We start from the raw sequence: 115,343 nt of genomic DNA, 5'->3' as shown, positions 1-115,343 counted from the left end.
AGGGCCTCAGAGGTGGCGTGGAGCAGGAACTCCGCATACACCTCGCCCCACTGACCCGGCACACCCCGGCCAGCGGCCAACGGGTCCAGCACGACCAGCCGCGGGCCCGCCGCCCAGGTGGGCCGGCCCCGGCCGTGCGGGCGCCCGCGCTGAGCCCACCAGGTCTCGTGCCGCCAACAGCGCCCCGCCCGCTGCAGCAACAGCGCCAAGGGAGCCAGATCGCTGATGACCACATCCGCATCCAGGTCGAGGGACTGTTCGACGACCTGGGTCGCCACCACGATCCGACGCTCGGGCCGGGGCCCGGAGCGTCCCAGCCCGGCCGTGACGGTCTGGGTGCGCTGCTCGCGGTCGTCGCCAGGAAAGCGGGCATGCAGCAACTGCACCTCACCAGCGAGGTGCCCGCGGGCTTCCAGGAATGTGCGCAGGCGCTGGTAGGTCTGCTGCGCGTCCGCCACGGTGTTGCACACCACCAGCGCACAACCGCCGGCGTCCCCGGCCACCGGCTCCAGCAACCGCTCGATCACCGCCAGCCGATTCCGCTCGCCGCCCGCCGCCCCGTGGACGACCGGCTCCACCTGCACGGCAAGCTTCATACGGCGCGCCGCGGCCTGCTCCTTCTGCCGTACGTCCGAGATCCGGGTGCACGCCCCGTCCGCCGCGTCCACATACAGCCAGCCCGGATACGGGGCCTTAAAGGTGCGATCCTTCAGCTCCCGCTTCGAGTGCCCGGCCCCCTTCAGGTACTCCTTGATCAACCGGTCGCTCACCGACGCGGGCAGCGTCGCCGACAGCAACACCACCGGCACCCCGTACCAGCCCAGCCAGTTCAGCAACCGGCCCAACAACACCTGCATGTAGGGGTCATACGCATGCGCCTCGTCCAGGATGAACGTCTTTCCGGACAACGCCAGTAGCCGCAGCGCGTTATGCCGTACCGGGAGCACCGCCATCAGCGCCTGGTCCACCGTGCCTACCGCGAACTGGGCCAGCAATGGCCTCTTGGCACCGCGCAGCCAGCGCCGCGGACGCATGTCCACCTCACGCCGCGCTCCGCCGTCCGCGCCGTCTTCCTCTCCCTCACACGTCACCACCCGCAGCCCGCCTGACTCGTCCACCGCGTAGGCGCTGTTCAGCCAGGCCATACTGTGCGTGAGGGTGAGCCCGGCCTGTTCCCCCGCCTGCCGGGCCACCACGCCCGCCACCCGCAGGTACATCTGGTCACTGGTCGCCATCGTCGGCAGCAAAAACGCAAACCCACGCGTGCCGAACCGGTCAGCCAGCACCCGCTCAGCCTCCAGAGCAGTCTCGCTCTTGCCATCCCCAGGCGCCGCCGTCACCAGCAGGATGCCGCCCCGAAGCCCGCTACCACCCGGACCTCCAGTGCCGACCGCGGCGGCGAGTTCCTCCGCCACCGACCGCTGCAACGGATTAGGTTCCCCCGCGATCCCGTACGCCTCAGCAAAACGCTTGCGCTCCAGCTCCACCGGCAGCAGGCCCGCCTCACGTACCAGCCCCTCGGCATCCGCGCGGGATCGCTCGAAATGCGCGGTCAAGGATGGATCCAACTCCCGCTGTCGCAACCGCAGGTAGTCCTCCTGGCTGACCAGCCAGTCCGCCAGAATCACCACGCCGGTCACCAATACAGCCGCCGGCGCATCCACCCGATCCGGAGGCACCGGCGCACCCAGCGCCTCAAACACCACCCCGGCGTGCGCCTCCCGCTGCCTCGCCCAGGTCACACCACCCAGCAGATCCACATTTCCCGGATGAAGGTCAACGAACTCGTGAAACCGGCCATGGTGCCCACCGATAACCTCCGCCACGCGGCGCACCGCACCGTTCACCGAACCGTCGCCATCCCGGAAACCCAAGGTGGCCAGGACCGCGGCAGCGGCATGCATCCCCGCCACCTCATGCGGCATTCGTTCTACTCCGATGCGCCCCTGATCCCGGCGAAGTGCGTCACTCAACCGCTCACGGGCACGCACGTCACACAACTGGAAGCCCGAAAGCTTCCCCACGTCGTGCAGTCCAGCGCACAACGCGGTCATCGCACGCGCCCGACCGAGTTCGCCTACCATTCCCATCCCGGCGGCGATACAACGCCGCTGGCTCTCCGAGAGGTACCGATCCCACAAGAACAACGCTATGGCGGCCGCGTCCAGCAGATGTCTCACCAACGGATACGGCGGGAGCGCCCAGTCCAGACCACGCGCCTTACCCCATGCCGACTCATCCACTTCCACAGACGGCCTGCGCATCACTTCGAGCCCTCCCGCATTCAAACACCGAGCATCTTTGACGACCCAACCACGGGCCAATGACAGTGCCCAAGAGCCCAACCCGCTACAGTCCTGCCGCGGCAAAACCTCCGACAACCGAAGCTCGGCCGAGATCAGCAAAGAAAGAGCAAAGCGGCCGCTGAAGACCAGGTCAGGAAGTGTTCTCCCCGCCGACGCGGGGGTGTTCCGACAGCCCTCTCCCGGTCCGGGGCAAGGACGGCGTTCTCCCCGCCGACGCGGGGGTGTTCCGGCTTAGCCCTCCGGCCAGGCCGCCCCCAGCACGTTCTCCCCGCCGACGCGGGGGTGTTCCGATCTCCTTAAGCGCGACGCTCACGGCCTGGTCGTTCTCCCCGCCGACGCGGGGGTGTTCCGGAGATCGGATACGACGCCTCGGACTGGATGGTGTTCTCCCCGCCGACGCGGGGGTGTTCCGGCAAGCGCACTGCGCCGCAGCACGGGGCGGGGGTTCTCCCCGCCGACGCGGGGGTGTTCCGGCATCCAGGACAAGGCCACCGCAGAAATCACCGTTCTCCCCGCCGACGCGGGGGTGTTCCGATCGCCCGCAGTGAAGCGTTCAGTGCGCTGCGGTTCTCCCCGCCGACGCGGGGGTGTTCCGTCGGTCAGTGACGACTTCGCGGTCGTCTACGAGTTCTCCCCGCCGACGCGGGGGTGTTCCGCATCCCCGAACAGCGAAACAACCACAGGGCGGGTTCTCCCCGCCGACGCGGGGGTGTTCCGCCATGTGTGCACCGGGTGCGGGAACGAGGTGCGTTCTCCCCGCCGACGCGGGGGTGTTCCGGTCGAATTGGAGATCACCGCCGCGACGAGACTGTTCTCCCCGCCGACGCGGGGGTGTTCCGTCGCCCTCGCCGTCCACGTCCTCGCGCAGCGCGTTCTCCCCGCCGACGCGGGGGTGTTCCGTCGATCTGCGCGCGTTCGTCGGTGGTGTCGTCGTTCTCCCCGCCGACGCGGGGGTGTTCCGCTCATCCAGAATCCGACGATTCCGGCACCGAGGTTCTCCCCGCCGACGCGGGGGTGTTCCGCGACTGCGTCTCTTTGGTGCGAGACGAAATCCGTTCTCCCCGCCGACGCGGGGGTGTTCCGCGGCGGCGCTGGATGAACTCCGGGCGCTGACGGTTCTCCCCGCCGACGCGGGGGTGTTCCGCTTCTGGGCGGCCTCGGGGTCCGCCGCTTCCGGTTCTCCCCGCCGACGCGGGGGTGTTCCGGCGATGGCGGAGGCGCACGGTTCGCCGGCCAGGTTCTCCCCGCCGACGCGGGGGTGTTCCGCAGACGGCCGCCGGCGAGGTCCGCAGTGCCGCGTTCTCCCCGCCGACGCGGGGGTGTTCCGCTCGCGGAAGTGTCCCGCGCGGGACACTTGGCGTTCTCCCCGCCGACGCGGGGGTGTTCCGATCAGCTATCTCCTCAAGCGTCGAAAGGGTCTGTTCTCCCCGCCGACGCGGGGGTGTTCCGTCCAGATCGGCAGGGGAGGCCATCGTCAGGGCGTTCTCCCCGCCGACGCGGGGGTGTTCCGACAACAAGACTCCGACGCCGCCGCCGACTCCCGTTCTCCCCGCCGACGCGGGGGTGTTCCGGCCATCGAGGTCCGGCCACGATACGACGAGGAGTTCTCCCCGCCGACGCGGGGGTGTTCCGTAGGTGTAGTTGGGCGAACTCCTCCGCCCTTCGTTCTCCCCGCCGACGCGGGGGTGTTCCGGACAGTCGATGCGGCGAACACGACTCCATAGGGTTCTCCCCGCCGACGCGGGGGTGTTCCGTTGAACTCGTACTCCGCGCCGTCGCGGTGCTCGTTCTCCCCGCCGACGCGGGGGTGTTCCGCTCCAGTTGGCCGGCCGTCAGCGGGTGCGGGAGTTCTCCCCGCCGACGCGGGGGTGTTCCGGTGCCCGCGCACTACGTGCTGTACTCCAACGCGTTCTCCCCGCCGACGCGGGGGTGTTCCGCAGGCCGCCGCGGCAGTCACCGTCCAGGACGCGTCCTCCCCGCCGAAGCGGGAGGTGTCCCCGCGATGCGCAACTCTCCCACTCTGACTTCGACTCGTTCGTGATCTCCGGTGCACCTGCTGAGCTGGACAGGAAAATCCTGCACGCCTTCGCCGACGATGCGCCACCGTGGATGGACAGTTCAGATGGACGGATCGGCCGAAAGCTGCCTGGGCTGGTGGAGGCGTCACCACTTGTCCGGACGAGCGTAGAAGTACTGGTGACGCACTCGACCGAGTTCACAGGCCATGCGGCACGTCGGGTCGGCGACATCCGGGGCCTATTGCGTTCCACCGCGCTCCGGGGTTGCGGGCGAGTGGACACCGTCGAGGTTGAGGAGTGGTTCACGGCTGTCCAAGAGGCCAGTGCGGAGGGGCTCTTCTTCTTCGCCGAGATGGCAGTCGTGGTTTCAGCTCGCCGTGTCTGATTAGTTCTGGTCAACGCGTCGAAGCCGCGAGGGCGAAAACGATCACAGAAGATTACGGGCAACATGCCCCAACCACTACTCCGCGTCCACTCTCCCTGTGGATGCCAAGGCCATCTTCCCAATGTCTCTCTTCGAGTGATACTCAGTGATCGTGCCGGTGGAAAACGGATGCGCAGTCGTCAAATGGTCCGGATAGTGGCTGCATGGATCCAGTTGCCGTGGCATGCGCTGTTGTCGATGAACATCTTCCCGCTGCCCGAGCTGCCTTTCTGGGAGGCAGCGCCATCACTGAATGCCGTACGGCGATGTCCGACCTGGACATCGTGGTGCTGCTGAGAGGGGAGCCGGCTCCGTAACGGGAGAGCCTCCTGCACGGCCAGTGGCCGGTAGAGCTGTTTGTTCACACCGGGGAGTCCTGGCGCGTGTTTGTTGAGCGAGAGATCAGCAAACGCCGCTCACTGCTGCTGTGGATGTGCGTAGCCGGCGTACTCCTCTTCGACCGGGACGGAGTCGGTGAGGAGATCGCCGCGGAGGCCCAGGCCCTCGTAGCCGCGGGAGCCCCGAAGGCGACATCGGTGGAACTTGAGGATCGGCGATACGCGATCACCGGCCTTCTGGACGACCTTGCGGGATGTGATGACCGTGGAGAGCGGCTCTTCATTGTCAGTGAACTTGCCCGGAGGGCAGCGGAGTTGATGTTGACGGTGAACGGGTGCTGGCTTGGGGGCGGTAAGTGGTTGGCGCGGCACGTTGATGCCATCGAGCCTGGCTTCAGTGGCCGGCTCAACGAGTCGGTTCGTGATGCTCTGGCGGGCCGCGAGGCTGAACTGGTCAGTGTGGTCGACGGTGTGCTGGGTCGATGCGGCGGTCGGTTGTGGGTCGGGTACCGGCGCGGAGGGGACTGAACACTGCTGCCCGCTGGAGGGACGGGGAGCTGTCTTTCCACGTTGTGGTCAGAGCTGCTGATCCAGGAGGTGATTCATTGGTCTGAAGCCGGCAGATTTGTAGAACGCACGAGCCTCCTCGTTGACGTCCCAGACGTCCGTTACGAGGCGCCGGCAGCCTGCGCTGCGTCCCACTTCACGTACGGCTTCCAGTAGTGCTGAGCCAACTCCAGTACGAGTAGCATCAGGGAGGACAGCGATCTGGTCCAGGGAGATGATCAGGTCTGGCCTCATGAGAGCGTTGCCGCGCCGGCTGATGACTCGGGCGAGGGCGTACCCGAGGGCCTTGCCGTCTGTCCCGTCTGCGACGAGGACGGTAACTGACGGATCGGCTATCTGCCCTTCGAAGAACTCTTCTTGCTCCGGAGAGTCCACGAACAGATCGGGTCGGTGCCGAACGTGCAGGTCATGAACGATGGTGTTGAGGGTCGCGAGTAACGCAACATCTTCTGTGGATGCAGTGCGGACCTGAATCACGTCTCTATCCTGAGCCGCGTTGCCTCCCGCTTCAACGCCTTTGTGGGCTCGTGAGGGCACACCTATTCCGAGCCGTGGATCTGGGAGCGGGCGTCCGCCCCAGCGGAAAACTGCGGGCGCGCACCAGCAGCACGCAGGACTATGAGACATGCGCCCGGATGACTGACACCTCACCGTAGACGTCGACGACTTTCTTGCCCGAGCCGGAGATTTCTTGCGCTCACGCCCTGCCCTGCACACCGTCCCGCTGACGGTGACCGAGGCACTGCGTATGCGTGGACCTGACGCGTACGGCGTCGAAGCCCCCATCTTCGGGTGGCTGGAGCGGGCGGGCGAGGTGAGCGCGACGTTCTTCCGCACCCCGCCCTGCCCCGCCGCCTGAGCCTCACCCCCATCACCCTCGACGAGGCCGATTCCCTCGCCGCCCACCTGGCCGACCTCGGCCACCCCCGCCCCGGCATCACCGCGGACCACGACACCGCCACCACCTTCGCCAAGGCATGGCAACGGCGCACAGGCGCGACACCGACACTCCACGAGCGCCAGCGCCTGTACCGCCTCGGCACCCTCACTCCACCGGAGCCGCTCCCGGAGGGCCGGAGCCGAGTCGCGGGCGAGCACGATCGCGATCAACTCCTGCTCTGGCACCCCGAGTTCGTCGAAGCCATCGGAGCGGTAGCCCCCACGGACCCCGGCTCCTGGGTCGACACGCGCATCGCCTACGGACGCATCACGTTCTGGGAGACACCGGACGGCACCCCCGTCTCCATGGCGGGCGTAACCCCGATGGTCGCCGGCCAGATCCGGGTAGCCCCCGCCTTTACCCCGGCACATCTGCGCGGACGCGGTTACGCAGGCGCAGCGACGGCCGAGGCGAGCCGGGCCGCGCTGGCCGCAGGTGCGCCCGAGGTCCTGCTGTTCGCGAATCTGGCCAACCCCACCAGCAACGGCCTCTACCAGCGGATCGGGTACGGCACGGTCACCGATTTCGCGGTGTACAACTTCTCGTGCGCGGCGCGGGTATGAAGGGACAGCCGTCCCCGCGGGCATCAGAAGTGGCGGGGCAGGACAGCAGCCAGGCATAGGTGGCGCAAAGCAAGAGGTGATGGGCGTTCAGGCCATCACGTTCGGTGGGCGATCCACGCTCGCGCCACAGAAGTGGGACTTCTCATCTGGATGCGCTGGAACTTGCTCGCCGAATGGGGGCAGGGGGGATCGGAGTGGGCACCGCCGGCCTCCACCGTCGGCGAGCGATCCAGCCACCACCACATCGATATCGCCTCGGCACGCGTGGCGGACGGTGACCGCGGAGGCGCCTTCGCCGAGCTGAAGCGGGCAAGGAAGATCGCCACGAACCACACGCGATTCCACCCATCCGTACGTGAAACGGTCGGCTCACTGCTGCGTATGGATGCACACCCGTCCGCCGAACTGTCCGCGTTCGGCACTTGGGCAGGCGTCGCGTAGCACAACTCCTTTAAGTGCAGGAGTAGTTGGCGCGATTAGGGTGCGGACAATCTGTCCGCGAACACCATCCCTGAGAATGGGATGGTCCTCGCACGCCAAGTCGCGAGGGGGCCTTTCCTGTGGCGGCCACGATCCTGACCACCCGACTACTGCGCCACCGCAGGTGGCCGTAGAGACGCCAAGCGCCGCAGCTGCCCAAGCCCTGCCCGTTTGCCGCGCGATGCCTGGGCCAGGTCATCTAGCAGGCGCCGCCACTTCCACTAGAGGCGGGGACGAGCTTGAGTGATGGGCCACGACGAGAAGGAGCCATCGTTGGCTACGCGCCACGACATGCACACAGTCTGCACCGCCCGCGCGCCAGATTGTCACTGTCTCGCACTTGGCCCGCACACCTGATCACAGAATTGTCATGAAATGACAATCACCGCAGAACGTAGCGACTACCGACAATGCCTGGGAGTTCTCGCATGTCCAATGTGGTGGAGACAAATCCGCTCGCTCCGTACGTCCGCGGCGACCTGCCCGGCCGCTTCAATGAACTCGACGTGCTCAGACGGCACTGGGCGCGGTTTGCTGCTGTGTCCCAGGGTGCGGTTGTTCCTCCGTACGAGGTCTTGATTCATCCGTCGAGCGGATGCAATCTGCGCTGCGCCTGGTGCATCGGAGACCACGTCCCCGTTGAGCTGTGGGACGAGCAGCGCGAGCAGTTGGTGATGCTGGACGCGGCCAAGGACGCGTTGGACCGGCTCCCGGACCATCTGGCAAGCCCGGAGAACATGCTCAAGCTGATCGGCGACATCGTCGACTACGAGGTCGAGGCTCCCTACCGGCAGGGCGGCGAAGACCGCTCCGATGTCTTCAAAGTGGAAGCTGTGTCGTTCTCCGGACTGATCGGCGAACCGCTCGTCGCCCGCAAGGCACTGATCCCGGCATTCGCCCTGCTGGCCGAGCGCGAAATCCGCTATGGGATCTTCACCAACGCCGTACTGATGGACGACGCCTGCATAGAAGCTCTGCTCCCAGCGGGATACGTGCATATCAGCATCGACGCCGGCACACCAGAGACCTACGCCGACCTGAAGTACGGCGGCCGCAAGGCCGGCAAGGTCATGTTCGAGCGCGCGATGGCCAACCTGACGCGACTCGTGCAGCGCCGAGCCGAAACCGGATCGGAAGTAGAGATCAACACTTCCTTCGTCATGTATCCCGAGAACTACCACGAGGTGTACACGGCTGCCCGCCTGATCCGCCAAGCAGGCGCCGACAGCTTGCGCTTGAAGCAGGACAACTCCGGCGAACGTCCGCTGACTCCCGACCAGGCGCGCCATGCCTCCCGACTGATCGAGCAGATCCGCGGTGACCTGACGACCGATACTTTCCGGCTGCTTGAGATCCACAAGATCGGCCAGACCGCCGAGATGGCGCGGACATGCTCTACGTGCTCGATCACCGACCTTATGGCCGCGGTGGGCTCGGACGGGTGCCTGTACCCGTGCAACTACCACCCTCGGCCCGGCGGCTTCGGCTATGGCAGCGCGTTGGATGAGTCCTTCGCGACGGTCTGGGAAGGTGAGCTACGCCGACAGTTGCGCAGCCAGCTCCCGGCGATCTGCCCCAAAGTGTGCGACCCGTTCAAGAACCGGTCGAACCGGCTCCTGGCAGAAGCCAAGCAGGTCGCGGTGACCAGCGGCATCGATCGTCTGGAGGGGCACGTGGCCGACTTGGTCAACGGCGGTGCCTACCTGATCGAGAGGTGATCTCCGTGCAGGACAGCCTGTCGGTCAACGATCTGGACGCCTGGGCACGTCGCCCCTCTACGTCCCTTCGCCGAGACCGTTTCGGCCTCGTGATGGCTGGGGTTGAGATCATCGCGTCGTCACCGGTCGTCGACTACGTGGCGTGGTACACCGAGGGCTTCTTCGCACGAGGAGATTCCCCGGTCAGAGCACGGCTTTTCATTCATGACGTGAACCCAGAACTGATCGGCTCGGTCAAGGACGCCCGGCTCACACCGCCCTTGCGCCGAGCGGTTCTGCCCACCTCGCCGGACACGGTCTGCTTCGTGGATGACACGCACTCGACGGTCCATCTGTTCCTGGCGGCAGCCACCAGGGACGAGCCCATGCTGGTGGCGGTCCGGATACTGCGCGCGCTCGTACTCCGCGCACTCCTTGGGGACGGTTGTCCGTTCTTCCACGCTGCTTGTTTCACGCTGCGGGGAGTGGGCGTGGCTTTGATCGGGAGGCGGATGGCCGGCAAGACGACGCTGCTGCTGCACTGCCTGGACAGCCTCAGGGCGCTACTTGTGAGCAACGACAAGTTTGCCCTCGTCCAAGACACTGGCTCTGACGCCGTGGACACTCTCGGCTTCCCCATCCAGATCGGGATCCGTGCGGGCAGCGTGCTGGCTCTGGGCGACGGCCCACTGCGGGCCTCTCTCATGCGCCGATGGTCGCAGCGGTTCAGTGACGTCGGAGCCCACCGTGATGACCTGGAGACTCGTCTCGGGATACGTCCGCAGGAGTTGGCCGCAGCAGCAGACAGCACGGTGATGCCTCAATGCCGTCTCGGCGTGGCCATCGAACCGTGCCTTGATCCAGACGCGGTCACACCGCGTCTGGAGAGGCTCAACGAGGACGAACGCCGGACGCTGTGGACGCACAACCTGCTGCGCCGTCCAGCCGAAGTCTTCCCCCAGCAGGCCGCCTTGGCCGGACCGGCGAACGAGACCGAGCTGCGGATCCCGAAGGTTCCCGCGTATCGGTTGATCCAGCCGCCGGCTGCGCTCGCGCTGACGAGCCGAGTGATCGAAGACCTAATGTGCCGCGTGTCGGTGGATGGATGAGGAATATGCGCATTCTCGGGATCGCCAGCGATCTGCACATCTCCTCGGCCGCGCTGATCGAGGACGGACACGTCGTGGCGGCAGCGGCGGAAGAACGCTTCACCCGGCGCAAGCACGCGCGCGACTTCCCCGCCCGCGCGATCGAGTACTGCCTGTCCACTGTCCCAGACGGTCTCCGCGGTGTGGACCGGATCGCGGTGAGCACGAACCCGACGATCGACTTGAGCGTGCCCGACGGCCGCTATGCCGGACGCGCCCGCTGGCATCCCGAAGGGCTCTACTCGATCCCGAACAACCTCGCCGCTCTGCTGGACGCGCCGTATCAAGGGTGCGCCACGCAGATCCTGCAGACCGCTAGTGAGCCGCTGACCATCGACTACGTCTACCACCATGATGCGCACGCGGCGAACGCCTTCTTCCTCTCCCCCTTCGAGTCGGCCGCCGTCCTGACCGTCGATGGCCGAGGCGAGGACTGCACCGCGCTGCGCGCCGTCGGGAACCGCAACACTTTCGCCACGATGGACACTATCCTCTACCCCCACTCGGTAGGACTGCTGTACGGCGCAGTCACCCATTACCTGGGCTTCCGGATCGACCGGGACGAGTGGAAGGTCATGGGGCTGGCCGCCTACGGAGACCCCAACAGCGCCGCCTACAAGCTGCTCAGGGACCTCATCGACTTCAAGGACGGCACGATCCGCCTCGACCTCAACTACTTCGGCTACTACCTTCGCCCCTCTCGCGGTGCAGTGAGCGAGGAGTTCGTCCACCGGTTCGGGCCGCCACGCCGACCGGATGAACGCATCACCGCCCGGCACCATGACATCGCCGCAGCCGTCCAGCATGTGCTGGAGGACGCCCTCCACTACCTTCTCGCCGACCTGCACCAGCAAACGGGGCTGAGAAAGGTTGCGTTGGGCGGAGGAACATTCATGAACTCCGTCTTCAATGGGAAGATCATGTCCTCGACGCCGTTCGACGAGGTCTTCATCTCAAGCTGCCCCGATGACAGCGGCACCTCCATCGGCGCGGCCCTGTACGCGCACTGCGTCCTGCTTGAGGCCGAGCGCGGTCCGGCTATGACGCACAACTACTACGGCCCCTCCTTTGAGCAGACCGCGATCAACGAGGCGCTGTCCCTGGCCAAGCTGCGCGCGCCGGCTGTGGACGATCCGGCCGATGCCGCCGCACACGCGCTGGCCGAGGGGAAAATCGTCGGCTGGTTCCAGGGAAGCATGGAACTCGGGCAGCGGGCGCTGGGGAACCGCTCCATCCTCGCTGATCCCCGCAACGTGCGCATGCGCGACCAGGTGAATAGCGCGGTGAAGTTCCGTGAGCCATGGCGGCCCTTCGCCCCGGCCGTCCTCGCCGAGGATTTCGCCACCTTCTTCGGCCCGGAACCGGCGGTGTACTTCATGGAGCGCACGCTGCCGGTGCGGGACGAGGCGCGGAACCTCATCCCGGCCGCGGTCCACATCGACGGCACCGCCAGACCGCAGACCGTGATCATGCGCACCAATCCACTCTTCCACCGGCTGATCACGAGATTCCGTGACCGGACCGGCGTCGGCGCGGTCCTCAACACCTCGTTCAACCTCGCGGAGGAACCGATCGTGTGCAGCCCCCAGGACGCGATCCGCACCTTCTACTCTTCGGGGCTGGACTTGCTCGTCATGGGGAATCGGGTGCTGACCAAGTGACTACGACGATGGGCACGACGGAGCTGTCCACGTGCCTGCGCCAGTACGGATTACAGGCGAGCGGACCTGCGCGGCTGCTTCCCGGCGGGCACGTCGGACAGTCCGCAGTGGTTCCCACGGCCCAGGGGCTGCTCGTCGTCAAGCGGTTCAATCGGCGGTTCGACCCGGCACGCGTTCAACTCGCTGCTCAGGCACATCAGCACGCGGCCCGGGCCGGCCTCGCCCCACCCCTGCGGCTCACACGCGATGGCCACCGCACCGCCCACGTCGGCGATGCCACGTACACCGTGGCCGAATACGCCGATCACGCAGTGCGTGCTGGACCGCCTGTCTTTGCCTCCGCGCTCGCCGCTCTGCACAGCCACTTCGAAAGCTTCAGCCCGCAGGGCCGTTGCGCGGACTTCCTTCAGCTGCCCGATACCCCCACAGCAGACCTAGAGCGGATCCGGCGGCATACTGACGATGCAGCCAGCCGGGAAGCGATCGATTGGCGAATCCAGATCCTCGCGGAGTTCGGGCTCGACGCGCAGTCGCTGGCTGCCGTGCCCCGAAGCTGGGTGCACGGCGACGCATGCCCCGACAACCTGCTCATCACGCACAGCCCGGACCGTCGCCTGTTCATCGACTTTGATCAAGTCTCCCGCTTTCCGCGGCCCTATGAGATCGTCCGAGCCTTCATGGCCTGCATCAGCCCAGAGTTGCCCGCGCGCCTGCTGGGCTCGACGTTCCGGCGCTACCTCAACGCGTACCACGCCGTCGCGCCTATCCCCGCAAGCGACCGTGCCATCATGATCGACCTGTATCTCACCGTTCAGGCGGCGGAGACACGCACCTTCACCACGCCCGAAGGCGAGATCCGCGGCATGCCAGCCTTCGCGCGGGCCCGCCATCAGCAGTTGACCTGGATCATCGAGCACAGCGGCCTTCTGCGCAGGTTCGCAGAGGAGGCTCAGCCGTGACCACCCTCGCCCTCTACGGTGGGCCGCCCATACGGACCCGCGCCTTCCAGCCCTGGCCGCAGTTCGACCAGACCGAGCTCGGTGCGCTTGCCGGTGTCCTCACCAGCCGCCGCTGGGGCGGGATCCACAGCGGATCACAGGGTGAGGCGTTCGAAAGGGCGCTCGGCAAGTACCTCGACGTGCCGCACGTGGCGGTGGTCTCGAACGGCACTGCTGGACTGATGATCGCTCTCAGAGCACTGGGCGTCCGGGCCGGTGACGAGGTCGTCGTCCCCGCCATGACTTATGTGGCGACTGCCACCGCCGTGTCCGTGCTCGGCGGTGTGCCGGTGTTCGCGGACATCGACCCTGACACCCACACGATCGACCCCTCGTCCGCGGAAGCTGCGATCAGCGAGAAGACGAAGGCGATCATCGCCGTTCACCTGGGCGGGCACCCGGCCGACATGGACCGCCTCGGGCGCATCGCCGCCGAACACGGTGTCCCGATCGTTGAGGACTGCGCCCAGTCTCTCGGCGCGACCTGGAGCGGCGCTCACACCGGATCGCTGGGCAGCGTCGGCGTGTTCAGCTTCGCCAGTACCAAGAACATTTCCGCCGGAGAGGGCGGAGCGGTCGTTACACGAGATGGTGAGCTCGCAGCACGTATCGCATCGCTACGCGATCACGGCCGCCCCCTCGGCGTCACCGGTCACCACCCCGAACTGGGCTGGAACCTGCGGCTCAGCGAGTTTCAGTCGGCCGTACTGGGTGTCCAGCTCGGACGCCTGGACCACCAGCTCACAGCGAAAACGAAGGGCGCAGCCTTCCTCACCAGCGCGCTGTCCAGCGTGCCAGGGCTGCGGCCTGTGCCCGCCGATCTCGACCCACGGGTAACCAGACATGGCCGGTTCTCCCTCGCGTTCGCCCTCGATCCCGAAGCATTCGGCAACATCTCAACCAGTTCCTTCCGCGATGCGCTGAGAGCGGAAGGCGTCCCTGTCGGTCTCCGCGACCTTATCGCCTGTCCCGACGAGCCGATCTACGCCGACGCCGCAGCCCAGGACTACGCGCCCTCACGGACCGTGTCGTGTACGCGGGCCCGTGCTGCCTGCACCAGGCTGGTGCTGTTCGGACAAGCAGCCGGGTCGGGCATGCTGCTCGACGACCCATCGGAACTCGCTGATGTCGTACGTGCAGTGAAGAAGATCCACGACAACTGCGGCCAACTCCCCGAAGCGGAGCATCAGCGCGCCACGACCCGTGTTCCATCCGATTCCTAGCCAAGGAGAGTCAAATGCCCCGAGCGCCATTCCAAATCCTCGTCGTACCGTTCCGCCGGGTCGGCGAGCAGATCGAATTCGCTGTTCTGCGCCGCCAGGACATGAATGTCTGGCAGGCAGTCGCCGGCGGCGGTGAGTCAGGCGAGAGTCCACAGCAGGCCGCCGTCCGCGAGGCGTGTGAAGAGCTCGGCCTCGATCGGGCGGTCGCGCTCTACCCGCTGCAGACCACCGCCAGCATCCCAGCACGATTCTTCGCTGATCGAGACAGCTGGCCGGCGGGAACCTACGTTGTGCCTGAGTACTCGTTCGCCGCGGACCTGACTGACATCGTGATCAAGCTCTCTGATGAACACACCGCCGTCCAGTGGCTGGACTACAAGGCGGCGAACGACCTGCTGCGATTCGACAGCAACCGCACAGCTCTGGGCGAGCTTCACGAGCGTCTGCTGGCCGCCGACCTGCCCCGACCGGTCGAGTGACAGTGGTCGACGCATCCTCCGAACCGCTGCGCACAGTGATACTCGGCCAAGGCTACGTCGGCCTGCCGCTGGCCATCCGGGCAGCACAAGTCGGCTACCAGGCCGTGGGATTCGACACCGACGCAGACCGCGTGAAACGGCTGCAGGCCGCGGAGTCATTGAACCCCGATGTGCCGGCGGAGCAGATCGCGACGGTTCTGGCGAACGGGCTTTACACGCCAACCACGCGCCCAGAAGACTTGGCCGGGTTCGATGTCGCAGTCATCGCGGTACCGACGCCGCTACGCGACGGTGCACCAGATCTTTCCGCGATCAAGCATGCCGGCCTGGCACTCGCGCCACACCTTCAGCCGGGCTGCGTCATCATCCTGGAATCCACCACATATCCGGGAACGACTGACGACGTTCTCAAACCATTGTTGGAAGCCACCTCCGGGCTGCGGGCGGGCGAGGATTTCCACCTCGGCTACAGCCCCGAACGGATCGACCCCGGCAACCGAATATGGACCCTCCAGAACACGCCGAAGATCGTCTCCGGGATAGACGATGCGTCGCTGAAAGCCGTGGGTGACTTCTACCGGAGCCTCGTCGATACTGTCGTCGAGGTCACTGCGGTGCGCGACGCCGAACTGGCTAAACTCCTGGAGAACACCTTCCGTCAAGTCAACATCGCCTTGGTCAACGAACTCGCCGTCCACGCTCAACACCTTGGCACCGACATCTGGGCGGCACTCGATGCCGCCTCCACCAAACCATTCGGGTTCATGCGCTTCACACCCGGCCCCGGCGTTGGCGGACACTGCCTTCCGGTCGACCCCACCTACTTGTCCTGGCAAGTCCGGAGGCAGACAGGCCGGGCACTGCGGTTGGTCGAGGCGGCCAACGAGGTCAACTCCGCGATGCCCGCCTATGTCGTGCAACGCCTGACCGATGCTCTCAACCGGAAGGGCCTGTCGGTCAACGGCTCACGCATCCTCCTGCTCGGCATGGCCTACAAGCCCAACACCGGCGACATCCGGAACTCGCCGACGATTACCATCGCCCGCTTCCTCGCCGAACACGGAGCGGACGTAGAGATCGTCGACCCTCACGTCGACGAACCGTTCGACCTCGATACCCGAGTGCACTATTCCCAGCTCACCGCGAACAATGCGGCGGCCTCCGACGCGGTCGTACTGCTGACAGACCACGATGCGTTCAATCTCCGGCTCATCGAGGAACACGCGCCGTACGTCTTGGACTGCCGAGCACGCCTGAGCGGCGCAAACGTTGAACGCCTGTGACCTGTTGTCTGACCTGTTCTTACCCCGAGGACATGGCCATACCCCACACTCTCAACAACGAGGGATATCGCCTTGAGTGACCGCACCCTCGCGAACCTGCCGAAAGCAGACCTGCACCTCCATCTCGAAGGCGCCATGCGGCCCGGAACCCTCGCGGATCTGGCAAGCACCTATACCGAGCCGACGCCGCAGGTCGGTTGCTATCACTCGTTTGATGCGTTCCAGCACTGTTACCGTGCCGTCGTTAAGCTGATTCAAACACGAAGTGACATGCGGCGCCTGGTACGAGAGGTCGTCGAGGACGCGGCAGCCTCAGGCGCCGTTTGGATCGAACCACATTTCAATCCGACGTCCTACGCTCCCGCACTCGGCTCGGCCGAAGACGTGCTTAACCTCGTCTTGGACACCGGAAATTCGGCAGGCCGGCCCGTCGGCGTCGGTTTCGGAATCACACTCAGCGCAAGCCGCAACCGTGATCCGCGAGATGCCGCTGTCCTCGCGAGACTCGCCGCCGACTATGCCGGCCGCGGCGTTGTGGCCTTCGGCCTTACCGGTGATGAGGTCGCCACTCCTCCGGAGGCGTTCAGTGAAGCCTTCGCCATCGCCCGGGATGCAGGACTGATCACCGCACCGCATGCAGGAGAGCTCATGGGCGGACCGAGCATCCGCAGCACACTCGACGTATTGTCTCCCGACCGGATCGCCCATGGCATCCGCGCTGTCGAGCACCCGGCACTCATAGAACGGCTTGCCGCCGAACGGATCACCTTAGACGTGTGCCTGACGTCCAACCGTGTTCTGGGAGTCGTCAATCACATCGAAGAACATCCCCTACTGCACCTCCTGGAAAGTGGGGTGCCATGTTCCCTCGGCTCCGATGACCCGCTGCTGCTGAATACCAGCGTGCTCACGGAGTACCAGATCGCCCGAACCCAACTGTCAATGACGGACCAACAACTGGCCAAGATGGCGAGCACATCAATCCAATCGTCCGGCGCGCCCACCGATGTCATCGCACAAACCTTGACCGGTATCGAGGCTTGGATGAAACGAGACGACAGCGACGCCCGCGGCGCCGAATCCCCCAACAGCCCCTGCCCCCAGCTCCCACACGATTCAGGTTGGACTCTGTGACAGCCAAATGCAGTATCGAGTGCTGTATCACAGGCCGTGGCCAGGACGTACTTCTCGGCCGGGCAAGCACGAAGCATTCTGGCAGCCGATCACCGGCGGCGTCGAGGATGGCAAGCCCCCGCTCCAGGCTGCCCTCCGCGAGATCTGCGAAGAGACCGGACTGGAGCTCGCCGACGCCCAGCTCACCGAGATCGCCACCGACCTGACCGTCGTCATCTCCCCCAAGCTGACCATTGTTGGACGACTCTCTGTATGAGTACGAAGGCGGGGGTTGGCGACACTCGCGATGAGCATGATCCGTGATCTTGCTGGACGGTCTGTTTCTGCTTCATGTGCGACGACACCGTGTGCATGAAGGACCTGGACGTGCCGTACGCCTCAGTAGGCTTGTGCGTCGAGCAAAGGAGCACTGCGCATGAGCTTTCACCTGAAGGCGATCACCCGCGAGGAGCATCTGGCCTTCGTCTCGGCCCAGCCCTCGGTGAGTCACATGCAGGTTCCCGCATGGGGGGATGTGAAGCCGGACTGGCGGGCGGAGGGCCTGGGCTGGTTCGACGAGGATGACCGGCTCGTCGGGGCCGGGCTGGTGCTGATGCGGCCGTTGCCGAGGCTGAAGCGGTACCTCGCCTACCTGCCCGAGGGCCCCGTCATCGACTGGGCTGCTCCCGACGTGGAGCGGTGGCTTCAGCCGATGCTCGCGTACTTGAAGAAGCAAGGCGTCTTCTCGGTGAAGATGGGACCGCCCGTGGTCGCCCGCCGCTGGAGCGCCGAGGCGGTCAAGGCCGCGATCGCCGATCCGCAGGCCAGGAAGCTGCGCGATGTGGAGGCCACCGCGCACGAGCCGCGGGCCTTCGACCTCGCCGACCGGCTGCGCCGGATGGGCTGGCAGCAGACCGAGCCCGGTGGCGAGGACGGCTTCGGCGCGGGCCAGCCGCGCTACGTGTTCCAGGTTCCCTTCGCCGGGCGGACCCTGGAGGGGGTCCATCGGGATCTCAACCAGCAGTGGCGGCGCAACATCAAGAAGGCGGAGAAGGCCGGCGTCAAAGTGGTGCAGGGCGGCTATGACGACCTGCCCGCCTTTCACCAGATCTATGTTGAGACTGCCGAGCGGGACCGGTTCATCCCGCGCCCTCTGGCTTACTTCCAGCGCATGTGGACCACGCTGCGGGCCGAGGGCGACGACCGGATGCGCCTCTACCTCGCCTGTCACGAGGGCGAGGTGCTCGCCGCTGCCACGATGCTGACCGTCGGCGAACACGTCTGGTACTCCTACGGTGCCTCGACCAGCCACAAGCGCGAGGTCCAGCCGAACAATGCCATCCAGTGGCGGATGATGTCCGACGCCTACGAACTCGGGGCGAGCACCTACGACTTCCGCGGCATCACCGACACCCTGGAGGAGGACAACTACCTGCTGGGACTACTCCGGTTCAAGGTCGGCACCGGCGGCCAGGCGGTGGAATACCTCGGCGAGTGGGACTACCCGCTCAACAAGGTCCTGCACAAGGCCCTCGACCTCTACTTGTCCAGGCGCTGAGACAACTGCGGCAGCCTCGTGCTGAGCGTCTGGTGCGGGTGGAACGCCAGCTGAGGGCGGGTGAGTTGTCCTGCCCGTAGTGCGGGGAGCCCCTCGCGCCCTGGGCCACGGCCGACCACGGGAAGTTCGCGGCGATCTCGAAGCTCGCAGGTTCGTACGTCCTCGACGGTCACGCTGCTCGGGCTGCGGGATCACACACGTGCTGCTGCCAGAGACGGTCTGGCCGCGGCGGATGGATGCGGCCGAGGTGATCGGGGCCGGGCTGGAGATAGCGGCCCTGGGCATGGGGCACCGCCAGGTCGCCGCCCGGCTGGGGCTAGCGGACGGCACGGTTCGCGGCTGGATTCGCCATTTCCGCCGCAGGTCGGAGGACGTGCGGCGGCACTTCACCGTCGCCCTGGTCGCGCTCGCGGACGATCCGGTGATGCCGGAGCTGGCGGCCTCGCCGCTGTCGGACGCAGTCTCGGTGATCGTGGCTGCCCACCGGGCGGCGGCCACGAGGTGGCCGGAGATGAACACTGTCGCGATGGGCCTTCGCCGGACGGGCGATAGACGGCCGGGTGCTGACCTGCACCTCTTCGGCTAGTGCCGTATCGGAGAACCTTTGCCCCGTAGTTGACGTGACGCCCTGTACGGATGCTGGTCTGCACGGAGCGGTGTCGCCAGGCTGTCCGGATGGCAGAACGAGTACGCGTCCGCGAGATCGATGATGATGAGGGACAGCGTCTATTAAGGATCATCCGTAGAGGTACCGGGTCGGTAGTGACCTGGCGGAGGGCTCAGATGGTGCTGCTGCCCGCCCAGGGCATGTCTGTGGCGATGATCGCTGGGGTGACGTTCACCAGCGCGGACCGGGTTCGGGACGTGATCCACAACTTCAACGCCGACGGCTTCGGTTCGCTCTATCCAAAGTACAGAGGCGGTCGACCGCGGACACTCACGCTGCCTGAGCGGCGTGAGATCAAGAAGATCGCCAAGTCCAAGCCGGCCGAGCACGGCCTGCCGTTCTCGGCACGGAGCCTGGCCAAGCTGGCCGACTTCCTGGTCGCTGAGGGGGTGGTCGACGACCTCAGCCATGAGGGCCTGCGGGTCCTGCTCCGTGAGGAGGGCGTGTCGTTTCAACGGATAAAGACGTGGAAGACCTCCCGCGACCTCAACTATGAGGCCAACAAGGCCCGCGTCGAGCATCTCTACGCGATCGCCGACGGTGAGGTCATACCCGAGGAAGGCGAGCCCGAAGTCATCTTCTGCATGGACGAGTTCGGGCCGCTCAACCTCCAGCCCCACCCGGGCCGGCAGTGGGCCGAGCGCGGCGGGAAGCGCAAGGACCCCGACCGGAGCCCAGGCCCCGACGGCGGGCGACCTACACCCGCCCGCACGGGGTCAGGCATCTGTTCGCCGCCTACGAGCTGGGTAGGGACAAGCTCTACGGCCACATCAAGCCGAGGATGCACTGGGCGAAGTTCCTGGAGTTCTGCCGCTACGTTCGCAGCCTCTACCCACCCAAGGTCCGCATCGCGATCCTGCTCGACAACTTCTCCCCGCACCTGACCACGAAGAAGGACACCCGGGTCGGCGAATGGGCCGCAGCCAACAACGTCGAGCTCGCCTACACCCCGACCAACAGCTCCTGGTTGAACCGCATCGAGGCCCAGTTCACCGCCCTGCGCTACTTCACCCTCGACGGCACCGACCACCCCAGCCACAAGGAACAGGGCAGCATGATCCGCCGCTACATCATCTGGCGGAACAAGCACGCCGCCGACAAACGCCTACGCAAGGTCGTCGACAGGGCAAACGTTGCCTGATGCGATGTGCACCTCCGGTGACCAGAACGGTGCGAAGGCGCCTGCCCTGGTCAGCCACGGCCGCGCGCCAGGGCCAGAGCTCCGCTGCGGCGGCCGTGCACCATCACGATGGCCTGCGCGGCAACCAGCATGACGACCAGTACCAGCACCCCGAGCAACGGAACGCTGTCAAGGGGCAGCGTGTAGGCCATGACGACGCGGGCGGCGGCATCGAGGAGGAACGCGGTTCCCCAGCCAACGCTGGCCAGCTGCAGCCACCGGTGGAACACGGGATTGCGCCGCCACAGCTCGTCGAAGCGTCGCGCGGCACCCGGTGGGCTGACCTTGATGGCGACGTCCAGGAGGAACGGCCGGGCCAGTGCCAGCGACCCGAGGATCCAAAGGCCCAGTGCCCCGGTGACCCAACTCTCCCGCGCCAGCAGAGCCCGAGGATCGCCGGTGACCATCGCCACCAGCAGCGACAGCGCCATCGCAGCGAGCACAAACAGCGCGGTCGCGTCGACGCGCCGCTGCCGCACCCAGGTCAGGACGATACCGGCGGCCGGCGCGACACCCGCCAGGACCAGCGCCAGCCATTGATCGGTCCCGGCCGCCCGGCTTCCGTAAAACACCGCGAGGGGGACCACAACATCGAGCGCGAGTGCCGTCCACGCGTATCGACCCGATGCCTCGGCTAAGACGTCATCTCATTTGGCTAATCTCCGGTAGCAGATGAGGGTGCAGGCGATGCTGGTGAAGGCGAGGAAGTGGTCGGCCTTGCGCTCATAGCGGCGGTGGAGCCGGCGGCAGCCGGCCAGCCACGACATGGTCCGCTCCACAGTCCAACGGTGCCGCCCCAGGCGGGTGGAGCTCTCGATTCCCCTGCGGGCGATGCGATGGGTGATGCCCCGGCCGCGTAACCATCGGCGCAGGTGGTCGTAGTCGTAGCCCTTGTCGGCATGCAGCTTTCCGGGCCGACGTCGCCTGGGGCCGCGGCGCGAGCGGATGGGCGGGATACCCCGCACCAGGGGTTCGAGGGCCTGACTGTCGTGCAGGTTCGCCCCCGAGATCCCAACGGACAGGGGCAGACCGGTCCGCTCTGTGATCAAGTGGATTTTCGAGCCGTACTTGCCCCGGTCCACAGGATTCGGACCCGTCAGGTCCCCCTTTTCAACGCCCGCATGTTCACCGAGTCGATCGCGCACCTCGACCAGTCCAACTCCCCACGGGAGCCGAGTTCATCGAGGACCAGACGGTGCAGCTTCGCCCACACCCGGGCTCTGCTCCACTCGGAAAACCGCCGATGGGTCGTCGCTCCCGACGGCCCGAAGGACGCGGACGGCAACTGCTGCCAGGTACAGCCGGACGTTGCCACGAACACGATCGCGGCCAACACCTCCCGGTCGCCGTGCCGACGCCGTCCGCCGCCCTGAGGACGCATCGGCGCCTCCGGCACCACCCGCTGGAACAACTCCCACAACTCGTCCGGCACCAGCCGCTCAACAATCCCCACCACAGCCAGCAGTCTACCGATGCAGCCAAATGAGATGACGTCTAAGCCCCTTCCGTCCGCGGGCCCACGCCCGATGTTCACTTCGTCAGACCCATTCACCGTCAATTTCCCCCTATGTGAACTATTGCTACGTGACCGGAGATTCACGTCCGGTTCCCGGCGGTCGCGCGGTGGAACAGCGCCACCAGATCGCGAGCGTAGTCGCCCAGGTCCAGGTCGGGAATCACGCTCAACTGCGGTCCGATGGCGTCGATGGCCGCGCGGATCGTCACCGCCGCGGTCCGCGTGTTGAACTCGTCGAAGTGCCCCTGCTCCTGACCGCGTCGCAGGATGTCCTGCAACGGCGCGAGACTGTCGCCGTAGACCGAGGCATCGAGTGCCAGCCGGGAGCGTCCGTCCTCGTCAGTGAAGTTCATCGCGATCACCACCAGTGCCCTGACCTGGTCACGATAGGTGGCGATGTACTCGACATTGGCCTCGATGTACGCAGTCAACTCGTCTACGGGACTGGGTTGATGGCGCCACCGCGCAGCCATGAACTCCGCACCTCGGTTCGTCACCGTGGCGACAACCTCATGGATCAACTCCTCGCGGCTGGAGAAGTGGTAGAAGATCGCCTGCTTGGTGATCCCCGCCCGTCGCGCGATCTCCGCCAGTGACGCCCGGGGCAACCCCACATCCACGATGGCCGCGATTGCACAGTCCACCAGTTGCGACCGCCGTGCCTGTTCGATGAACGTTCGCTCTTGCTTACCGCTAGATCGATTTTTTGACCGCACGGTAAAAACCTAGCACCGGACCGCTCTAGCCCGCCAGAGCAAGGGCGATTGACGACGGGCATCGCACCGACTCAGCCACCCGCATGCCGCGATACTCACGCTCGGCCACAACGCGAGTCGGGCCGCCGACCGTTTGTGCATGAACCGGCGAAAATCTCCGGCGGCGTTCATCGCGGGCCAAGTCCGGGCGGGCGCCTTCAGCCCCCGCATCTGGCGGAACATTCACGCCACCGGTGAATGCTTACGTCAGGCCGTGAGCGGGGCGAACGTTGCCTGATGCGGCACTAGTTGATCAACACGGGCCGCCCCCTGGGCGGCGATCGGAGGCGCCGGAAAGCTTAATCGTGTCCGTTCGCGACGGGGCGAACGCTGATCGAGATGCGAGGAGAGGCCGAGCACGGCATCGAGCGAGGATGAGGACCGCCGGCGGGCGGAGAAAGCCCGGCAGGTCGGTCTGTTCCGCTATTCCCTGATCCAGGACCTGCTGGATGGCGGTCTGACCACACCTGAACGTGGTCGTCCTGCACGGGAGTTGGCGCAGAAGGAACACACGGATCCGTTCGGTCGGCAGGTGAAGGTGTCCCGGGGCACAATCGACCGGTGGATGCGGGACTACCGCAGCGGCAGATTCGCCGCACTGGTCACCGAACCGCGCAAGGCGGTCCCCAGAACACCACCGGAAGTGACGGCCACCGGGATCGTTTCGCCTTGTCCCGTCGACAACCAGCACGTCGCCCTCATGCACATCTCCAGCGTCGCTCAACAACCATCAACAACGTCGAGCAACTGGGCGATGATGAAGCGGTGCTGGTCGTCGACGAGTCCGGTGATCCGAAGAAGGGCCCGCATACAGTCGAGGTCTAGGCCGTTTCGTTCGAATCACTGAATCCTTGGCATGTGAGCGCGCTCATCGAATGCGGTGCCTCCGAGAGTCTCTGTAGCCTGGCGTCGCTGTACGTCGGGGCGAGCTGACCGTGGAGAACATCCTGTCCGTGGCCATCGGGGCCGCTATCGGCCTCATAGGGGTGATGTTCGGTTCGTGGTTCACCGCGCGCCGATAGGACCGCCTGTGGCTCCGCGAACAGAAGCTCAAAGCCGGGATCGGCTTCAACACGGCCGTACTTCAGCTACTGGACTACCTGAAGAAAACACAGCTGAGTGACGACGGTCCCGGAGCCAACGAGTTGGCGAACCGGATGCAGGAAGCACGCTCAGCCCTCTACCTGCTCTGCGCCAGCGACACCTTCGATCCCGCCGATGCTCTCGCGCGTCGGGTCCGGAGCACCCGGCCCACCGACGGCAGGGACGACCGCCGTGCCGAGTTCCGAGAGACGTTGGACCTCCTGCGTCGCTTCACCCACCAGCTCCGGCAAGAGATCGCCAGATCGTAGTCCCCATTGGATCAACGGGCGGACCAGAGGAAGATGCCTGCGACGTGGAGCCCGGCCAGGTAGACGGTGGCGGTCTTCTCGTATCGAGTGGCGATGCCCTGCCACTGCTTCAAGCGGTTGATGCACCGCTCGACGGTATTGCGCTGCTTGGAGGCATCACGATCGAAGGCCGGTGGCCTGCCGTCTCGACTGCCCCTTCGCAGCCGGTTGCCCTGCTGATCCGCCGGGATACCCAACACCGTCTCCTTCGTCACGAGTCCCGCACTCGCCGCCAGCCTGATCGGCCGCGCACTGGACGCCGGAGTCCGAGCGTCCTGGGGTCTGAGCTTCACAGCATGCAATGCCAATCACCCGGGAGTGCTGGGGGTAGCCGCTGCATCAACACGTGACGCTCCCGTTCGCAGGGCAAGAACAAGTCCGTACTCTGAACCAAGTGTTTCATCGTGAAGGGACCGATCCGCCGATGACTGAACCCGTGACACTAGGAGACCGTCTCCGTGTAGCCCGCAGGACACGGAAGCTGTCTGCCGGGCAACTGGCACAGAAGGTCGCAATTTCTCCGAGCTACGTACAGAAACTTGAGTCCGGCAAGCGGAAAGCCTCTCCGTCGCTAGTGCTGGCGCTCGCCAAGGCTCTGCACTTCGGCCCCGAGGTTCTGACCGGCCAGCCGTACTACGGCGAACCTGAGGCTGAAGATCGTGTACACGCAGTAGTTCCCGAACTGCGCCGCGTCCTACTCTGCTACGACAGCCCCGACGATATGGAGATCAGCCCCAGGCCACTCCCCGTGCTCATCTCCGAGGTAGATCAGGTCTCGGCCCTGCGGAGAGATGCTCGCTACGCGCCAATGGGCCCCCTCCTGCCAGCGATCATCACAGAGTTGACCCACGTGGCATTGGGAGGGCTCATCGAAGATCAAAGCAGGGCCTTCTGGCACCTTGCTCGCGCGTACCGGGCAGTGAATTCGCTGGCCCATAAGTTGGGGCACCATGACTTTTCGAACACCGCTTTGGCGTGCGTAAGTTGGGCTGCAAGGCAGTCCGGTGACCCACTGATGCAGGTCACCTCCGGATACTTGGTGGCCGGGGCCATGCTGCGCCAGGGGGCATACACCTCGGCCCGCCGCAAGCTCCTGGGTCTGCGAGAAGAGCTTGAGAGGCTTCAGCCGGAACTCTCGTACACCAAGGACGCACTCGCCGTAGATGGCGCGCTCTTGCTGAAGCTCGCGGTGCTGGAGGCTCGCGAGAATCAACCGGACCGCGCGAACGAGTACCTTCGGGAGGCCGAGGACGTGGCCAGGATGGCCGGGAACCGTGACTCGCTTGCCTACGAGACGTCGTTCGGCCCGACGAACATCCGCATTCACGACGTGCACGCGATGATCGATATGGGAGACACGGAGCAAGCCCTGGCCCGGCTCGCCGAGTGGACACCCGTATCGGGAGGAGAGTGGGCTCCGCCTGCGAGCACGGTTGGAGAGCGATCAAGCCACCACTTCATCGACGTCGCCTCGGCGAAGCTTGCGGTCAGCGATCGGACTGGCGCCTTCAACGACCTTCGCCGCGCCCGCACGATCGCACCGAATCACACACGCTTCCACCCGTCAGTGAGAGAGACGACTGCCGCCTTGTTGCGGATGGAGACTCATCCGTCCAACGAGCTTTCATCTTTTGGGAGTTGGGCTGGCCTTACCACAACTTGACATCTCATCAAGGGGTCTGGTGTAGATTCCCGCGTACAATCTGTCCGCGCAGGGCGCTTGCACAGTGACATGGTCTCCTCACACGTTGTTGTGAGGAGACCATTCCCATGTCTGATACCACCCCGGCAGCCCGCAGTCTCCCGCCACGGTGGATGCCCATCGGCCGCGAGCCTGAACTCTGCTCAGCGGGCGAGTGGTGGGATGCCATACGCGCCGCCGAGGTCGTTGGTCGACGCGCGATCGAGATCCTCAAAGAAGGCCGTAAGCAGATTGGCCCCGTAATTCTCGATAGTGGAGGGCCGGAACCTCGGCTGTATTTCCTCGTGCCCGTGGGGACTGCCGCCCGGTGGGAGGAGCCTGAGACAGTGCCGCTTGGGGAGCGGTGCCATGTTGTGGTCCCGCCGGCCTCCGCTACAGCGCCTCCCGGACTTCATTGGAATGTCTTCCCTGCCAACCCACGCTCCCTCACTCGCCCTGACGCACTGCGCAGCGCGCTTCGCAAGACGCGCCAGGAACGACGGGGCCCCGCGGAGATACCACCCAAGGGATGTGCGGATTCGCGAATCAGTGGACAGTCCTCGCCCCAGTCGCCTTACTGATGGCAGGGGTTGTCCAGAGCGGTGCAGACGTACAGGAGATCCCGATGATCACCCTGGCACACCGAGTCGGGCTCTCGCCTGAGCTGGAGACACCACAGCAGGAAGGCCGACGGCCTAGTCTCCACCACGATTCCTGGCCTTCCCCCAGTTCTCACCCGCCTCATGAGTGGTCGTGCGGTATGCAGACGGATCTGCCCTGGGAGGTTCAGATTGTTCAGCATTCCGGGCCGATACTCGATGGCGACGTGGACGTCGTGCAGGCCGGACTGCGGGCCGGGCTACGGGCAGTGGAGCAGATGCGAGTGTCCCGGCTGCCCATAGGTTCTGTTCTCTGTTGCCTGACCCATTCCTTGATCCACATTCCGGTCGAGCGGGGCATGGCCTCTCGCTGGAGCTGTCCCCTGACTCAATGCCGACCGCATGTATTCACGTGCACCATGGCGGCATATGAGTCGGCATATCGCCGATGTGTCCGCATCTGGATGATGCCTCCGGCCGGGGCGTATCTGTGTACAGACGGGGTGGTGTTTCATCACCGGCTCGCGGTAGCCCGCTGCGCAGACAGCCGTACGCGGGCGGTACTGGATGATCGTTAACGTCTCCGCCGTCGTCCTGCTCGCCATCGTTGCCCTCGTGCTGATCAAGAAGTACGAGTTGAAGGCGGGGCACGCGGTCGTGTGTGCTGCTCGGGTTCTACCTGGCAAGTTCTCCGATGGCCGCCGCCATCAGCCGTACCACCGCAAGTCTCGCCACCCTGCTTGGCGGCGTGAAGTTCTGATGCCCTATCTGCTACCGCCAACGGCCCGGCCCTTCTGATGACTTCTAAGGAACACGATGACATCGCAACTGCTCTGGTCGAACTCAGCAGGCCGAAGAACCGTGATCTGCTCCCGACTCGACGTCTTCCATCCGTCCGGCAGTGGCGGGACGAGCTGATGGACCCGATCTATCACCCTGGGGGCGCGGACGATGCGCTACGTGCCGCGATGACCGAGTTGGCCGTCGGCCGGTGGATGTCGATGCGCAGTCTCCTTGCCGAGACCGGATCGAACTGGCCGTTGCGGAGTTTCCGAACGCAGGTTCTTGGCATCATGGCGGCCGGCTCCGATGTGGTGGAGGCATGGTTGGCCGAGGAGCCGGACAGCTACGACGCCCAGGTGATGCAGGCTCGGGTGTCGGTGGAGCGGGCCCTGCGGGCACATCGTCAGCGGCACCCCTCCGCTGGGAGGTTGGAGCAGCGAGCGCGAGTCCTCGCGGTGTCAGTCTCTCGTCGTGATTGGCGAGATCCGGTGCCGTGGTTGTGTCTGCTGACGTTGGCGCAGCTCGATACGGGGCAGGTGTGGCGGGAGCATCGTGAGCGGGCGGCAGAGCCGATGCTGCCGGCAGGCCCGTGGGGGCTGCTGTATGAGGTTCACCGGCGTGATCCGTTCAGTCGGGAGGCGTACCACCGGATGGTCCAGTTTCTTCTGGCCCGGCGGGTGGCGGAGGCGGGAGCCCTGGCGGAGGTAATGGACTTCAGCCGGTGGGCGGCGTCCTGGGCGGCGGAGAGGTCGCCGCTGTTGTTGTTGCCGCTGTACGCACTGGCCGAGCAGTTCCGGCGCCGAGGCAGACGGTGGCAGCTTGCGACGTGGCGGCTTCAGTGGGCCGAGGAGCCCACCATCGGCTACACCCTGCGGGCTTACGAGGGGTGGTTTCGGCGGGCGGATCCGCGTTTGAGGTCGGTGTCCGACCTCAATCATCTGGCCTGTGCATTGTGGGCAGGGCACAAGCTGGCGCAGGCGGCCGAGGTATTCGACGCCATGAGCCCGTACACGGCATGGGAGCCGTGGTCCTCGGTGCAGGACTACGGAGACCAGCAGGACGCCGCCAAGACCCTGTTTCTGCGGGCCCAGGCCGAGTCGTACGCGACGAGGTCGCACTCTCCGCACCCCACTGCCTGACTTTCACCCCCACACGGGGGTTCTGTCCGTTTCTCTGTCTGGAGGTCGTCTCTTGTCTCACCGATCCTCTCGCTCTCCGGACGCCAGGCCGGATGACCTGGTGCTGCGGGAGCTGGGCTACAAACAGCAGCTGACCCGCCGGATGACCGCGTTCGGGAACGCGGGGGCCAGCTTCACCGTCATCAGCATCCTGTCGGGATGCATGACGATGTACGGCTTCGGCATGGCGACCGGCGGACCCGCGGTCATGATGTGGGGCTGGGTGGCGGTCGGCTTCATGGTGTTGTTCGTCGGCGCCGGCCTGGCCGAGGTCACCTCCGCGTACCCCACCAGCGGCGCCCTGTACTTCATGGCCCACAAGCTGGGCGGGAAAAAGTGGGGCTGGTACACCGGCTGGCTCAACCTCCTCGGACTGTTGGGTGCCATCGCCGGGATCGACTATGGGTGCGCGCAGTTCACCGCGGCCTTCCTCAACCTGCAGTTCGGCCTGGTTGCGAGCCCGGGCACCACCTTCGTGATCTTCCTTGTGATCCTCCTCCTGCACGCCGTGCTCAATCTCCAGGGCGTGCAGCTGGTCAGCCTCCTGAACGTGGTCAGCGTCTGGTGGCACCTGGCCGGCGTCGCCGTCATCGTCGGCGCCCTGCTCCTGGTCCCCTCCCATCACCAGTCCCCGTCGTTCGTGTTCACCACGTTCGTCAACGACACCGGGTTTTCCTCCACCTGGTACGTCGCGCTCGTCGGGCTGCTCGTGGCGCAGTACACGTTCTCCGGCTACGACGCCTCGGCGCACCTGTCGGAGGAGACCACCAACGCGCAGGTCGCCGCCCCCAGGGGCATCATGCGGGCCATCGTGTGGTCATGGGGAGCAGGGTTCGTGCTGTTGGCCGGGCTCACCTTCGCCATTCAGGACTACACCACCATCCAGCACGCCGACGTACCGCCGGCACAGATCTTCCACGATGCACTCGGCCCGGAGGCAGCGAAGGCCCTGCTGCTGCTCGTGATCGCCGCGCAGCTGTTCTGCGGGAACGCGGGGACCGCCGCCTGCTCCCGCATGATCTTCGCGTTCTCCCGCGACCGGGCGCTGCCCGGCTGGCAGCACTGGCAGCGCGTGAGCCGCGGCACCCCGAGGGCAGCTGTGTGGCTGTCAGTGGCGGTGGCCGCGGTGCTGGTCCTGCCCTCTTTGTACAGCGCAACTGCCTACGGTGCGGTGACCGCGATCAACGTCATCGGTGTCACCCCCGCCTACGCCATCCCCATCTTCCTGCGGATCAAGAACCAGCGCCGCTTCAAAGCCGGCCCGTGGAACCTGGGCCGCTGGGGTGTACCGGTGGGCGTTGTGGCGGTGATGTGGGTGGCGTTCGTGACGGTGCTGTTCTGCCTGCCGCAACACGACCCGATCAGCATCGACACCTTCAACTACGCGCCGATCGCCCTCGTAGTGGTGCTGGCCGTGGCGACGGTGTGGTGGTGGCTGGCCAAGCGCACCTATGCCGTTCCCACCGGCAGGACGGACCGTGATCTGGCGGACCTGGAGAGGGAGGTCATCTGATGCCCTCCCTCAACACGTCCCCTGGCCTGGCTGTGTCCTCTCCGCGAAAGCCGGCCGGAGACCTGGGGCGTCTTCGGCACTCGGGGCCGGTCCGTCTGGAAGAGGTGCGGGCGGCGGTCGAACGTGGTCGCATCGACACGGTGCTGCTGGCCCTGCCTGACCTGCAAGGGCGATTGAAAGGCAAGAGGTACGACGCTCGGCACTTCCTGGACCGCGTCGCCAGCACGCACGCCGATATGTGCGCCTACCTGCTGGCCACCGACGTCGGCATGCAGCCGGTCGGCGGCTTCGCCCTGACCTCCTGGGAGGACGGCTACGCCGACCTGAAAGTCGTCCCAGATCTGAGCACGCTGCGGCCGGTGCCGTGGATGGCGCGGACCGTGCTTGTCCTCGGCGACGCGTTCGCCTGCGACGAGCAGCCTGTGGAGGTGGCTCCGCGGCAGATCCTGCGCGCCCAGCTCGAACGTCTGCGGGCGGTGCATGGATTTCAGGTGCAGGTGGGGCTGGAGAGTGAATTCGTCCTCTACGAAGGCCGCCCTGCCACCGGGTCCCTGGCCGGGCATCCCCTGGCTCCAGTGAGCTCGACGAACCTGGACTACGCGCTCGATCACCCTCCCGCCCTTGACCGCTTCCTGCGACGCTTGCAATCGGCGTTGGCCGGGGCCGGGGCGCCCGTCGAAGCTGTCAAGACCGAGGCCAGCCCCGGTCAGATCGAGATCACCTTTCCGTACGGGCCCGTGCTGGAGGCGTGCGACGTGCACCTGCTTCTCAAGCATGCTGCCCGGGCGCTGGCCGCCCGCGCGGGGATGACGGCGACGTTCATGGCCGCCCCGCACGCCGGTGTGGCCAGCGGCCTCCACCTGCACCTCTCGTTGTGGCGCGACGGGAAGCCGGCGCTCGGGACCGGCGATGGCCGCCTCTCGCCTACCTGTGATCGTGCCGTCGCCGGCCTTGTCGAGGCGCTGCCCGAGCTGGCGCCGTTGTACGCGCCGAGCACCAACTCCTACCGCCGCTATGCACCAGCTTCGTTCGCCCCGACCTCCATGGCCTGGGGTTATGACAACCGGACCTGCGCCGTGCGCGTCGTCGGCCACGACGAGGGCCTGCACCTGGAAGTGCGGGTGCCCGGTGCGGACGCCAACCCCTACCTTGCTACGGCCGCCGTCGTCGCCGCGATCACCTACGGCCTTGACCGCACCCCACCGCTTCCCCCCGAGCAGTCCGGCAACGCCTACCAAGACAGGACTGCGCCGCCGCTGGCTCACACGTTGGAGGAAGCCTTGACCTGGTTCTCCGAAAGCACAATCGCCGAAGCACGGTTGGGACGCGAGGTCGTGCAGCACTACACCCGGCTCGCGCAGGTCGACCTCGACCACCAGCGCGCCCTTGTCCCGGATACCGAACGAGCTCGCTGGCTCCTCCACGCCTAACGAGCAACTCAGCGCAACGCGCGGGCACCGGCCCGTCCACGCTGCTCAGTAGCCCCACACGCCATCCGAAAGATTCCAAATGCCTAGAAATATCGCCCCCATCGACAGCCTCTCGCCGTCCGAGATCCGAGTCACCGGGCACGCGGCGCTCGGCTTGACCAGCGGCGAAATCGCCCTGAAGCTGCGCCTCGCCAAAGGCACGGTCGACGGCCAACTCCGCCACGCGCAGCACAAGATGGGCGTCACCAACCGGGCCTGCCTCATCCACCTCTGCTACACGCGCATGCAGCTGCCCCGCCCCGCGCGCACCGAATCGCCGGAGAGGCTCGACGACGCCGAGGTCGAAATCATCCGCCTCATAGCCGAGGGAGCCACCTATCCCGCAATCGCGCAGCACAACACCCACGAGCTGTCACAGCACGGCGTCAAGGTTCGCATCAAAGCCCTCCGGGAGAAGTGGCAGGCGAAGAACGATCCCCATCTGATCACGCGTGCCTGGGAGTTCGGTGTCCTCACCGAGCCATGATCCGAGGACGGGCCCGCGTGCATGCGCGGTACGCCGACCGCGCTGCGGTAGCCCGGCCCCACGGTGAAGCTCCGCCAGAAGGACACGCCTGCCCTCGTCATCGCCGGAACCGATTTCCCTCAGCGACGACAGCGCCGAACAGACCACTCGGAGGATCCAGTTGACCATCCACGGAGCGGGGAGGTGGCTCTGCGATGGCACGTGATCCTCACTGCCCTGATTGCATACGCGCAGAGCATGTTCACGGCCATCTTCCGCCGGAGCCGCCTGAACCTGACCCACCAATACGCACAGCCACGGTGATGCTCCTGCTCCTGGTTCTCCTGGCCTTCGGCGGTGGTTGGCTCGGCCTCATGTGGATCGTGGCGCAGGGCATCGGGTGGCACTAGGTGTGCTGGGCTTCAGTCGGACGAGGGCGCCGCTGCGGGGGGGTTGAGCCAAGGTAGGTGCCGAAGGTCCACAAGTTGCAGCCTCTCCGATACTTCCTCCCTCGAGCCTCAGTATTGGGCACAGAAGACAACCGGCAAGTGTTTCGCGGCGCTCCTCGACGCCGGAACGATCACCCAGGCGTACTACGACGTCGCAGTCGCCCAGAACGGCGGCGAGCAGCCACCGCGTCCCGACGCATCGGCGTATGCCGAACACGCCTATGCGGTTGGGCTGTTCGCTGGTCTTCTGTCCGCTATCGGTGCCCCTGGTGCCGAGTTGCTGGACGTCGGGGCGTTTACGGGGCGCAAACTGCCTGTGGTATGGCCCCCGGAGCCGGGACTGCTTTCGGAGACCACGCTCTGGCTCCTCGTTGATACGCCTGCTCGGCGAGCACAGGGGTAGGGGATGTGCTCCGCCCCGTACGTGTCGGGGCGGAGCCTGTCCGAGTATGCAGCCAGCAGCTCGGATGGATAGAACTCTGCTCACGTTACGGCAGCCAAGTGCACTGTTCCGGGGACCGTTCTGCGGAGCTCTTCGGGCCGCTCGGGCGCTCTTCACGCACCTAGGGTCGTGGGCATGAGCACCATGCATCCAGACGTGCGCCGGGTTCGAATCGCCGCGTGTCCCGAGAGGGACGCGGTCATTGAGATCGATGGGCGCGATGTCGCTTCCGCGGTTGAGGCGTACCGGATCACGCAGACCGTCGACGGGGGTCCCGAGGTCACGCTGTACGTGCGGCGGGGCTGGCGTGGCATGGAGTTCGAGGGCTTGGCTGAGGTGTTTGTGGAGCCGGCCGATGTGCGGCATGTGGTGGTCGGGTTCTTGGATGCTGTGGACTGGCGGAAGCTCGACGAGGCCGTCCTGGAGCGGGGCGACTTGGACGGTGAGCGGGGGGAACTGACGCGTGGGATCGTCGCGCAGTTGAGGGAGTGGGCTGCGGGTGCTTGATCAGCAGGCGGTAGCCCGGTTCGCGGAGCGTCATCTGATGCCGGACAGGGTGCAGGTCAGCCGCGGTAGTGGTGAGGACATGTTGGATCCGGTGACCGGAGATCTGGTGCCGGTGCCGCCGGTGATCGTGTACGCGGATAAGGGGGGCTTGTACCCGCATCAGGAGCGGATCCGGAGTAGGGGTTCGGGGCAGGATGGTGCGTGGGTTGAGGAGGTCCGGGCCGGCTACCGGCTGCTGCTGCCCCTTGATGCTCCGGAGGTGTGGGAGAACGACACGGTGCTGTTCGTCAAGGCCCGCGATGAGCAGGCTGTGGGCCGCACGTACCGAGTTGCGGCCCAGGGTGAGGTGTCGTCGGTGCCGGTGCTGCGCACGGTGTGGCTGGAGGAGCACAACCGGAAGCCGGTGGCGCGGTGAGCGGAGGTGTGTTCCAGCATCCGGCTGAGCTGGCTGCCGCTCTGGAGCGCGGGGGGAGGGCGGTGCTGGCCGCGGCCGATGTGGCGATGCGGCACAGTGCGAAGGCTCTGGTGGTGGAGGTGCAGCGTCGTGCGTCCGGCCGTCCTGGGCCGCGGGCGGTCACGGGCCGGTATCGGGCGTCGTGGCAGTCCGACGTGCACCGTGCCGGGCCTGTGGTTGTTGCCGAGGTCGGTACGAGTGCGCCGCAGGGTCGCCGGTTGGAGTTCGGGTTTGTCGGGGTTGACAGTCTGGGGCGTCATTATGCTCAGCCGCCGTTTCCGCACCTGGGGCCTGCTGTGGAGGGGTTCGGGCCCGTGCTGGTGCGGGAGCTTGGCCACCTGGTGGTGGAGGCGTTGTGAGCGACGTGACCAGCGACGTCGAGGTGGCCTTGGCCGGTGTGCTGGCCGAGCATGAGCGTGGTCTGCTTGCGCGTGCCGTTGTCGTGGCCGAGGTGTTCGACGAGGACGGGGAGCGCAGTTTGTCGATCCTCACCACGCCGGGGGTGATGGAGTGGGATGCGCTGGGGCTGTGCCGGTACGGGGTGCTCAGCATCGAAGGCCCGGCTGCTGCCTACTTTGCGGGAGGCGACCTGTGATTGAGCGGGCGCTCGTAACCGAGGCCCTGCAGGTGATGCTGACTGCCGCGACGGGCAAGCCGTGCGGTTTTGGCCGGCTGCCGGTCGTCAGCGGGAAGCCTTCACCACTGCCGTACACGGTGCTTTACCCACAGGGTGGATCGGTCTGCGGGGCGCCGTTGGCGGACAGGTCGGAGGACGCCCGCCTCGTCTACCAGGTGACGGTTGTGGCGGCGCGTGCCGATCAGGCCGAGTGGCTCTCAGATCGTGTACGGGAAGCACTACTGGGCCGCACTGACGCTGGCCAGTGGGCGAACGCGATCGAGGTGTCGGGGGTGCGCGTGTGGGCGCGGGAGATGCTTGCGGATGATGGTGTCGATCCGGGTGGGGCTGGCCAGGGCGTGGTGACAGCAGCAGCGCGATTTGGGCTGCTGGTCTCAAGCTCGGGCTCCGGGGCCTGAGCTGCGTGTTCAGGTCAGCATCGTGCGAGTTCGGGGTTCGTACGGCATCGCGGCGGACCTGGCGGCCGGCCACGGTGCCCCGAAGCCCGCAGCCGTCCTGGCCGTGCTCGTCCTCGTTGGCGCTATCTCAGGACCGCCCGTCAAGCTCGCTGGGCCCGCACTCGGGTGAGTGCGGGCCCGGTGGTGCATGGGGTGCGAGCGTTACAACTGCCGGTCCCCCTGCCAGGTGATGGATGTGAGCGCGGCCAGGCCCCCATTGGCCAGGCCCTTGTAGGTCACCGTCCGGGCGGGACCCAGCTCGTGTGCGACCCGTTTCGCCAGGTCCATCCCGTCCTGGAACAGCCGCTCCCACTCGGCGTCGTACTTGCCCTCCTCTCGGTCCCGCAGGTGCAGGTTCAGCGTGGTGTCGATGCTCTTCGCCCACGTGTACAGGTCGGCGATGAGGTTGTCGGACAGGTCCAGCGCGGCAGCGGGATCGTCCGGGAAGAAGTCCCCGAACCCTTCGGCGCGCAGCGGACCGCACGCGTACTCGCCCTCAACCGTGACGTCGACCGGATGCAGGGGCGTGTCGTGGTCGTCGCGCTCCCAGTGCAGTCGGTCGCAGCCCCAACACAGCCACTTCGCCGTCCGATGGCGCTCGTCCCAGTAGCGCACGGACCAGGACGGCCCGAGCCGCCGGGCTAGTCGCTGGGCGGTCGCCAGCCCATGCTTGACGTGTTTGCGCAGGTCCGGGCGAGAGGTGAAACCTCCCGCCGGGCGGGACAGCGACCAGGCGCGCAGTGCGTCCGCCAGGTCGGCCGGGAGGGCCAGCCGCTCGTCGTCCAGCGGGACGGTGCGGGTGTAGGCGCTGAGGTCGTCGTAAGCCGCGGGGTCCTCGGGCTCGTGCAGCGGGGACGGCTCGCCCCGGGCCTGCATGAGCACGGGGCGCGGTTCTTCGGCTGTCATACGGGATTGGCTCCGATCACATATCCGTTGTCGCCCACGCTAATGGCCAGACGCTGGGTCTTACCCTGGAAGGTGACCTCGTAGATCGCCCTGCTGGCACCCTGGGTGCCGATCCGTGTGCCCTCGGTCAGTGCCGTCTTCACGAGGGCCGGGATGTTCTCCACTGCGACTCCCGCGGTCGCGAACTCTCCCGCATGCCGGAACATGATGTGGATCAGACCCGAGTGGACGTCGCCCTTCTCCAGCCAGGCGAGGGGCACACCGGGCTTGGCGAACTCGGCGATCCAGATCGTGTTCGTCTTGTCGAACTTCACCCCGGCGTCCGTGAGCCTCTGGAGCAGCTTCGGGTCGAGAGCGGGACGGTGGATCTTGGCCCGTTCCGCTACCCCGGCCGCGATACGCAGCCCAAGGCCCGCCGCACTCGTGGCGTCGCCGACCTGCGCGGCGCCCTTCTCCCCGTAGATCTTCTTGAGATCTGCGAGAACCTGCGCGGCGTCCTCGCCGGTCTTGATGGCCTGTTCAGCCCGTATGGCGAGCTTGGCCGCTTCGGCGAGTTTCTCGACCATTGAGGGCGGTACGAGCGCCGCGGCGGCCCAGGCGCAGCTGGACTTGTCGCCGTGGTAGCAGCGGGCGGCGTCACCCAGCACGATCTCGTACAGGACGGCGCCGACCTTGTCCCCGAAGAGGTTCTGCCAGCCGATCCGGGTGATGTCACCGAAGCTGAAGTGGTGGGTCCAGTTGTTCGTCTGGTTCTTGAGCGTCTCCGTGCCGAGGAACAACGTGTCCTGCTGCGGGCAGCCGGCCTCAGTAGCGGGGACGTCGGGATTGAGGCAGTAGTAGTAGCTGACCGTGACATCGAGATGCAGCTCGTACGTCACCGTGCAGCCCTGAGGCCCGTAGTCACACAGGTTGAGCTGCTTGGCCGGTCCCGCCTCTGTGACCTTGTCGACGACGTAGAAGACACGGTCGACGCCGGTTCCGGCGCCCGTCGAGACCTGCTTGTTCGCGTCTCCGCGCTCGGTCTGTTCGGCTGCCTGCTGTGCGGATTCCGCGTGCTTCTGTGCTTCCTTGGCCGCTTCTTCGGCGGCGGTGGCGTCCGCGTCGGCTCGGTTGGCTGCCGCGCGGGCGTCGTTGGCGGCCTGTTGCGCTGCATCGGCGGCCTGGCGGGCCGCTTCGGCATCGAGGGCCGCCTGGTCGGCGGAGGCGCGGGCGTCCTTGGCGTAGCCCTCGGCCCGGCCGGCGGCCGCGTCGGCCGCTGCGGCGTCCTCGGTGGCCTGCCGGTCGTATTCGATCGTGCGTGTCAGTGATTGCGCGGCCTTGGAGGCGGCTTCAGCGGCATCGGCCGAGTAGCCGAGTGCTTCGTTGGCGTAACCGCGGGCTTCTGATGCGTAGTTGGCGGCGTTGGCGGCGCTTTGGTAGGCGGCCTTGGTGTCCGCGGCGGCCTTGTCGGCGAGGCTCTGGGCGAGTGCCGCTTCTTTCTTGGCGTTCTTGGCATGCGCCTCGGCCACAGCGGCCTGTTGCTCGGCGATGGTCTTCGATCCCTGGCCGGAGAGTACGACGAGGGGTGCCGCGGAGTCGGTGGTGATGTAGGGCGAGCCCAGTTGGATGGCGTCGTTGGCTGGCTTGGCGACCTGCGCTGCCGCTTGGCGGGCGTCGGCGGCTGCCTGGGCGGTGGCATAGGCGAAGCCTGCAGCCTTGGCCGCTGCTGCCCGGGCTTTGCTGGTCTCCTTCTGGGCTTCGTCGGCATGGGACTTGGCGTCTTTGGCGTGCTGTTCGGCCTCGTCGGCGTCCTTGACGGCAGCGTTGGCCTCGGCGGCGGCATGTTGGGATGCGGCGATGGCGTCCGCGGCGGCGCTGGTGGCCGTCCTTACGGCGGCGTCGGCCTTGAGCTTGTCGGCCTGGGCTGCGTCGGACGCGGCTCGGGCCCTGGTTGCGGCGGCTTCGGCACGAGTGGCTGCGGCATCCGCGTCCGCTGCGGCCTGCGTAGCCGCGTTGGCTTCACTGCGTGCCGACTTGGCCGCTGATTCGGCGGTGTCGGCTGCGTGGTCTGCGGCGTCGGCTGCGGCGCGGGCCTCGGTGGCATTGTCGTCGGCGTCGTGAGCGTTGGCGTACGCGTCCTTCGCGTCGGCCTTGGCGCGTGCCGTGTCTGCCTTCTGTTCGGCGTCCCAGGCGTCATCCCGCTTGGCCTTGGCGTTGTCGCGGGCTGCCTCCGCCGCTTCACGCTTCTGGGAGGCGGTGGTGGCCGCAGCGTCGGCCTTCTTCTTGGCTTCCTCCGCCGTGGACTGGTAGCTCTGGGCGTTGCGCTTGTGCTCGGCAGCCTCGGCCTTCTTGGCGTCCGCTATCTCCTTCTGTGCCTTGGCCGTCTTTTCCTCGGCCTCCGCTGTCAGCCGCTTGGCGTGCGCGTCGGCCGCTGCGGCCTTGGCGTCGGCCTCGGCCTTAAGGGCCTCCTGGAGCTTGCTTTCGGCAGTCTCTTTGTCCTTTTTCGCGTTGTCGCGGTGCTCTTTCGCGGAGGCGGCGGAGGCTTTGGCCTGCTGCTCGGCGAACTGTGCCGCCTCTTTGCGGAACTCTGCCTTCGACTGGGCGGCCTGTGCCAGTGCGCGCTGCGCGATCGTCGCGCTGTCGGAGGCCGAGGCGTGCGTGGCCGCCTCGGCGGTCTGCGCGGCGACGACCATTGCGTCCAGTGCGGCTGCCGCGCCATGGGTGACCTGTGCCTTTTGCTGGGCGACCAGCAACCCACGTCCGCGCGGTGCCCCGTTGGTGTCGGCGATGGTGTAGGCGGCCTGTTCGGCGGTGTCGGTGGTGGTGACGGCCCGCTTTGCTGCGGCTGCCTGCTGCTTCAGCAGGATCAGCTGAGACTTCGTCACTGACTGGGCATTGGCGAGGCTCTTCTTGGCCTTGTCGAACTGTGCCGCATCAGGCTTGGTGAGCTTGCTGCTGCCGGCCCCGCCGGGTGACCAGTAGGACTGCCACCGGGCAACATGGTCGGCCACCCAGGAATTGCCCAACATGTTGCCGAGGATCTTCGCTCCGGAAGCAAGGGCCTTGGTCGCGTTGGTGTTTACGTCCAGAATCTGGTTGCGCTGCGCCGCCTGCGAGGTGATCTCCTGCTGCCACTCCTCGGCCGCAGTGCTCACTTCGTTGCCGAGGACCTTGTCGGGGTCGATCGGGTCGCGCCATGTGCATGCTGCGAAGCGACTCTTGAGGTTCTCGACTGCGATCCGGAACTCGGCACTGTCCGGCTCCGGCGCCGACTTGGGAAAGCCTCCCGATTCCAGGAAGATCCGGGCGTTGTCGGCGCCCATCGGCTCTACCGTCTGGTTCAAGAGGTAGTCGTACGCGTCGTGCTCGGCCAGGGCACGGTTCCACTCGTCGCGTGGCAGGCTCGGGTCCGGGTCGTTGGCGTACAGCGGGCCGCCCTGGGCCGCCACCGCATTCCTCGTGGCCTTGTCGGCCGAGGTGGTGGGGTCTTCGTAGAACGTGTCCTCTTGCTGCCAGAAGAGGCCGGCGTACCACTGCCCGAGGCCGGTCTGATCGTAGAAATCCTTCTTCCCGTCGCCCGGGGAACCGGGCGGCCAGTGGAAGTCGGCGTCCGTGAAGCCGCCTGGCGTGTCCAGGCCCTCCAGGGGTGTCTGCCATCCCTTGGCCAAGGCGCTGAGGTCCTCTATGGCCTTGAGGGCAGTGTCCTTGTCGCTGCCGTAGGCATGGCCGACTGGGGTGTCCCCCCAGTGCTCACGGTTGGCCAATATGTGCAGCTTGTCCGGGGGTTGGTTGAGGCCGTCCTGGGCCGTGGCCGCCATCGACGTTCCGCCCAGTCGCAGCACGTCGTTCATCAGGCACTGGTCTTGTCGCAGCCGCTCGGCCGCGGTGTCCTCGTACCAGTCGTAGGAGTCACCGACCTTGCTGGTGCGGTCGCCCTGTTTCGATGTCAGAGCTCCCGGCTGAAGGGCCGGTCCTGCTAACAGAACCAGCGCGGTGACCGGCGTCAGCGCCGGAGCGAGGCGTATAAGTCTTCGTTTTCTTCGCCCACTTGACGAAGCCCTGCGGGGCAACTCGACTCCTTCCGCGTGCCGCTACGGGCAGCACGAATGAGCATGGGCCTGACATGAATCCCCTCAGTTCGCAGCAATGGCGCCGAGTTGGCGGCAGGGCGAACCGACACGAGGCGGACATCAGGCCGCATCAACAGACTTGGTCTTCACTGATACATCACAGGATGCACACACTAGGCGCACAGTATGCACATATGGCAAGATCCGCGAGGCGGCCAATCTCCACAGTGATCACACGGTCTTCCTGGTGTGACTCACGGTCATGTGCATTGGTTGCACTGCCCATTCGCAATGAACCGGAAAATTCGGGCAACCACGATCTGCGGCAGCCCGCCAACGCCGACCGCCACTTGCGATGTCGATCCAGTTCACAGGAGATCCCATGCCTGGCCTCACCAACTACCGCCATGACAGGCTGCTCTCACGGCTTACAGTCGCGCTCATGGCCGCAGCCCTGATCACTACCACAGGCAGTGCCGCATCAGCAGACACCGGCACATCGCCCCAGGCACCCGACGCCTCCCGGATCACGAAGGCAGCCCGCGACGCAGCCCCGGCGCGGCCCCGATCGCCCCAGGCGTCCGCATCACGGGCTGCGGTCTTCGGCATGTTCGCCATCGACACCCAGGGCAACCTCTACTCCTACGCGGCCGACAATTCCCAGATTCTCGCTCCCCGCGAGCTCCTCGCCACCGACTACGGCAACGTACGAACAGCCAGCAGCGCCGACGACGACGGGGACGGTGTCGCCGACGACACCTGGGTCTGGACGGCTGACGGCGGCATGTCCAGCAGCTACGGATACGTCGGAGGTGGCTGGAACATCTACGACACCGTCTTCTCACCGGGAAACCTGGGCGGCACCGCCGGCTACGACGTGCTCGGCCGAGACTCATCCGGCGTCCTATGGCTGTACTTGGGTTATGGCGACGGCACCCTCACCACTCGCCGCCAGGTCGGCGGCGGCTGGGACGCGTACACACAGATAGTCGGCAAGGGCGATCTCACGGGAGACAATTGGCCCGACATCGTCGCCCGCGACACTTCCGGAGTGCTATGGCTCTACCAGGGCACCGGAGACCCCGATGCCCCCTTCGCGGCACGTACGAAGATCGGGAGCGGCTGGAACGCCTACAACACCCTGGTCGCCACAGGCGACATCGACCTCGACGGGAAAGCCGACCTCATCGCCCGCCAGCCCGACGGCGACCTCTACTTCTACAAGGGCACCGGAAACGCAGCCGCCCCCTTTGAACCGAAGCGGAACGTCGGCTACGGCTACCAGAACTACCGCGTGATGTTCTCCTGATGTCGGCGGTCAAAAAATTGAACGCCGACGGGAACGGCGCCGACCGTCAAAGAACGGCCTATCGCCGCAGGCAAAACCTCATCGACGTCGTCGACTACCTGCTCCGGACCACTGCCGCCGCCGAGCAGAGCCTTCTCGAACCACCGCAAAGCACATCCGCAGAGTCATCGATGCGCTGCTGAGGCCACGTTGGATGCCGTTGGAGCCAGCTGCGACACCCCTCGTCGACTGTACGGCGTGGACTTCCCGCCCCAACTCCGACCCCGCCACGTTGGAGCGGCCGCCGCGACGGGCAAGCCGTGTGGTCGTGGCCGTCTGCCGCTCGTTGACGGGCGGCCAGCGTCGTTGCCGCACTCGGTGCTCTACCCACAGGGTAGGCTGACGGATGGGGCGCCGCTGGCAGACAAGGCGGAGGATGCTCACCTCGTGTACCAGGTGACGGTCATGGCGGCACGTACGGATCAGGCGGAGTGGCTCGCAGACCGGGTGCGGCAGGCCGTGCTCGGCCGGACATCTTCGGGCGAGTGGGTGAGCCCCATCCGCGTGCAGGCATGGACATGTGGGCGCGGGAGTTGCTCATCGATGACGGCGTGGATCCCGGCGAGGCCGACAGCGGCGTCGTGACGGGCACACAGCGGTATGGGCTGTCCGTTACTGGGGGAATTTATTCGCCACCAGGCTGCAAGGACTGCCCGCCTGCGCTCACGCCCGGCTCATCGGTGTGCGCCCGGAAGCGTTAGATGCCGTCAGAGCCCGTCGGTGCTGTCCGTGCCCGAGGTTTCGTCGGGACTCTGCCGCGAGAGCAACTCCAAGGCGGAGGTGCCTGTGCTCCGTGGATCAGGGAATCCCACGGCCTTGGCGAACTTCAGCTCCTCTTCGAACGTCGCGCGGCAGAACGCTATGTGTGACCGACTGCGGGGAATCCCGAACTGCAAGGACCTTACCAAGATCCACTTTCGGCGTTTCTTGTCGGATGTCTCCTCGATCGTGGCCTCGATGCGGCCCAGGGTCTCCTCGCACGCGCGGTGTGCGTGCTCGTAGAGGCGTCGGAGGTCAGGTAAAGGGTCGGAAGGTGTGGCGTCTGTTGAATTCCAGGGATGACGTAGGTGGGTGGTCATCACCCATTCGGGAGGCGTCTTGTCGCCTTTGCTTTCATTGCATGAATCGCAAGCCGGCACGAGGTTCTCCAAGGAGTCAGGCCCGCCGTGCGCGAAAGGGACGACGTGGTCCATGACCTCGGACCGTGCCTCGTTGCAGTAGACGCACCGGCCCTCGTTGGCGCAAAGAACCGCGAGGTGCACCCACATCTCGAACCTTGCTCGCGTCCTCATCCTCAAGCCCCGGCGTCGAACGGCACTACGTCCCGGATCACGCCACGTGACATGCCCAGTTGACCGCTGACGACAGTATCGTGTTCTCTGTGCAGCTGTTCGAGGTCTCCGTGACAGGCTGATCGCGCTTGCATCCTCACCGCGGAGGCCCTCTCGCGGACGCCCAACCATCCAGTGGTTTGGGCCGGTTCCCCGACTCATCGTCGAGGGGCGGGGCCTCCCTAGGTGTGGGGTTGCCGTCCCGGATTCGGACAGCAGACCTTGCAGGTTAAGAAGTTCTCCCGGCGCGGGGTGACCCGCGTGCTGTGGCTCCAGAGTGTTGCCGATGCCGGCCACGTTCCTACCCGTTCCGAGCTGACTGCCGGTACGGATCTGACTGATGCGATCGCGTCGATCGATGGCTGGACGCTGTCGAACCAGCCGATCGAGACGCCGGACCTTGGGAGCACGTTCGAGTCGAAGATCCCTGGCACGGACCAGGCCGACGACTCCTCTCTCGGCTTCTACGAGGACCGGGCGTCGGATGACCTGGAGCAGCTGCTGAAGAAGGACGCGACCGGGTGGGTCGTCTTTCTCCGCAAGGGCGACGTGCCCAGTTCCCGGTCGATGGATGTCTTCCCGGTCCGGGTGGGTTCGCGGTCGCCGAACTACTCCACGGACAACGAGGCCGCGAAGTTCACCGTGAATTTCTCGATCACGGAGAAGCCCGCTCAGGATGCTGCGGTGCCGGCCGCCGTTGTCCCGAAGCAGGAGAAGTGACGCCTGTGTCTGCGGAAACGAAAGCTGTGTCCGCTCCCCCGGCCAAGGCTATGGGTCGAGACGCGCACTGGTCCACGAAGATGGCGCGGCTGCGCGCTCGCCAGCTGCCGGAGCACACGCTGGTGATCTGTGATGATCAGGAGGCTAAGGCACGTGTGGACGCGGCGGCGCTGGAGCTGTCGCGGTGCCGCTTGCTGGACGCCGAGGCCGGTCGCGAGTCGAGTGAGGAGACGCGCCGCGCCGAGCAGGAGCTCCAGCACGCGCAAGCGCACTTTGACTCCGTCGCGGTGGAGTTGACGTTTCGTGCGCTGCCGCGACCGATCCTGGATGGGTTGATCAAGCGGTTCCCTCCGAGCGAGACGCAAGCCGAGGACGGCGATGCGTGGGACCCGGAGCGTTTCCCCGCGGCGCTGGCCGCGGCCGCCCACGTCGAACGCGACAATCAGGGCAACACGGTCGAGGGCATGAGTGAGGAGGAGGCGCAGGAGCTTCTGGACTCGTGGCCGGTGGCGGAGTCGAATGCACTGTTCGCTGCGGCGTGGCAGGCGCAGCAGATCGTGCGGACCTCGACGGTGGAGTTGGGAAAAGGCTGATCTCGGACGCGCGGCTCCGCATGGAGTTGGAGCTGTGCGACCGGTGGGGCATTCCGCATTCCCAGTTCCTGGGGGCCGGTGATGGCCGGTGGTCGCAGACCGACCGGGCCAAGGCGTTGGCGTTCGCGGCCTACCAGCGCGCGGTGTGTGAGCAGTGCGGGACACGGTCTGCGGAGTGGGATGACGAGCAAGGCGGAGACCGGTTCGCGTACGTCACAACGACGGTGCGGTGCCCTGGCTGTGAGCTGATCGCGCACGAGCAGGACCAGGTGCCCGAGGGCCCGGACGGCTATGGGGTGCGCATCGGCCTGGTACCTCGTCCGTAGCCGCGCGGGTTCGGGAGGGGATTGTTGAAAGGGCGTGGGGAGTAAGGGCGCCGTTAGGTGTCGTCCTACACGCTCAGCGTTCAGGCGCGGGCGGACTTCGCGAACCTCCTGTCGGAGATCCGCCGGGCTTCCCGCGCGATGCGCGGGCTCGGTCGCGACACCGATGCCCTGAACCGGCGCCTTGCCCAGATCGGATCCGGCTCCCGCAGCTCCGCTTCCGGTCTTCGCAGAATCGGCCGCGAGGCGGAGCGGGCGGGGGCTGGTCTGCGCCGTGTTGGGGCGGACGGGCATGCCTCGATGCGGCAGCTGCGCCACGGCGTGATCTCCTCCCGTCAGGAGCTGCATCATCTTCGTCAGCTGGTGGTCGGTGGCGGCATCGTCGCCGGGCTGGCGGAGATCGCGAAGGAGGGCAACGAGTACCAACGCGCCATCAACAAGTGGGGCGCGGTTACCGGTGCTTCTGGTGTGGAGATGGTGCAGGCTGCGGCGAAGGCCCGCGAGCTCGGCGCCGATCTGAAGATTCCCGGTACATCGGCGGTGAAGGCCGCGGACGCGATGTTGGAGCTGGCGAAGGCGGGGCAGACCTCGACCTCGTCGATCGCGAACGCGCGGGCTGCGATGCAGCTCGCGGCCGCCGACAACCTCTCTGCCGCTGATGCTGCGCGGTATCTGGGTGATGTGATGGACCAGTTCGGTCTGTCGTCCAACAACGCGGGCCGGGCAGCAGATGTGCTGGCCGCGGGGGCGAACGCGGCGTCGGGTGGGTTGCAGGACATCTACTACGCCATGTCCTACACCGGCCCGGTCGCCGCGCAACTCGGCATCTCCATCGAAGACACCGCGGCGGCGGTGGCGATGCTGGCCCGCTCCGGCATCCTCGGCTCGAAGGCCGGAACGTCCCTGCGGGGGATGCTCACCAACCTCGCGCGGCCCACCAAACGAATGAAGGAGGGCCTGGCGGAGCTGGGCGTCGAGGCGTGGGACGCGCAGGGCAACTTCCGTGGTCTGCGGACGGTGATCGAGGGCTTCGAGAAGGCCCAGCACCGGATGTCTCAGAAGGACTTCGTTGGTGCGCTGGCCGATGTGGTGGGCAAGCCGGCACTGGCGGGCGCCTCCGCGCTGGCGCATCAGGGCGCTGAATCCTTCGACCAGATGCATACCGCGATCGCCCGCACCGGTGCCGCCGGGGACATCGCCGTGTCTCAGACGAAGGGGCTGGCCGGTGCGGTCACCCAGCTCAAGACACAGGCGTCGAATACCGGGCAGGTGCTGTTCACCGCCGCGGCACCGGGGTTGGAGAAGTTGACGCGGTTGCTGTCCGCGGGCATGGCGGCCGCCACTCCTCGCATCGGTGGGGCCTTGGACTACCTGCACGACCTGTACACCTTGGCCGGGCCGTCGGTGTCGAAGGCGGTGTCGTCCGGGCTGGACGAGGTCGGTGATGCGCTCGGGGGCTTGGGTGGGCCGCTGGGTGACCTGGCGCTCGATACCGCCGCTGCGGGGGTGAACGTCCTGGTCAACGGTGGCCGTGCCCTTCTGGAGGTGCTGCGCAGCATGCTGTCGGCGGCCTCCCCGGTGGCCGATGCTATCGGCGAGGTCGCGAAGGAAGCCGGTGCGGGCGGTACCGCGCTCGACATCATCGTCACCGCCCTGAACTTGGCTTCTTCGGCCGCTGGCTCGGTCTCAACAGTGCTCATTCCGGTCGGGCACATCGTGGCCGGCTTGGTGCGTGGTTTCGGGGCGCTGCCGGGTCCGGTCCAGACGGCGATCATCGCGATGCTGCTGGCCCGTCGTGTCACGCCGGTGATGTCGCGGCTGGGTCAGACGGTGGCGGGGCCGGTCGTTGGCGCGTACCGGTCGCTTGGCGATCAGATGCGGTTCCAGGAACGGCTTGCCGCTGCTCAGGGGCAGTCCATTGGCCGGATCGGTCAGGCCCTGGCCGTGGTGCAGTCCCGCATCCCGGTGGTGGGGCAGATGACCGCCGCGTTCCGCAACGCCAGCGGCCCGATCAGTGGGGTGGCCCGGGCGATCGGCGCCGGTGTCGGTGGTGCAGCCCGCGGGCTGATGGGCGCGCTGGGCGGCCCGTGGGGCGTGGCGATCGCGGCGGCCGGGGTGGGGCTGTCGATGCTCGCCGACCATCAGCAAAAGGCCGCGCAGGCGGCGGCCGAGCACCAGTCGCGCATCAGCACCCTCACACAGGCGTTGCGGGAGTCCAACGGTGCGGTCAACGACAGTGTCCGGGCGGCCGCAGCGCAGACGGTCATGGATACGAAGGTCTTCGACGGTAAGAGTCGGCTTGTCGATGTCATGTCGAAAGCGGGGGTCGGTGTCCGGCAGCTCACCGACGCCTACATGAGTCAGGACGGGGGGCTGGATGCTCTTCAGCGGCGCTTGAACGACACCGCGCAGGCTCACCTGAAGTGGATCCCCACCTCCGCTGGTGCCGCGAAGGCGTACGACGATGAGGGTCTTGCTGCGGCCCGGGCGGCTGACGCGTTGGGGTCGGTCAAGGATGAGATGTCCCAGGCGGTGAAGGACGCCAGGGACCTCGCTGACGCCACCGGCAGTGGTGGGCGGTCGGCTTCCGACGCAGTCGGACCGTTCGGGAAGTTCTCCGACGCCATGCGTCGCCTGTCCGACACCACAGCCGATGCTGACTCGCGTGCGCGGGCCCTGCACGATGCGCTGGATGTTCTCGCGGGCGGCTCGGTGAACCTGTCGGCGGCCGAGGCGCGCCTGAACCGGTCCGTGTCCGATGCCGCTGAGGCGTTGAAGGGCGGCGTTGACCACGCCGAGGGGTTCGGCAAGGCGCTGTTGAACATGGACGGTTCGCTGTCGACCGTCACCCGCAACGGGCAGAAGCTGTATGACCTGTTGCAGGGGCTGTCGACGAACGCGGCCGAGGCGTCGCTGGCTGCCTACCAGTACGCCGAGGCCAACGGTAAGAGCGTCCCGGAGGCGTTGCAGGCCGCGCAGAAGGAGATGGCTACGGCCCGGGCGTCGGCGCTCTCCACGGCGCAGGGCTTCGGTCTGGGAGCCGAGCAGGCCGCGAAGCTCGCCGATGCGGCCGGCCTGGTTCCTGAGCAGGTCTCCATCCTTCTTCAGACCGCCGGCATGGACGAGTCCATGGCCAACCTGATCGCTGTGCAGCAGGAGCTTAAAGCGTGGCCGGACCGCAAGACGGTCACCATCGCCACGCTGAGCAACGACGCCCGCGAGGACCTGACGAAGCTCGGCTTCAGTATCAAGGACCTCAAGGACCGGCGGGTGCAGATCACTGCCCCCACGGACGCGGCGCGCGACGACCTGGACGCCTTGATCGCGAAGATCGCCAAGACCCCGGGCGCCAAGAACGTCACGGTCACCTCGGCGACCGCGGGGACCATCAACAGCCTCGAAGAAGTTCAGCAGAAGATCAGGGGTCTGCCGGGCGGAAGGACGGTCGCGGTCAGTGCCCCGACCGAGGGGGCCCGCGCGCAACTACAGGCTCTCGGCTTCCAGATCGCGGGGATTCCGGGCAGCAAGAACGTTTCCGTGACCGTGCCGGCAGGGCCCGCGCAAAGTGGTGTGGCGGCGATCCAGTCCGCGATCAACTCGCTGCGCGGCCGGACGATCACCAACTACGTCCAGACTGTCAACGTGCCCCGCGCGGAGGTCAACGGGGTGCCGTTGATGAAGAAGGACGGCGGCATCCTCACCTACGCCTACGCGGACGGCGGGCTCCACGAGAACCACGTCGCGCAGATCGCGCCCGCTGGCGCCATGCGGGTGTGGGCGGAACCGGAGACGCAGGGCGAGGGGTATGTGCCGCTTGCGCCGTCGAAGCGTCCTCGCTCGCGGCGGATCACTGAGGAGATCGTGCGGCGCCTGGGCGGCGACCCGTCCGGGATCGCGTGGTACGCCGACGGTGGCCTGTCGAACTGGTCCTACCAACCTCTGGGCTCCTCCGGGTTCTCCATCTCCGATGTCGTCTCCAAGTCGCAGCGTAAGGGCAAGGACGGCACCGAGGCTTTCGACCTCGGCATGTTCGAGCGGAACCTGCGGACGTCGCTGCGCACCGCCGCGGCCTGGCGCAACGACCTTGCGACGGTGTCCCGGCGCGCGGGAACCGACGTTGCCAAGGCCCTTGAAGAGATGGGTGAGGACGGTGTGGCCCTGACCCGGAAGATGGCCCAAGGTTCCATCCGGTACGTCAAGGACATGGCTGCGCAGCTGACCAAGCTCGCCGGCACCGCGAAGACGACACTGGCCGACTACACAGGCCAGTTGAACAACGCCGTGAAGGACACCACCGCCTTCCAGGACAACCTGGCGAAGTTGGCGACGGACGGCTATGGGGCGCTGGCTCAGCGTCTGGCAGAGCAGAACGACGACAGCGCCGAAGCCCTCGCGGCGCAGGCGGTACGGGAATCCAAGACGGCCCGGCAGGCCAACACCGCCGCGCAGGCCGCCGGCCGGCTCCTCGACGGTGATCAGCTCACCGACCTGGTGAAGATCATCGGTGCTCTGGCAAAGGACCGAGGTATCCACACGGTGGCCGACCTGACCGGGATCGAGGAGGACCGGCTGATCGAGGTCGCCAACGCCTCCCAGAGCCAGATCAAGAAGGCGGGCGGCAAGGCGGACCGGTTCCTGGCCGACCTGGCGAAGGCCAACGCCGGCAAGGCGTATGCGAACGGCGGTATCTGGGAGCCGGGCGTCTACTCCTCCGGCAAGGGCTTGATCAAGTTCGCGGAGCCGGAGACCCATGGGGAGTCGTACATCCCGCATGCGACAGCAAAGCGCCAGCGAGCTACCGGCGTTCTGGCACAGACCGCGGACCGGTTCGGGTACTCACTCGCACCGCGACGGCTGGTCGACGCCACCGAGGGCCGCACTCAAATCGTGGTCGTACACCAGGCCCCGGCGATCGGCAGCCAGACCATCAACGTCACGCGGTCCAACTCCACGGCCACCGACATCGCCTCGGCTGTGTCGTACCAGATGCGCCGCGCCAAGCGGGGCGGTGTCCTGCGATGACGGTGGAGCTGAAGGACTTCCAACTCGATGTCGGCGGGGTCGTGATCGGGCACGGCACGAGTGTGCCGATCGCGGAGATCCAAGGCCTGGGCCGTGCCGGAGTGCGCGGTGAGGTGGTGCCGCAGCCGGACTCCGATGGGGCGTGGTTGGGGCCAGACTGGTACGAGGCGCGGGCGGTGCGCATCGACTGTGCGATCAAGACTCCCGGCGATGCGGTCGCGGCCATGCAGATCCTCGCGGACCTCGAAGCTGTCGCGGACGAAGTGCCGGTGCGGACGGTGGGCGGGGCAGTCATGCCGTTGCGGATCAAGTGGCCCGGCGCCCCGGTGCGGGTGCTGTACGGCCGGCTTCGGAAGGTCGAACCAACGTTGGAGAAGGCGGCGTTGGGCTGGGTGCCGCTCGACATGGAGTTCGTGGCACCCGGGGCACGCTTCCACTCTGACGTCGAGCAGCAGGCGCGTCTGCGGCTGGGCTGGTTGTCCGGGGGCGGATTCAAGGCTCCGGTACAGGCCCCGATCCGTGTCACCAGCGCGGATCCGTCCGGCCAGTCGCGGCGTGGCTGGGTGACCAACAACGGCGACGTGAATGCCCATCCGGTCCTGACCGTCCACGGCCCGTGCGCGAACCCTGAGATCACGCACGTCGAGACCGGGCGGACCATCAGTGTGCCTGTCACGCTGACCACCGGCCAGTGGGTTCGCGTCGATACCCGCCCCGGGCAGATCCACATCGTTCGGGACAACGGCGGCAGTGCCCCCTGCACTTCGCGGTTGGACACGTTCGTGCTGCCGCCTGGGCGAAGCGAACTGCGCTGGACCGCATCCGACCCGACCGCCACCGCGCGCCTGACCGCGACGTGGCGCGACACCTACATCTCCCTGCACAACCGAAGGACGCAATCCTGATGACTCTTGCTCAAGCCCCGCTGCTCGTCGACGGCGCCACACACTCCGCGCAGACCTTCCGGCAGATGATCAAAGACCTCTCCCGTGGCCAGGAGGGCATCACCGCGGCCCCGGACCTGAAGGTGACCCCGCTGCCGGTGCCGGGGGCCGGTGTGCAGGTGGCTGACGGCTCGGCGGTGATCCGGGGGAAGGCGAATGCGTGGCAGGGGTCTTACACCGCCTACAACATCGGCACCGCCACCGTCCCGGTCGCCCCCACAGGCGCCACACCCCGCTCCGACCTGGTGGTCCTGCGCGTCACGGACCCCGAGTACGAGGGCGGTCTGGATCCGGCAGCCGACGCCATCAACGCGTTCGAGATCATCCCCAACGTCGAGAAGACCGCGACCTCCGCACCGCCGGGCGTCACCGGCATCCCTGTAGCCCGCCTGGATCTGCCCGCCAACACCGGGACCGTAGCGGCGGGCATGATCAAGGATCTGCGGAAGGTCGCCAACCCCCGTCGCGAGCGCGCCCTCTACACCGCTTATCCGCGCACACTCAGCAAGGCGTGGCGGGACGATGACAAGTGGTATGTGTGGCCGGCCGAGGCCCGCTGGATGATCCCTGTTCCCGAGTGGGCCACGAAGGTGATCATCGTGGTGACCCTGGCGGGGCTGCGGATGGACTTCGCCGACGTTTTCGGCACCATGCAGATCGTCTTGGGCACCGCCGAGAGCGAGAGCACCGTCATCGACGACGACCAGGGCAACGGGGTCCGTCGCACCACTGCCGTGATCGCCGACACCCTCACGCTCCCGGCCGGCTACCGCGGCACGAGCCAGCCGCTGTTCCTGAGGGCCCGGATGAACAAGAGCGAAAAGGGTGACCTCTCTGTCGATGAGGGCACGTCCATCGTGGCCGATGTCGAGTTCACCGAGGGACCGGTATGACCTACCGATACCTCACCCAGCACGCCCTGACCGGCGAATGGCTCTCCCCACACCTGCCGTTGGCGGACGTGGAGTTCGGGCCGGAACTCAACGGGCCCGGGCACCTGCGCGGCACCCTCACCCCGCGGCTGGCGTGGCTGCACCCCGAACTGGCCGACCCCGGCAACACACTGCTGTACGTCGAGCGCGACGGGCTGCTGCGCTGGGGCGGTCTGATCTGGCAGGTCGAACCGGAAGGTGGCGAGTTGAAGGTGGAGGCCGCGGGCTGGTCCTCCTACCTCCAACGCCGGCACGACGTCGACGGTGAACTGAACGGCCGTGGCCCCTACGTCAACACCGACCCGTGCAAGATTGCGCGGGACATCGTCGACTACGCCCAGTCCCTCCCGGACGGCGACCTGGGCCTCACCGTCGACGCCACCGCGTCAACGGCGACCGTGGGCACAGCCGCCGAACCGTGGCACTCACGCTGGTGGGAAACCCCTGTCCTCGGGGACCAGCTCGATGACCTCGTCAAGGGCCCGGACTCCCCCGACTACACCTGCACCACCTGGTGGGGGCACCACCGCCAGCCGGTCCGCAGGATCCAGCTGGGCTATCCACTCCTGGGCGCCCGTCGCACCGACGTGTCGTTCACCAGCGGCATCAACATCATCGACAGTCCCCCGGTCACCTACAGCGCCGACGACTACGCGCAGGTCGTCATCGCCACCGGCGCCGGTGAAGGCCGCGCCCAGCAACGAGCCATCGACGCCGTCCGCAACCACCGTCTGCGTCTGGAACACGTCCTGGAATTGCCAGAGGTACGAGGCAAAGACACCCTGGCCCAGCGCGCGAAGGCCGAGCGGGCGTGGCGGCAGTCTCTCGGGCACGTCGAGGAGATTACCGTCCGCGACCATCCCCAGGCGCCGATCGGCTCCTGGCAGGTCGGGGACGACGTCCGCGTAACCGTCCGCTCGCAGTGGGCGAATTGGTCCGGCTGGTGCCGCATCACCGGCTGGACCATCCGGCCAGAAACCCCCGCCGGCGAGACCGCCACCGTCACCCTGGCCCGCGCCGACGCCTACCACTACGGCACAACCGCCTAACCGGAGGACACTGTCTTGCCTGCCGACATCGGCACTCGACTCGCGCGCCTGGAAAAGCAAGTCCAGGCCCTGACCCGGGCCCCGAAGCTCGCCAACGCCTCCCTCGAAGACGGCACCTTGGAGGTGTACGACGCTCAAGGGTCGCTGCGCGCGCTCGTTGGCCAGCAGCCGGACGGCACCAGCGGCGTCAGCGTCGTCAACGGCCCTCCCCCACCCACACCCGCCGCTCCCACCGTCGAGACGGCCCTCGGCGCCCTGACGGTGACCTGGGACGGCACCTTCACCGACGCGCCAGTGGCCCCACTCGATTTCGCCCGTGTGGAGGTCCATGTCGGGCCGTCGCCGGACTTCGAGCCGACGCAGGGCACCTTGCGCGACACCGTCGAGACCCCGCAGGGCGGATCCTGCACCGTGCCACTGCCCTACACCCAGTGGTGGGTCCTGTTGCGCGGACGCAGCTTGTCCGGCGCCGCGGGCCGCCCCACTACCGCCGTAGCCGGGACGCCACGCCAGGCAGCAGCCGCGGACCTACAGGCAGGAGCCGTCACCGCGGACACCCTCGCCGCGGACGCCATCTCCGGCAAGCACATCACCGGTGGCACCATCGACGGAGCGATCGTCACCGGCTCCACCGTACGGACCGCCGCATCCGGAAACCGCGTGGTCGTCACACCCGCACCGCCCGCTCCCCTGGAGTCGATCCCGTCGGTCCTCCTGTACTCGGACTCCGTCCTGGAGAAGGTCCCGGGAACACTGAAGGCCAGCGTCAACGCCGATGGCACCGCTCTCCCCTACGCCGCGCTGACCGCGCCGGCCGTACAGATCGACCGCTGGAACCTCCCCGACGCGTCAAGCCTGTCCCTCCTGTCCCCCCAACTCGGAGTGCGTGGTGGCTCGTTCGACCTCACAGCAACATCTGGGCTCAACAAGGACCACGGCCAGTCTCAGCTCTACGGCGTCAGCGCCAACGGGCCGACTGGCACGAGTAGTTGCGAGATCTACGTCGAAGACGGCAGAGACGCCGGCGGAGGCTCCGGCGACCTAGGGGCACGCGCCTTCGTGACCGTGGGGGGCGCGAAAGTCACCGTTCGCACTGCTTCGACTGCCGGGGATACTCAAACCGTCTTCACCCCAGCCGGCATCTCCACCGGCGGCTGGATCACTCACGCGGGAACGGACTGGACCCACATCACCGGGCTCGGTCCTGGTGTCTCCTCAGACGCCACGAGCCCCGCGATGGTCCGGGTCACCGCAAACCGCACCATCGAACTGTGCGGCTACGTCACCCTCAAAGATCCCCAGATCCTACCCGGGCGCCAACTCGGGCTTCTGCCACAGGGGTACCGCCCCGCCGTTCGCAGACACGTACTGGTCCCGTCCACGGCGAACGGCACGATCCTGCGGATCGACATCGGCGTCGACGGCTCGCTGCAGCTGTACCCGATGCTGGGGAACCGCAGTACCTGGGTGGGGTTCGACGGGGTGAGCTGCCGGGCCGACTGACCGCGTACCGCACTCCGTACCGCCTCTACCGACCCGCCCACCTTGTTCTCCAATTGGCAGTCTCGAAGTAGCAGCGGGCCGACATCATGCCTTCGCCGGCAAGCACGCAGCCCTGGCCCGCAAGTAACGGGCCGGGGCTCCTTGATGCCGGACGAAGCACCCGGTGCGGCCTCTTGCTCAGCGGCGGGCCTTGGCTGCCTGCTGCGAGTCGTTATGGAGGTCGAAGATGGCGTCAGCCAGATCCGGGAGATCAGACAGGTCGATGTTCCAAGGGCTAGTAGCGTAGGCGATCAAGCCGAGGAGTCGGTGAACGATATCGGCCTCCATCTGTCGGCGATGCCAATCGGAGTCGCCGGAGCCCTCATCGGCAGGCGCAGCCGATGAGGTGCCGCGGAAATGCTCGTCCCGTGTGACGCACTCCCGGAGGACTCTGGGCCACGCAAGCAGTGCCTGCGCCGGTTGCTCCTCGGCAGGAGAACGGCTGAGGGCGTGCATGAGCCGGGCCTCGTGCGAACTGTCCACGCGCTGCTGGAGGTCGTCAACGGCCGCCAGCTGTGCGGCAACACGCCGGATCCGCGCAGCATGGTCCAAGGCCCACTGTCGCTCGGCGCGACGGGCGCGCAACTCACGGGCATACTCGACGCGTTCGTTCTGCGTGCGGGCAACGGTGCCATCGGGAAGAGTGTGAGCGCGTCCGAGCTGAAGGTGGCGTCGCTCGGCCGCCTGCCGGCCGCTCAGCTCCTGCCATTGGGCAATACGTGCCCAGGTGATGCGCTTCTCGTGCGCCAGGGTGGTGAGCTTCAGTTCGTCGTGATCCATTTTCTCCCGGAGCATCCGGATGGTCAGCAGCGCAGCGAGGATCTCGGGTTCCGTGGCGTCGGGCTGTAGGACGCCCTCGGCCCGCAGGCAGATGCGGTCATAGTTGCGGGCGATGTCCATCAAGCGGCCCGGCGAGTCGCTGTCGAAGCGAGGGAGCCTGCGAGCACCTGGAGTGTGCTCCGTGAGCAATTCCCATGCCTGCGCACGGTTGTGCCGTTTGTCCGGACGTTGCCCGCCATGCGGTTTCGATGTCGTCCTCATGACGACTCCTTTCGTCGTCCGTCGGACGACGTTCCCGGCTCCCGCGTCGGTCCGGTAGCGGGGAGGCGAACGTCGGGGCCAGCCGAGTCTGTGAGCTGAGCCTTGGACGCCAGGCGGCTTCGGGCCCTTCGCCTCCACGCCGCCCGCGCCGCGCCTGCGGTGAGCACGGTGAGAGCGAACATTGCTGACGCTATGTACTGGGCGGCCACGTCATGGATGAGGGGAATGAACATCGTGGTGTCGGCGCACGTTAGCCCAGTGCGCCTTGCTCCTTGTGAAGATTGCTGATGCGGAGATGCGCCACGCCGGATCGGCATACACGAAGCCCAATTGGCGACGTCATGCACTCCGGGCAAGGTGACATTGGACGGCTGCGGCCGCGATCCGTCTGCACAGGAAGTCTGCCGGGCCCCCTCCCCTCGCATATGCGCTCTCGCCGCTTCCGCATAAAGCGCCATAGTCCGCCACCCTGCTTTACCTCGCATATGCTGCGTATTAGCGCAGCAAAATTCAAAAGGAATGTCGTCGTCCGGATGCGCCGCGAGACGACTCGACCCCGAAGAACGGCCAAAGCCACACGAGCGTCTGCTGGCATCAGTCGGCTTCGTCTGTCGACGCTGCCCGCTCCAAACTGCTCAACCGGTAGCGCGAGCCTCCGCACCCGTACGATCGAAGTGGGTGCGGGGCCGCCGGGAGGATCGCGGTGTCCGTATCGCCGAGCGCGGAGCCCACGCTGTGGGAGCTGCACCGTGCCGTCTCGCAGCTGCGCGAGGATCTTCGTGGTGACCTCGCCCAGCTCGCTGCCCGTCTCGACCAGGTCGTCACTCAGGACGTCTATCGGGCAGATCAGCGGGCGACGGAACAGCGCATCGGGCAGTTGGAATCATCCGTCGCAGATCTTCGTGGTGAGCAGGAGCAGGCGGCCGGCCGTTGGGAGCAGCAGCGGCGTGAGGATCAGCGGCAGGCCGACGCGATGCGTCGTTTGGTGCTGTCGTCGTTCGTGAGTCCGCTGCTGATCATGGTCGTGCAGCTGTGGCTGCTCTCGGGTGGTTCCGCCTCATAGCGCCAGGGGGCGTTTCGTACATGGGAGTTGGGGCGCGGGGAGATTGAGTACCGATCTTGGCTACACCTATCAGCGCCGACCGTATGGTGGCGGCGCTGCGATCCGAAGGCGTCCGTGTTGTCGAGCGTCCCGGTTGGCGTACGCACAACCGGAACCATAAGGGGCCGTGGGGCCCGGTCAACGGGATCATGATCCATCACACGGTGACGTCCGGTACGGCCAACACCGTGGGCATCTGCGAGCGCGGCTACGAGGGCCTGCCCGGTCCGCTGTGCCATGGGGTGATCGCCAAGGACGGCAGTGTTCACCTGGTCGGGTACGGCCGTGCCAATCATGCCGGCCGCGGCGACGGGGATGTGCTTCGTGCCGTGATCGCGGAGCGGGCGCTGCCGAAGGCAGACGAAGCCGATACGGATGGCAACACGCACTTTTACGGCTTCGAGTGCGAGAACCTCGGTGACGGCGAGGATCCGTGGCCGTCTGCCCAGTTGGACGCTATCGACCGCGCGGCTACGGCGCTGTGCCGCGTGCACGGCTGGAGTGCGGCCAGTGTGATCGGGCACCGGGAGTGGCAGCCGGGGAAGATCGATCCCCAGGGCTTCAGCATGGGTTGGCTGCGTGAGCGGGTCGCCACGCGGCTGAAGGCGCAGCCGTCAGGCGGGGGCTCCAGCGATGGCGGCAACTCGACCTACGTCGTCAAGAGCGGTGACACGCTCTCCGGTATCGGGAAGTCGCTCGGCATCAGCTGGGAGCGGATCGCTCAGGCCAACCACATCACAGCCCCGTACATCATCAAGCCCGGGCAGACGCTCACCATCCCAGCGAAGACCAGCGGAGGCTCCTACACTCCGCCCCCGATTCCGGACGGTCTTGCTCCGGGCCGCTCGTCTCCGTCTGCGAAGGGTCTTCAGCAGGCGCTGAAGGACACGGGCTGGCTGGACCCCTCGGTGCCGCTCTCAGACACCTACGGCCCACAGACGCAGAAGGCCGTGGCCGGCTTCAACCGCAAGCACAACCTGTTCACCACAGGACAGCCCGACGACCCTGCGATCGGTCGCCGCGGCTGGGACCTCCTGCACCGACTCGCCTATGGAAACTGACACGTTGATCGACTTCATCCATGACCACAGCACCCGCCTGTACGCCATCGCCGCTGCGGCGCTGGCGCTGGTCGCCCACTACGTTCAGGACCTGCCGACCGGCCTGATCCTCGCGCTCGTCGCCGCGGTTCTCGGTACGGGTGAGGCCGTCCAGCGCGTCGAGGACCGGAAGACCACCAAGGCTCTGCATCAGGAACCGCCTGCAGTTACGTGACGTTGGCCGTTGCGCGGCGTCACAACCAGAACCTGGCATCTCTTAGATGCCGTCAGCCTCCTGCGGGACGAGTCGTGATCGGCTCAACCCACAGGAGGCTTTCCCGTGGGCGTCTCGAACGCGTTCGGCAGTGAGACGGCCCGGCTTCTTGATAGTTTCGGACTCTCGTCGAGGAGGCTCAATGTCGTCTTCCCTGTCTGGCAGCGCCCCAGCCGATCTGCGAGTTGAGCTGGTCGAGGGTGTGCTCGACGAGGTCGAGCGTACCCTCCAAGCTCGGCTCGATAGAGGGACGCTAGTACGCAAGCGAAGGTCTCTGGGGGCGCGTACGGACCGTGGGACCTGGGTGCGGATCGAGCGGCGCCGGCTCGACAAGATTGGCAGCCAAGGCTGGAACGGCACCGAATGCGCTGCCCTCCTGGAGGGGGTCGCCAAGCCGCAGTGGCACCGCAGCACTGCCTGGTGGCGTCCTGAGACCGCTGTCATGTGGCGGGCCGACGAAACAGACCTCCTGCCCGGCGCCCCCATCGGCAGCAGCGTACTGGCGACCGATCCGGCGTTGCCGGAGGCGTGGTGGCAGGCGTTCAACCAGACGCTGGATGCCCTGGCCGAGCAGCAGACTCGGCGCGTTGCCACCCCGGACACTGTAATGATCACGCAGAACGGCGTCGCCGAAGCGATCCACCGCTTTCTCCGCGGCGATGTCGACACGACGGTGAGACGGTGGCTGCCGGCACACGCGGATCTCAACTGGGCGAACATGACCGGGCCGGAGTTCTGCCTGTTCGACTGGGAGGACTGGGGCACGGCTCCTCAAGGGCTGGATGCCGCGTCGTTGTGGGGCAACTCCCTCGCCGTCCCGGCTCTGGCCGAGCGCGTCCGCTGCAAGCGGCGCCGCGATCTGGAGAGCCGGGACGGCAAGCTGATGACCTTGTTCGTCTGCGCGAAGATCCTGGCCCCGGACGCCCACCCCGAGGACCCTCGCCTTGAACCCGCACACGTGATGGCCGCGCAGGTCGCGGAGGAGCTTCAGAGCGACTGACGATCTCGCTGTTCGCGAAGGAGTCGCCGGTAGGTGCCAAGCTGTTCCGTGTTGGCTTCATACCGCAGGGCGTCGACGAGTTCCCCGAGGTGCGAGGGGTTGTCCGTACCGACGGTGATCCTTCCCACCTGTGGCAGCGAGTAGGCAACGCGGAACGTGGCCTGTACGACGGACAGGCCATCGTGCGGGTCCTGGATGAACACCCGTGGGTCGAGCTTGCCCCACAGCGGATCTGTCGCACTGCCTCCGAAGGGGCTCATGCCCCAGAGCTGGCTCGGCTTAAGGCCCCAGCGGGCCGTCAACGCTTCGGCAGCTTCCAGGACATCAATTCCAGCGAGAAGGCCGGCACGGACCATGACCGCGTCGGGTCTGGGCAGGGTGCCGTCCACGAGACCGGGCAATGGGCGGGGGTCCCACGAGGAGATGCCCCAGCCTCCACACAGCCCTTTTGTCGTTGCCCTCTCCATGGCAGCGCACGCCGCACCCAGCCTGTCCTGGGCGGCTGTCGAGGAGCTGGTCAGCGACCGTTCCGGATTGTGGAGGAACACCAGATCCGGGGCGCGGCCCAGGTCGCGGTTGCTCTGCTCCACGGCTTCCTGGAGGCGATCGGGGTCGAGGGAGTGCTCGGCCTGGCCGGCGGCCGGGAAGAATCCGACCTTCGTGGTGAGCCGGAAGCGGGAAAGGAAGTCGCGTCCGGCGGCCGCCAAGGCGGTGTGGGCCGAGAAGCCGTGGTAGTTGAAGCTGGTGTCGATCGCGTCGACGCCGTGATCCAGGGCGCTTGTCAGGATCCGGCGCTCGTAGCGAGACCGGTGTAGCCCGAGAACAATTCGGGGGTCACACTCGCGCACAGCTCCTCCTCCACCAGGATCTTCGCCAGCGCCTCCACCTCGGCACCCACCAGTCGAGCAACCTCGTCCAGCCGCACGGGGTGGCCGCTCAGGAGCAAGCGGAGCCCCGGCAGGGCCTTGGCCGCGAAGGTGAGCTTCTTGCCCGCGGCCACCACGACGACCGTCTCCCCGTCCTCCTTGATCACGGGCGGGAACTCAGTGACGCACGCTACGGCTTCAAGCGGGCCGAAGATGTCCAGGAACGGGACATGGCGTCCGGGAGGAGCTTCCTGCTCACGAAGCCGAAGGAACTCTGCCGGGTCGCGGGCGTCGATGAGTCGGGAGGCCGCGGCGGTCAGCGCCAACCGCTGGGCCTGCTGCTCATCGGGGCTGCCCCAGCGATCAAGGTCGTGGCGGAAGATCTCCTCCTGCCGGGACCAGTCGGCAAGCCAGGTCAACCAGCTCACAGCGGTGCGCTTGGCGAAGCCGAACGTCACGTGGGTGCTGTGGCCACCGCCTCGGCCTACGCGGGTGGCGGCGTGCCAGTAGCCGCGCGGGATGTGCATCACGTCTACGGCCTTCATGGTGCCGGTCCACACGACATCCTCGCTGGGGGTGTTGTTCCGCCCAGCGTCCCGGAACATGGGCACTGGCCGGGAGGCGCCGCGTACCTCCCACTGCTTCTCGCCGGCCAGCTGCACGATGAGGACATCGTGATCGTCCCAGTGCAGATCGAAGCCGGACGCGTCGTTCGTGGTCAGGTAGACGTTCGCCTGCACGTGCTCCCGGGACCACCACTGCAACGCCCGGCACGCCACTTCCATCGTGGGGTCGAAGACATTCGACTGATCCAGCACCAGCGTCGCGCCCTCGCCCAGCAGGCTCCCCACACGGCGCATGTCCGCCATCGGTATCGCCTGCCCCCGCGGCGTGACCTGCCGGTTCAGATGCGCGTCGGGGTGCAGCTCCTCACCACCCTTGAAGAGCCGGAACTGCGGGTTGGCCAAGCTCCGGCGCATGACCATATCGAGTAGCCGCGATGGCGTGAGCAGCCTCGCCACGACTTCGCGGTCGCTGATGCTTCCGCGGGCGAACTCCCTTCCGAGAGGGGCGGGGCCATCCCACCCAAGTGCCTCTTCGACAGCGCGGACCAAACGGTGCCTCATGAGTCGCTTCTCCCTCCTTACGTCAGATACGGGACGTGGGAGGCGGAGGGGCCGCGAACGCGGCCCCTCCGCCAGAGGACTGGCGGCTACGCCGCGTGGTTCAGCCCGTCTCCGCCAGGCCAGGGGCCGTCACCCGACGAGCCCTGCCCAGGGTCGGAGGCGTTGCTGTCGTGCCGGTCATGGACGCTCGTGAGGACTTCCACGGCTACCAGGGTCAACCGACCGAATGAGGCTGGTCAATCCGACGAAATATCGAGATGACCAGCCTGATTGCATTGCAAAAGTTGATCTGGTCCCTGGCGAAACCGCAGGGGACCAGATTTGTTTTGGCTGGTCAGGTGGGGTAGGGGGAATGGGGTGGAGCAGGGGTGAGGTAGCCCCCGCGACGTGGACACACTTGACAGGAAGCCAAGGCCGGTGGCCCCGTGGCCTTCACACACCACCGTGTCGGCACCGGGTCAGATGCGGATCCGCGCGTGAGGTCTTGGCTGGTGCTGCCAACTATCCATCAGGCGGAGAGAGACCCGGCAGGTGAAGATGATTCAGTCCGGATCTGACCGTCCTGTTCCATCAAGGAAGGCAGGCGCCCGTGAGCTTCTCCTCCGACAACCCGAGTGGCACCGAACCGCAGGGCGATAGCCCGTACGGCGGTGCCTTGGCCGACGCCGCCTGGCAGGTCCTCCTGACTTCAGGCGTGGCTGCTTTCGCATGGGGTGTCTTCGAACTGGAGTGGCCGGGGGCGCCCCTGATACTGGTCGGAGTCCTCTTCGGTATCCACCTGCTGGCCGGTGGGGTCTTCCCCCTGGCCGGGGCCAGGGCCGGGGAAGGGGGTGGCTCGTGACAGGCCTTGTTCGGCTTCCTTTGGAGGGCGGGGGATCGATCCTGATCGAGGCCCCGCCTGGGCTGGAGGGGCCGGTCAAGGCCGGCCGGGTCAGCGAGGCCATCCACGAGCTGCCGGTGACGCTGCAAGCGGCCCTGGAGCCGGTCGCGGAGATGGCCCAAACCGTGGCGAACCAACTGCGCAAGGCCAGCCCCGCAGAGGTCCAGGTGGAGTTCGGCGTCGACCTGGCCGTCGAGGCCGGGGCGGTGATCACCAAGACCGGGGCCAGCGGTCACCTCAAGGTGCGGGTGACCTGGAGGAGCGGTCAGCGCGACCAGGACAGGCACGGAGGCTGACGCCGTGGACGTTGTCGGCGTACCACTGCGCGGCGGGTCGGGGCCGGGGCTGCCCGCGGCAGTCGCCCAGATCCTGGGCGCCGAGGGTGACGTGGCGGGGGCGGGCTTCCTGGTCGCTGAAGGCGTGCTCGTCACCTGCGCCCACGTCGTGACCGCCGGCGGATACGGGCCCGGCGACAGACTGCGGCTTACATTCCCCCACGCGCCCGGCGCGCCGCAGGTCCAGGGGCAGGTCCTTGCCGAGGCGTGGCGGGCCCCTGAGGACCAGGACGTTGCCGTCGTGCGTCTGGAGGAGGCTCCGGGCGGTGTGCGGGCGTTGGCGTTGGGCTCGGCGGCGGGTTGTCAGGGGCACCGGGTTCGCTCGTTCGGGTTCCCCGCGCAGGCTCCGCCCGGCGGCCACTTCGGCTATGGCGTGGCCGGTGACCCGCTGCCGGCCGGTGCCGGTGCGGGCGCGGTGCTGCAGCTGACCGACGCCAACGATCTGACCACAGGGTTCAGCGGCGGGCCGGTCGTGGATGAGGTCACCGGCCTGGTGATCGGCATGGTCACCGCCATCACCTCTCCCGACGCGCACCTCAAGGGCCTGGGCATCGCCTACGCCACGCCCACGCAGGTCCTGCGGGAGGTCTGGCCCGACCTGGTCGAGCAGGAGGTGTGCCCCTACCGCGGTCTGGAGCCGTTCACCGGGGAGCACGCCGAGTGGTTCCACGGCCGTGACGCCGCGATCGAGCGGGTGCTGGCGGGCCTGGCCGAGCACCGGCACGCACTGCTGCTGGGACCCTCAGGGTCGGGCAAGTCCTCGCTGATCCAGGCTGGCGTGCTGCCGGCACTGGCCGCCGGAGGGCTACCGGGCAGCGACCGGTGGCTGCCCGTCCTCACCCGCCCGGGACAGGACCTGTGGGCCGAGCTGGAACGCGCCGATCTGCCCAGAGCCGGTACCGACGGCATCGTAGCGGCCGCCGAACGCAGGCTGGCCGCCGAACCCGCCTACCAGCGCATGCTGCTGGTCATCGACCAGTTCGAGGAACTGCTCACCCAACCCAGCAGCGGCCCGCAGCCACCGGACGGCCTCCTCAACGCCTTGGAACAGATCACGGCGGTGATCAGCTCCCACACCGCACTCAGCGTGATCCTCGTCATGCGTGACGACTTCTACCCTCGGCTGGCCGCCTTGGCCCCGGACCTGCTGGACGCCGCGGCGCCCGGCCTGCTCAACGTGCCCGCCACCCTGAGCCCGCAGGACCTGCAGGCCATCATCACCCTGCCCGCCCATGCGGCAGGGGCCCACTTCGAGGAAGGCCTGCCCGAACGGATCATCGCGAACCTTCTGGCCAACGGCCACACCGGCCCCGCAGCCCGGCGGACCCCCGTCACCCTGCTGCCACCACTGGAACTGGCACTGAGCCAGCTGTGGGAACGCCGCCAAGACGGCTACCTCACCCACCAGGCCTACCACGACATCGGCGAAGTCACCGGTAGCCTCGCCACCTGGTGCAACACCGCCCTCGACCACCTACCCGCCACCCAACGACCCACCGCACAGCGCATCCTCACCGCACTGGTGCGACCCGCCGACGACACCCACCTCATCCCCGCCGTACGCCAACAGCTGCCCCTGACCACACTCCGCGACCTGGCAACCGACACCCCCAGCGATCAGCCGGCCAGCCAGACGATCGACGAAGTCATCGCCGCACTGACCCGCCACCGGATCATCACCACCCACACCGAACACACCGCAGGGCAACCCCACACCACCCCAGGTCAGCCAGTGGCCGAGCTCATCCACGACGCCCTCATCCGCGACTGGACCGAACTACGCCACTGGGTAGCCCAAGACCACCAATTCCACGACTGGCTGCGCCGCGCCGGCGAGCAGCGTGACCGCTGGGCCGAGCGCGAGAACCCCGGCGATCTCCTCCACGGAACCGACCTGGCCGAGGGACTCGGCTGGTCCAAGCAACGCAGCCTGCCCCGCGACGTCGCCGCGTTCCTCACCGCCAGCCACCAACGCCAGCAGGCCGCCATCCGGCGCACCCGGCGCCTGAACGCCTTCCTGGCCAGCGCGCTCGTCGTGGCCGTCATCGCCGCTGGGGTGTCCCTCTGGCAGTGGCAGACCGCTATCACGGCGCAGCGGGTGGCCGAGTCCCGGCAGCTCGCCGCACAGTCCACCGCTCTCATCAGCGGCAATCCCGACCTGGCCTCATTGCTGGCCATCCAGGCCTACCGGACCAGCCACACCACCGAAGCCACCACCAGCCTCTACGCCGCCGCCGCCCTCCCCCTCCAGCACGTGCTTTTCCACTACCACCCCGTATACACGCTGGCGTTCAGCCCGGACGGCCGCACCCTGGCCACCAGCAGCGACAACGGCACGGCGCAGCTGTTGGATGTGGCCACCCTCAAGACCCGGGTCACTCTCACCGGCGACGGCCCTGCGGAGTCGGTGGCGTTCAGCCCGGATGGCCACACCCTGGCCACCGGCAGCGACGACGGCCCGGCGCGATTGTGGGACGTGGCCACCGGCAAGACCCGAACCACCCTCACCGGCCACGACAGCCCCGTATTTTCGGTGGCGTTCAGCCCGGACGGCCGCACCCTGGCCACCGGCAGCGACGATGGCACGGCGCGATTGTGGGACGTGGCCACCGGCAAGACCCGAACCACCCTCACCGGCCACGACAGCCCCGTATTGTCGGTGGCGTTCAGCCCGGACGGCCGCACCCTGGCCACCAGCAGCGACAACGGCACGGCGCGATTGTGGGAGGTGGCCACCGGCAAGACCCGGACCATCCTCACCGGTACCGCGACGCAGGTGGCGTTCAGCCGGGACGGCACCCTGGCCACCGGCAGCCTCGATGGCACGGCGCAGTTGTGGGATGTGGCCACCGGCAAGACCCGAACCACCCTCACCGGCCACAACGGCTCCGTATACACGCTGGCGTTCAGCCCGGACGGCCACACGCTGGCCACCGGGAGCCTGGATGGCACAGTGCAGTTGTGGGAGGTGGCCACCGGCCAGGCCCGAACCACCCCCACCAGCCACACGAGCGAGGTGAGGTCGCTGGCGTTCAGCCCCGACGGCCACACCCTGGCCACCAGCAGCAACGATGGCACGGCGCGATTGTGGGATGTAGCAGCCACCGGACAGCCCCGAACCACCCTCCCCGGCCCCGCGGAGTCGGTGGCGTTCAGCCCGGACGGCCACACCCTGGCCACCAGCAGCAAAGACGGCGTGGCACGGCTGTGGGAGGTGGCCACCGGCAAGACCCGAACCACCCTCACGGGCTCATCGGTGGCGTTCAGCCCGGACGGCCACACCCTGGCCACCGGCAGCCTCGACGGCACGGCGCGATTGTGGGACGTGGCCACCGGCAAGACCCGAACCACCCTCACCGGCCACACGAGCACGGTGAGGTCGGTGGCGTTCAGCCCGGACGGCCACACCCTGGCCACCGGCAGCAACGATGGCACGGCGCGATTGTGGGACGTGGCCACCGGCAAGACCAGGGTCACTCTCACCGGCCACACGAGCGATGGGGTGTGGTCGGTGGCGTTCAGCCCGGACGGCCACACCCTGGCCACCGGCAGCTCCTACGGCAGGGCGCGGCTGTGGGACGTGGCCACTGGCAAGACCCGAGCCACCCTCACGGGCTCATCGGTGGCGTTCAGCCCGGACGGCCACACCCTGGCCACCGGCCGCGGTGCCACGGCGCGGTTGTGGGATGTGGCCACCGGCAAGACCCGAACCACCCTCACCGACCAGACTGGCCGCACCTATGACGTACTCACGGTGGCGTTCAGTCCGGATGGCCGCACCCTGGCCACCGGTGGCAGCAGCGTCGACAACAACGAGGACGCCCCGGCGCGGCTGTGGGATGTGGCCACCGGCCAGGCCCGAACCACCCGCACCGGCCACACGAGCGAGGTGAGGTCGGTGGCGTTCAGCCCGGACGGCCACACCCTGGCCACCGGCAGCGCCGACGGCACCTGGCTGTGGGATATTGCCCTACCCGACCAGGACGGAGCGATCAGCAAGATCTGTCAAACCATTCACCGGGACCTCACCCCGGAGGAGCGGTCGGTGTACCTGCCAGGTCAGTCCCCCAGCCCCGTGTGCCCATCTTGAGGCTGAGAGCTATGAAAAGAAACCGGGCCGCGATCAGGGCGGGCCGCAGAGTGGCGAGCACGCCAGCGAAACGACGGCCCGCTCTCTGGGGATCTTCCGCCGATCTGACGAGCACAAGCCCGCCATAGGTATCTGCCCTCGGCCGCCCGGCCGCGAAGCGGGCCAGCCCCGCCCCGCACGCTTGGAAGAGCCCCTCGTCGTCACACAGCTGGGCCAAGATGAGCACTGCCGTCAGCAAGCCGATCACAGTCCTCAGCCGCTCCGCCTCTACCCGCGCGGTCCAGCGACACCGCCCCAATGGCGCCTGCCACGTCGGCGGCCGGGACGGCAAAGACCGCCGCCGACCACCCCCACGGGCGCACCACCGCACCTCCTCCAGAGACGACGGTGGCGGAGCACCTCATCGAATCAGAGCCAAGATCACCTCCGCAGAACGGAGGTAGTACGGGGCTCGAACCCGACCGAACGTATCGTCGCACGGGCAGCGGCCGAAGGCGGCCCGGAAGGGATCCTGACCAGCGCGCTGGGAAAGGATCTTCAAAGTTGCGGGAACGGTCACCCTGTTGTGTGAACGCCTCTTCAGGTCAGCGGATTGTGTCGGTTGACCACCAGGAGGCCCGCCTCGACGGAGGGCTTCTTGTCTTCCACTTCGTGCTCCTTCCTCTACCGGTCTCCCGCCGGTTCCGGCGGGACGTTTGTGGCGTGCGGAGGCGCTGGTGGCGAGGGGTGGGGACTCGCCCGTGGGCGTGAGGTGTCACGCAGGGAGTGATGCTGAGGGCCGGGCGTCGTAGCGCGGACAGTGCTCAGTGACGGCGCAGGAATCCGCCTCGCGCCCGGTGCCTGCCTCCGCGGTGTCCGCCGGATGGTTCCAGTTCAGGCGAAACTTCGTCTTGCTCGGACCCGGCCGTCTCGTCGCTGAGAAGGATGGATTGCCAGACCTGGTCCTGAAGTATCCGGATGCACGGTCCGCAGGCGTACATCGGCGCCTGGGCGCCGGCCACGCTCACGGGGCCGATCCACAAGACGCGGGTCCACTGCTGGCCGCAGTAGAGCCAGCAGTAGCCATCGACCCACCGGTTGCCGTCATCGGTGGACGCCGCGGCAGGCAGGCCGCCACGGGCGAAGTCTCCGATGCCAGGGACCACCCTGCACGGCATGGCCAGTTCCAGAAGCACGACGCGCCCCCAAGATCAGTTGGTAAGGGCGGCCACGGAGGCGAGCCCGCTCTGGTCCACGTCGTGGCGGAGCCGCATGCCGTAGAACCAGTACCAGCACCCAACGTTGCAGCGGTGCAGCAGTTCTACGCACAGCATCCGGATCTTGCGTGTCGCAGCGTCTTCCCCGATCACGGGTAAGTAGCTGTTGTCTTTTCGATCTTGAGCAGTGCTGGTCGAACTCGGGTTCCCGGTTGGGTGATCCTGCCGTGGCGAGAGCATGAAGGTAGGGCCTCCTGAACAGCTCGTGGGTGTCGAATCCATAGAGCATCAGGAGGCCCCGGTGCCGCAGTCTTCCGTGTCGTTGGCCGGGCAGTCCAACTCGGCTGCTCTGTCGTGTGATTGCCTCGCGCACGTGTACGGCAACGCGGCTGACCGATCCGAGCGGCGGCGCCGGTATCCGACGGACATGACGGACGCGGAGTGGGCGGCCATCCGGCCACTGCTGCCGGTGCCGGGCTGGATGCGTGGCCGGGGCGGTCGGCCAGAGGCGTACTGTCATAGGACGATGCTGGACGCGGTTCGCTATCTCGTGGACAACGGCATCAAGTGGCGCGCGATGCCGGCCGGCTTCCCGCCGTGGGACCGTGTGTATGCGTTCTTCCGTCGCTGGCGCGACCACGTGCTGGTCACGGAGTTCCACGACCGGCTGCGGGATCGCCTGCGCGAGACATTGGGCCGGGATGCCGAGCCGACCGCCGGGGTGATCGACTCGCAGTCGGTCAAGGCGGACGCTGTCGTCGGCTCGGACAGTCGCGGCTTTGACGGCGGGAAGCTGATCAACGGGCGCAAGCGGCACGTCGTGGTCGACACGCTCGGGCTTGTGCTCGGCGTGATGGTCACCGCCGCGGACACCGGCGACCGCGCCGCCGCCCAGGTGCTGCTTGAGCAGGTGACCGCCGCGCACCACCGGCTGGCCCTGGTCTGGGCTGACGGCGGCTACACCGGCAGCCTCGTCGAGTACTGCCTGGCCGCGCTGGCCCTGGTGCTGGCGATCGTCAAGCGCAGCGATGACATGCGTAGCTTCGTGGTGTTGCCCAAGCGGTGGATCGTCGAGCGCCTCTTCGCCCACCTGATGCGCACCCGCCGCCTGGTGCGCGACTTCGAGCGGCGCACCACCAGCGCCGAGGCGATGGTCTACTGGTCGATGATCCTGCTCATGACCCGTCGCCTGGCGAGGCCACGCCCTGCGCGAGGGTGAAACGGCCCGGCGCCGGCTCGGCCAGCCAGCCGCGCGCGACCAGGCGTTTCGCCTTCGACCGTAGTGCCTCCACCCGCGCCGGCACCACGTCCATGCCGAACGCTTGGGTCATCTCCTGGCAGGTCAGCGGCCCTTGGCCGAGCCGGTGCCGGTCCGTGAGAGTCTGCAGGATGCGCTGGTAGTCCACGGACAGCGCCGACCAGGCCAGCCCCTGGTGCCACACCGGCACCTGCGACTTTGCCTTCGCCGCATCCCGGGGCGTCGGCGGCGCGTCCGCATTCTGTGGATCCGGGGTGACCTCCATGCCGGCGATGCTGCCGCCATCCGGAGCCAGCACCGTATCGACCCGCCTGCGAGCGATCACCCACTCCTGCCATTCCACCTCGGCCGCGGCGAGTTCGGCCTGGATGCGGTCGGCCTCCTCACGCAGCCCGTCGACTCGACGGCGAGCGGCGGCCTCTTGCTGTTCCAGCAGTCCGACGACCGACGGCATCCACAACCTCCCAAGGAGCAATGACACGACACACCACCACTCCCACCGGACCGCCACTGCTATGCCCGACCAGCGAAAACGCCGCCCTCAAGCGCGAAAAGACAACAGCTTCTAAGCCCCCTTTGGCCAGTTCCCTGGTTGGAGGCTCGATAGTGGCCGCGTGGGCGGGGACCGCATCACCCCTTCTGCGGACGCCTTCGAAGACGTCCTGGGACGTTTCAGCGCGCCGTAAAGCTCTCCAGAATTCGCAACAGCTGCGCCGTATCTGACAGGTCAGGTAGCACTACATCCGCGCCGGCCGCAGTCAGTTCTTCGGGGCTGTGAACCCCTGAGGCAACCGCGACGATTCCGGAGCCCGTGACAAGAGCGGCCTCGACGTCCCGGGGCGTGTCCCCCACAAGCACCACTGGCACGTCATCCCTTGTTCCACGGAGACGTTGAGCTCGTTCCCGGGCGACACCTACGAGATCGGGACGCTGCTCCGCATCAGCCCCGTAGGCCCCAACAGGCAAGTCAAGTAAGGGATCAAGGTGGAAGGCTGACAGCTTTACGCGTGCGTTGGCCGCGATGTTGCCCGTCAGGACCGAAGAGACCCAGCCGTCCTGTGCCGATGCCGCCTTGAGGGCCTCGCGCACTCCCCGCAGCACGGTCCCGCGCTCGCCGAGAACCTCAACGCGCCCTTCACCGGCACAGGTGAGGGCGGCCTCGATGACAGCCCAGCCCGGCTCGGACAGGCCGTGGCGCACGAACAGTTCCCGCATGATCAGACGGTCCGTTCGCCCCTCCGTCCGCGCCGGCTCGGTTGGCGAGATTCCCGTCAAGGCAGAGAACGCTGCGGCGTAGATTTCCTTGCTCACCCCTGCGTTCTCGATGAGCGTGTGGTCGATGTCCCACAGGACGATGAGCTCCATGCCTCCAGAGTAAGGATCGACGAACGCCGGGGCTCCAGGGAACGTCCCAAAACGTCCTTGCCTCGTCATGGCCGGCTCGGATTCCATGGCATCCGTGAACGAGCGACTGCACTCCGTACTTGCACAGCGCGGCGTCTCACCCGAGTCGCTCGCCGAGGTCTGCGAGGTGGATCCCAAGACCGTCGGCCGTTGGCTCGGCGGGCGTGTCCCTCACCGCCGGCACCGCTTCAGCGTCGCGCAGCACCTGCGTGTGGAGGAGACGTTCCTGTGGCCCACCCCGCCACCACACGGCAGCCGATCTGACGCCGGATTAGGCACCGAGCTTGTCGGCACCTACCAGAACCGGGCCAGTGTTCCGCGAGAGATGTGGCTCCAGCTGCTGGCGGAGGCCCGGGAGCAGATCTGCGTACTCGTCTTCTCCGGGACCTTCTTCGCCCAGTCCAATCCCCACGTCGCCAAGATGCTCGCCGAGCGCGCAGCTGCCGGCATACGGGTACGCCTGTGCTTCGGTGACTCCGACGGCCAGGCGGTCGCCGTCCGGGGCCGCGAGGAAGGCATCGGCGACGCCCTCGCCGCCAAGATCCGGGCCTCCCTGACCTACTACCGCCCCCTACTTGCGGAGGCAGGGTGCGACGTGCGGTTGCACGACACCACGCTGTACGCCTCTTTGTTCCGCTACGACGACGATCTGCTGGTCAACCCGCACGTCTGGGGCCAACCGGCCAGCGCCAACCCACTCCTCCACCTCAAGAGGGCTGACGCCACAGGGTGGTTCGACAACTACGCTCAAAGCTTCGAAGCAGTCTGGGCCGCCGCACGGCCCTGGACTCCCGACCAGGAGGGCACCGCCACCCATGGGCAGGACTGAGTACTACAACGACCCCACCGCCCCCAAGGCGAACACCCTCATCCCCGCCAGCAATCTGCTCGTCGTCGACGACAACGGCGCGATCCTGCTTCAGCGACGCCGCGACACGGGCCAATGGGCCCTGCCCGGCGGTGCCCAGGACATCGGGGAGACCGCGGCACAGTGCGCGGTGCGCGAATGCCTGGAGGAGACCGGCATCGTCGCCGAGATCACCGGCTTCCTCGGCGTCTACACCAACCCCCACCACATCGTCGCCTACACCGATGGCGAGATCCGCCAGCAGTACGAGAACACCTACATCGGCCGCCCGGTCGGCGGTGAGCCGACCATCAACGACGAGGCCGACGGCGTTCGCTTCGTTCTTCCCGCGGACCTCGACCGGTTCGACATCCACCCCAGCATGCGCCAGCAGATCGGCGACTACCTCGCCGGCACGTACCCCTACCTTGGCTGAGCCGCCAGCGCCGCATCCACCCGCTCCACAGCGGCGAAGATCTCCGGCGACGCCCGACGGATGAACCGGCCGACGACGCTGTCCGCCCCATAGCGGCCCACGATCTCCACCACCCGCTCCTGGGCAGTTGTAGGTTCCCCAAAGGGCGTTGTCGTCATGTCGCAGTAGACCAGCGTGTCCACCAGAATCTGCTCCTCCAACAGCGGAAACTCCGCCTCCAACTCCTCGCGCAGCCCGCGCTCTTCAGCTTCCAGCAACGCGAACGAGTGGTTGGCCACCAACCGCACCAATCGCTCATCGGCACCATGCTCATCACAGAGGAACCGAGCACCGTCAAGCGGATGGAAGCCCGTCGTCGCCAGGCGGGGCGCGTAGCCCACGTCATGAAGCGTCGCGGCAGCCACCATCACGTCAGCTTCCCTGCCGAGGATCCGCCCAAGGCCAGCTGCACGGCTGGCAACCCCCAGGGAGTGAGCCCACCGTCGGGGAAGTACGTTCTTGAGTTCCGCTTCGCCAACATGCATTGCCCAGTCCACTATCAATCCGTCCACGGCTCCGTACGTACCCGGCGGCGGGTCTGGACAGTCACAGATTTGCCTACAGCCCACGGCGCATCTGCTGCCGAGGCCGTGATCGGCAGCCAGGACAGGAAGTGTGCACGTCTCGGAGAACTTTGCACACCAGCTCCCGCCCCCTCACCCCGCCCGGGATGCGGGTCCGACGGGCTTCGGCTGGCACGCAGTAGGCCCCATCCGACCCAAGAGAGCGGATGGGACCTACTGGTTTGCAATTCAGTGCAGTTGACGCCCCATCTTCGCCGCCCGCCTACTCCGCCCCTTGGTCTCCCACCACTCTTCCAACAACGTGCGGACCAAGTGCACGAGTTGACGGAGCCGATCAGGATCGGGGTGAGGTGAGGTGAGCACGTCGACGAAGGACTTGTCATCCCACGGCAGCGTGAACTCCCAGCGTTCGTCCTGGTGCCCTTGACGCACTACGGCGATCTCGTAGGTAAAGGTCACGCTGCGGTCGGCATGATGAAGTACCGACAAGTTGAGGATGTTGAATGTGACCTGCCCGTCGCCAGTGGTGTAGGAGCAAGCCAGGGCTTGCTCCGCTGGCGTCTGCTTCACCATGCGACCCATCCACCCTTCGCCTCATTTGGTGACGCGCGGCTCCCCTGCTAGCACTTACTGGCGCTGGCCAGGTTCGTGACATTGTACGCAGTGAGAACGTCATTCAGGCCGGCAGGGGTGCCGATAATGGTGCGGAATCTTTCTACCGGCGGGCACTGATTTGTGTAGATGGAAAATCCACCTCGACCGTTGGGCGCTCCATTGGCGATGGCATTGTTTATCTTGCCATCCATCCCAGCGTTCCAGCCGTGACCCAACTTGATGTGCTTCCACCCCCACGTCGCCGTTCCGCAGCGCAGCGTGTACCTCTGGACTCCGCGGAAGTACTGCCTCACGATGTAGTTGCGGCCGTTGTGCTTGCACGTAGCGTCGACGCTGTCGATCGCGACGCCAATGGGGCTGCCGCTCCGGGCGCTTGCGGGGCTGGCTGCGGGGATCACTAGCACCGATGCGGCGAGGGCTGCGGCATGACCGCGGCGACCCTGCGACTACTGTTTCGGCGCGTGGAATTTCTGTTGAATATTCGACCCTTCACTTTTCCCCCTCTTCTCTTTGATGCTGCGCGACCTTTTGTAGCAGCCGCGCCCCGACCCGGTCGAGTGATTTTCTGTTCACCGGCCCGAATCACCCTGTCTGGCCGACACGCCATGAAGCGGCCCCAACTTGACGAGTGCGCGTTCACGCGCAACGGAATAGGGAATTCCATTACCCAATCCGATCCATTGCCGTGGGTTCAGGCGCCACACAGCTTGATGGCTGGTCATTCGCGGCAGTGAGGGCGCGCATCCCGGCGACGGGGGATCGAAGCTGCCTGCGGTCAGGGCACACACGGACACCAGCCCTGAAACGGAAAATCCAAGACCCCCAGAGCATCGGCTTGACGCGACCTGGGGGTCTGGTGCACCTCTTGGAATGTGCCCTTGAAGGCTACCAGCCCGTCAGTGCACCCCCTTGAGGCTCCGAGAACGCTGGGCAGCTATTCTGCTATGTCCAGTCCGGAGAGCAGCAGGAAGGAGGCCGTCGTGGGCAAGCCGCTGATCGTGGGCCGCAAGGAGTTCGCGAAGATCTACAACGTTGCGCCGACCGCGGTCAGTGACCGGTGGGTGCCGGCCGGGATCCTCTCCTACGAGGACGCTGTGGTTGTGAGCGGTAAGCCGTTCTGGCCGGGTGGCCTGGCTGTGGACTTCGCCCTGCCCCCGGGCAGCCGGGGCCGGCAGTTGGATGAGAAGCGTCTCGCCGAGCTGGAGAAGGAGCAGGAAGCGACGGTCCGCCCGATGAAGAAGGGCGAACTGCCTCCGCTGGTGGGGCTGCAGGAGTACGGAGCCCTGTTCATTGTCAGCCAGTACATGGCAGCCAATGCGCGTAACCGGGGCGGTGGGATGCTGCCGGCTGAGGACTATTTCCTGTCGGGTTCCCCGTTGTGGCTACTGGACACCGTTCTTGAGGCTGCGGAGTCGACGATGGAGAAGAGCCGTGGTGGTGTGTGGCAGTTGCAGCAGGACGTGGTGGACGCGCTACGGGAAGGCCGATACGACGGGCCGGGGTCGGTGATCGCGAAGCGCGGCAAGGCTGCCGCAGCCGCGTCCTGACGTCGACGCGCCCGCAGGGCCGCGCTCGCTTTGGTGTGCCGAATTACGGAGTTGACCCCCACCCCGTCAGTAGTAGAATTAATGGCACAAGATGAGGGGCGAGCACCGAGCCCACTTTCTTGCGTGCAGAATAGGCTGCGATACATCGCACATGGGAGGGGTAGTCGTGACCGTGCAGCTTGAGTTGCCTATCGCAGCCATCCGTCAACCCGAGAACACGGGTGGCAAGCTGACCATTCAGGAGCGGTTCGAGCTGTTCCACCAGCTCAACCCCTGGATCCTCAAGCACCTAGAGAACCTCACCACCGAATGCGTCGAGCGCGGACTCAGGCGCATCGGCATCGGGATGCTGTTCGAGGTCCTGCGCTGGCAGTACGGCATCGCCACTCGCGGGGAACCCTGGAAGCTCAACAACGACTTCCGCTCCCGCTACGTGCGGCGCCTTATCGAGCTGCACCCCGAGTGGTCCCCCCTGTTCGAAACCAGGAAGATCCATACCGCCTAGAAATAGGCGAGTGCCTATCTTCCGCGTATCTCTTGGAGATGTTTGTGTCCACCATGACCGTGCAGCCCCTACGCACACGCAAGCCCACCGGCATCGTGCCGTGGCCGAAGATCCTCATCGAGGGTCACGAGAAGGCCGGGAAGTCGTATGTCGCCGCACAGTTCACCGGTTCTGAGAAGACCGGCCAGGCGTACTGGCTGGAACTCGGCGAGGACACCGCCGACGAGTACGCCCAGGTTCCAGGCGCGGACTATCTGCTGATCGACCACAACGGCACCTACCGCGACATCCTCGGCCAGATCGAAGCCGTCCACGCCGAGGCCAAGCGCGCGGCGGCCGCCGAGGAACCGCCCGTCGTCCTGGTCATCGACTCGATCTCTTTGCTGTGGCGGATGCTCGTCAACTGGACCAACGAGCGTGCCCGGCGATCCCCCAACGGTCAGAGGAAGCTGCGGCAGGACCCGGACGCCGAGGTCAAGCCCACGATGAACCTGTGGAATGACACCTACGAGCGGTGGGCTGCCGTCATGTACCGCGTGCGCACCATGCCGGGCATCGTCATCCTGCTCGCCCGAGGCAAGGAGATCGCCGCCGTGGACGGCAACGGGGACCCGATCCCGAACACGAAGGACTGGCGCGTCGAGGGGCACAAGTCCCTCGCCTACGACGCGACGGTGTGGGTGCGCCTGCAGCGGGACAGCGAACCGCAGGTCATCGGGGCGCGGTCGCTGAAGTTCGAGGTGCCGCGCAGCGGACAGCCCAAGACACTGCCGGACTTCACCATCGAGCGCCTCGTGTTCGATCTGATGGGCTGCTCCGTCCACACCCAGCCCAGGGTCACCCCGGAACTGACTGGGGATCTCGCGCAGCAGTGGATGCCGAAGGTCAAGAAGGCTGCCAAGGAAGGTCTGGATGAGCTGAAGAAGCTGTGGACCGAGGCGAGTTCGGACGGGGACCTCTCCCGCGAGGAGATCCGGGTCGTCAGGGCCGCGATCGAGCGGCAGGCCGCGGAGTTGAAGAACCCCGAACAGTTCACCGACCCGACCAGCGACGCGGCGAAGCTGCGCGCTGCGGCGGCCGCCGCTGAGCAGGACTCGGCCGCCGAGGACACAGCAGACGAGGCGCCTGCCGGCGAGTTCACTGCCGCCTGAACAGCCTCCTCTGACCTCTTCCTGTCTCTTGCCGGGGCCCGCCGTCCGCGTGGCCGGGCCCCGGCATGCCTTCTTGGAGTTCCGTGTGAGCACGCAAGCCTTCACCCCACCCGCGTCCGTGTCGATCTGGGACGCCGCGCACGCCGCCGATGCACGCCGGCCCCGCTCCCGCCAGCGGCAGCTGGGCGCTTCGGACACCATCTGCTCCCGCCGAGCCGCATACATCCTCCACAACGCCGAGCGCACGCACAGTCCAGACATGCGGACGGCGATCCTCGGCACCTACATCCACCAGGGCCTGCTGGAGGATGCGCGCCGCGAGTACGGGTGGCTCGTCGAGCGCACCGTCACCGACGAGGTGCTGCGCGGCCACATCGATGTCGTACAGCTTGATGAGGCGACCGCAGCGCGGCTTCCCAAGCGTCACCGCCCCACCCAGCCCGCCGACGTCGTGACGGTTGAGGACGTGAAGACGAAGTCCGGGCGGATCTGGGACCGCGTCGTACGCTACGGCCCCACCGCTGCGGAGATGCGACAAGTCCTGTTGTACACCGACCTGTTGCGCACCGTGGGGTTCGCTGATGTGCCCGGGCAGCGGTATCTGCACCGGCTCGGGCCAATCGACGTACAACGCATCCGGTTCCGGTTCGTGTGCCGCGACACCGGCGAGGAGCACCTGCAGGAGTTCGACTTCGACCCGTGGCTGGCCTCTGAGGCCCGCTGGTGGGTCGAGCGGGTCCTGGAAGCCTCCAGTCCGGAGGAACTGCCTCGCGATCACGACGGGCCTGGCCTGTCCGTCATCTGCGACAACTGCTCTTTCCGCGATGCCTGCTGGCCTGGTGTGCCGCCGGGACTGCCCGCACAAACGATCCTCATCCGCGACGACGCCGACCGTGCCCAGGCTCTCGCGGACTATGTGCGCGGCCACGAGCTGTATCGGAAGGGCAAGCGGCTGAAGGAGAAGGCGCGGGCGATGCTCGCCGACTCTCCGGAGGGCCGCTACGGCGACAACGAGTTGGGCTGGAGCGGAGGCAATCCGAAGCAGGAGGTGGACGTCCCCGCGATGGTCGAGAAGTTCGAGGACGCCGACCTCGTCGTGCCGATGCTGCCCGATACGCAGGCCATGGTCGACATTCTGCGCCGCGCCGGCATGACGGTGCCAGTGCGCACGGCCGCCGGGCAGAAGACACCCCGCACCATCAAGATCAGCCCCGCCCGCCCAACCCCCTGACGGCCCCGTGACAGCCCCGCGCCCACGCGCGGCGTCTCGGCCCTGCTGTTGATTACTGACTCTTCTGTACCGCCCTGGAGGCCCTTCCCGTGACGATCCTGCGCCGCCACCTCAGCACCGGTTTCACTGTGCTGCCGACGGCCACCATCGAAGACTCACGGCTTTCGTTTCGCGCACGGGGCATCCTCGCTTTTCTGCTCGCGAAGCCGGACAACTGGAAGGTGCGCTCGGAGTCGATCGCGGCGGCGGGACAGGAGGGGCGGGATGCGGTGCGCAAGGCGCTGCGGGAGCTGCGGACGTATGGCTACTACCGGGTGGTGACCGAGCGGCTGGACGACGGGACGCTGGTGAGGGTCACGGAGGTTCACGACACCGCGCAGGAGTGGGCGTGCGAGGAGTACAGCCGACAGGTGGGCCGACGGGTCGCGCGCAGACTGGAGCGCAAGTTGGAGGACACTCCCGGCCACGTCGACGGAGCAGGCGAGCCGACCGGGGACGGGTTTTCAGGCGTCGGTGAACCAGGCGTCGGTGAACCAGCCGCCGGTTCTTCAGGCTTTCTAGTTAGTAACCAGAACCAATACACAGAGAAGAACCCCCCTACCCCCACAGCTGACGCTGCGGGGAAGCCCAGCAACGCTCCGCTCGCACAGGCCGAGGCCCCGCCGTCATGCCCGACGCATCCAGATGGGCCGGGGCGTTCGTGCCGTAGCTGCGGTACGAGTCCCAGGCAGTTGCGGGAGCAGCAGCAACGGGCAGAGAAGGAGCAGTTCAAGACCCGCGAGCGAGAGGCAAACGAGCGGCTGCTGGCGGAGGTACGGCGTAAGCCGGGAGGCGAGGGATTGTCAGAGATGGCGCGGCAGCAGCTTGCTCACATGCGTGAGATGAGGCGGGAGACCGCCACCAGCGAGCGGGAGGTAGAGTAACCGCCAGAAATAGGCTGATGTAAAACTGTGCGACGGAGCTACCGGCGGGCCGACCTTCACTCTGCGCCGCACGTAGCGGAATCATCCCCTGCGAGCAGGAGGGACCTGCTCGCCACCTCTTGGAGACCCTATGACCACCGCATCGAGTTGGCACTCACCAGAAATAGGCAAGTGCACACAGCTGCACATGGACTGCATACCTATGATTGACACCGCCGCGAAGGTGGCCGACATCCGCGCAACCTATGGGCCCGAGGAACACCGCGCACTCGCCGCATACGGCGACGTCCACGAGGCCCTCGAAGAAGCCGGACTGCACCCGTACATAGAGACCCGCGGCGGACTGGCGGTCTGCGCTTACGCCCGGAACGGCACGCTGCTCGTCGTCGCCTCCGAGGACTTTCTTCCGCTGGACCGCGGCATGCTGATGGGCTGGCATCTGACCCACGTTCCCGAAGATGAGCCGGGTGTCGCTTGGCGGTGCGAGGTCTACGACACCGTGCCGACAGACCTGTGCTGCGACCCTCGCGGGGAGTTGAGCCTGTCCCCGCTCATCGAGGCTGCCGCCGCTCACCTTGCAGCGTGCCCCCGCACCACAGGGGGCGAGAGGTGATGAACCTCACCGACGATGACGTTCAGATGGCCGTCCACGACTTCTTCACTCCTGCGCTACTGCTGGAGTTCATCGACCTGCCGGATCTCGTCGCCCGCATCAAGTGGGGCGAGAGGCAGTTCGATGAAGGCGGCGGCGCGCACAGCGTCCGGCGCCTGGACGACGAGCTGAATGCGGGCTGCTTGACGCACTGGTCGGCCGCGCCCGGCGGATTCCGCTACCGCATCGAGGCCCCTGGCGGCACCCGATCCGGATTCATGGCCTGGTACGAGCTCCACCGGAGGGTGAACGCCGGGCTCACGCCGGTGCGTTACGGCGCACTGCGCGCAGCTGTCGAGTCCGTGGTGGCGCACGACGCTGCGAACCTGACGTGCCCGATCCCGTTCCGGACGCTTGAGGCATGGGGGGTGCAATGGGTTCGGCGTGCCTGTGAGCTCGCCCGCGAGGCCGCCGCTGCGCTGGAAGCCATCTGCCCGCCCGTCAAGGCGCAGCCCGCACTGTTCTGATCTCACACGACCACGAGGAAACGCGACTTGTGATCACCTCCACCTCTTCCGCAGCCTGGACCTCGTCCGCTCCGTGCGCCGGGGTCGAGGGGTACGTGCTGGGCGATGACATGGTTCGCCGCGATGCTCGCGAGGTCATCGAAAAGTGCGAGCCGCTGATGGAAGGCTGTGTCAAGTGCCCATTTGCGGCGCAGTGTTATGAGCGGGTCCGGCCAGAGGCGGGGCACTTTGATGGGGTGTGTGCGGCCCGCACGTGGATCAACGGAAGGCCGGTGGCGGCCGCCCAGGGCGCCCCGGTGCTGTCGAAACTCGCGTCGCAGGCGGGCACGTGCGGGACAAGTAGCGGAGTCAAGGCGCATCGCAGGCTCGGGGAGCCGTTGTGTGGGGCGTGCCGGGTGACCGCGCAGCGAGCTGGGGCACGTCGGGCCGGCCCGGCCAGTATCCGCAAGCGGTCCTCGCGCGGTGACCGTCAGGCCCGCATCGCTTCGTGAGGCGCATCTAAAGCAGCACCTATCGGGCCTCTGACCTGCGGAAACGTAGTTGACACCCCCTCCGTCAGTAGTAGAATTATTACTAGTTGAGAGAGGGAAACCCTCCCAATCACCTCTTGGAATGCAACGTAAGGAACCACCCATGCACACGACGCCGGACCCGCTTGCCGTTCTGCAGGTCGCCATCGACCACAACATCTCCGAGGAGCAGGCAGCCACCGCCCTTGAGTGGGCCGCCCGCATGACCGTCCATGCCTGGGAGACACACGCCTACGCCCTCGGCTTGGAGAAGGGTGATGGCGATGCGATGGAGGCGTGGTTCCGCTCCCTCGCCCTGAACGCCCAGACCGCCGTACTCGACGACGCGGTCACCGCAGTCGTCGGCGCCGACAACGTCCTCGCAGAGGTCTACCGCGAGCACGACATCAAGCAGGGGCGTCGCGCACGCATCATGCGCACCAACCGGCGTCGCGTGCACATCCGCTGACGAGGACACCACACCCGGCCCGCCTCACCGCGAGGCGGGCCGCCCCGTGCCGCAACTGACCGTTCTTCGGCCAGGTCACGCGCTGATCACCTGCTGTCGGCCGCTGCGCGGCCCCGGCCGGCATCTCTCTGTACCTCTGAATTCCGAAAGACGATCCCATCGTGCTCGACAAGCACCTGCCGCTGGATGCCGCCGCTGACATCATCGGCGAACTCAGCTTGAAGGGCGGCCAGATCAGCCGCATCAACCAGACCATGCAACGCATCGTCCGCAATGCCTGGAACCGGCTCCCCGCAGCACGCCGACCGCAAACCTATGACGAGTTCGCCGACAACGTTCCCCCGCGCGACTGGGCGCTGATGTTCGAGGTGTGCGCCCTCAGCCACCTGGGGCGCGGTGACGAAGCGTGCGCGTTGATCTCCGCGGCCTGCCACCTTCGGGCCGTACACAGTGACTGCGCCCGTGGGTCAGTGAACTCCTGACCATCCTGCCGGGTGGCACATGAGTCACCGGCATCACCCCGCAGTGGGTCACTGCCTGCCGGACTGCACGGCCACCGTGCTCGATCGCCAACTCCACGGGCCGGGCGGCTCACGGGAGTGCCTGGTCCGCGCCGCTCGTGACTCCTCGCGCCGGCCCGGCCCCGCCATTCCCCTCGGTCCCCAAAAAAAGTGCGGTGGCCGCCCTATGCCACAACTCCCGTACGTCAGAAAGGAAAAGCCCGCATGTCCAGCTACGGACTCGACTTCGAGGGCGAGATACCCGTCCTTGCCCAACTGTTTGCCGGTCAACTCGCCTCCCGCAATGACGACGTGACTCTGGCACGACACCACCAGGGCCTGCGTGCCCTGTGGGCCGCCGCCAGTCCAGAGTCCCGACGTCAGCTGCTTCTGTTCGTCTCCTGGGGCGCCCGCGAGTCCACAGCAAGCACCACGAACAAGGACACCCTGTCCACCGCAGACCAGTACGCCCGGGCATTCGCCCACTACGCCTCGTCGTGGGCCGAGCAGCACCCGGAAGGTGGCGTGGAAGGCTTCTGTACCGAGCAGCATTCGGCGCGGCTGGCCGCCTCCTCCCTGGCCTTCGATCACGACGAGTTGAATGCCTCGTTGGAGACGGTGCTGCTGCTGGTCTCCCGCTCCGCACAGCCGGAGGCGTAGTGGATCCGGGCGACTGCGTGTGGCTGCGCGGCGGCCACGACCAGCACCTGCGTGACGTCCACGGTGACCCGATCACCTTCCGCATCACCGACGCCGACCACCTGCCTGGTCGCGGTACTTGGTACCACCTGCACACTCCGCATCCGGTGGCGCAGGAAATCTTCGGCGGCTGGCACACCGGCCTGTCCCTCATCCCTTCCCCTGTCATCGAACCTACGGGGGTGTCGAGATCCCCCGGCACCCCTCGCGGTCCCCGCAGCGCACCGCGCTGCCCTTCTCCAGGAAGCGATCCCATGCCGTACGGCGCCCACCTCACCCCTGCACGTCTACTAACGCTCGCCAGCAATACCGCCTCCGCACTCGGCCCCGAGTGGTCCGCGACCGGACTACTGAGCGCCGCGACCCTCGCCCACCCCCTCGGGCTGCGCGTCCAACTCCACCTGCACGCAGACGCACTGCACATCAGCGCCCAGGCAGCCATGAGCAGCGCCCCGGGCAGGCCCGCCGAGATCACGGTGACGGCACCGGCCACGCAGGTGGACAGCGGCAGCGCAGCCGAACTCATCCACAGCCAGGTGCTGCCGCACCTCGGTCATCGCGATGCCCACGCGGCACTGCGTCTCCTGAGCCTGCCGCTGCGCAGCGCGGGCATACCCGCGATCGCTCAATGGCAACGGGACTCCGTCGGCATCGCGCTGCGCAAGAACAACGACGGCGAACCCGTCATCAGCGTCCACGTCCTTACCCCCTACGACGGCCACGTGGCGCTCCTCTTGGACCACCTCTCTGTCGGGCGAGCCATCCGCTGCGCCCAGGCGGCCCTGCTCGAAGCTCCAGCCACCACTGCGGAGCAGGAGCCCTTTGCCGGCGCCGTACAGGCCGTGCTCGACGCGATCCCGGACCTACGCGCGGCACCGTCACTGGCCGGCCCCCGGTTCACCATCCTGCGCCGCCCTGACGCACACGTCACGGTGCGCCATGACGCCAATGCCGCCGACCCGGCCGCGCCAATGGCTCTGTTCCTCCCCAAGGCCACGATCGCCACGGCCTACGCCGTACTGCGCACCTACGCGGCATGACCAGCACCTACGGAATCAAGGACGACATGACCTCCCACGCACCTCACCTGACCCATCAGGGCATCAGCACATACATGACCGAGTACGACCGCGGCGATCGTGTTGCCGTCCTGTACCTGTCCAAGCGGAACGGCACGTGCCTGGCCTATAACCGCAGCGTCATCGACGTTGAAGCGCATGAAGAGCACGGGCAGCGCGTATGGGTCAACATGCCAGACGATGCCGTGCTCGGCAGCCCGCTGAGCTTCTTCGCCGACGATGACGAGGGCATCTCGCCCATGGAGGACGAGGAGATCGAAGAGCAGACGCCAGGAAAGCTCATCGCCAACCTGACCTGGCACATCGAAGCGGCAGCGCCCAACTCCGCCAACCTGGTGTGGCCTTCGGGTCGACGGCACCTCCCGATGCGTGTTCCGTTTACCGAAGGAGCCCGCGCACTGCACGCCCGCCTGGCAGCGCACTACATCGAGTACTTGCGCATCGTCGACCCGCGTGGCTTGCGGGACTGGGCGACCCGTTTCAAGCCGGCGCGAGCCGGGCTTTCGTAGTTGCCCCTCTCCACATCCATAGTAGAATTAACACAACGAAGGGAAGGAAGGGCTCCGACCCTCGTGCCCGTCCAATACACAGGAGAAGGATTTTCGTGAATCGCGAGGAGCTGCTGAGCGGCCGCCGCTGGAAGGTCAGCTACACCCACGCCTGCACCTGCAAGCCCCGCCGCTACTGGACCAAGATCCCCGGCCGTCACAGCCTTGAGCTGGGGATCTTCCTCAACAACGGCGAGAAGGCTCTGGGCGCGGAGGCTGCTGCGGCGCTCGCCGCTCAGCGATCCAGTCACCAGGACATCGCCGATATCCGAATGTGGCAGGAGACCGCCAAGGAGCGCGACGCGCGCCTGGCGCAGCTCCGCCGCGAGAAAGCCCTCGAAAGGCGCGGCATTCACTGGGCCATGGGCGGAGCCAACTAGCCCAAGCGCGGCCGCCGTCAACACCGACGGCGGCCGCTCCCCTGAGTGCCCCCATCTCGACCGCATCCCCGATCCGCGCCCTCCCTGTTTTCCGTGACCCGCGCCGCCCCGACAGGCGGCGCGGGCCCCTCTATGCCCAACTCCCCTACGAAAGGCGAACCCGCCGTGAGTCAGCTCGACCTGTTCGCGGACCTCGACCCCGAGCCCATCCCGGCCACTTTCACCGGAGCACCTGAAGCCCAGTCACCCCCGCCGGCCGCACCTCGGCCACAGCGAGCGCAGCGGACAGCGCCCGTACAGTCGCAGGCTCGGCGCTCCGGGCGACCACGCCCCGTGAGCGATCCGCACCAGCGCGCCCTGGAGATCGGCGAAGCGGTGGCCGAGCGGTGGCACAACCGGCACGGCGGCACGGCTATCGAGGTGCCGATCGGTGTGGTCGCCGCGCTCGCCCTCATCAGGGAAAAGGACCCGAACGGTCCGGACCTTAAAGGGCAAATCCTCGCCCAGGACGGTCCGCAGATGATCGCGATGCTCCGCGAGATCTGGTCGATGCATTGGATGCACCGTCCCGACCTGATCGACCGCGCTCGGATCCTTCACGAGTGGCTGAACGACGACGTCGACGAGTACCGCATGCACGCGGTGCGCGCTGTCGCCGAAACCGCCCTCAAGCGCGGCCTGTTCGATCTGACCGCGCACGAGGACCCCTTCTTGCGCTCGGCGACGGATGCCCTGTCGCCGGTGATGATGTGCCTGCGTTCGCACGGAGCCCGGCAGGGGCTGGGCGAGTACCACACCCCGGCGCCGGTCGCGGACGCCATGGCCAACATGCTCGCTGCAGGGCAGGTCATGGAGATCAACCTTTTGGTGAACGAGCCGAAGGCCGGAGCGCACATTCACGACCCGACCGCCGGCAGTGGAGGTCTACTGCGGGCAGCCGCGCAGCATCTGCGCGAACGCGGCCATGAACCTGCGGATTTCCAGTGGTCGATGGTCGACATCGATCAGATAGCTGCCGCCTGCGCCTCGGTGAATGCGATCATCTGGCAGCTCGGCCCGAGGGTGACTGTCGCGTGCGCCGATTCGCTGGCGAACCCGAACGCTGTCGAGGACGCGATGAAGGAGGCGCGCGCCGTTTTCGAGCACCGCGACGAAGTGCTCGGCAAGGCGCAGATCGTCGCCACCATCCGCCGGACTCAACAGATGATGGAGCAAGTCCCCTCCCCCGCAGCGTAGACCCTAACCCCCTCCTGACCTGCATAAACGAAGTTGACCCACCCTCTATCCATAGTAGAATTAACCTAGAAGTTGAGGGGGGCTCACCCAGACCCCGGTCAACCGCCCGCCCTCAGCCACGCACCTCTTGGAACAGGAGCACACCATGACCAACATCCACACCATCGAGCCTGACACCGCCGCACCCGAGACCGAAGACACCGAACCGGCCGAGGCGGCAATCCTCAGCGAGATCGACCTCTACCTGCTGGCCAAGCCCATCGCCGAAGCCCTCGGCGACGGCTGGAGCGAGGACCCTGACGACAATCCCGCCGGCTTCGTAGACAAGGTCATCCGCCTCATCCACCCCGACGGCCGCGCGATTGGCATACGCCACCTGTGGCAAGGCGAAGCCGTCTCGACCTTCGCCATCGGCGGCCCCGCCCCCAAGAAGTCGGCCGGCACCGACCAGGCGAGCGAGAACCGGTTGCCCAAGGGCGTGCGCTACAGCACCGGAGTCCACTTCACCTCCGCCTCCCCGCTGGAAGAGATCCTCACCGCCATCCGCACCGTCCTGCTGCCCGCCTTCGACGGCTACCGGCCCCGCCTGCGCGCCGACGGCACCCGGATCACGGCTCTCGTCGAGCCCCCCGCCGAGCAGAGCGAGGCCCCGAAGGCCAACACAGCACAGCCCGTCCAGGAGGCCAGCACCGCCTCCTCGGCGGCCAAGACGAACGCGAAGCCTCAGTCCAAGAAGAAGGTGAAGCCTCAGCCCAAGGCGAAGGTGAAGAGCACCGGGCGCCGCGCCACGACGGCGAAGCGTACGAACAAGCGGCGCACCACCGCCTCCGCAGCCGCCTGACCTCGCCACCCCTTCCCCGGGCGGGCGCCGCCCCTTGCCAGGCGCCCGCCCCACCCACGAAAGATCACGTTCATGAGCGCAACCACCAACACCCCAGCCCCCGTTGAAGGGTTCGCCGGCCGCTTCGGCTGGCTCGACCCCCATGACCTGATCGTCGACCCCTACAACCACCGCAAGCACCGCGGCAGCGGGGATACGGAGGACACCACACAGCCGGATCCGGAACTCCAGGCCAGCGTCGACGAACTCGGCGTCCTCACCCCGCTCGTGCTACGCCCCCAGACAGGCGAGCACGAAGGCAAGCTCGGCATCATCTTCGGGCAGCGCCGCAACAACGCCGCCCTGGCCGCGGCAAAGAAGGCCAAGGCGAAGAAGAAGCCCTACCGGCTCATCCCGGCGATCATCCGCGACGATCTGACCGGCGTGGATGACGCGGCGCTGACGGTGTCGTTCATCGAGAACAAGCACCGCCGCCAGGCCACGATCCGCGACGACATCGACGCCGCCAAGCAGCTCTCCCTCATGAGCATCCCGAAGACCCGCAAGAATCGCCATGCCCGCGCGATGGGCTTCAAGCCCGCGGAACTGGCCGCCGCCACCAAGGCATCCCAGCTGTCCGACGAAAGCCTCACCGAAGCGGTCGACGAAGGCTTCAACCTGATCGAGCTGGCCGAGTTCCAGGAAGTCGAAACCATCGACGACGCCTTGGAGACCCTGCAATGCGCCAAGACCCGCGACATACGGGAGGGCAACAACAAGCGCGGTATCTGGCAGCACGCCCTGGCCGAACTGCGCGCCGAGAAGGAACTCGCCGACAAGTGCGCCAAGCTCGTCCAGGAGCTGACCGCCCAGGAAGTCACGGTCGTGGACTGGCGCTGGAGCTGGTCGGGTACCAGCACCCGCCCGCTCACCGATCTCCTTACCGACGACGGCCAGCCCCACACTCCCGACACTCACCAGGACTGCCCCGGGCATGCGGCCTGCATCGACACACGCGACGCCGAAGTGATCTGGCTGTGCACCGCCTGGCACCGGCACGGCCACCCCCTCACCCCTCAGGCAGCCAAGAAGGACAAGCAGCAGGCAGGCCCGGACAAGGAAGCAGCCAAGGCCGAACGGCGGCTGGTGATCGAGAACAACAAAGCATGGCGGCAGGCCCGCACCGTGCGCCTCGACTTCATCAAGGACCTGTGCCAGCAGCCCGAGGCCAGCACCCGAGTGTGGCCACTGGTCCTTTCAATGATCACCGGCACCAGCTACGCGTACAACATCTTCATCAGTCGCAAGCGCACCGATCTGACGGCACACTTCCTCGGCGTCGAGGACCCCAACAAGGACCGCACGCAGTGGAACCGCGTCAGCGATCCGTTCGGCAAGGTGATCGCCCGCACCAGCCCCGCACGCGCCTGGCGCATCCTCCTCGCCCACGTCGCCGCCGCCCACGAGTCCGAGCACATGCACGACATGGCCTGGCGCAACATCAATCCGGAGACTGTCGCCTGGCTCACCTTCCTCGAAGCCGAGGGCTACGCACTGAGCGCCATCGAATCAGAGACGGCCGCCAAGGGCCGCGCCCAGCAGGACGAGCAGGCCAAGCAGAACCAGAAAGCCGAACCGTCCGACCCGGCACCCGGCGGCAGCACCGAGGACTCCGAGGAGACCAAACACCACCAGGAGCCGGTGCCGGCCGCAGCCTAACCGTGGCCCGTGGGAGGCCCGCCTCGCAACGGGCCTCCCCCACTGGCTGATTCACCCCCACTTTTGCACCAAAGGCACACAGTTATGAGCGCAACCAACACCGTGGCGGAGCTGTTGCGGACAGAGATCGCCATGAGACACGAACTCTGGGAATCCTGTCGCCTGGACGATCCAGAAACCTTCCAAACGATGCCACACGGCTCCTTGGAGATCTAACCGAGGTATCCACTCGGGACCTCCGAAACGCGAACTGGAACGACCTGTGGCAAGACTTCGTCGCGCTGGATGGCCGGAGCGCCCCGCCCCTGAGCCAAAGATTCACGTGGGCACCCAGGTCCGCAGCCTGGCCTACGGATACACCGGAACGATCACCCAAGAGCTGGGCCCAGACCGCTGGCTGGCGCATGCGAAAAAACGAACTGGTGTCACGCCCCCGGTAGAAGCACACACCGAGCAGCTCCGCCCGTCCCCGTAATCAGCCACCCCGCCTGCAGTACACCGTCCCGCCCACCAACGGCAGGACGGTCGACCAAGGACACACCTCTTGGATTCCGTCACCTGGCTCCGCCCTCAATACAAAGGCCGCGAAGCCGAACTGATCAACCTCGCCACCGCAGCAGACCTCGTCAGCGTCACCCGCTCCACCGTCAGCAACTGGGCCAAACGCCACCCCGACTTCCCGAAAGTCGCTCTGCTGACAGGCATCGGCAAGCGGCCCAACAAGTACGTGCCCAGGGACGAGTTCCTCATATGGGCCCAGGCCCAACTCGCCAAGAAGCGAGGCGGCAGACGGCCCGGCCCTCGACGGCCCGCCGTCGCCCTCCTCTCAGACCAACTCGCCCACCACCAACGACAGATCGACCGACTCTCCGAACTCGAAGCCCGTCAAGCAACGGCACTGAAAAGGACCCAGGCCGCCCTTCGCAAACACCAGGCCGAACTCCATCAGGCCCACGAACGACTCACAGCCGAGATCACAGCCATCCACACCATCGAACGCACCACGCCGCCCGCGAAGGACATGCCATGACCAGCACCCCGAACCCTCCCGCCCCCTACCCGCGTGAAGACAAAGGCTTCATCGTCACCATCGAACAGCCCCCGACCATCCAGGCCACCGCCTTACGCGAAGGCGACAGCTTCGCCCTCCTCGGCAACAACCGCCCTCTGACCATCCTCGCCAGGCACCGCCACCTCCAGCCACTGTGGCTGCTCGCCCTCGAAGGCCAGGACACCCCGATCACCCTGCGCGACGACGAGCAGATACGCCCCCTACAGATGCTGCGGGCGTTCGACCTGGACTGTCAGCTCTGCGGGTGCACCGCCCGGCATGTCCTGGACCTCCCCGTACACGGCATCCCTCAGACCTGGGTGTGCAGCCACCACTGACCCCACCGCACGTCAGCCAGACCAAGGAGCACCACCATGCCCGCTAACGACCGCACCATACGAGTCGGCACCGTCGACGTCACCATTCGCACCAGCAACAGGACCACCCTTGGCCTCACCGTCACCAAGCACGGCGCAATCATCGTCCGCGGCCCCCACACCACCACCGACGCGGACGCCAACACACTGGTGAAACGACACCGCACCTGGATCTACCGACAGCGTGCCAACCTCGGCAAAACCACGCCCGACGACCCCCTCAAGGAACTCGTCCCCTGGGCAGGATTCGATGTTCTTGGCCGTCCGCACCGCCTCCGGATCGTCCCTGACAACGACCAGAACGAGCCACTGCGCCAGCTGCGGAGCACCTCGACCGGCGGCTGGCTCCACATACGACGCAGCACAACACTCAATCCGGACGAAGCGCGACGAACTCTCATCAAATTCTACGCCGAAACCGGCCGTGAATGGCTGAGAATCAACCAACCACAGATTGCCGCATACACCCCAAACAGGGACCTAGACATCACCTTCTCGACCCGCATGCGCACCACCTGGGCCCACCACCACCCACACCGCGGACTCACCCTGCACTGGGCCATAGCCCAGCTCCATCCCACGCTCCTCCGCGAACTCATCCACCGCACCCTCGACCTCCACACCATCGCCAACAACCACGACCTCGACCGCGCCCTTCGCACCCTCTGGCTCGGCCGCCTCACCACCCCCACCAACACCCACCCACGAATCCCCCTCAACCCCACAGACAACAACCCGTGCCCCGACTGCTCCACCCCACCCGGCGCACTCCACACCGACCGATGCGACATCGCCCGATGCGCCCGCACCGGACTTCAACGCAGCAGCTGCCACCCCAACATCAACTGCAGCACTATCTGGACCGGGCAGTTCCCCGGAGAAGCCGAGTGCACTGAATACGGCTTCTACTGCCGACCCGCCCCCGACGGATACGAACCCTGCAACGCCGACGACCCCAACGCCACTTACGACTTCAACCGGCTCTACCGCCAGTGCCGCTGGGACCCCACAGCGCAGCGCATGTTCCTTCAGCCGGACCTCCCCAACCCCACGCAAACAAACCCCAAGGTGCGCCCATGACCGACCATCCAGGCAGCGACGCCATCACGATCACCCTCGCGGCCAAGGGCGACGGACAAACAGCAGCCGCCCTCGGGGCCCTCGCACTCAGCGACCACACCCAAAGTCCGCAAGCACCCCTCTCATCGCTCGCCGACGCCATCGACGAGCACGGTGGCCGCGTAGCACTGCCCTACGGAAAAGGTCACTGCCTGACCGCCCGCAACGGCAGCACCATCACCGGCATGCTCTACACCACACCCCCTATCCGCTGGCTTCAAGGGCAATCCGCCGACCAGCGCGCTCGCCTCACCCAGGCCCTGATCGAAATCGAACTTCTCGCCGTCTTCGAGCCCTACCGCAACCGCGGCATCGGAACAGCTCTCCTCGAAACAGCGGAACACACAGCCCGCAACGCCGGCACCCACCTGGCCCTCGCCAAGATCCGCACTGGGGCCTTCCCCACCATGCGCTGGTACCGCCGACGCGGCTACACCATCGCAGGTCAAAGCGAACCCGTCGTCTTCCGCACCCACCAGGGATTCGCCTCCTGCGACGACGGGTCCGACGGCCACCAGCTCGCCGTCAAAGCACTCCACTCCGGATCGACCGTACGCCGTCACACCGCCGGCGGCGCCACCTGCCTCATCGTCGAACACACCACCCAGCCCAGCGCCACGCGGCAGCCATGACAACATCGGTGAACGACAGAAACGGACCCCACCCCATGAGTGAAATCGAAACGCTGCGCGCAGCCATCCACGACGAGCTGGACAGCCTCTGGACCGACTTGAGCCACGCCCGCAACCGCGCCCTCCGCGGTCAATGGTCGATGGAATGCGACTTCCTCGTAGAGCGCATTAAGAAGCTCACGAAGCTCGTCGACCCAATCCCGTGGCGCAGCATCGACGATCTCAGCCTGGTCGAGGACGGCATTTATCAGCGCGTCCATGCCGAACTCGGGGTCGACGCGCCCGTGGATATGGCAGCGGTCGCGCAGGCCCGTATGAGAGAGAAGGTACGGAAAGACCGGATGCTCCAGAGAGACCGCGACCGTCACACGCAGGGTTAGCAAACCGCGAACGCGGAGCGGTAGTCAGCAGGTCGGGCGACCGGCCTCCACGTGCAGCGAAGCATGAACAAGAGCCGCAGCAAGGGGAATCGCTGGCGGCGCAGGGCTCTCCGGGGGACAGGCGGGGGACAGAACGCCAATGACAACTGAGGAAAGACCCGGCAAGAGTAGGCAAGAATCGTTCCGTCCGCCCTGGCGGCCGGTCAGTACCTGAGCCTCCGACGCCCCATCAGGCCCCGGCCGGTACCCGGTGTCGGACGCTGGAGCCCGTGCGGGCCTTGACGATCTCCAGTTGGGCGGGGATCCGGGTCTTGAGGTCGGCGACGTGGCTGACGAGGCCGACGCTGCGGTCGCGTTCGCGCAGGCCGTCGAGGACGTCGAGGACCTCGTCGAGGGTCTGTTCGTCGAGGCTGCCGAAGCCCTCGTCGATGAAGAGGGTGTCCAGCCGGGTGCCGCCCGCCTCGTCGGTGACGACGTCGGCGAGGCCGAGCGCCAGGGCGAGCGAGGCGAAGAAGGTCTCGCCGCCGGAGAGGCTGGCGGTGTCCCGTTCCTGGCCCGTCCAGGCGTCGATGACGTGCAGGCCGAGGCCGGAGCGGCGGGCGCTGCCGGCACGTTCGTCGGAGTGGACCAGGGTGTAGCGGCCGGCGGACATCCGGTGCAGGCGGGCGCTGGCGGCGGCCGCGACCTGTTCGAGGCGGGCGGCCAGGACGTAGGACTCCAACCGCATCCGGCGCTCGTTCTCGGCGGAGGTGCCGGCGGTGAGCGTGGCGAGGCGGGCGATCCGGTCGTACGCGGCGCGCAGCGGGGCCAGTTCGCGGGCGTCGGCGGCGGCGTCGGCGGAGAGCCGGTCGAGGGCGGCGCAGCGTTCCCGGGCGGCGGCGAGGGTCGCGGTGGCGGTGCGCAGCCGGGTGGCGGCGGCCTGGTGGGCAGTGCGGGCGGTGTCCGGGTCGGCGGCGGGCAGGGCCGCGGCGGCGCGGAGTTCGGGCCGGTCGAGTTCGGCGGCGACGGCGGCGGCCTCGGCCTGCCAGTCGTCGTGGCGCTGTTGGAGCGCCTGCCGCTCGGTGTCCGGGAGCAGCGCGTCGGCGGCGTCCTGGGGGGTGGTGAAGCCGGCGCGGTAGGCGGCGTCGGAGAGTCGCGCGTCGGTCTCTTTGAGGCGTTCGGCGCAGGCCGCGGCGGTGCGGGCCGCTTCGGCCGCGGCGGCGAGCAGGGTCGCCTGCCGTTCCAGCCGAGCCGCCCGGTCGGCAACGCTGGCGCAGTCGGCGCGGGCCTCGGTCAGTTCGGCGTCGAGTGCGGCCCGTTCGCGGTCCAGGGCCTCGCGGTGGGAGGTGCGGGCGGCGGCCCGGCGTTCGGCCTGCTGCTGGTCGTCGCGGCGGCGCTCGTACTCCCGCTCGGCGCGGGCCAGTGCCTCGCGGGCGGCGTGCAGCTGGGCGCCGGCGGCGTGGGCGCGGGCCGCCTCCTGCGCCAACCGCTCGACCTGCTCGGCGAGTTCGGCGGTGGGGGTGTCGCCGGCCGCGGCGGTGGCGGCGGCCAGTGCCTCCTTGACGGCCTGGCGGCGGTCCTCGGTGTGCTGGCGGGCGTCCTCGGCGCTGCGGTGGTCGGCCTGCGCGGCCTCCTCGGCCGCCCGGTCGACGTGGCCGGCGCCGGCCCGCGCCGGGTCCGGGTGGCGGGTGGACCCGCACACCGCGCACGCCTGACCGTCCGTCAGGTTGGCGGCGAGTTCCGCGGCGATACCGCGCAGTCGCCGGTCCTTGAGGTCCAGCCAGTGCTCGCGGGCGGTCGCCGCGCGCTCCCGGGCGGCCAGCACCTGCCGCTCGGCTTCGGCGAGTTCGCCGGTACGGCGGTCGCGGTGGCGGGCCGCGGCGAGCCGTTCGGCGGCCGGTTCGCGCTGCGCGGCGAGGTGTTCGGCGCGCTGGGCGGCTTCCTGCGCCTCGTCGATGCGGCGCTGGTGGGCGCGGCGGGCGGCGTCCCAGTCGGCCAGCCACTCCGTGGCGTCCAGCAGCGTCTGCTCGTCGGCGCGGGCCTCGCGGTCGAGGTCGGCGCGTTCCCGGGTGAGGTCGGCGGCCCGCCGTTCGGCCCGTCGGGCCGCCGTGAGGGAGCCGAGCGTGGCCCGCAACTCCCGCTCTTCGGCGGCGAGTTGGTCGCCGCCGGCGTCGGCGAGGGCGGGCGGCAGGGGGGCGCGGTGGCGCCGTTCGGCGTCCTGGGCGGCGGTCAGTTCGTGCCAGGCGGCGTCCCGGAGGGCGAGGGCGGGGGCGACCTCGGCGGCGGTGCCGGCCCGGGCCAGTCGGGTCCGGATCCGGTCGCGTTCGTCGGCGGCGGTGGCGAGCCGGTCGGCGCGGTGCCGGGCGTCGGCGTGGCGGCGCTGGAGCCGGTCCCGCTCGCGGGCCTCCTCCAGCCGCCCGGCCGCCGTGAGCTCGGCCGCCTCGGCGGTGGCCACCGCGGCCAGGGCGTTCTCCAGGCGTTCGCGGGCGCCGACCCGGGCGACGGCGGCCCGGGTCAGCACCGCGTCGGCGAACCCGGGCTCGCCGGGGGCGGTGCCGGCGTCCCCGTCGGCGGCGCGGGCCGGTGCCGTGCCCCGGGCGGTCCGGCCGCCGCGCCCGGCGGGCCCGGCCTGGGCGGGTACGGCGACCCTGGAGTGGGGCCTTCCCTGCTCAAGCGAAGTCGAGAGCTGGGGGAACGGCGCCGGGACGGACGGGTCGGCCAGGTCCGGGGTGTCGCCGGCGGCCTGCGCGATCCGGTGGGCCAGGGCGAGGAGGCGCTCGTCGCCGGCCGCGACCCGGTCGGCGGCGGCCTTGCGGCGGGTGGTGAGCTGATCTTCCAGCGCGGCGAACCGCCGGGTGTCGAAGAGCCGGCCGAGCAGCCGGGCCCGGGCCTCCGCGTCAGCCCGCAGGAAGCGTGCGAAGTCGCCCTGGGGCAACAGCACGACCTGGCAGAACTGCTCCTTGCTCATCCCGAGCAGTTGCCCGATCTCCTCGCCGATCTCCTGGTGGGAGCGGCTGAGCGCGCGCCACTCGCCGGCGGTCGGGGCGCCGTCCGGGGCGGCGGCGAACTCCCGTAGCCGGCTCTGCGCCTTCTCCTTCGTCGTCCCGGTGCCGCGCTTCTTGGGGCGGGGCTGCTCGGGCAGCCGGGTGATCTCCAACCGGCGTCCGGCGACGGTGAGTTCGAGGACGACCTCGGTGGGGAGGGACGGGTCCGCCAGGTCGCTGCGGAGCGCCTGGCCGCTCTGTCGCGCCCCGGGCACCGATCCGTAGAGCGCGAAGCAGACCGCGTCCAGGACCGAGGTCTTGCCGGCCCCGGTCGGGCCGTGCAGCAGGAACAGGCCGTCCCGGGTCAGCCGGTCGAAGTCGACGGTATGGCTGCCGGCGAACGGGCCGAACGCGGTCAGGGTCAGCCGGTGCAGCCTCATCGCGCCACCTCCGCGGCCGCGTCGGCGGCCCGTACCTCGTCGAGGGCGGACCGGAGTTCGGCCCGTTCGCCGTCGTCGGGGCCGCGGCCGGCGCGGACGTGGGCGACGAAGTCCTCGGCGATCTCCTGGTCGCTGCGGCCGCGCAGCCGCTGGGCGTACGAGGCCGAGGGCCGGGTCGGGGCCTCGTCGGGGTCGAAGACCAGGCTGAGGGTGTGCGGGAAGCGCTTGGCGAGCCGGGCCATCGGCTCGGCCGGGCGGGAGCTGTCGGTGAGGGTGGCCTCGACCCAGGAGTCCTCATGCCGGGCCAGCTCGGGGTCGGCCAGCAGCCGCTCCAGCGGGCCCCGGATACGGGCCAGCGGGCGGGGCACCGGACAGTCCACCCGCTCGGCCCGCACGGCGCCGTCCGCGTCGAGGTCGATCAGCCAGGACGACTTGCGGTGGGCGGCCTCGGAGAAGGAGTAGGCGAGCGGCGAGCCGGAGTAGCGGACCCTCTCGGTGAGGGTCTGGCAGCCATGCAGGTGGCCGAGGGCCGCGTAGTCGACGCCGGCGAAGACCGCGGCGGGCACCGAGGCGACGCCGCCGACGGTGATGTCCCGCTCGCTGTCGCTGACGGTGCCGCCGGTGACGAAGGCGTGCGCCAGCACCACCGAGCGGGTGCCGGCGGGCCGGGTGGCGAGGTCGGCGCGGACCCGGTCCATGGCCGCACCGAGCACCGCTGTGTGGTCGGCGCGCGGGGCACCGAGGGTGTCGCGGACCATGGCCGGTTCGAGGTACGGCAGGCCGTAGCAGGCGACCGGGCCGTGCGCGTCCGCGAGGAGGACCGGGGTGCCGCAGTCGGCCGGGTCGGTGTGCAGGTGGATGCCGGCCCGCCGCATCAGTCCGGAGCCGACGCCGAGCCGGCGGGCGGAGTCGTGGTTCCCGGAGATCATGACGGTGGGCACGTCCAGCGCGGCCAGCCGGTGCAGGGCGTCGTCGAAGAGCTCGACGGCGGCCAGCGGGGGCACCGCCCGGTCGTAGACGTCGCCGGCGACCAGCACCGCGTCGACGTCCCGGGTGCGGACGGTCTCGACGAGGTGGTCGAGGAACGCGCGCTGGGCGGAGAGCAGGTTCACACGGTGGAAGGACCGGCCCAGGTGCCAGTCGGACGTGTGCAGGAATCTCACAGCCACGCTCCGACCTGCATGTTCTCCGCTCCTTCTGCACTGTGACCGGTCCGGGTCCGGGCCCGGGCGTCGCTGTCCGCAGCGACCACGCTAGCCGCTGCGCGCCCTGCCGCCGCCACCGGCCCGGGACGGCTCCCCGTGCCGCGCGCCGGCGGCGCGAGGAGCCGGGCCGGTGGCGCGGCGGGCGGGTCGGTGGCCGGTGGGGTCAGGCGCGGCCCGCGGCGAGGTCCATCAGGCGGGCCAGGACCCGGTCGCCGGAGGCGGCGAGCCCGTCGTGCTCCCACTCGTTGGTGACCCAGACCCGGGCGGCGCCGATCTTCCGGGCGGTGTCCAGGGACAGGCCGGCGTCCACGTACATGTCGTCGTGGTAGACGACCGCGGCGAGCGGGACGGTGTTGGCGGCGAGGCGGGCCGGGTCGTAGAGCGGTGGCCAGTCGGTGCGCTCGGCGAGCAGGTCGGCGGCGTCCGCGAAGGGCTGCAGGCCGCGGATCTCCTCGAACATCCAGGGGTAGATCATCTCGCCGGTGAGCAGCAGGGGGTCGGCGTCCTCGGTGAATCCCGGGTGGGCGGCGTGGGTGCGGGCGGCCGCCCAGCCGGTGGGGCCGGCACCCTGTCCGTACAGGGTTTCCTGGAGGACGGCGTAGAGCGGGTTGTCGATGAAGCCGGTCAGGGCCATGACCTGGTGCAGGAAGGTGTCGGTGAGGCTGCCGTCGCCGTCCTCGGCCTCGTCCAGGAGCGCGTGCAGGCGCTCGAAGCCGTCGCCCATGCCGAGGACGAGGCCGAGGGTGCGCAGCCGGCGGACGGTGAGCCGGTCCCCGTCGGGCAGCCGGACGTCCCGGGCCGCGAGGTGGTCGGCGACCCGGCGCAGGCGGTGGGCGTCGTCCGGATAGCGGGCGTAGAAGGCGTGGACCCGGTCTCGTACGCGCGCGAAGGTGCGGGCGTAGACGTCGTCGGCGGTGGCGGCCAGGCCCGGCAGGCCGCCGGCGACGTAGCAGGCCCTGAGTCCTTCCGGGGCCCGGGAGAGGTAGGTGAGGGTGAGGAAGCCGCCGTAGCTCTGTCCCAGGGTCTCCCAGGGGCGGTCGCCGCACAGTGCGCGGCGGATGAGTTCGGCGTCCGCGACGATCGAGTCGGCCCTGAAGTGTGCGAGGTGGGCGGCGAGTTGGGCCGGGTCCGGGAAGCGGGCGGCGGCTCGTGCGGTGAGCGGGGTGGAGCGGCCGGTGCCGCGCTGGTCGAGGAGCAGGACGCGGTGCGTCTGGACGGCCCGGGCCAACCAGCCGGGCGATGTGCCCACCGGGCGGGGCGACTTGCCGCCCGGGCCGCCCTGGAGGTACAGCAGCCAGGGCAGGTCCTCGCCGGCGCGGGACGGGTCGGCGATCTCGCGGGCGAAGACGTCGAGGGTGGGGCCGTCGGGGGCCGCGTGGTCGAGCGGGACCGTGAAGGAGTGGTCGACGGTGGCGTACGAGGGGTTCATGGGCTCTTCCCGGGCGGGGCGGTCGGCGCCCTCGGGTGCGAGGGGTTCGCATGTGGGCGGTGGCGTGCGGCGTATGAGGTGAGAGGCGCGATGTGGTGCGGTGCGGGAGGCGCGGCGTGTGCCGCGCGGCGTGTTACCGGGAATTCAGGCGGACGTTGAGGCCGCGCCGGGCAGGCTGCTGCGCCTGTGCGCTCTCGGCCCACAGAGAGCGCACATGGCCCAGGTGGCGGGCCATGCACTTCTCGGCGGCCTTGGCGTCCCCGGCCACCATCAGGTCGAGGAGTTCGATGTGCTCCTCGGCCGAGGGCAGCAGCTGGTCGCGTGCGTCCAGGGCGGTCAGGCCGTACAGGCGGGAGCGCTTGCGCAGGTCGCCGACGGTCTCCACGAGCCGGTCGTTTCCGGCCAACGCGAGGAGGGAGAGGTGGAATTGGCGGTCGGCGTCCAGGTAGCCGATGAGGTCGTGCGCGCGGGCGGCCCGCACGATCTCCTCGGCGACCGGGCGCAGTGCCGCCAACTCCTCGCGGGAGGCGCTGCGCGTGATGCGCCCGATCATCGGGACCTCAATGAGGGTGCGGATCTCGGTGTACTGGTCGAGGTCGCGCTCGTTGACCTCGGTGACCCGGAAGCCCTTGTTGCGGACGGGCTCGACCAGACCTTCGCGGGCCAGGTCGAGCATCGCCTCGCGCACCGGCGTCGCGGAGATCCCGAAGTCCTCCGCGAGGCCGGGGGCCGAGTAGACCTCGCCGGGGCGGAGTTCACCGGAGATCAGGGCGGCCCGTAGGTGGTGGGCGACCTGGTCGCGCAGCCGCTCCCTGGTGGTGTTGAGGTTGCGCTGCGTGAGGTGGCCCATGTCGTGGTGTTTCCCTTCGTGCCCTGTCCCTCGTGCCCGAGCGGATCACCAGGGTACAATGTCACGTTGTTTCGACACCTGCCTACGGGTGTGCGGGGGCGAGGCCGTAGGTGCGGGTCGAGGTGTAGAAGTCCAGGGCCGCGCCGCCCTGTTCGCGCGGGCCCCGGCTGGACGCCTTGGTGCCGCCGAACGGCAGGTGGAAGTCGACGCCGGTAGAAGGGGCGTTGACCCGGATCATGCCGGTGTCGAGCCGGTCGAGTCCGTGCAGGGCCGTATCGAGCGAGGCCGTGTGCACCGAGGTGACCAGGCCGTACGGGACGGAGTTGGCGATCCGCACCGCGTGGTCCAGGTCGTCGGCGCAGAGCAGTACGGCGAGCGGGCCGAAGACCTCCTGGTGCAGGAGCGGGTGGCCGGGGGGCACGTTCTCCACCAGGGCCGGGGCCGCGTACCAGCCGTCGTTGCGGGCGGGTGCCGGGACGCCGGCGAGTTCGGACAGACCCCGGCGGGCCTCGGTCACCCGGCTGCGGGCCCGCTCGTCAATGAGGGGGCCGCAGACGGTGGTGGGGTCCGCGGGGTCGCCCACCGGGAGCGCCCGGAGGTGCGCGATCAGCGCCTCGCGCAGGGGGTCCAGGGCCGCGCCCACCGCGATCACGCGGCTGGTGGCGGTGCACTTCTGGCCCGCGTAACCGGCGATCGCGGCGGCGAGGTGCGCGGCCGCGGTGTCCAGGTCGGCGTCCGGCAGGACGATCGCCGCGTTCAGCCCGCCCAGCTCGGCTTGTACGGGGACGCCGCGGTCGGCGACGGTGCGCGCGACGGCCTGGCCGACGGCGGTGGAACCGGTGAAGGAGACGACGTCGGCGGCGGAGGCGACGGCGTCCCCCTCGGTGGCACCGCCGGGCAGCACCGTCAACACCCCGTCCGGTACGGCCTGTTGGACGATCACGGCCAGGCGCTGCGCGCAGGCGGTGGCCTCGGGTGCGGGTTTGAGGACGACGGTGTTGCCGGTCGCGAGCGCGGGGGCCGCCTTCCAACTGGGGATCGCGAAGGGGAAGTTCCACGGGGTGATCAGGCCGGCGACGCCGTGCGGACGGCGGCGGGTGAGCAGCAGTCCGGCGCCGGTGGCCGTCTCGTGGACGGCGCCGGTGGCGTCGTAGGGGGCCTGGGCGTAGTAGCGCCAGATCGCGGCGGTACGGGCCACCTCGGCGCGGGCTTCGGTGACGGGCTTGCCCACCTCGCGCACGGCGAGCGCGGTCAGTTCGTCCGCGGCGGCTTCGACGGCGGCGGCGATCGCGCCGAGGGCCGCCGAGCGGGCCGCCGCGCCGCCGCGCAGCCAGCCGGGCTGTGCGGTGCGGGCGCGTTCGACGGCGTCGGCGGCGGCGAAGGCGCCGGGCGCTGCGGTCTCCACGAGAATGTCGGAGGGGTCGGCCGGGTTGCGGGAGACGACCGGGGCCAGGGCGGCGCTCACAGCAGGAATCCTCCGGGGAAGGGGTCGTCGGGGTCGAGGAAGTACTGGGCGGTGCCGGTGATCCAGGCGCGCCCGGTGATGCGGGGGACGACGGCCGGCACCCCGCCGACCTCCGTCTCTTCGATGAGGCGCCCGGTGAACCGCGTACCGATGAAGGACTCGTTGCGGAAGTCGCGGTGCAGGGGCAGGGCGCCGCGGGCGTGGAGCTGGGCCATCCGCGCGCTGGTGCCGGTGCCGCACGGCGAGCGGTCGAACCATCCCGGGTGGATGGCCATGGCGTGCCGGGAGCGGTGCGCGTCGGAACCGGGGGCGGCGAGGTAGACGTGTTTGACGCCGGCGATCTCCGGCCGGGTCGGGTGGACGGGCCGGTCGGACGAGGCGTTGATCGCGTCCATGACGGCGAGGCCGGCGGTGAGCAGGTCGTTCTTGCGGGCGCGGTCGAACGGCAGCCCCAGCGCGTCGAGTTCGACGAAGGCGTAGAAGTTCCCGCCGTAGGCGAGGTCGTAGGTGACCGTGCCGTAGCCCGGCACGTCCGTCGTGAGGTCGAGGCCGACGCAGAAGGCGGGCACGTTGGTGAGGGTGGCCGCCGTGGCCCGTCCGTCCTCGACCGCGACGTCGACGCTGATCAGGCCCGCGGGTGCGTCGAGGCGGACGGTGGTGACGGGCTCGGTGACCTGGACCATGCCGGTCTCGACGAGGACGGTGGCGACCCCGAGGGTGCCGTGTCCGCACATCGGCAGGAGGCCGGAGACCTCGATGAACAGGACACCGTAGTCGGCGTCGGGGCGGGTCGGGGGCTGGAGGATGGCGCCGCTCATCGAGGCGTGGCCCCGCGGCTCGTACATGAGCAGGGTGCGCAGGTGGTCCAGGTGCTCGATGAAGTGCAGCCTGCGCTCGGCCATGGTGGCGCCGGGGATCACCCCGACGCCTCCGGTGATCACGCGGGTGGGCATGCCCTCGGTGTGGGAGTCGACGGCGTGGAAGACGTGGCGGGTGCGCATGGTTCTCCTCGGTCAGCGGTGGCCGGCGGCGACGGCCTTCTCGGTGGCGGCCCGTACCGCGGCCGCGACCGCGCCGGACAGCGCCGGGCGCGGCGGCCGGGTGGGACCGCCGCGGCGGCCGACGATGTCCATGGAGGACTTGATGGCCTGCACGAACTCGGTCCTGGAGTCCCAACGGAGCAGGGCGTGCAGGGACTTGTACAGCGGCAAGGCGGTGTCCAGGTCCTGGGCCACGGCGGCGCGGTAGAGCGCGGCGCAGGCACCGGGGAAGGCGTTGGGGTAGCCGGCGATCCAGCCGACGGCACCAGCCAGCGCCAGCTCCAGGAGCACATCGTCCGCGCCGATCAACAGGTCCAGGTCGGGGGCGAGTTCGGCGATCTCGTAGGCGCGGCGCACCTCGCCGGTGAACTCCTTGACCGCCACGATGCCGCCCTCGCCGTGGAGGCGGGCGAGGAGCGCGGGGGTCAGGTCGACCTTGGTGTCGATGGGGTTGTTGTAGGCCACGATCGGCAGCCCCGCATGGGCGACCTCGGTGTAGTGGGCCCGCACGGCGGACTCGTCGGCGCGGAAGGCGTTGGGCGGCAACAGCAGGACGCTGCCGCAGCCCTCCTCGGCGGCCTGCTCGGCCCACCGACGCGCCGCGGCGCTGCCGTACGCGGACACTCCCGGCATCACGCGGGCGCCGTCGCCGGCCGCCTCGACGGCGGTGCGCACCACCCGGGCGCGTTCCTCGTCGGTGAGGGTCTGGTACTCGCCCAGGGAGCCGTTGGGCACGATGCCGTCGCAGCCGTTGTCGAGGAGCCAGCGGACGTGGGCGGCGTACGCGTCGTGGTCGACGGACAGGTCGTCGCGCAGGGGCAGGGCGGTGGCGACCATGATGCCGCGCCAGGGGCGTTCGGCGCTCCAGGAGGCGGCGGCAGAGGTGGCGGGGGAGGTGGCGGGGGAGGCGGCGGGGGAGGGAGTGACGGAGGTGGTGGTCATGAAGGGGGCCCTTCCGTGACGTTTGGTGATGCTGTGGTGAGTGAGCTTTCTGTGGTGTGTGACATGGCATGAGGTGGTGCCTGGCGCCCGCCTGGCACCGTGCGGGTGAGGGATGGCGGACGGTGGATGGTGGTGGTGACTGCGGGGTCTCCGTCAGCCGCTGGCGCCCTCCTCCGGACCGCTCTCTTCCGGACCGGCGACTTCCGGACCGGCGGCTTCCGATCCGGCGGCTTCCGGTGCGGCCGTGGCGCGGAGGGCGCCGAGCACCTCCAACGGGACCGGGACGGCCAGCGGCCGACGCTCCGGGGACGGCGGCAGCCGCGCGCCCTGCGCCTCGGCCGCCAGGCAGGCCACGGCCGCCCCGCAGATCCGCCCCTGGCACCAGCCCATGCCGGCGCGGGTGAGGAGCTTGACGGTGCGGGCGTCCCGAGCGCCGTCGTCGGCGACCGCCGCCCGGATCCGGCCCGCGGCGACCTCCTCACAACGGCACACCTCCGTCGCCCCGTCGAGCCACCGAGTCCATCCGGGGCCGGGTGCGTGCGCGGCGGCCATGAGGGAGGCGAAGGAGCGCATCCGGTCGCGGCGGCGGCGCAGCGCACGGACTCGGCCGCGGTCGGCGCCGGAAGTCCGCTCACGCAGCCGGGCCGCGATCGCCACTCCCGCCAACTCACCCTCGATAAAGGCGAGTTGCACACCGCCGATGCCGCCGGTCTCGCCCGCCGCCCAGATGCCGGGTACGGAGGTCTCCTGGTGCGCGTCGAGATCGAGGGCGTACGTGCCGTCCTCGGTGCGCCGCGTGGCGCAGCCCAGGCCGGTGGCGAGTTCGAGTTGTGGGACCAGGCCGTGGCCCACCGCCAGGGCGTCGCAGGCGATCCGGCGGCCGGACCCCCGTACGGGCCGCCAGTCGCGATCGAGCCGGGAAACGGTGACGGCCACCACCCGGTCGGACCCGTGCACCTGGGTCACCGCGCTGCGGGTGCGCAGCCGCACCCCGTGCCGTAGCAACGCCGCGCCGTGCACCGCCGCCTCCGCCATTTTGTGCGCGTTGGCGGCGAGGACACCGGGGTGGCGGGCGTAGCCGAGGTAGCCGGACGCCTCGATAACGGCCGGGACGCGGGCCCCCGCCGTGGCGAGCGACGCGGCGACGGCCAGCAGCAGCGGGCCGCTGCCCGCCACCACCACCCTTCCCCCAGCTCTCGACTTCGGTCGAGCAGGGGAGACCCCATTCCCGGGCAGCACCAGACCGGACTTCAGCATGGCCTGCGCTCCCCCGGCACCCACCACCCCCGGCAACGTCCAGCCAGGGAAGGGGAGTTGACGCTCGTACGCGCCGGTAGCGAGCAGGACCGCGTGGGCGCGCACGCGGACGGGGCGCTCTCCGTCGCCGTCCGCTCCGGTGAGAGCGTGTACGTCCCACTGGCCCGTCGGTTCCGCGGGGACGACCGTCCAGACGTGGTGTCCGGCGAGCGGGGTCACGCCGCTGTCGGCCAGGCGGCTGCGCAGGGCGGTGAAGGCGGACCAGTCGTGGTGCAGGGCTTCGGGGCGGGTGGCGCCGAGGGCGGGGGCGGGGTGCCGGTAGAACTGTCCGCCCGGCCGTGCGGCGGTGTCCAACAGGGCGACAGTGAGGCCGCGTTCGGCCGCGGCGACGGCACCGGCGAGGCCGGCGGCGCCCGCCCCGATCACCGCGAGGTCGTACTCCCGGCCCTCAGACGGCGAGCTCGGCACGGCCGTTTCCCTCCTGGGTGGTGACGGTGTCGCCGGGCCGCGCCGGGACCAGGCAGGCCCGGCGGTTGGGTTCCCCGTTGACGGTGGCGAGGCAGTCGTAGCAGTGCCCGATACCGCAGAAGGCGCCGCGCGGCCGGCCGCCGACGCGGGTGGTGCGCCAGGCGAGGATGCCCGCGGCCCACAACGCGGCGGCCAGGGACTGGCCGGGCAGGGCGGGGATCGGGCGCCCGTCGAAGGTGATCTCGAACGCGGTGTCGGGCAGCGCGCCGACGAGCTCGGCGGGGCTGCGGTCACGCGCCACGGCGGGGCTCCTTTCGTAGGGAGGCGGGACGGGGTCGAGGGCGGGTGCGGACCGCGGTCACGGCGTCCCTCCCCCGTCGAACCGGTCGGGTCTGAACGGCGTGATGTCCAGCGGGACGGCACCGCCGGCCAGGGTCTCCGCGATGATCCGGCCGGTCGCCGGGGCGAGTCCGATGCCCGCTCCTTCGTGGCCGCAGGCGTGCAGCAGCCCCGGTCGGCGCGGGTCGGGCCCGATCGCGGGGAGGTGGTCGGGCAGGTAGGGGCGGAAGCCGGCGTAGGTCCGCAGGGCCCGCACCGTGGCGAGGACCGGGAAGAGCCGTACCGCCTGTGCGGCGAGGCGGCTCAGCGCCTCCACGGAGAGCGAGCGGTCGAAGCCGACGCGCTCGCGGCTCGCGCCGATCAGGACGGGTCCGGCCGGGGTGCCTTCGATGACGGCGGAGGTCTGGAGGGCGGCGGAGTCGCTGGCGACGTCGGCGACGTAGTCGGCGGCGTACACCTTGCGCCGCACCACGCGCGGCAGCGGCTCGGTGACGAGGACGAAGCCGCGCCGGGGCCGCACCGGCAGCCGCACGCCCGCGCGCCGGGCCAGTTCACCTCCCCAGGTCCCCGCCGCGTTCACGACATAGGGGGCGTGCAGGTCACCGGAGGACGTGCGCACTCCCCGCACCTCCCCCCGGGCGCCGATGAGGAGGTCGGTGACCTCCGCACCCAGGCGCAGGCGCACCCGGTCACCGCCGGCGCGCAGCAGTTGGGCGGCGGCGAGCGCGGGCTGCACCTGCGCGTCCTGCGGGTAGTGGATGCCGCCCGCCAGGCCGGGGGCGAGGTGGGGTTCCAGGTCGCGGAGCCGGTCGGCCGGCACCGCTTCCGCCGTGACCCCGGCCTTCGCCTGCCGCGCCGCGAAGTCCCGCAGCGCGGTCATGCCCTCCTGCTCGGAGGCGACCACCAGGCCGCCCTTGGGCTCGTACTCGATCCGCGCGGGGAGGACTTCGGCGAGTTCGCGCCACAACTGGGTGGAGTACAGGGCTAGTTGGAGCTCGGGACCGGGTTCCTTGTCGGAGACCAGGAGGTTGCCTTCGCCGCCGCCCGTGGTCCCGCCGGCGACCGGGCCACGGTCGATCACGGTGACGCTCAGTCCGCACCGGGCCGCGTAGTAGGCGCACGCGGCGCCTACTACGCCCGCCCCGATGACGAGGAGATCCGGAGAAGAGTTTCTCGTGGGCACGTCAGTAATATTTCACATTGCACCACCGCTGCCAAGAGACCTTCCCGCACCTGCGTCAATTCCCTTGCACCCGGCCGGAGTCCACTCCGTACGGCGAACGGCCTCAGCCCTCCGTCAACTCACCCATCCAGACCTCCACCGCCTCCGGCGTCCGCGGCAGGGCGCTCGACATCAGCCGCGCCCCCTCCCCCGTGATCACCAGGTCGTCCTCGATCCGTACGCCGATGCCGCGCAGTTCGGGCGGGAGCGTCTCATCGTCCGGCTGGAGGTAGAGACCGGGCTCGACCGTCAGGACCTGCCCCTCCGCCAGCACCCCGTCCAGGTAGGCCGTCGCCCGCGCCCGGGCGCAGTCGTGCACGTCGAGCCCGAGCATGTGCCCACTGCTGCACAGGGTGTACCGGCGATGGAAGTCCCCTTCCGCGTTCTTCAGGACGCCCCATTCGGTGAGCCCCTCCGCGAGCACCCGCATCGCCGCGCGGTGGAAGTCACGGAAGCGCGCGCCCGGCTTCAGGGCCGCGATGCCCGCCTCCTGGGCCGCGAGCACCAGGTCGTACACCTGCCGCTGCACCGGGGAGAACCGCCCGGACAGCGGCAGGGTGCGGGTGAGGTCGGCGGTGTAGAGGGTGTCGGTCTCCACGCCGGCGTCCAAGAGCAGCAACTGCCGGGCGTCCAGGGGGCCGTCGTTGCGTATCCAGTGCAGGACACAGGCGTGAGCACCGCTGGCCGCGATGGTCTCGTAGCCGGTGCCGTTGCCCTCGGCGCGGGCACGCAGGCCGAAGACGCCCTCGATCCACCGCTCACCGCGCGGATGGGCCAGGGCGCGCGGCAGACCGCGGACGACGTCCTCGAAGCCGGCGGTGGTGTGGTCGACGGCGAGCTGTAGCTGCGCGACTTCCCAGGCGTCCTTGATGAGCCTCAACTCGCTGAGAACGGAGGCGAGTTCCGCGTCGGTGGCGGCGTTGCGGCCCGGCGGCAGTGCGCCGAGGTCGGCCAGGTGGACGCAGTGGACGCCGGTCATGCGCGCGGCCTCGGCGAGGTCGGGACGGCGGCCGACCCAGAACTCGCCGTAGCGGCGGTCCCGGTAGAAGCCGCCGTCGGTGCGCGGGGAGCGGGGGCGGAGGTACAGGACCGCTTCGTGCCGGTGCGGTCCGTCCGGCTCCAGGACCAGGACGTGTCCGGCCTGGTCCTCGCCGGTCAGGCCGGTGAGCCAGGCATAGGCGCTGTGCGGCCGGAACCGGTGGTCGCAGTCGTTGGAGCGGACGGCGAGTTCCCCGGCGGGGACGATCAGCCGTTCGCCGGGGAAGCGGGCGGAGAGGCGTGCCCGGCGGGCGGGGGTGACATCGGCGGCGGGCAGCCGGATGTCGTCGGGCAACGGCGTGGCCGCCCAGTCGCGCGCCAGGAACCGCGCCAACTCCGGTGAGACGGGCAGGTCATGGCTGACCGTGCGCGGGGCGGTGGGGATGGTTTCCTTCACGGGTTCTCCTCCTCGGTCGCCGAGCGGCTCGCCCGCCTCCCGTGAGCAGCCCGCCCGGGACACGGCTGCGCGACGGAGCAGGCGACACCTCGTCAGTGCAATTTCACATTACTGTGTTACGGCCTGCCTGCCAGCCCCACGGGCCACCCGACCCGGACCCCGCGCGGCCACTGGTCCGAACCAACCAGCACGGGACAGGACTTCTCCGGAAACAGTCCCGCAGAGGGGTTGTCAGTGCAATTTCACATTACTACGTTACGCATGACATGACGTGCGCATGCCGCTGACTAGGCATCAACACCAAGACATTTAGGGGCACTTGGCACCACCGCCCCGGCGCACGTTTCACCTGCCCCCCACAGGAGACCTTCCGTGTTCCCTTCGAGAACCCTGCGCAGATCCCTGCTCACGGCCGCGACCGCGGTGGTGCTCTGCGTCACGGCGGCCGGGACCAGCGGCGCCGCTCCCTTCTCCCCCGCCCCGACCGCCGCCACCGCGGCCCGGCACCCGGCGGCCCGGCCCACCGCACCGACGCCCACCCCCACCCGCCACGACCGGGTCGACCACCGGGCGACCGCACCCAAGCCCTCGACCCGCGCGATACCCCGCCCCGGCAACACCGGCGGCACCCGGATCCCCGGCCCGCACGCACCGAAGCCGCAGGCCGGAACGCCCGCACCGCACGCCCGGGTCGGCCAGACCACCGTCCCCTGCACCCTCGACGGCATCACCGGCCTGTCCCCGGAAGGGTTCGCCGACTTCCTCGCCGACCCGAACGTCACCGCCGACGGCTGCCTGCGCACCGTGCTCTGGACCTGGGACCAGCGGCTCGCGCCCGTCATGTCCAAGGAGCACATCCAGGCCGTCGCACATCGCATCACCCAACTCGCCGCCGCGCACGACGGCCAGAACGGCACCCACCTGCTGGAGATGTTCACCTACCTCCACGCGATCGCGTACCAGGCATTCTCCCACCACGAGATCGACTTCACCGATCCCGCGACCCTGGGCGCCGCACGCCAGGCCGTGGACGCCTTCGGCTCGGCCGCCCACACCTTCGACGCCACCCGCAGCAACGCCGAGACCCTGCGCGAAGCCCTCGACGCGGGCAGCGCCAAGGGCCTGCGCCAGTACCAACTCCCGCTGGTCAAACGGGTCCTGGCGACCATGGACCCGAACCATCCGGACACCGCCAAGGACACCTCCTGGGGCGGGGCCGCACTCGCCGCGCTCTCCCTGAACTACCTCGGCGTCTACCCGGGCAACCAGGACATCGACTTCCGCAACGCGGTGGTGGCCGACCCCTCCTACCGCGCCGTCTTCAAGGCGTTCGCCGGCTACACCCACCTCAAGGACACCGGCAACGCCTGGGTGGTGCGCGACGCGGTCAGCGAATACGGCCGCACCGGACAGATCGACGCACTGCGGGACGAGATCGTCGCCGGCCTCGGCCCGCTCCTGGACGAGACCTCCCGCAACTTCGGTGCCTACAGCGCCCCTTGGGCCAAGGTCGCCACCTGGCTGAACGAGTTCAACGCCTGCGCACCCCACCAGGTCTGCCGCGCGGACATCGAAAAGCACCTCTTCCCGCAGACCTACACCTACGGCAAGGAAGGCACGGACGGCATCACCGTCCGCACCGCCCTCGACCGCGATACCGTCGACCAGCTCTACTACGCCGGCAAACAGGTCAAAACCCAGTTCCACCGGGTCCTGGGCACCGAACAGCCGCTGGCGGGGGACCCCAACACCACCCTCCACATCGTGCTGTACGCCTCCCGCGCCGACTACGAGAACTTCCAACCGCTGCTGACCGGGCTGAGCACCGACAATGGCGGCATCTACATCGAGAACGGCGCAACCTTCTACACCTACCAGCGCCGCGTCCCGCAGGACTCCACACTCACCCTGGAGGAGCTCTTCCGCCACGAGTACACGCACTACCTCAACGGCCGCTGGGCGGTACCCGGAATGTTCGGCGAGGGCCCCTGGTACGAGGGCGACCGGACCACCGCCATGGACGAGGGCACCGCGGAGTTCTTCGACGGCGGCACCCGCGACGGCGGCATCAAGGTCCGCAAGTCCCTGGTCAAGGGCATCATCGCCGACACCGCGAACGGCGGCCCGCGGATGTCCGTGTACCAGTTGCTGCACGCCACGTACGCCGGGGACGGCTTCCGCTTCTACAACTACGCGGGCACCTTCTTCGAGTTCCTGTGGGCCGAACACCCCTCGCTGCTCAAGGAGATGTACAAGGACCTGCGGGCCAACGACCCGGCCGCGTTCGACGCCTGGCGCGACCGCCTCGGCAGGGACACCGGGCTCCAGCAGGCGTACAACGCGTTCCTCGACACCCAGATCGCGCACGTCGACGATCTGTTCGTCCCCGACACGCAGTACGTCCCGCTCGGTGAGCTGCGCGACAGCACCCCCGACCAGATCCGCTCCTCGTTCAGCAACTCCACCGGCATCGCACCTGACGCCTGCGGTGCCGGCGGTTCGGCGGACCGGCCGCGGTTCACCTGCACCGGACGCATCACGGCGAACCTCAGCGACGCCGGCAACGCCGACACGGTCTTCAAGGACATGTCCGGGACCGTCGACGGCTCCCTGCTGGCCCGGGCCGCGCACGGCGACAACAACCTCACCGACATGAACTGCTCCTTCGACGAGGTGGCCGTGGCGTCCGACGGGCGCACGGGCACCTCCGACTTCCACTGCGAGGGGCCGCTGCACAGCTGATCCGGACCCCACGGCCGGCACCGGGCCGCCCACCCGGTGCCGGCCGCCGGTCCGACGGAGACTGGAAGTGCGGCATACCGCTGCGTGGGTCAGCGGTGAGCGGACCGGGAGCGAGGTGAGGTCATGCAGGACGTGATCACCGTGGGCGTCGACGGGACCCCCGAGGCGACGGCCGCCGTGCGGTGGGCGGCGCACGAGGCGGAGCTGCGGCGGGCCCGGCTGCGGCTGCTGCACGCCTGGGTGCTGCTGGCACCCGAACCAGAGCCCGGGCCGACCGGCGAGAACGACCAGAACTACTGGCCGCACCGGATCATCGGCGACGCCCGGGAAATCGTCCGGGACCGCCACCCGGACCTCCCGGTGGACGAGGCCCTGGTGGCCAAGGACCCGCTCGCCGCCCTGAAGGAGGCGGCCGACCAGTCGTCGCTGCTGGTCCTGGGCTCGCGTGACCTGGGCCCGCTGGCGCGGTACGTGATGGGCGAGATCGGCCTCCAGGTGGTGGCGCACACCCACACCCCCACGGTGCTGGTCCGGGCCCGGCCGGGCGCCCCGTCACCGGCGCCGGGCGCCCCGGTAACGGCCGGACTGAGCCTGCACGAACCGTGCGAGGCCCTCCTGGCGTTCGCCTTCGAGAGCGCCGCCCGGCGGGGCGTCCCGCTACGGGTCGTGCACGGCCGGCACCTGCCCTCGTACGCGTACAACCGCGGCGGCGGGGTCGAGCCGGTCGCCGCGCAGCAAGCGGCCGCGGACGCCCGGCAGGAGCTGACGGCCGCGCTCCGCCCCTGGCAGGAGAAGTTCCCCGACGTCCAGCTGGACGCCCGGGTAGAGCAGGAGAGCCCGACGCGGGCGGTGCTACGGGACACCTCGGACGCCGCGCTGCTGGTCGTCGGCCGCCGGCACAAACTGCACTTCCCGGCGCCGAAGATCGGCCATGTGGTCCAGGCCGTGGTGCACCACGCGCCGTGCCCGGTCGCGATCGTGCCGCACGAGTGAGCGCACCGCCGCTGCCGCGGTGCCGCACGGACGCGCGCCGGGCGCGCTCGGCGAGGTGCACTGCGTCCCGCACGGACAGGCGCCCCGAGCGGTTTCTCCCAACAATGGGTGGCAGGGGCTACGGACGGCGTGCGGGACCCTGCGCACCGGGGTGCGGTCCGGTGCGGCCCCGGAGGACACCGCGGAGGTAAGCCATGGCGAAGACCACCGAGTGGCCGGTCCGGTTGATTCTCACCGAGGAGGACGGGACGACCCGGGCGCGGGTGGAGCTGGACACCGGCACCCAGGCCCTCACCGGGCACGGCCGGGCCCGGTGCAACCCCGAGGACCCGGACGTTCCGGTGATCGGCGACGAACTGGCCGCCGGCCGGGCCATGAAGGACCTCGCCGGGCAGCTGATCCGGCTGGCGGACCACGACCTGGCGGGCGTCGGCGCCGCACCGCCGGGGCACGAGCGGCGCACCGTCTACGGCTGGCCGAGCGAGCTGGCCTAAAGACCGCCCGCGGGTCGACCGCCGGGCCGCCCGCGCGCGGCCGACCCGCGGGCGGCCGGCACGGCCCGGGAAGGAGCCGGCGATGCCGGATGGGACGACGGCCGGTCCGACCACGACCGACCTGTACGAAGTGACCATGGCCCTGTCGTTCCTCCGCGAAGGGATGACCCGGCCGGCCACCTTCAGTTGCTTCGTCCGGGAGCTCCCCACCGACCGGGGCTTCCTGGTGGCCGCCGGGGCGGAGGCGGTGCTCGACTTCCTCTCCCGGTTCCGGATCGGGCCCGACGACGTGGAGGTGTTCGCGGAGGCGCTGCACCGGCCCACCATGGACCTGGCGCCGCTGCTGGGGCTGCGCTTCGCCGGGGAGGTCCGGGCCGTGCCGGAGGGCCGGGTGGTGCTGGCCGGCGAACCCCTGCTGGAGATCACCGCGCCGCTGCCGCAGGCACAGCTGGTGGAGACGTTCGTACTGAACCAGCTCAGCCACCAGACCGCGATCGCCGCCAAGTGCGCGCGGTGCGTCCTGGCGGCCCGCGGCCGACCGGTGGTGGACTTCTCGCTGCGCCGCACGCACGGGGTGGAGGCGGGCCTGCGGACCGCGCGGCTGGCGGCGATGGCCGGTTTCGCGGGGACCAGCAATGTGGCGGCGGCGCACGCCGAGCGCCTGCCGGCGATCGGCACCATGGCGCATTCCTACGTCGAGGCGTTCGAGGACGAGGAGGCCGCGTTCAGCGCCTTCGCGCGGGCCCATCCGGGGCCGGTGACGTTCCTGGTGGACACCTACGACGTCGATTCCGGGGTGGCCGCAGCGGCCCGGGTGCTGCACGCCCTGAACCGTACCGAGGGGGCGGCGATCCGGCTGGACAGCGGCGATCTGGCGGCGCTGGCGGTCCGGGCCCGGGCGATGCTGGACCGTGCGGAGCTGCCCGGGGTGCGGATCGTGGCCAGCGGCGGGCTGGACGAGTTCGCGGTGGACGACCTGGTGCGGGCCGGGGCACCGGTCGACGTGTTCGCGGTGGGCACCCGGGTCGGGGTCAGCGCCGATGCGCCGTACCTCGACTCGGCGTACAAGCTCGTCGCGTACGACGGGCGGCCGGTGATGAAGCTGTCGACGGCAAAGGCCACCGCACCGGGCCGGAAGCAAGTCTTCCGCCACCCGGGCTGCCGCGATGTGATCGGGCTGGCCGAGGAGCCGGCGCCGGCCGGCAGCGTGCCGTTGCTGGAGACGCTGATGCGCGACGGGATGCGCTGTGCGCCGCGGACCCCGCTGGCGGACGCCCGGTCCCGGCTGGTGGCGGACCTCGCGGAGCTGCCGACGACGGCCCGGGCCATCCGGGCGCCGGTCCCGGTGCGGCCGTCGGTCTCCGCACCGCTGGCCACCCTCACCCAGCACGTGCGGCGGCGGATCGAACGCGCGGTACTGGCCCCGTACGACCACTTCGCCTGACGTCCCCGGCGGGGCCCGGCCCGGGACTCAGCCCCGCGGGACCACCACGACCGGGCAGGCGGCGTGGTGCAGCGCGGCATGCCCGACCCGGCCGAGTTGCAGCCCGAAGTGGCCGTGCCGGTGGCGGGCCCCGAGGACCAGCAGGTCCGCCGCGGCGGACCGCCGGACCAGCACCTTGTGCGCCGGCCCCTCGACGGTGGTGCAGCGGACGGGCACCGTCGGGTGCGCCGCGGCCTCCGCCGCCACCGCCGCGTCGACCAGCGCCGACGCCTGCTGCTCGGCCTGGTGCTCCGGTCCGGCGGCGCGCCGGGTGCGGTCGGCGGTCTCGTAGGCGGGGCAGCGCCAGGCGCGGATCGCGTCGAGGGCGCAGCCGCGGGCCTCCGCCTCCCGGAAGGCGAACCGGACGGCCGGGGAGCCCTTCGCGGTGTCCCCGACGCCGAGCAGCACCCGGTCGTGGCTGCTCGCCAGGCCCGCCCGGTCACCGCGGACCACCACCACGGGGTGCCGGGCGCGGGCCGCCACCGACAGGCTGACCGAGCCCAGCAGCAGGTCGGCGAACTCCCCACGCCCCTTGGAGCCGAGGACCACCGCCGTGGCGTAGGGCGCCTCGCGGAGCAGCGCGGTGACCGCGTCGTCGGCCAGGACCTGGACCGAGACCTCGACCTCGGGGTTGCGGCGGGTGACGCGGTCGGCGGCGGACGCGACGACCCGGTCGGCCATCGCCTGCTCGGCGGGGGCGCTCTCCTGTGGGGCCACCCCTTCGTAGCGCTCCCATCTGGACGCGTAGACCAGGCGCAGCGGCAGTCCGTGGAGCGCCGCCTCGTCCACCGCCCAGTCCAGGGCGCGCAGCCCGGCGTCCGATCCGTCCACGCCTACGACCAGGGGGAGTTCCATCGTCCCCACCGCCTTCCGTCGCTCGGGCCGCGGCCGTGCCGGGGCGGCACCGGGGCGGGGCCCGCGCGGCCGGCGGTACGGGCCCGGACCGCGGCGCGTCCGGTGGCGCCCCTCGGCTCCCTTCCATCGTGTGCCCCGGTCCCCGCGGCACGCCAGGGCCGGCGGGGCCACGAGCGGCCCGGGCCGGGATGTCGTGGTGCCATGGAGGGACGCATCTGACGAAGGAAGGCTGGAGGGACCCGCCATGTCCGCCGCGTCGCCGCTGGCCGCGTGTCTGCGCTGGGTGCGGGCCGTGGTCTTCGACACCGACGGTGTGCTCACCGACTCGGCGGGGATGCACGCCGCGGCCTGGCAGGAGGCGTTCGACGCCTGCCAGGCGGCCACGGGCGGCGGGCGGCCCTTCGACCCGGTGGACGACTACCTCCGCCATGTGGACGGCCGGTCCCGGCTGGACGGCGCCGCCGCGTTCCTGGCCTCCCGGGGGCTGGCGCTGCCGCCCGGCGCCCCCGACGACCCGCCGGGCATCGGCACGGTGGCGGCGGTCGCGGCCCGCAAGGAGGAGGTGTTCACCGCACTGCTGCGGGACCGCGGGGCGGCCGTCTGGCCGGGCAGTGTGCGCCTGGTGCACGCGCTGCGCGGGGCGGGTGTCCCGTGCGCCGCGGTGTCCGCGTCCCGCCATGCCACCGAGCTGCTGTCCCGGGCGGGGCTGCTGGGGCTGTTCGAGGCGGTGGTGGACGGCAACGAGGCGGCCCGGCTGGGCCTGCCGGGCAAACCGGACCCGGCGCTGTTCGCGGAGGCGGCCCGGCGGCTGGCCGTCCCGCCCCGGGAGGCGGCCGTGGTGGAGGACGCCACGGCCGGCGTCGAGGCGGGCCGCCGCGGCGGCTTCGGCCTGGTCGTGGGCGTCGACCGGAGCGGCGCCCCGGGGCACGCGGCCGCACTGCGCCGCCGCGGCGCCGATGTGGTGGTCAGCGACCCCGGCGAGCTGCTGCTGCCCGGGGCGGCCCCGTGACGGCGCCGGGCTGGACCTGGACGTACGAGGGGTACGACCCGGAGGACGAGCGGCTGCGGGAGGCGCTGTGCACGCTCGGCAACGGCCGGTTCGCCACCCGCGGCGCCGCGTCGGAGTCGCCGCGCGGCCCCGTGCACTACCCGGGCACTTACGCGGCCGGTCTCTACAACCGGCTGACCTCCACCGTCGCCGACCGCCGGGTGGAGAACGAGGACCTGGTCAACCTGCCGGACTGGCTGCCGCTGCGCTACCGCATCCGCCCCCAGGGCGCCCCGGAGCCCGGCCCGTGGCTCTCCCCCGACCACCCGCAGCTGACCGGGCACCGCCGGACCCTGGACCTGCGCCGCGGCACCCTGACCCGCTGGTCGTCCTACGAGGACGAGGCCGGGCGGCGGCTGACCGTCACCGAACGCCGCCTGGTCCACATGGCCGAACCCGATCTCGCCGTCCAGCGCACGGTGTTCACCGCCGAGGGCTGGTCCGGGACGGTGGAGGTCGCGGCGGGGCTCGACGGCGACGTCCGCAACAGCGGGGTGGCCCGCTACCGCGCGCTCGCCGACACCCATCTGACCGGCTGGGAGACCGGCGCCGAGGACGACGGGGCGTGCTGGCTGCGCTGCCACACCCGCACCTCCGGCATCACCGTCGCGTTGGCCGCCCGCTTCCACGCCGCACCGCGCGGCGGCACCGCCCGCACCGATCTGGCGCCGCGCCGGACCTGGCGGGTGCTGACCGTCCCGGTCCGGCCCGGCGCCCCGGCGACCGTGGACAAAACGGTGGCGCTGCACACCTCGCAGGACCGGGCCCGCGCCGCACCGCTGCCGGCCGCCCTGGACGCGGTCCGCCGGGCCCCGGCCGTGCCGCGGCTGCTGGCCTCGCACCACCGCGCCTGGCAGCACCTGTGGCGGCAGGTGCGGCTGGACGTGCCCGGCCCGGCGGGCCGGATCCTGCGGCTGCACGTCTTCCACGTGCTGCAGACCGTCTCCCCGCACACCGCGCGGCTGGACGTGGGGGTGCCGGCGCGCGGTCTGCACGGCGAGGCGTACCGGGGGCACGTCTTCTGGGACGAGCTGTTCGTGCTGCCGTTCTTGAACCTGCACTTCCCGGAGGTGTCCCGGGCGCTGCTGGACTACCGTCACCGGCGGCTGCCGGCGGCCCGGCGGACGGCGCGCGAGGCGGGCCGGGCGGGCGCGATGTACCCGTGGCAGAGCGGTAGCGACGGCCGCGAGGAGACCCAGCGGCTGCACCTCAACCCGCGCTCGGGCCGCTGGCTGCCGGATCACTCGCACCTCCAGCACCACGTCGGCTCGGCGATCGCCTACAACGTGTGGCAGTACTGGCAGGCCAGCGGCGACACCGCGTACCTGCACACCAAGGGCGCGGAGATGCTGCTGGAGATCGCCCGCTTCTGGGCGGCGAGCGCGGGCTGGGACCCGGCGCTGGGCCGCTACCGCATCCGCGGGGTGGTCGGCCCCGACGAGTACCACGACGGCTATCCGGGCGCCGACCGGCCCGGGCTGGACGACAACGCCTACACCAACGTCACCGCGGCCTGGGTGCTGACGCGGGCGCTGGAGCTGTGCCGGACGCTGCCCGAGGCGCGCCGACGGCCGCTGTTCGAGCGGCTGGCGCTCTCCCACGACGAGCGGCAGCACTGGGACGACGTCGCGCACCGGCTGCACGTCCCCTACCACCGGGGCGTGATCAGCCAGTTCGCGGGCTACGGGCAGCTGGCCGAACTCGACTGGGCGGACTACCGGGCCCGCTACGGCGACATCCGGCGGCTGGACCGGATCCTGGAGGCGGAGGGCGACACCGTCAACCGCTACCAGGCGTCCAAACAGGCCGACGTACTGATGTTGGGCTACCTCTTCTCGCCGTCGGAACTGGCCGGTGTCTTCGACCAGTTGGGCTACCGCCTGGACGACGACATCTGGCGGGCGACCGTCGACCACTACCTGCACCGCACCTGCCACGGTTCGACGCTCAGCGCCGTGGTCCACGCCTGGGTGCTGGCGCGGGTGCGCCGCGACGACGCCTGGGCGTACTGCGAGGAGGCCCTCACCGGCGACGTCGCGGACGTCCAGGGCGGCACCACCGGGGAGGGCATCCACCTGGGCGCGATGGCCGGCACCCTGGACTTCGTGCAGCGCGGGATGACCGGTCTGGAGACCCGGGACCGCGCCCTGTGGCTGGATCCGGCGCCGCTCCCCCAGCTCTCCAAGTTCGGCGTGCGGTTCCGCTACCGCCGCCACCGGGACATCGACCTGCGGATCCACGCCGACCGGGTGCGGATCACCGTGCCGGACTCGGAGCACGCCGCGGTCCGGGTCCGGCTGCGCGGCCGCCCGTTCACCGTCGCCCCGGGGACGTCCCGCCGCATCGACCTCCCCGACGACTGAACTCGCCCACCAATAAGGCAGATTGACGTGGCATCAGCCGGCCCGGGGCAGCGGTTCCACCGACTCCGCCGCCGCATCCAGATCCGCCCCGTGCAGATACTCCTCACTGATCCGCTTCGGCCCGAACGGCCACTCCCGCTCGACGCGGGCCCACGCCAGGAACGCCACCAGCCCCGCCGCGACCCAGGCCAGCGACCATTCGATGGGGTGCCGACCGGGGGCGCTGCGGTCCGCGTAGCCGTAGATCACCAGCCAGCCGAGCAGCGCGACCAGGCTCGGCAGCGGGTGCAGCCAGATGCGGTACGGGCGGCGCAGCGCCGGCTGCCGGCGCCGCAGCACGGTGACCGCCGCGATCTGGGCCAGCGCCTGCACCAACACCATCACCGTGGTCAGCAGTTGGATGACGGTCGTCAGGTCGGTGTGCCGCCCCAACAGGAAGCCCGCGGCCATGATGCCGCCCATCGTCAGCAGCCCCAGGACCGGGAAGCGGTGGCGGGGGTGCAGCGTCCCGTACGGGCGGAAGAACACCCGGTCGCGGGCGGCGTCGTAGGGGACCCGGGAGC

99 protein-coding genes, 8 pseudogenes and 1 CRISPR repeat array (2 of these 108 cut by a window edge) are annotated in these 115,343 nt (G+C 68.6%); of the genes and pseudogenes, 75 read left to right on the top strand and 32 right to left on the bottom strand.

The annotated features are described in order from the left end of the window. Positions 1 to 2,264, bottom strand: the 5' portion of a protein-coding gene (cas3, locus tag ACO0M4_RS12315; protein ID WP_430369914.1) for a CRISPR-associated helicase Cas3'. The gene continues 595 nt to the left of window position 1, outside the view; 2,264 of the gene's 2,859 nt are visible here — the first part of the coding sequence; it begins with the start codon at positions 2,262 to 2,264; its stop codon lies beyond the left edge, outside the window. Between the two features lie 181 nt (positions 2,265 to 2,445). Further along, a CRISPR array of direct repeats spans positions 2,446 to 4,243; the repeat unit is 29 nt; unit sequence GTTCTCCCCGCCGACGCGGGGGTGTTCCG. A gap of 100 nt (positions 4,244 to 4,343) precedes the next feature. Here cas3 and ACO0M4_RS12310 point away from each other — a divergent pair. Together ACO0M4_RS12310 and ACO0M4_RS12305 are read left to right on the top strand one after the other, a co-directional pair. Next, positions 4,344 to 4,709, top strand: a complete 366-nt coding sequence (locus ACO0M4_RS12310; protein ID WP_430369913.1) for a hypothetical protein — start codon at positions 4,344 to 4,346, stop codon at positions 4,707 to 4,709. A gap of 368 nt (positions 4,710 to 5,077) precedes the next feature. Continuing rightward, positions 5,078 to 5,614: a nucleotidyltransferase domain-containing protein gene (locus ACO0M4_RS12305; RefSeq protein ID WP_430371352.1), complete on the top strand. Its 537-nt coding sequence runs from the start codon at positions 5,078 to 5,080 to the stop codon at positions 5,612 to 5,614. 48 nt (positions 5,615 to 5,662) lie between these two features. On the opposite strand, the gene ACO0M4_RS12300 is transcribed toward ACO0M4_RS12305, so the two are convergent. After that, positions 5,663 to 6,130, bottom strand: a complete 468-nt coding sequence (locus ACO0M4_RS12300; RefSeq protein WP_430369912.1) for an N-acetyltransferase family protein — start codon at positions 6,128 to 6,130, stop codon at positions 5,663 to 5,665. Between the two features lie 148 nt (positions 6,131 to 6,278). On the opposite strand from ACO0M4_RS12300, the pseudogene ACO0M4_RS12295 reads away from it, so the two are divergent. The 13 genes and pseudogenes from ACO0M4_RS12295 to ACO0M4_RS12235 all read left to right on the top strand — a co-directional run bounded on the left by ACO0M4_RS12295 (position 6,279) and on the right by ACO0M4_RS12235 (position 20,604). Continuing rightward, positions 6,279 to 7,156, top strand: a pseudogene (locus ACO0M4_RS12295) (GNAT family N-acetyltransferase). A 908-nt stretch (positions 7,157 to 8,064) separates the two neighbouring features. Continuing rightward, positions 8,065 to 9,354 carry a radical SAM protein gene (locus tag ACO0M4_RS12290; RefSeq protein ID WP_430369911.1) on the top strand — a complete coding sequence of 430 codons (1,290 nt, stop codon included), beginning with the start codon at positions 8,065 to 8,067 and terminating at the stop codon, positions 9,352 to 9,354. A gap of 5 nt (positions 9,355 to 9,359) precedes the next feature. Further along, positions 9,360 to 10,442 (top strand): hypothetical protein, encoded by a 1,083-nt coding sequence (locus ACO0M4_RS12285; RefSeq protein ID WP_430369910.1) that lies wholly within the window; start codon positions 9,360 to 9,362, stop codon positions 10,440 to 10,442. A 5-nt stretch (positions 10,443 to 10,447) separates the two neighbouring features. Continuing rightward, positions 10,448 to 12,142 carry a carbamoyltransferase family protein gene (locus ACO0M4_RS12280; protein ID WP_430369909.1) on the top strand — a complete coding sequence of 565 codons (1,695 nt, stop codon included), beginning with the start codon at positions 10,448 to 10,450 and terminating at the stop codon, positions 12,140 to 12,142. Further along, entirely contained in the window at positions 12,139 to 13,101 is a 963-nt protein-coding gene (locus tag ACO0M4_RS12275; RefSeq protein WP_430369908.1) for a phosphotransferase, read from the top strand. The genes ACO0M4_RS12280 and ACO0M4_RS12275 overlap by 4 nt, the downstream gene beginning before the upstream one ends. Then, on the top strand, positions 13,098 to 14,363 hold the full coding sequence (locus ACO0M4_RS12270) for a DegT/DnrJ/EryC1/StrS family aminotransferase (protein ID WP_430369907.1): 1,266 nt from the start codon (positions 13,098 to 13,100) through the stop codon (positions 14,361 to 14,363). Before ACO0M4_RS12275 ends, ACO0M4_RS12270 begins: the two co-directional genes overlap by 4 nt. A 14-nt stretch (positions 14,364 to 14,377) precedes the next feature. After that, positions 14,378 to 14,842, top strand: a complete 465-nt coding sequence (locus ACO0M4_RS12265; protein ID WP_430369906.1) for an NUDIX hydrolase — start codon at positions 14,378 to 14,380, stop codon at positions 14,840 to 14,842. A gap of 2 nt (positions 14,843 to 14,844) precedes the next feature. Beyond that, complete coding sequence (locus ACO0M4_RS12260; protein WP_430369905.1) at positions 14,845 to 16,125, top strand: nucleotide sugar dehydrogenase; 1,281 nt, start codon at positions 14,845 to 14,847, stop codon at positions 16,123 to 16,125. A gap of 72 nt (positions 16,126 to 16,197) precedes the next feature. Further along, positions 16,198 to 17,259, top strand: coding sequence for an adenosine deaminase (gene add / locus ACO0M4_RS12255; protein WP_430369904.1), 1,062 nt, complete (start codon positions 16,198 to 16,200; stop codon positions 17,257 to 17,259). Positions 17,260 to 17,278: 19 nt separating this feature from the next. Further along, positions 17,279 to 17,515 (top strand): NUDIX domain-containing protein, encoded by a 237-nt coding sequence (locus tag ACO0M4_RS12250; RefSeq protein ID WP_430369903.1) that lies wholly within the window; start codon positions 17,279 to 17,281, stop codon positions 17,513 to 17,515. Between the two features lie 159 nt (positions 17,516 to 17,674). Continuing rightward, positions 17,675 to 18,796 carry a lipid II:glycine glycyltransferase FemX gene (locus ACO0M4_RS12245; protein WP_430369902.1) on the top strand — a complete coding sequence of 374 codons (1,122 nt, stop codon included), beginning with the start codon at positions 17,675 to 17,677 and terminating at the stop codon, positions 18,794 to 18,796. A gap of 199 nt (positions 18,797 to 18,995) precedes the next feature. Beyond that, a complete protein-coding gene (locus tag ACO0M4_RS12240) occupies positions 18,996 to 19,382 on the top strand; it encodes a hypothetical protein (protein WP_430369901.1) in 387 nt (128 codons plus the stop codon). 89 nt (positions 19,383 to 19,471) lie between these two features. Continuing rightward, positions 19,472 to 20,604: pseudogene (locus tag ACO0M4_RS12235) on the top strand (IS630 family transposase). 50 nt (positions 20,605 to 20,654) lie between these two features. Here the strand turns inward: ACO0M4_RS12235 and ACO0M4_RS12230 are convergent. The 3 genes and pseudogenes from ACO0M4_RS12230 to ACO0M4_RS12220 all read right to left on the bottom strand — a co-directional run. Beyond that, positions 20,655 to 21,242, bottom strand: a pseudogene (locus ACO0M4_RS12230) (VC0807 family protein); the annotation flags it as partial. Positions 21,243 to 21,290: 48 nt separating this feature from the next. Then, positions 21,291 to 22,090 (bottom strand): IS5 family transposase gene (locus ACO0M4_RS12225; protein WP_430371350.1). Its coding sequence is split into 2 segments (ribosomal slippage): positions 21,291 to 21,751 and positions 21,751 to 22,090, totalling 801 coding nucleotides; the frame shifts between segments, so codons are not numbered across the junction. A 149-nt stretch (positions 22,091 to 22,239) separates the two neighbouring features. Then, positions 22,240 to 22,875, bottom strand: coding sequence for a TetR/AcrR family transcriptional regulator (locus tag ACO0M4_RS12220; protein WP_430369900.1), 636 nt, complete (start codon positions 22,873 to 22,875; stop codon positions 22,240 to 22,242). Positions 22,876 to 23,407: 532 nt separating this feature from the next. On the opposite strand from ACO0M4_RS12220, the pseudogene ACO0M4_RS12215 reads away from it, so the two are divergent. After that, positions 23,408 to 23,521: pseudogene (locus ACO0M4_RS12215) on the top strand (helix-turn-helix domain-containing protein); the annotation flags it as partial. A gap of 328 nt (positions 23,522 to 23,849) precedes the next feature. Further along, positions 23,850 to 24,266 (top strand): annotated as a pseudogene (locus ACO0M4_RS12210) (hypothetical protein). An 11-nt stretch (positions 24,267 to 24,277) separates the two neighbouring features. On the opposite strand, the pseudogene ACO0M4_RS12205 reads toward ACO0M4_RS12210, so the two are convergent. Further along, positions 24,278 to 24,490 (bottom strand): annotated as a pseudogene (locus ACO0M4_RS12205) (IS5/IS1182 family transposase); the annotation flags it as partial. A 239-nt stretch (positions 24,491 to 24,729) separates the two neighbouring features. Between ACO0M4_RS12205 and ACO0M4_RS12200 the strand changes: the two are divergent. The 11 genes and pseudogenes from ACO0M4_RS12200 (at position 24,730) to ACO0M4_RS12150 (ending at position 34,881) form a co-directional block, all read left to right on the top strand. Continuing rightward, complete coding sequence (locus ACO0M4_RS12200) at positions 24,730 to 25,968, top strand: helix-turn-helix domain-containing protein (protein ID WP_430369899.1); 1,239 nt, start codon at positions 24,730 to 24,732, stop codon at positions 25,966 to 25,968. Positions 25,969 to 27,152: 1,184 nt separating this feature from the next. Next, positions 27,153 to 27,345 (top strand): annotated as a pseudogene (locus tag ACO0M4_RS12195) (hypothetical protein). A gap of 157 nt (positions 27,346 to 27,502) precedes the next feature. Continuing rightward, positions 27,503 to 28,507, top strand: coding sequence for a hypothetical protein (locus ACO0M4_RS12190; RefSeq protein WP_430369898.1), 1,005 nt, complete (start codon positions 27,503 to 27,505; stop codon positions 28,505 to 28,507). Between the two features lie 22 nt (positions 28,508 to 28,529). Continuing rightward, the gene (locus ACO0M4_RS12185; protein ID WP_430371349.1) at positions 28,530 to 30,059 is read left to right on the top strand and encodes an amino acid permease; all 1,530 of its coding nucleotides are present in this window, start codon (positions 28,530 to 28,532) and stop codon (positions 30,057 to 30,059) included. Beyond that, entirely contained in the window at positions 30,059 to 31,489 is a 1,431-nt protein-coding gene (locus tag ACO0M4_RS12180; RefSeq protein ID WP_430369897.1) for a glutamine synthetase family protein, read from the top strand. Before ACO0M4_RS12185 ends, ACO0M4_RS12180 begins: the two co-directional genes overlap by 1 nt. 79 nt (positions 31,490 to 31,568) lie before the next feature. Then, positions 31,569 to 32,015: a LuxR C-terminal-related transcriptional regulator gene (locus tag ACO0M4_RS12175; RefSeq protein WP_430369896.1), complete on the top strand. Its 447-nt coding sequence runs from the start codon at positions 31,569 to 31,571 to the stop codon at positions 32,013 to 32,015. Positions 32,016 to 33,020: 1,005 nt separating this feature from the next. Further along, positions 33,021 to 33,392 (top strand): hypothetical protein, encoded by a 372-nt coding sequence (locus ACO0M4_RS12170; protein WP_430369895.1) that lies wholly within the window; start codon positions 33,021 to 33,023, stop codon positions 33,390 to 33,392. Further along, positions 33,385 to 33,807: a DUF6093 family protein gene (locus ACO0M4_RS12165; protein ID WP_430369894.1), complete on the top strand. Its 423-nt coding sequence runs from the start codon at positions 33,385 to 33,387 to the stop codon at positions 33,805 to 33,807. Before ACO0M4_RS12170 ends, ACO0M4_RS12165 begins: the two co-directional genes overlap by 8 nt. Continuing rightward, positions 33,768 to 34,205: an HK97 gp10 family phage protein gene (locus ACO0M4_RS12160; protein ID WP_430369893.1), complete on the top strand. Its 438-nt coding sequence runs from the start codon at positions 33,768 to 33,770 to the stop codon at positions 34,203 to 34,205. The genes ACO0M4_RS12165 and ACO0M4_RS12160 overlap by 40 nt, the downstream gene beginning before the upstream one ends. Further along, positions 34,202 to 34,441 carry a hypothetical protein gene (locus ACO0M4_RS12155; RefSeq protein ID WP_430369892.1) on the top strand — a complete coding sequence of 80 codons (240 nt, stop codon included), beginning with the start codon at positions 34,202 to 34,204 and terminating at the stop codon, positions 34,439 to 34,441. The genes ACO0M4_RS12160 and ACO0M4_RS12155 overlap by 4 nt, the downstream gene beginning before the upstream one ends. After that, on the top strand, positions 34,438 to 34,881 hold the full coding sequence (locus tag ACO0M4_RS12150) for a hypothetical protein (protein ID WP_430369891.1): 444 nt from the start codon (positions 34,438 to 34,440) through the stop codon (positions 34,879 to 34,881). Before ACO0M4_RS12155 ends, ACO0M4_RS12150 begins: the two co-directional genes overlap by 4 nt. Before the next feature lie 201 nt (positions 34,882 to 35,082). Here the strand turns inward: ACO0M4_RS12150 and ACO0M4_RS12145 are convergent, their stop codons facing one another. Continuing rightward, positions 35,083 to 35,826, bottom strand: coding sequence for a hypothetical protein (locus ACO0M4_RS12145; protein ID WP_430369890.1), 744 nt, complete (start codon positions 35,824 to 35,826; stop codon positions 35,083 to 35,085). Next, positions 35,823 to 39,656: a virulence factor gene (locus tag ACO0M4_RS12140; protein WP_430369889.1), complete on the bottom strand. Its 3,834-nt coding sequence runs from the start codon at positions 39,654 to 39,656 to the stop codon at positions 35,823 to 35,825. Before ACO0M4_RS12140 ends, ACO0M4_RS12145 begins: the two co-directional genes overlap by 4 nt. A 661-nt stretch (positions 39,657 to 40,317) precedes the next feature. Here ACO0M4_RS12140 and ACO0M4_RS12135 point away from each other — a divergent pair. Then, positions 40,318 to 41,184 (top strand): FG-GAP repeat domain-containing protein, encoded by an 867-nt coding sequence (locus tag ACO0M4_RS12135; protein ID WP_430369888.1) that lies wholly within the window; start codon positions 40,318 to 40,320, stop codon positions 41,182 to 41,184. Further along, entirely contained in the window at positions 41,184 to 41,366 is a 183-nt protein-coding gene (locus ACO0M4_RS12130; protein WP_430369887.1) for a hypothetical protein, read from the top strand. Before ACO0M4_RS12135 ends, ACO0M4_RS12130 begins: the two co-directional genes overlap by 1 nt. Positions 41,367 to 41,930: 564 nt before the next feature. Here the strand turns inward: ACO0M4_RS12130 and ACO0M4_RS12125 are convergent. Further along, positions 41,931 to 42,491: an HNH endonuclease gene (locus ACO0M4_RS12125; protein WP_430369886.1), complete on the bottom strand. Its 561-nt coding sequence runs from the start codon at positions 42,489 to 42,491 to the stop codon at positions 41,931 to 41,933. A 324-nt stretch (positions 42,492 to 42,815) separates the two neighbouring features. Between ACO0M4_RS12125 and ACO0M4_RS12120 the strand changes: the two genes are divergently transcribed. The 8 genes from ACO0M4_RS12120 (at position 42,816) to ACO0M4_RS12085 (ending at position 53,640) form a co-directional block, all read left to right on the top strand. After that, positions 42,816 to 43,274 (top strand): hypothetical protein, encoded by a 459-nt coding sequence (locus ACO0M4_RS12120; protein WP_430369885.1) that lies wholly within the window; start codon positions 42,816 to 42,818, stop codon positions 43,272 to 43,274. A gap of 80 nt (positions 43,275 to 43,354) precedes the next feature. Beyond that, entirely contained in the window at positions 43,355 to 43,867 is a 513-nt protein-coding gene (locus ACO0M4_RS12115; RefSeq protein WP_430369884.1) for a hypothetical protein, read from the top strand. A gap of 20 nt (positions 43,868 to 43,887) precedes the next feature. Next, on the top strand, positions 43,888 to 44,193 hold the full coding sequence (locus tag ACO0M4_RS12110; protein WP_430369883.1) for a hypothetical protein: 306 nt from the start codon (positions 43,888 to 43,890) through the stop codon (positions 44,191 to 44,193). Between the two features lie 57 nt (positions 44,194 to 44,250). Beyond that, positions 44,251 to 49,212, top strand: coding sequence for a phage tail tape measure protein (locus ACO0M4_RS12105; protein ID WP_430369882.1), 4,962 nt, complete (start codon positions 44,251 to 44,253; stop codon positions 49,210 to 49,212). Positions 49,213 to 49,214: 2 nt separating this feature from the next. After that, positions 49,215 to 50,117, top strand: a complete 903-nt coding sequence (locus ACO0M4_RS12100) for a phage distal tail protein (protein WP_430369881.1) — start codon at positions 49,215 to 49,217, stop codon at positions 50,115 to 50,117. After that, on the top strand, positions 50,117 to 51,049 hold the full coding sequence (locus ACO0M4_RS12095; RefSeq protein WP_430369880.1) for a hypothetical protein: 933 nt from the start codon (positions 50,117 to 50,119) through the stop codon (positions 51,047 to 51,049). Before ACO0M4_RS12100 ends, ACO0M4_RS12095 begins: the two co-directional genes overlap by 1 nt. Continuing rightward, complete coding sequence (locus ACO0M4_RS12090; RefSeq protein ID WP_430369879.1) at positions 51,046 to 52,137, top strand: hypothetical protein; 1,092 nt, start codon at positions 51,046 to 51,048, stop codon at positions 52,135 to 52,137. Before ACO0M4_RS12095 ends, ACO0M4_RS12090 begins: the two co-directional genes overlap by 4 nt. A gap of 15 nt (positions 52,138 to 52,152) precedes the next feature. Next, positions 52,153 to 53,640: a hypothetical protein gene (locus ACO0M4_RS12085; RefSeq protein ID WP_430369878.1), complete on the top strand. Its 1,488-nt coding sequence runs from the start codon at positions 52,153 to 52,155 to the stop codon at positions 53,638 to 53,640. Between the two features lie 177 nt (positions 53,641 to 53,817). Here ACO0M4_RS12085 and ACO0M4_RS12080 read toward each other — a convergent pair whose 3' ends face one another. Beyond that, positions 53,818 to 54,720 carry a hypothetical protein gene (locus tag ACO0M4_RS12080; protein ID WP_430369877.1) on the bottom strand — a complete coding sequence of 301 codons (903 nt, stop codon included), beginning with the start codon at positions 54,718 to 54,720 and terminating at the stop codon, positions 53,818 to 53,820. 703 nt (positions 54,721 to 55,423) lie between these two features. Between ACO0M4_RS12080 and ACO0M4_RS12075 the strand changes: the two genes are divergently transcribed. The 4 genes from ACO0M4_RS12075 to ACO0M4_RS12060 all read left to right on the top strand — a co-directional run bounded on the left by ACO0M4_RS12075 (position 55,424) and on the right by ACO0M4_RS12060 (position 58,136). Next, entirely contained in the window at positions 55,424 to 55,783 is a 360-nt protein-coding gene (locus ACO0M4_RS12075; protein ID WP_430369876.1) for a hypothetical protein, read from the top strand. A 56-nt stretch (positions 55,784 to 55,839) separates the two neighbouring features. After that, complete coding sequence (locus ACO0M4_RS12070) at positions 55,840 to 56,883, top strand: N-acetylmuramoyl-L-alanine amidase (protein WP_430369875.1); 1,044 nt, start codon at positions 55,840 to 55,842, stop codon at positions 56,881 to 56,883. After that, a complete protein-coding gene (locus ACO0M4_RS12065) occupies positions 56,873 to 57,097 on the top strand; it encodes a hypothetical protein (protein ID WP_430369874.1) in 225 nt (74 codons plus the stop codon). Before ACO0M4_RS12070 ends, ACO0M4_RS12065 begins: the two co-directional genes overlap by 11 nt. A 181-nt stretch (positions 57,098 to 57,278) precedes the next feature. Continuing rightward, positions 57,279 to 58,136 (top strand): hypothetical protein, encoded by an 858-nt coding sequence (locus ACO0M4_RS12060; protein ID WP_430369873.1) that lies wholly within the window; start codon positions 57,279 to 57,281, stop codon positions 58,134 to 58,136. On the opposite strand, the gene ACO0M4_RS12055 is transcribed toward ACO0M4_RS12060, so the two are convergent. Beyond that, complete coding sequence (locus ACO0M4_RS12055) at positions 58,124 to 58,984, bottom strand: aldo/keto reductase (RefSeq protein ID WP_430369872.1); 861 nt, start codon at positions 58,982 to 58,984, stop codon at positions 58,124 to 58,126. The genes ACO0M4_RS12060 and ACO0M4_RS12055 overlap by 13 nt on opposite strands. Continuing rightward, positions 58,918 to 60,129, bottom strand: coding sequence for a JmjC domain-containing protein (locus ACO0M4_RS12050; RefSeq protein ID WP_430369871.1), 1,212 nt, complete (start codon positions 60,127 to 60,129; stop codon positions 58,918 to 58,920). Before ACO0M4_RS12050 ends, ACO0M4_RS12055 begins: the two co-directional genes overlap by 67 nt. A gap of 589 nt (positions 60,130 to 60,718) precedes the next feature. On the opposite strand from ACO0M4_RS12050, the gene ACO0M4_RS12045 reads away from it, so the two are divergent. The 3 genes from ACO0M4_RS12045 to ACO0M4_RS12035 are packed head-to-tail and all read left to right on the top strand — an operon-like array spanning position 60,719 to position 65,434. Then, positions 60,719 to 60,970 (top strand): hypothetical protein, encoded by a 252-nt coding sequence (locus ACO0M4_RS12045; RefSeq protein ID WP_430369870.1) that lies wholly within the window; start codon positions 60,719 to 60,721, stop codon positions 60,968 to 60,970. Beyond that, on the top strand, positions 60,967 to 61,305 hold the full coding sequence (locus ACO0M4_RS12040; protein WP_430369869.1) for a CU044_2847 family protein: 339 nt from the start codon (positions 60,967 to 60,969) through the stop codon (positions 61,303 to 61,305). The genes ACO0M4_RS12045 and ACO0M4_RS12040 overlap by 4 nt, the downstream gene beginning before the upstream one ends. Positions 61,306 to 61,309: 4 nt before the next feature. After that, positions 61,310 to 65,434, top strand: coding sequence for a trypsin-like peptidase domain-containing protein (locus tag ACO0M4_RS12035; protein ID WP_430369868.1), 4,125 nt, complete (start codon positions 61,310 to 61,312; stop codon positions 65,432 to 65,434). 136 nt (positions 65,435 to 65,570) lie between these two features. On the opposite strand, the pseudogene ACO0M4_RS12030 reads toward ACO0M4_RS12035, so the two are convergent. The 3 genes and pseudogenes from ACO0M4_RS12030 to ACO0M4_RS12020 form a co-directional block, all read right to left on the bottom strand. Then, positions 65,571 to 65,838: pseudogene (locus tag ACO0M4_RS12030) on the bottom strand (arsenic transporter); the annotation flags it as partial. A gap of 399 nt (positions 65,839 to 66,237) precedes the next feature. Beyond that, positions 66,238 to 66,609: a hypothetical protein gene (locus ACO0M4_RS12025; RefSeq protein WP_430369867.1), complete on the bottom strand. Its 372-nt coding sequence runs from the start codon at positions 66,607 to 66,609 to the stop codon at positions 66,238 to 66,240. A gap of 15 nt (positions 66,610 to 66,624) precedes the next feature. After that, positions 66,625 to 66,783 carry a hypothetical protein gene (locus tag ACO0M4_RS12020; RefSeq protein WP_430369866.1) on the bottom strand — a complete coding sequence of 53 codons (159 nt, stop codon included), beginning with the start codon at positions 66,781 to 66,783 and terminating at the stop codon, positions 66,625 to 66,627. A 274-nt stretch (positions 66,784 to 67,057) separates the two neighbouring features. Here ACO0M4_RS12020 and ACO0M4_RS12015 point away from each other — a divergent pair, with 274 nt between their 5' ends. Beyond that, positions 67,058 to 67,849: an IS5 family transposase gene (locus tag ACO0M4_RS12015; RefSeq protein ID WP_430369865.1), complete on the top strand. Its 792-nt coding sequence runs from the start codon at positions 67,058 to 67,060 to the stop codon at positions 67,847 to 67,849. Here ACO0M4_RS12015 and ACO0M4_RS12010 read toward each other — a convergent pair. After that, on the bottom strand, positions 67,806 to 68,342 hold the full coding sequence (locus ACO0M4_RS12010) for a hypothetical protein (protein ID WP_430369027.1): 537 nt from the start codon (positions 68,340 to 68,342) through the stop codon (positions 67,806 to 67,808). The genes ACO0M4_RS12015 and ACO0M4_RS12010 overlap by 44 nt on opposite strands. 218 nt (positions 68,343 to 68,560) lie before the next feature. Next, positions 68,561 to 69,253 (bottom strand): HAD family hydrolase, encoded by a 693-nt coding sequence (locus tag ACO0M4_RS12005; RefSeq protein WP_430369864.1) that lies wholly within the window; start codon positions 69,251 to 69,253, stop codon positions 68,561 to 68,563. 94 nt (positions 69,254 to 69,347) lie between these two features. On the opposite strand from ACO0M4_RS12005, the gene ACO0M4_RS12000 reads away from it, so the two are divergent. Both ACO0M4_RS12000 and ACO0M4_RS11995 read left to right on the top strand, forming a co-directional pair. Continuing rightward, positions 69,348 to 70,121, top strand: coding sequence for an XRE family transcriptional regulator (locus tag ACO0M4_RS12000; protein ID WP_430369863.1), 774 nt, complete (start codon positions 69,348 to 69,350; stop codon positions 70,119 to 70,121). Further along, a complete protein-coding gene (locus tag ACO0M4_RS11995; protein ID WP_430369862.1) occupies positions 70,108 to 70,575 on the top strand; it encodes an NUDIX hydrolase in 468 nt (155 codons plus the stop codon). The genes ACO0M4_RS12000 and ACO0M4_RS11995 overlap by 14 nt, the downstream gene beginning before the upstream one ends. On the opposite strand, the gene ACO0M4_RS11990 is transcribed toward ACO0M4_RS11995, so the two are convergent. Both ACO0M4_RS11990 and ACO0M4_RS11985 read right to left on the bottom strand, forming a co-directional pair. Next, positions 70,563 to 71,099 carry an HD domain-containing protein gene (locus ACO0M4_RS11990; RefSeq protein ID WP_430371347.1) on the bottom strand — a complete coding sequence of 179 codons (537 nt, stop codon included), beginning with the start codon at positions 71,097 to 71,099 and terminating at the stop codon, positions 70,563 to 70,565. The two genes, ACO0M4_RS11995 and ACO0M4_RS11990, sit on opposite strands and share 13 nt — an antisense overlap. Positions 71,100 to 71,366: 267 nt before the next feature. Beyond that, positions 71,367 to 71,711, bottom strand: a complete 345-nt coding sequence (locus ACO0M4_RS11985) for a hypothetical protein (RefSeq protein ID WP_430369861.1) — start codon at positions 71,709 to 71,711, stop codon at positions 71,367 to 71,369. 1,022 nt (positions 71,712 to 72,733) lie between these two features. On the opposite strand from ACO0M4_RS11985, the gene ACO0M4_RS11980 reads away from it, so the two are divergent. The 21 genes from ACO0M4_RS11980 to ACO0M4_RS11880 all read left to right on the top strand — a co-directional run bounded on the left by ACO0M4_RS11980 (position 72,734) and on the right by ACO0M4_RS11880 (position 89,747). Then, positions 72,734 to 73,300: a hypothetical protein gene (locus ACO0M4_RS11980; protein WP_430369860.1), complete on the top strand. Its 567-nt coding sequence runs from the start codon at positions 72,734 to 72,736 to the stop codon at positions 73,298 to 73,300. Between the two features lie 166 nt (positions 73,301 to 73,466). Continuing rightward, on the top strand, positions 73,467 to 73,805 hold the full coding sequence (locus tag ACO0M4_RS11975) for a hypothetical protein (RefSeq protein ID WP_430369859.1): 339 nt from the start codon (positions 73,467 to 73,469) through the stop codon (positions 73,803 to 73,805). A gap of 53 nt (positions 73,806 to 73,858) precedes the next feature. Beyond that, positions 73,859 to 74,956 carry an AAA family ATPase gene (locus tag ACO0M4_RS11970; RefSeq protein ID WP_430371346.1) on the top strand — a complete coding sequence of 366 codons (1,098 nt, stop codon included), beginning with the start codon at positions 73,859 to 73,861 and terminating at the stop codon, positions 74,954 to 74,956. 85 nt (positions 74,957 to 75,041) lie between these two features. Then, complete coding sequence (locus ACO0M4_RS11965) at positions 75,042 to 76,187, top strand: PD-(D/E)XK nuclease family protein (protein WP_430369858.1); 1,146 nt, start codon at positions 75,042 to 75,044, stop codon at positions 76,185 to 76,187. Between the two features lie 89 nt (positions 76,188 to 76,276). Further along, positions 76,277 to 77,110 (top strand): hypothetical protein, encoded by an 834-nt coding sequence (locus ACO0M4_RS11960; protein ID WP_430369857.1) that lies wholly within the window; start codon positions 76,277 to 76,279, stop codon positions 77,108 to 77,110. Positions 77,111 to 77,312: 202 nt separating this feature from the next. Further along, on the top strand, positions 77,313 to 77,723 hold the full coding sequence (locus ACO0M4_RS11955; RefSeq protein WP_430369856.1) for a hypothetical protein: 411 nt from the start codon (positions 77,313 to 77,315) through the stop codon (positions 77,721 to 77,723). After that, complete coding sequence (locus ACO0M4_RS11950; RefSeq protein ID WP_430369855.1) at positions 77,723 to 78,229, top strand: hypothetical protein; 507 nt, start codon at positions 77,723 to 77,725, stop codon at positions 78,227 to 78,229. Before ACO0M4_RS11955 ends, ACO0M4_RS11950 begins: the two co-directional genes overlap by 1 nt. 633 nt (positions 78,230 to 78,862) lie before the next feature. Further along, entirely contained in the window at positions 78,863 to 79,207 is a 345-nt protein-coding gene (locus ACO0M4_RS11945; protein WP_430369854.1) for a hypothetical protein, read from the top strand. A 161-nt stretch (positions 79,208 to 79,368) separates the two neighbouring features. Then, entirely contained in the window at positions 79,369 to 79,689 is a 321-nt protein-coding gene (locus ACO0M4_RS11940; RefSeq protein ID WP_430369853.1) for a hypothetical protein, read from the top strand. 243 nt (positions 79,690 to 79,932) lie between these two features. Next, positions 79,933 to 80,367, top strand: coding sequence for a hypothetical protein (locus ACO0M4_RS11935; RefSeq protein WP_430369852.1), 435 nt, complete (start codon positions 79,933 to 79,935; stop codon positions 80,365 to 80,367). Further along, complete coding sequence (locus tag ACO0M4_RS11930; RefSeq protein ID WP_430369851.1) at positions 80,367 to 81,446, top strand: hypothetical protein; 1,080 nt, start codon at positions 80,367 to 80,369, stop codon at positions 81,444 to 81,446. Before ACO0M4_RS11935 ends, ACO0M4_RS11930 begins: the two co-directional genes overlap by 1 nt. Beyond that, positions 81,443 to 81,994 carry a hypothetical protein gene (locus ACO0M4_RS11925; protein WP_430369850.1) on the top strand — a complete coding sequence of 184 codons (552 nt, stop codon included), beginning with the start codon at positions 81,443 to 81,445 and terminating at the stop codon, positions 81,992 to 81,994. Before ACO0M4_RS11930 ends, ACO0M4_RS11925 begins: the two co-directional genes overlap by 4 nt. Before the next feature lie 95 nt (positions 81,995 to 82,089). Then, complete coding sequence (locus ACO0M4_RS11920; protein ID WP_430369849.1) at positions 82,090 to 82,413, top strand: hypothetical protein; 324 nt, start codon at positions 82,090 to 82,092, stop codon at positions 82,411 to 82,413. Positions 82,414 to 82,746: 333 nt separating this feature from the next. Next, a complete protein-coding gene (locus ACO0M4_RS11915) occupies positions 82,747 to 83,649 on the top strand; it encodes an N-6 DNA methylase (RefSeq protein ID WP_430369848.1) in 903 nt (300 codons plus the stop codon). A gap of 145 nt (positions 83,650 to 83,794) precedes the next feature. Continuing rightward, positions 83,795 to 84,490: a hypothetical protein gene (locus tag ACO0M4_RS11910; protein ID WP_430369847.1), complete on the top strand. Its 696-nt coding sequence runs from the start codon at positions 83,795 to 83,797 to the stop codon at positions 84,488 to 84,490. Between the two features lie 72 nt (positions 84,491 to 84,562). Beyond that, on the top strand, positions 84,563 to 86,188 hold the full coding sequence (locus tag ACO0M4_RS11905; protein ID WP_430369846.1) for a ParB/RepB/Spo0J family partition protein: 1,626 nt from the start codon (positions 84,563 to 84,565) through the stop codon (positions 86,186 to 86,188). Between the two features lie 544 nt (positions 86,189 to 86,732). Then, positions 86,733 to 87,218, top strand: coding sequence for a hypothetical protein (locus tag ACO0M4_RS11900; RefSeq protein WP_430369845.1), 486 nt, complete (start codon positions 86,733 to 86,735; stop codon positions 87,216 to 87,218). Beyond that, positions 87,215 to 87,577, top strand: a complete 363-nt coding sequence (locus ACO0M4_RS11895; RefSeq protein ID WP_430369844.1) for a hypothetical protein — start codon at positions 87,215 to 87,217, stop codon at positions 87,575 to 87,577. Before ACO0M4_RS11900 ends, ACO0M4_RS11895 begins: the two co-directional genes overlap by 4 nt. Positions 87,578 to 87,613: 36 nt before the next feature. After that, complete coding sequence (locus ACO0M4_RS11890; protein ID WP_430369843.1) at positions 87,614 to 88,696, top strand: M48 family metallopeptidase; 1,083 nt, start codon at positions 87,614 to 87,616, stop codon at positions 88,694 to 88,696. Beyond that, positions 88,693 to 89,367 carry a GNAT family N-acetyltransferase gene (locus ACO0M4_RS11885; RefSeq protein WP_430369842.1) on the top strand — a complete coding sequence of 225 codons (675 nt, stop codon included), beginning with the start codon at positions 88,693 to 88,695 and terminating at the stop codon, positions 89,365 to 89,367. The genes ACO0M4_RS11890 and ACO0M4_RS11885 overlap by 4 nt, the downstream gene beginning before the upstream one ends. A 35-nt stretch (positions 89,368 to 89,402) precedes the next feature. Then, complete coding sequence (locus ACO0M4_RS11880; RefSeq protein WP_430369841.1) at positions 89,403 to 89,747, top strand: hypothetical protein; 345 nt, start codon at positions 89,403 to 89,405, stop codon at positions 89,745 to 89,747. Positions 89,748 to 89,976: 229 nt separating this feature from the next. On the opposite strand, the gene ACO0M4_RS11875 is transcribed toward ACO0M4_RS11880, so the two are convergent. From ACO0M4_RS11875 to ACO0M4_RS11825, 11 genes are all read right to left on the bottom strand, one after another. Next, on the bottom strand, positions 89,977 to 93,150 hold the full coding sequence (locus tag ACO0M4_RS11875) for an AAA family ATPase (protein WP_430369840.1): 3,174 nt from the start codon (positions 93,148 to 93,150) through the stop codon (positions 89,977 to 89,979). Further along, a complete protein-coding gene (locus ACO0M4_RS11870; RefSeq protein ID WP_430371345.1) occupies positions 93,147 to 94,313 on the bottom strand; it encodes an exonuclease SbcCD subunit D in 1,167 nt (388 codons plus the stop codon). The genes ACO0M4_RS11875 and ACO0M4_RS11870 overlap by 4 nt, the downstream gene beginning before the upstream one ends. 205 nt (positions 94,314 to 94,518) lie before the next feature. Further along, positions 94,519 to 95,784: an alpha/beta fold hydrolase gene (locus tag ACO0M4_RS11865; protein WP_430369839.1), complete on the bottom strand. Its 1,266-nt coding sequence runs from the start codon at positions 95,782 to 95,784 to the stop codon at positions 94,519 to 94,521. 133 nt (positions 95,785 to 95,917) lie between these two features. Continuing rightward, positions 95,918 to 96,634, bottom strand: coding sequence for a GntR family transcriptional regulator (locus ACO0M4_RS11860; protein ID WP_430369838.1), 717 nt, complete (start codon positions 96,632 to 96,634; stop codon positions 95,918 to 95,920). An 82-nt stretch (positions 96,635 to 96,716) separates the two neighbouring features. Further along, entirely contained in the window at positions 96,717 to 98,099 is a 1,383-nt protein-coding gene (locus ACO0M4_RS11855; RefSeq protein WP_430369837.1) for an aldehyde dehydrogenase family protein, read from the bottom strand. Next, positions 98,096 to 99,100, bottom strand: coding sequence for a proline racemase family protein (locus ACO0M4_RS11850; RefSeq protein ID WP_430369836.1), 1,005 nt, complete (start codon positions 99,098 to 99,100; stop codon positions 98,096 to 98,098). The genes ACO0M4_RS11855 and ACO0M4_RS11850 overlap by 4 nt, the downstream gene beginning before the upstream one ends. Positions 99,101 to 99,112: 12 nt before the next feature. Further along, positions 99,113 to 99,976, bottom strand: a complete 864-nt coding sequence (locus tag ACO0M4_RS11845) for a dihydrodipicolinate synthase family protein (RefSeq protein WP_430371344.1) — start codon at positions 99,974 to 99,976, stop codon at positions 99,113 to 99,115. 258 nt (positions 99,977 to 100,234) lie between these two features. Beyond that, on the bottom strand, positions 100,235 to 101,806 hold the full coding sequence (locus tag ACO0M4_RS11840) for an NAD(P)/FAD-dependent oxidoreductase (RefSeq protein ID WP_430369835.1): 1,572 nt from the start codon (positions 101,804 to 101,806) through the stop codon (positions 100,235 to 100,237). After that, on the bottom strand, positions 101,787 to 102,107 hold the full coding sequence (locus ACO0M4_RS11835; RefSeq protein WP_430369834.1) for a (2Fe-2S)-binding protein: 321 nt from the start codon (positions 102,105 to 102,107) through the stop codon (positions 101,787 to 101,789). Before ACO0M4_RS11835 ends, ACO0M4_RS11840 begins: the two co-directional genes overlap by 20 nt. Before the next feature lie 57 nt (positions 102,108 to 102,164). Further along, positions 102,165 to 103,328 (bottom strand): NAD(P)/FAD-dependent oxidoreductase, encoded by a 1,164-nt coding sequence (locus tag ACO0M4_RS11830; protein WP_430369833.1) that lies wholly within the window; start codon positions 103,326 to 103,328, stop codon positions 102,165 to 102,167. A 103-nt stretch (positions 103,329 to 103,431) separates the two neighbouring features. Continuing rightward, complete coding sequence (locus ACO0M4_RS11825) at positions 103,432 to 104,802, bottom strand: aminopeptidase P family protein (RefSeq protein ID WP_430369832.1); 1,371 nt, start codon at positions 104,800 to 104,802, stop codon at positions 103,432 to 103,434. 372 nt (positions 104,803 to 105,174) lie between these two features. Here ACO0M4_RS11825 and ACO0M4_RS11820 point away from each other — a divergent pair, with 372 nt between their 5' ends. The 4 genes from ACO0M4_RS11820 (at position 105,175) to ACO0M4_RS11805 (ending at position 110,475) form a co-directional block, all read left to right on the top strand. After that, on the top strand, positions 105,175 to 107,544 hold the full coding sequence (locus tag ACO0M4_RS11820) for a collagenase (protein ID WP_430369831.1): 2,370 nt from the start codon (positions 105,175 to 105,177) through the stop codon (positions 107,542 to 107,544). A 123-nt stretch (positions 107,545 to 107,667) separates the two neighbouring features. Beyond that, positions 107,668 to 108,537 carry a universal stress protein gene (locus ACO0M4_RS11815; protein ID WP_430369830.1) on the top strand — a complete coding sequence of 290 codons (870 nt, stop codon included), beginning with the start codon at positions 107,668 to 107,670 and terminating at the stop codon, positions 108,535 to 108,537. A gap of 194 nt (positions 108,538 to 108,731) precedes the next feature. Next, on the top strand, positions 108,732 to 109,031 hold the full coding sequence (locus tag ACO0M4_RS11810) for a DUF1876 domain-containing protein (protein ID WP_430369829.1): 300 nt from the start codon (positions 108,732 to 108,734) through the stop codon (positions 109,029 to 109,031). Positions 109,032 to 109,113: 82 nt separating this feature from the next. Further along, entirely contained in the window at positions 109,114 to 110,475 is a 1,362-nt protein-coding gene (locus ACO0M4_RS11805; RefSeq protein WP_430369828.1) for a nicotinate phosphoribosyltransferase, read from the top strand. Positions 110,476 to 110,502: 27 nt separating this feature from the next. Here ACO0M4_RS11805 and ACO0M4_RS11800 read toward each other — a convergent pair whose 3' ends face one another. Next, on the bottom strand, positions 110,503 to 111,369 hold the full coding sequence (locus ACO0M4_RS11800; protein WP_430369827.1) for a universal stress protein: 867 nt from the start codon (positions 111,367 to 111,369) through the stop codon (positions 110,503 to 110,505). Between the two features lie 244 nt (positions 111,370 to 111,613). Between ACO0M4_RS11800 and ACO0M4_RS11795 the strand changes: the two genes are divergently transcribed. Next, entirely contained in the window at positions 111,614 to 112,378 is a 765-nt protein-coding gene (locus ACO0M4_RS11795) for an HAD family hydrolase (protein WP_430369826.1), read from the top strand. After that, on the top strand, positions 112,375 to 114,780 hold the full coding sequence (locus tag ACO0M4_RS11790) for a glycoside hydrolase family 65 protein (protein WP_430369825.1): 2,406 nt from the start codon (positions 112,375 to 112,377) through the stop codon (positions 114,778 to 114,780). Before ACO0M4_RS11795 ends, ACO0M4_RS11790 begins: the two co-directional genes overlap by 4 nt. Positions 114,781 to 114,813: 33 nt before the next feature. Here ACO0M4_RS11790 and ACO0M4_RS11785 read toward each other — a convergent pair whose 3' ends face one another. Then, positions 114,814 to 115,343, bottom strand: the final stretch of a protein-coding gene (locus tag ACO0M4_RS11785) for an APC family permease (protein WP_430369824.1). It continues 946 nt past the right edge of the window; 530 of the gene's 1,476 nt are visible here — the last part of the coding sequence; its start codon lies off the right edge, out of view — the gene reads right to left on this strand; the stop codon is at positions 114,814 to 114,816.

This window comes from Streptomyces sp. RGM 3693 (genome assembly GCF_050471125.1).
Classification (GTDB): Bacteria; Actinomycetota; Actinomycetes; order Streptomycetales; family Streptomycetaceae; genus Streptomyces.
The sequence above is the reverse complement of the archived record's forward strand: the minus strand, read 5'-3'. Positions and strand labels throughout refer to the sequence as shown.

Bases quoted from the DNA above. Each gene is read 5' to 3' on its own strand.
- ACO0M4_RS11800 (WP_430369827.1), bottom strand. From the start codon at position 111,369: ATGGAACTCCCCCTGGTCGTAGGCGTGGACGGATCGGACGCCGGGCTG.
- ACO0M4_RS11845 (WP_430371344.1), bottom strand. From the start codon at position 99,976: ATGGTCGCCACCGCCCTGCCCCTGCGCGACGACCTGTCCGTCGACCAC.
- ACO0M4_RS12280 (WP_430369909.1), top strand. From the start codon at position 10,448: ATGCGCATTCTCGGGATCGCCAGCGATCTGCACATCTCCTCGGCCGCG.
- ACO0M4_RS12015 (WP_430369865.1), top strand. From the start codon at position 67,058: ATGACGGACGCGGAGTGGGCGGCCATCCGGCCACTGCTGCCGGTGCCG.
- ACO0M4_RS12115 (WP_430369884.1), top strand. From the start codon at position 43,355: ATGGCGCGGCTGCGCGCTCGCCAGCTGCCGGAGCACACGCTGGTGATC.
- ACO0M4_RS12010 (WP_430369027.1), bottom strand. From the start codon at position 68,342: ATGCCGTCGGTCGTCGGACTGCTGGAACAGCAAGAGGCCGCCGCTCGC.
- ACO0M4_RS11850 (WP_430369836.1), bottom strand. From the start codon at position 99,100: ATGCGCACCCGCCACGTCTTCCACGCCGTCGACTCCCACACCGAGGGC.
- ACO0M4_RS12180 (WP_430369897.1), top strand. From the start codon at position 30,059: ATGCCCTCCCTCAACACGTCCCCTGGCCTGGCTGTGTCCTCTCCGCGA.
- ACO0M4_RS12175 (WP_430369896.1), top strand. From the start codon at position 31,569: ATGCCTAGAAATATCGCCCCCATCGACAGCCTCTCGCCGTCCGAGATC.
- ACO0M4_RS11945 (WP_430369854.1), top strand. From the start codon at position 78,863: ATGCACACGACGCCGGACCCGCTTGCCGTTCTGCAGGTCGCCATCGAC.
- ACO0M4_RS11925 (WP_430369850.1), top strand. From the start codon at position 81,443: ATGACCAGCACCTACGGAATCAAGGACGACATGACCTCCCACGCACCT.
- ACO0M4_RS11895 (WP_430369844.1), top strand. From the start codon at position 87,215: ATGACCAGCACCCCGAACCCTCCCGCCCCCTACCCGCGTGAAGACAAA.
- ACO0M4_RS12130 (WP_430369887.1), top strand. From the start codon at position 41,184: ATGTCGGCGGTCAAAAAATTGAACGCCGACGGGAACGGCGCCGACCGT.
- ACO0M4_RS12065 (WP_430369874.1), top strand. From the start codon at position 56,873: ATGGAAACTGACACGTTGATCGACTTCATCCATGACCACAGCACCCGC.
- ACO0M4_RS12290 (WP_430369911.1), top strand. From the start codon at position 8,065: ATGTCCAATGTGGTGGAGACAAATCCGCTCGCTCCGTACGTCCGCGGC.
- ACO0M4_RS11935 (WP_430369852.1), top strand. From the start codon at position 79,933: ATGTCCAGCTACGGACTCGACTTCGAGGGCGAGATACCCGTCCTTGCC.
- ACO0M4_RS11955 (WP_430369856.1), top strand. From the start codon at position 77,313: ATGATTGACACCGCCGCGAAGGTGGCCGACATCCGCGCAACCTATGGG.
- ACO0M4_RS12050 (WP_430369871.1), bottom strand. From the start codon at position 60,129: ATGAGGCACCGTTTGGTCCGCGCTGTCGAAGAGGCACTTGGGTGGGAT.
- ACO0M4_RS11810 (WP_430369829.1), top strand. From the start codon at position 108,732: ATGGCGAAGACCACCGAGTGGCCGGTCCGGTTGATTCTCACCGAGGAG.
- ACO0M4_RS12090 (WP_430369879.1), top strand. From the start codon at position 51,046: ATGACCTACCGATACCTCACCCAGCACGCCCTGACCGGCGAATGGCTC.
- ACO0M4_RS11795 (WP_430369826.1), top strand. From the start codon at position 111,614: ATGTCCGCCGCGTCGCCGCTGGCCGCGTGTCTGCGCTGGGTGCGGGCC.
- ACO0M4_RS11860 (WP_430369838.1), bottom strand. From the start codon at position 96,634: ATGGGCCACCTCACGCAGCGCAACCTCAACACCACCAGGGAGCGGCTG.
- ACO0M4_RS12005 (WP_430369864.1), bottom strand. From the start codon at position 69,253: ATGGAGCTCATCGTCCTGTGGGACATCGACCACACGCTCATCGAGAAC.
- ACO0M4_RS12080 (WP_430369877.1), bottom strand. From the start codon at position 54,720: ATGAGGACGACATCGAAACCGCATGGCGGGCAACGTCCGGACAAACGG.
- ACO0M4_RS11890 (WP_430369843.1), top strand. From the start codon at position 87,614: ATGCCCGCTAACGACCGCACCATACGAGTCGGCACCGTCGACGTCACC.
- ACO0M4_RS11815 (WP_430369830.1), top strand. From the start codon at position 107,668: ATGCAGGACGTGATCACCGTGGGCGTCGACGGGACCCCCGAGGCGACG.
- ACO0M4_RS11905 (WP_430369846.1), top strand. From the start codon at position 84,563: ATGAGCGCAACCACCAACACCCCAGCCCCCGTTGAAGGGTTCGCCGGC.
- ACO0M4_RS12135 (WP_430369888.1), top strand. From the start codon at position 40,318: ATGGCCGCAGCCCTGATCACTACCACAGGCAGTGCCGCATCAGCAGAC.
- ACO0M4_RS11990 (WP_430371347.1), bottom strand. From the start codon at position 71,099: ATGCATGTTGGCGAAGCGGAACTCAAGAACGTACTTCCCCGACGGTGG.
- ACO0M4_RS12200 (WP_430369899.1), top strand. From the start codon at position 24,730: ATGACTGAACCCGTGACACTAGGAGACCGTCTCCGTGTAGCCCGCAGG.
- ACO0M4_RS12125 (WP_430369886.1), bottom strand. From the start codon at position 42,491: ATGTGGGTGCACCTCGCGGTTCTTTGCGCCAACGAGGGCCGGTGCGTC.
- ACO0M4_RS12265 (WP_430369906.1), top strand. From the start codon at position 14,378: ATGCCCCGAGCGCCATTCCAAATCCTCGTCGTACCGTTCCGCCGGGTC.
- ACO0M4_RS11865 (WP_430369839.1), bottom strand. From the start codon at position 95,784: ATGAACCCCTCGTACGCCACCGTCGACCACTCCTTCACGGTCCCGCTC.
- ACO0M4_RS11875 (WP_430369840.1), bottom strand. From the start codon at position 93,150: ATGAGGCTGCACCGGCTGACCCTGACCGCGTTCGGCCCGTTCGCCGGC.
- ACO0M4_RS11885 (WP_430369842.1), top strand. From the start codon at position 88,693: ATGACCGACCATCCAGGCAGCGACGCCATCACGATCACCCTCGCGGCC.
- ACO0M4_RS11970 (WP_430371346.1), top strand. From the start codon at position 73,859: ATGACCGTGCAGCCCCTACGCACACGCAAGCCCACCGGCATCGTGCCG.
- ACO0M4_RS12140 (WP_430369889.1), bottom strand. From the start codon at position 39,656: ATGAACGACGTGCTGCGACTGGGCGGAACGTCGATGGCGGCCACGGCC.
- ACO0M4_RS12245 (WP_430369902.1), top strand. From the start codon at position 17,675: ATGAGCTTTCACCTGAAGGCGATCACCCGCGAGGAGCATCTGGCCTTC.
- ACO0M4_RS11880 (WP_430369841.1), top strand. From the start codon at position 89,403: ATGAGTGAAATCGAAACGCTGCGCGCAGCCATCCACGACGAGCTGGAC.
- ACO0M4_RS11985 (WP_430369861.1), bottom strand. From the start codon at position 71,711: ATGGTGAAGCAGACGCCAGCGGAGCAAGCCCTGGCTTGCTCCTACACC.
- ACO0M4_RS12170 (WP_430369895.1), top strand. From the start codon at position 33,021: ATGAGCACCATGCATCCAGACGTGCGCCGGGTTCGAATCGCCGCGTGT.
- ACO0M4_RS12190 (WP_430369898.1), top strand. From the start codon at position 27,503: ATGGACCCGATCTATCACCCTGGGGGCGCGGACGATGCGCTACGTGCC.
- ACO0M4_RS12145 (WP_430369890.1), bottom strand. From the start codon at position 35,826: ATGACAGCCGAAGAACCGCGCCCCGTGCTCATGCAGGCCCGGGGCGAG.
- ACO0M4_RS12060 (WP_430369873.1), top strand. From the start codon at position 57,279: ATGTCGTCTTCCCTGTCTGGCAGCGCCCCAGCCGATCTGCGAGTTGAG.
- ACO0M4_RS11995 (WP_430369862.1), top strand. From the start codon at position 70,108: ATGGGCAGGACTGAGTACTACAACGACCCCACCGCCCCCAAGGCGAAC.
- ACO0M4_RS11950 (WP_430369855.1), top strand. From the start codon at position 77,723: ATGAACCTCACCGACGATGACGTTCAGATGGCCGTCCACGACTTCTTC.
- ACO0M4_RS11910 (WP_430369847.1), top strand. From the start codon at position 83,795: ATGACCAACATCCACACCATCGAGCCTGACACCGCCGCACCCGAGACC.
- ACO0M4_RS12095 (WP_430369880.1), top strand. From the start codon at position 50,117: ATGACTCTTGCTCAAGCCCCGCTGCTCGTCGACGGCGCCACACACTCC.
- ACO0M4_RS12110 (WP_430369883.1), top strand. From the start codon at position 43,888: ATGGAGTTGGAGCTGTGCGACCGGTGGGGCATTCCGCATTCCCAGTTC.
- ACO0M4_RS11805 (WP_430369828.1), top strand. From the start codon at position 109,114: ATGCCGGATGGGACGACGGCCGGTCCGACCACGACCGACCTGTACGAA.